105 protein-coding genes and 1 pseudogene (2 of these 106 running past the window's edge) are annotated in these 115,343 nt (G+C 34.1%); 51 read left to right on the plus strand and 55 right to left on the minus strand.

The features are described from left to right. The 5 genes from FGM02_RS08655 to FGM02_RS08675 all read right to left on the minus strand — a co-directional run. A protein-coding gene (locus FGM02_RS08655) for an alpha/beta fold hydrolase (RefSeq protein ID WP_139957969.1) crosses the window boundary here: on the minus strand, positions 1–843 show its 5' portion. 30 nt of this gene lie to the left of the window's left edge; the window shows 843 of its 873 coding nt (coding positions 1–843); its start codon is at positions 841–843; its stop codon lies beyond the left edge, outside the window. Between the two features lie 91 nt (positions 844–934). Next, positions 935–1,510 (minus strand): Crp/Fnr family transcriptional regulator, encoded by a 576-nt coding sequence (locus FGM02_RS08660; RefSeq protein ID WP_139957970.1) that lies wholly within the window; start codon positions 1,508–1,510, stop codon positions 935–937. Positions 1,511–1,724: 214 nt separating this feature from the next. After that, a complete protein-coding gene (locus tag FGM02_RS08665) occupies positions 1,725–1,910 on the minus strand; it encodes a hypothetical protein (protein ID WP_139957971.1) in 186 nt (61 codons plus the stop codon). Between the two features lie 20 nt (positions 1,911–1,930). Then, positions 1,931–2,689 (minus strand): NAD(P)-dependent oxidoreductase, encoded by a 759-nt coding sequence (locus FGM02_RS08670; protein WP_139957972.1) that lies wholly within the window; start codon positions 2,687–2,689, stop codon positions 1,931–1,933. Positions 2,690–2,817: 128 nt separating this feature from the next. Next, positions 2,818–5,145 carry a tetratricopeptide repeat protein gene (locus tag FGM02_RS08675; RefSeq protein ID WP_139957973.1) on the minus strand — a complete coding sequence of 776 codons (2,328 nt, stop codon included), beginning with the start codon at positions 5,143–5,145 and terminating at the stop codon, positions 2,818–2,820. 373 nt (positions 5,146–5,518) lie between these two features. Between FGM02_RS08675 and FGM02_RS08680 the strand changes: the two genes are divergently transcribed. The 3 genes from FGM02_RS08680 (at position 5,519) to FGM02_RS08690 (ending at position 8,454) form a co-directional block, all read left to right on the plus strand. Continuing rightward, a complete protein-coding gene (locus tag FGM02_RS08680; RefSeq protein ID WP_139957974.1) occupies positions 5,519–6,769 on the plus strand; it encodes a mechanosensitive ion channel family protein in 1,251 nt (416 codons plus the stop codon). Between the two features lie 96 nt (positions 6,770–6,865). After that, positions 6,866–7,663: a DUF6503 family protein gene (locus FGM02_RS08685; protein ID WP_139957975.1), complete on the plus strand. Its 798-nt coding sequence runs from the start codon at positions 6,866–6,868 to the stop codon at positions 7,661–7,663. 164 nt (positions 7,664–7,827) lie between these two features. Further along, on the plus strand, positions 7,828–8,454 hold the full coding sequence (locus tag FGM02_RS08690) for a DEAD/DEAH box helicase (protein WP_243739381.1): 627 nt from the start codon (positions 7,828–7,830) through the stop codon (positions 8,452–8,454). A gap of 86 nt (positions 8,455–8,540) precedes the next feature. On the opposite strand, the gene FGM02_RS08695 is transcribed toward FGM02_RS08690, so the two are convergent. The 11 genes from FGM02_RS08695 to FGM02_RS08745 form a co-directional block, all read right to left on the minus strand. After that, the gene (locus FGM02_RS08695) at positions 8,541–8,840 is read right to left on the minus strand and encodes a hypothetical protein (RefSeq protein WP_139957976.1); all 300 of its coding nucleotides are present in this window, start codon (positions 8,838–8,840) and stop codon (positions 8,541–8,543) included. Between the two features lie 183 nt (positions 8,841–9,023). Next, positions 9,024–10,190 (minus strand): ferritin-like domain-containing protein, encoded by a 1,167-nt coding sequence (locus FGM02_RS08700; RefSeq protein WP_139957977.1) that lies wholly within the window; start codon positions 10,188–10,190, stop codon positions 9,024–9,026. A 25-nt stretch (positions 10,191–10,215) separates the two neighbouring features. Then, positions 10,216–11,988: a hypothetical protein gene (locus FGM02_RS08705; protein ID WP_139957978.1), complete on the minus strand. Its 1,773-nt coding sequence runs from the start codon at positions 11,986–11,988 to the stop codon at positions 10,216–10,218. Between the two features lie 442 nt (positions 11,989–12,430). Then, a complete protein-coding gene (locus tag FGM02_RS08710; RefSeq protein WP_139957979.1) occupies positions 12,431–13,354 on the minus strand; it encodes a 1-phosphofructokinase family hexose kinase in 924 nt (307 codons plus the stop codon). A 283-nt stretch (positions 13,355–13,637) separates the two neighbouring features. Beyond that, positions 13,638–14,468 carry a universal stress protein gene (locus tag FGM02_RS08715; RefSeq protein ID WP_139957980.1) on the minus strand — a complete coding sequence of 277 codons (831 nt, stop codon included), beginning with the start codon at positions 14,466–14,468 and terminating at the stop codon, positions 13,638–13,640. A gap of 7 nt (positions 14,469–14,475) precedes the next feature. Further along, positions 14,476–14,865 carry a hypothetical protein gene (locus tag FGM02_RS08720; protein ID WP_139957981.1) on the minus strand — a complete coding sequence of 130 codons (390 nt, stop codon included), beginning with the start codon at positions 14,863–14,865 and terminating at the stop codon, positions 14,476–14,478. A 71-nt stretch (positions 14,866–14,936) separates the two neighbouring features. Then, entirely contained in the window at positions 14,937–15,356 is a 420-nt protein-coding gene (locus FGM02_RS08725) for a GreA/GreB family elongation factor (protein WP_139957982.1), read from the minus strand. 218 nt (positions 15,357–15,574) lie between these two features. Then, on the minus strand, positions 15,575–16,903 hold the full coding sequence (locus FGM02_RS08730; protein WP_139957983.1) for a sigma-54-dependent transcriptional regulator: 1,329 nt from the start codon (positions 16,901–16,903) through the stop codon (positions 15,575–15,577). Beyond that, entirely contained in the window at positions 16,904–17,986 is a 1,083-nt protein-coding gene (locus tag FGM02_RS08735) for a sensor histidine kinase (protein WP_139957984.1), read from the minus strand. A gap of 158 nt (positions 17,987–18,144) precedes the next feature. Then, positions 18,145–18,879, minus strand: a complete 735-nt coding sequence (locus FGM02_RS08740; RefSeq protein ID WP_208021492.1) for a LytR/AlgR family response regulator transcription factor — start codon at positions 18,877–18,879, stop codon at positions 18,145–18,147. 3 nt (positions 18,880–18,882) lie between these two features. Beyond that, positions 18,883–19,920 (minus strand): sensor histidine kinase, encoded by a 1,038-nt coding sequence (locus FGM02_RS08745; RefSeq protein WP_139957985.1) that lies wholly within the window; start codon positions 19,918–19,920, stop codon positions 18,883–18,885. A gap of 669 nt (positions 19,921–20,589) precedes the next feature. Here FGM02_RS08745 and FGM02_RS08750 point away from each other — a divergent pair. Beyond that, the gene (locus FGM02_RS08750; protein ID WP_139957986.1) at positions 20,590–21,231 is read left to right on the plus strand and encodes a DUF6266 family protein; all 642 of its coding nucleotides are present in this window, start codon (positions 20,590–20,592) and stop codon (positions 21,229–21,231) included. Between the two features lie 152 nt (positions 21,232–21,383). On the opposite strand, the gene FGM02_RS08755 is transcribed toward FGM02_RS08750, so the two are convergent. Next, positions 21,384–21,638: a helix-turn-helix domain-containing protein gene (locus FGM02_RS08755; RefSeq protein WP_139957987.1), complete on the minus strand. Its 255-nt coding sequence runs from the start codon at positions 21,636–21,638 to the stop codon at positions 21,384–21,386. Between the two features lie 600 nt (positions 21,639–22,238). Between FGM02_RS08755 and FGM02_RS08760 the strand changes: the two genes are divergently transcribed. Beyond that, the gene (locus tag FGM02_RS08760) at positions 22,239–22,964 is read left to right on the plus strand and encodes a transposase (RefSeq protein WP_139957988.1); all 726 of its coding nucleotides are present in this window, start codon (positions 22,239–22,241) and stop codon (positions 22,962–22,964) included. A 222-nt stretch (positions 22,965–23,186) separates the two neighbouring features. On the opposite strand, the gene FGM02_RS08765 is transcribed toward FGM02_RS08760, so the two are convergent. From FGM02_RS08765 to FGM02_RS08775, 3 genes are all read right to left on the minus strand, one after another. Next, on the minus strand, positions 23,187–23,891 hold the full coding sequence (locus FGM02_RS08765) for a thioredoxin family protein (RefSeq protein WP_139957989.1): 705 nt from the start codon (positions 23,889–23,891) through the stop codon (positions 23,187–23,189). A gap of 2 nt (positions 23,892–23,893) precedes the next feature. Further along, positions 23,894–24,418, minus strand: coding sequence for a TlpA family protein disulfide reductase (locus FGM02_RS08770; protein ID WP_139957990.1), 525 nt, complete (start codon positions 24,416–24,418; stop codon positions 23,894–23,896). A 177-nt stretch (positions 24,419–24,595) separates the two neighbouring features. After that, positions 24,596–25,012 (minus strand): MgtC/SapB family protein, encoded by a 417-nt coding sequence (locus tag FGM02_RS08775; RefSeq protein WP_139957991.1) that lies wholly within the window; start codon positions 25,010–25,012, stop codon positions 24,596–24,598. A 463-nt stretch (positions 25,013–25,475) separates the two neighbouring features. Between FGM02_RS08775 and FGM02_RS08780 the strand changes: the two genes are divergently transcribed. The 5 genes from FGM02_RS08780 (at position 25,476) to FGM02_RS08800 (ending at position 31,051) form a co-directional block, all read left to right on the plus strand. Next, a complete protein-coding gene (locus FGM02_RS08780) occupies positions 25,476–26,060 on the plus strand; it encodes a TetR/AcrR family transcriptional regulator (protein ID WP_139957992.1) in 585 nt (194 codons plus the stop codon). 69 nt (positions 26,061–26,129) lie between these two features. Next, on the plus strand, positions 26,130–26,762 hold the full coding sequence (locus FGM02_RS08785; RefSeq protein ID WP_139957993.1) for a nitroreductase family protein: 633 nt from the start codon (positions 26,130–26,132) through the stop codon (positions 26,760–26,762). Positions 26,763–26,778: 16 nt separating this feature from the next. Next, positions 26,779–27,939, plus strand: coding sequence for an iron-containing alcohol dehydrogenase (locus tag FGM02_RS08790; protein WP_139957994.1), 1,161 nt, complete (start codon positions 26,779–26,781; stop codon positions 27,937–27,939). 240 nt (positions 27,940–28,179) lie between these two features. Continuing rightward, positions 28,180–30,009, plus strand: coding sequence for a cation:proton antiporter (locus tag FGM02_RS08795; RefSeq protein ID WP_139957995.1), 1,830 nt, complete (start codon positions 28,180–28,182; stop codon positions 30,007–30,009). 142 nt (positions 30,010–30,151) lie between these two features. After that, a complete protein-coding gene (locus tag FGM02_RS08800) occupies positions 30,152–31,051 on the plus strand; it encodes an EamA family transporter (RefSeq protein WP_139957996.1) in 900 nt (299 codons plus the stop codon). 77 nt (positions 31,052–31,128) lie between these two features. Here FGM02_RS08800 and FGM02_RS08805 read toward each other — a convergent pair whose 3' ends face one another. From FGM02_RS08805 to FGM02_RS08815, 3 genes are all read right to left on the minus strand, one after another. After that, complete coding sequence (locus FGM02_RS08805) at positions 31,129–32,442, minus strand: DEAD/DEAH box helicase (RefSeq protein WP_139957997.1); 1,314 nt, start codon at positions 32,440–32,442, stop codon at positions 31,129–31,131. Positions 32,443–32,541: 99 nt separating this feature from the next. After that, positions 32,542–34,077: an SDR family NAD(P)-dependent oxidoreductase gene (locus FGM02_RS08810; RefSeq protein ID WP_139957998.1), complete on the minus strand. Its 1,536-nt coding sequence runs from the start codon at positions 34,075–34,077 to the stop codon at positions 32,542–32,544. Between the two features lie 167 nt (positions 34,078–34,244). Next, positions 34,245–35,585, minus strand: a complete 1,341-nt coding sequence (locus tag FGM02_RS08815; RefSeq protein WP_139957999.1) for a DEAD/DEAH box helicase — start codon at positions 35,583–35,585, stop codon at positions 34,245–34,247. A 257-nt stretch (positions 35,586–35,842) separates the two neighbouring features. Here FGM02_RS08815 and FGM02_RS08820 point away from each other — a divergent pair, with 257 nt between their 5' ends. The 5 genes from FGM02_RS08820 to FGM02_RS08840 all read left to right on the plus strand — a co-directional run bounded on the left by FGM02_RS08820 (position 35,843) and on the right by FGM02_RS08840 (position 39,771). Then, positions 35,843–36,277, plus strand: coding sequence for an RrF2 family transcriptional regulator (locus FGM02_RS08820; RefSeq protein ID WP_139958000.1), 435 nt, complete (start codon positions 35,843–35,845; stop codon positions 36,275–36,277). A 56-nt stretch (positions 36,278–36,333) separates the two neighbouring features. Next, complete coding sequence (locus FGM02_RS08825) at positions 36,334–36,684, plus strand: 2Fe-2S iron-sulfur cluster-binding protein (RefSeq protein ID WP_139958001.1); 351 nt, start codon at positions 36,334–36,336, stop codon at positions 36,682–36,684. Between the two features lie 12 nt (positions 36,685–36,696). After that, positions 36,697–37,032, plus strand: coding sequence for a cupin domain-containing protein (locus tag FGM02_RS08830; protein ID WP_139958002.1), 336 nt, complete (start codon positions 36,697–36,699; stop codon positions 37,030–37,032). 30 nt (positions 37,033–37,062) lie between these two features. Then, positions 37,063–39,279: a nitric-oxide reductase large subunit gene (locus tag FGM02_RS08835; protein ID WP_139958003.1), complete on the plus strand. Its 2,217-nt coding sequence runs from the start codon at positions 37,063–37,065 to the stop codon at positions 39,277–39,279. 93 nt (positions 39,280–39,372) lie between these two features. Further along, a complete protein-coding gene (locus FGM02_RS08840) occupies positions 39,373–39,771 on the plus strand; it encodes a group III truncated hemoglobin (protein WP_139958004.1) in 399 nt (132 codons plus the stop codon). Positions 39,772–39,838: 67 nt separating this feature from the next. On the opposite strand, the gene FGM02_RS08845 is transcribed toward FGM02_RS08840, so the two are convergent. The 3 genes from FGM02_RS08845 to FGM02_RS08855 form a co-directional block, all read right to left on the minus strand. Further along, positions 39,839–40,030 carry a cold-shock protein gene (locus tag FGM02_RS08845; RefSeq protein ID WP_139958005.1) on the minus strand — a complete coding sequence of 64 codons (192 nt, stop codon included), beginning with the start codon at positions 40,028–40,030 and terminating at the stop codon, positions 39,839–39,841. Positions 40,031–40,195: 165 nt separating this feature from the next. Next, entirely contained in the window at positions 40,196–41,161 is a 966-nt protein-coding gene (locus tag FGM02_RS08850) for a LamG domain-containing protein (protein WP_243739382.1), read from the minus strand. Positions 41,162–41,358: 197 nt separating this feature from the next. Then, on the minus strand, positions 41,359–42,993 hold the full coding sequence (locus FGM02_RS08855; RefSeq protein ID WP_139958006.1) for a sulfatase family protein: 1,635 nt from the start codon (positions 42,991–42,993) through the stop codon (positions 41,359–41,361). Between the two features lie 355 nt (positions 42,994–43,348). Here FGM02_RS08855 and FGM02_RS08860 point away from each other — a divergent pair, with 355 nt between their 5' ends. Further along, positions 43,349–46,870, plus strand: a complete 3,522-nt coding sequence (locus FGM02_RS08860; RefSeq protein ID WP_139958007.1) for a VPS10 domain-containing protein — start codon at positions 43,349–43,351, stop codon at positions 46,868–46,870. An 84-nt stretch (positions 46,871–46,954) separates the two neighbouring features. Here FGM02_RS08860 and FGM02_RS08865 read toward each other — a convergent pair whose 3' ends face one another. The 3 genes from FGM02_RS08865 to FGM02_RS08875 are packed head-to-tail and all read right to left on the minus strand — an operon-like array spanning position 46,955 to position 49,765. Continuing rightward, on the minus strand, positions 46,955–47,968 hold the full coding sequence (locus tag FGM02_RS08865) for a zinc-binding alcohol dehydrogenase family protein (protein ID WP_139958008.1): 1,014 nt from the start codon (positions 47,966–47,968) through the stop codon (positions 46,955–46,957). Between the two features lie 11 nt (positions 47,969–47,979). After that, positions 47,980–48,795, minus strand: coding sequence for an SDR family NAD(P)-dependent oxidoreductase (locus FGM02_RS08870; RefSeq protein ID WP_139958009.1), 816 nt, complete (start codon positions 48,793–48,795; stop codon positions 47,980–47,982). A gap of 7 nt (positions 48,796–48,802) precedes the next feature. Then, positions 48,803–49,765 (minus strand): LLM class oxidoreductase, encoded by a 963-nt coding sequence (locus tag FGM02_RS08875; protein WP_139958010.1) that lies wholly within the window; start codon positions 49,763–49,765, stop codon positions 48,803–48,805. A gap of 272 nt (positions 49,766–50,037) precedes the next feature. Here FGM02_RS08875 and FGM02_RS08880 point away from each other — a divergent pair. Together FGM02_RS08880 and FGM02_RS08885 are read left to right on the plus strand one after the other, a co-directional pair. After that, positions 50,038–50,640 (plus strand): annotated as a pseudogene (locus FGM02_RS08880) (alpha-ketoglutarate-dependent dioxygenase AlkB family protein). 164 nt (positions 50,641–50,804) lie between these two features. Further along, on the plus strand, positions 50,805–51,302 hold the full coding sequence (locus tag FGM02_RS08885) for a DUF1761 domain-containing protein (protein WP_139958011.1): 498 nt from the start codon (positions 50,805–50,807) through the stop codon (positions 51,300–51,302). A gap of 77 nt (positions 51,303–51,379) precedes the next feature. Here the strand turns inward: FGM02_RS08885 and lgt are convergent, their stop codons facing one another. From lgt to cysS, 3 genes are read right to left on the minus strand one after another with little or no spacing between them, the layout of a single operon-like run. Next, entirely contained in the window at positions 51,380–52,210 is an 831-nt protein-coding gene (lgt, locus tag FGM02_RS08890; RefSeq protein WP_139958012.1) for a prolipoprotein diacylglyceryl transferase, read from the minus strand. A 42-nt stretch (positions 52,211–52,252) separates the two neighbouring features. Next, positions 52,253–52,483, minus strand: coding sequence for a membrane protein insertion efficiency factor YidD (gene yidD, locus FGM02_RS08895; RefSeq protein WP_139958013.1), 231 nt, complete (start codon positions 52,481–52,483; stop codon positions 52,253–52,255). Next, the gene (gene cysS, locus FGM02_RS08900) at positions 52,484–53,962 is read right to left on the minus strand and encodes a cysteine--tRNA ligase (RefSeq protein ID WP_139958014.1); all 1,479 of its coding nucleotides are present in this window, start codon (positions 53,960–53,962) and stop codon (positions 52,484–52,486) included. A 230-nt stretch (positions 53,963–54,192) separates the two neighbouring features. Here cysS and FGM02_RS08905 point away from each other — a divergent pair, with 230 nt between their 5' ends. After that, a complete protein-coding gene (locus tag FGM02_RS08905; RefSeq protein WP_139958015.1) occupies positions 54,193–56,184 on the plus strand; it encodes an LTA synthase family protein in 1,992 nt (663 codons plus the stop codon). Between the two features lie 70 nt (positions 56,185–56,254). Here FGM02_RS08905 and FGM02_RS08910 read toward each other — a convergent pair whose 3' ends face one another. After that, positions 56,255–56,734, minus strand: coding sequence for an Lrp/AsnC family transcriptional regulator (locus FGM02_RS08910; RefSeq protein ID WP_139958016.1), 480 nt, complete (start codon positions 56,732–56,734; stop codon positions 56,255–56,257). Between the two features lie 90 nt (positions 56,735–56,824). Next, positions 56,825–57,904, minus strand: a complete 1,080-nt coding sequence (locus FGM02_RS08915; protein WP_243739383.1) for a M14 family zinc carboxypeptidase — start codon at positions 57,902–57,904, stop codon at positions 56,825–56,827. A 286-nt stretch (positions 57,905–58,190) separates the two neighbouring features. On the opposite strand from FGM02_RS08915, the gene FGM02_RS08920 reads away from it, so the two are divergent. Continuing rightward, positions 58,191–58,601 (plus strand): helix-turn-helix domain-containing protein, encoded by a 411-nt coding sequence (locus FGM02_RS08920; RefSeq protein WP_139958018.1) that lies wholly within the window; start codon positions 58,191–58,193, stop codon positions 58,599–58,601. A gap of 328 nt (positions 58,602–58,929) precedes the next feature. Here FGM02_RS08920 and FGM02_RS08925 read toward each other — a convergent pair whose 3' ends face one another. Both FGM02_RS08925 and FGM02_RS08930 read right to left on the minus strand, forming a co-directional pair. Next, entirely contained in the window at positions 58,930–61,389 is a 2,460-nt protein-coding gene (locus tag FGM02_RS08925; RefSeq protein ID WP_139958019.1) for a M1 family aminopeptidase, read from the minus strand. Between the two features lie 75 nt (positions 61,390–61,464). Beyond that, positions 61,465–62,376: a patatin-like phospholipase family protein gene (locus FGM02_RS08930; RefSeq protein WP_139958020.1), complete on the minus strand. Its 912-nt coding sequence runs from the start codon at positions 62,374–62,376 to the stop codon at positions 61,465–61,467. 84 nt (positions 62,377–62,460) lie between these two features. On the opposite strand from FGM02_RS08930, the gene FGM02_RS08935 reads away from it, so the two are divergent. Further along, entirely contained in the window at positions 62,461–63,027 is a 567-nt protein-coding gene (locus FGM02_RS08935) for a hypothetical protein (protein WP_139958021.1), read from the plus strand. A gap of 1 nt (position 63,028) precedes the next feature. Then, positions 63,029–64,132 carry a MauE/DoxX family redox-associated membrane protein gene (locus FGM02_RS08940; RefSeq protein WP_139958022.1) on the plus strand — a complete coding sequence of 368 codons (1,104 nt, stop codon included), beginning with the start codon at positions 63,029–63,031 and terminating at the stop codon, positions 64,130–64,132. Here the strand turns inward: FGM02_RS08940 and FGM02_RS18040 are convergent, their stop codons facing one another. Continuing rightward, complete coding sequence (locus tag FGM02_RS18040) at positions 64,133–64,300, minus strand: hypothetical protein (RefSeq protein ID WP_166461155.1); 168 nt, start codon at positions 64,298–64,300, stop codon at positions 64,133–64,135. A gap of 50 nt (positions 64,301–64,350) precedes the next feature. Between FGM02_RS18040 and FGM02_RS08945 the strand changes: the two genes are divergently transcribed. Together FGM02_RS08945 and FGM02_RS08950 are read left to right on the plus strand one after the other, a co-directional pair. Next, complete coding sequence (locus FGM02_RS08945; RefSeq protein ID WP_139958023.1) at positions 64,351–65,637, plus strand: M28 family metallopeptidase; 1,287 nt, start codon at positions 64,351–64,353, stop codon at positions 65,635–65,637. A gap of 89 nt (positions 65,638–65,726) precedes the next feature. Next, on the plus strand, positions 65,727–66,173 hold the full coding sequence (locus tag FGM02_RS08950) for a hypothetical protein (RefSeq protein ID WP_139958024.1): 447 nt from the start codon (positions 65,727–65,729) through the stop codon (positions 66,171–66,173). 71 nt (positions 66,174–66,244) lie between these two features. Here the strand turns inward: FGM02_RS08950 and FGM02_RS08955 are convergent, their stop codons facing one another. After that, positions 66,245–66,532, minus strand: a complete 288-nt coding sequence (locus FGM02_RS08955) for an ArsR/SmtB family transcription factor (protein ID WP_139958025.1) — start codon at positions 66,530–66,532, stop codon at positions 66,245–66,247. A gap of 301 nt (positions 66,533–66,833) precedes the next feature. Between FGM02_RS08955 and FGM02_RS08960 the strand changes: the two genes are divergently transcribed. The 3 genes from FGM02_RS08960 (at position 66,834) to FGM02_RS08970 (ending at position 70,065) form a co-directional block, all read left to right on the plus strand. Then, entirely contained in the window at positions 66,834–67,892 is a 1,059-nt protein-coding gene (locus FGM02_RS08960) for an acyl-CoA reductase (RefSeq protein ID WP_139958026.1), read from the plus strand. A 93-nt stretch (positions 67,893–67,985) separates the two neighbouring features. Continuing rightward, entirely contained in the window at positions 67,986–69,044 is a 1,059-nt protein-coding gene (gene serC / locus FGM02_RS08965; protein WP_139958027.1) for a 3-phosphoserine/phosphohydroxythreonine transaminase, read from the plus strand. Positions 69,045–69,114: 70 nt separating this feature from the next. Beyond that, positions 69,115–70,065: a D-2-hydroxyacid dehydrogenase gene (locus tag FGM02_RS08970; protein ID WP_139958028.1), complete on the plus strand. Its 951-nt coding sequence runs from the start codon at positions 69,115–69,117 to the stop codon at positions 70,063–70,065. A 48-nt stretch (positions 70,066–70,113) separates the two neighbouring features. Here FGM02_RS08970 and FGM02_RS08975 read toward each other — a convergent pair whose 3' ends face one another. Both FGM02_RS08975 and FGM02_RS08980 read right to left on the minus strand, forming a co-directional pair. Then, positions 70,114–71,112, minus strand: a complete 999-nt coding sequence (locus FGM02_RS08975; RefSeq protein WP_139958029.1) for a tubulin--tyrosine ligase family protein — start codon at positions 71,110–71,112, stop codon at positions 70,114–70,116. 63 nt (positions 71,113–71,175) lie between these two features. After that, the gene (locus FGM02_RS08980; protein WP_139958030.1) at positions 71,176–71,493 is read right to left on the minus strand and encodes a hypothetical protein; all 318 of its coding nucleotides are present in this window, start codon (positions 71,491–71,493) and stop codon (positions 71,176–71,178) included. Positions 71,494–72,041: 548 nt separating this feature from the next. Here FGM02_RS08980 and pflB point away from each other — a divergent pair. From pflB to FGM02_RS08995, 3 genes are all read left to right on the plus strand, one after another. Further along, complete coding sequence (pflB, locus tag FGM02_RS08985; protein ID WP_139958031.1) at positions 72,042–74,267, plus strand: formate C-acetyltransferase; 2,226 nt, start codon at positions 72,042–72,044, stop codon at positions 74,265–74,267. Between the two features lie 96 nt (positions 74,268–74,363). Then, the gene (pflA, locus tag FGM02_RS08990; protein ID WP_262711112.1) at positions 74,364–75,077 is read left to right on the plus strand and encodes a pyruvate formate-lyase-activating protein; all 714 of its coding nucleotides are present in this window, start codon (positions 74,364–74,366) and stop codon (positions 75,075–75,077) included. A 180-nt stretch (positions 75,078–75,257) separates the two neighbouring features. After that, a complete protein-coding gene (locus tag FGM02_RS08995) occupies positions 75,258–76,760 on the plus strand; it encodes a DUF3360 family protein (protein ID WP_139958033.1) in 1,503 nt (500 codons plus the stop codon). 109 nt (positions 76,761–76,869) lie between these two features. On the opposite strand, the gene FGM02_RS09000 is transcribed toward FGM02_RS08995, so the two are convergent. Next, on the minus strand, positions 76,870–77,640 hold the full coding sequence (locus tag FGM02_RS09000) for a carbohydrate-binding family 9-like protein (RefSeq protein ID WP_139958034.1): 771 nt from the start codon (positions 77,638–77,640) through the stop codon (positions 76,870–76,872). Between the two features lie 66 nt (positions 77,641–77,706). On the opposite strand from FGM02_RS09000, the gene FGM02_RS09005 reads away from it, so the two are divergent. From FGM02_RS09005 to FGM02_RS09025, 5 genes are all read left to right on the plus strand, one after another. Beyond that, on the plus strand, positions 77,707–78,834 hold the full coding sequence (locus FGM02_RS09005; protein ID WP_243739385.1) for a DUF2652 domain-containing protein: 1,128 nt from the start codon (positions 77,707–77,709) through the stop codon (positions 78,832–78,834). A gap of 2 nt (positions 78,835–78,836) precedes the next feature. Next, complete coding sequence (locus FGM02_RS09010) at positions 78,837–79,388, plus strand: metal-dependent hydrolase (RefSeq protein WP_139958035.1); 552 nt, start codon at positions 78,837–78,839, stop codon at positions 79,386–79,388. Next, positions 79,375–80,007 (plus strand): NUDIX hydrolase, encoded by a 633-nt coding sequence (locus tag FGM02_RS09015; protein ID WP_139958036.1) that lies wholly within the window; start codon positions 79,375–79,377, stop codon positions 80,005–80,007. The genes FGM02_RS09010 and FGM02_RS09015 overlap by 14 nt, the downstream gene beginning before the upstream one ends. 49 nt (positions 80,008–80,056) lie before the next feature. Next, complete coding sequence (locus tag FGM02_RS09020; protein ID WP_139958037.1) at positions 80,057–80,866, plus strand: lysophospholipid acyltransferase family protein; 810 nt, start codon at positions 80,057–80,059, stop codon at positions 80,864–80,866. A gap of 78 nt (positions 80,867–80,944) precedes the next feature. Next, entirely contained in the window at positions 80,945–81,883 is a 939-nt protein-coding gene (locus FGM02_RS09025) for a hydrogen peroxide-inducible genes activator (protein ID WP_139958038.1), read from the plus strand. Between the two features lie 35 nt (positions 81,884–81,918). Here FGM02_RS09025 and FGM02_RS09030 read toward each other — a convergent pair whose 3' ends face one another. From FGM02_RS09030 to kdsB, 4 genes are all read right to left on the minus strand, one after another. Next, positions 81,919–82,113 carry a hypothetical protein gene (locus FGM02_RS09030; protein ID WP_139958039.1) on the minus strand — a complete coding sequence of 65 codons (195 nt, stop codon included), beginning with the start codon at positions 82,111–82,113 and terminating at the stop codon, positions 81,919–81,921. Positions 82,114–82,209: 96 nt separating this feature from the next. Further along, entirely contained in the window at positions 82,210–82,476 is a 267-nt protein-coding gene (locus FGM02_RS09035) for a hypothetical protein (protein ID WP_139958040.1), read from the minus strand. A gap of 36 nt (positions 82,477–82,512) precedes the next feature. Next, the gene (locus FGM02_RS09040; protein ID WP_139958041.1) at positions 82,513–83,223 is read right to left on the minus strand and encodes an HAD family hydrolase; all 711 of its coding nucleotides are present in this window, start codon (positions 83,221–83,223) and stop codon (positions 82,513–82,515) included. Further along, positions 83,214–83,942, minus strand: a complete 729-nt coding sequence (gene kdsB, locus FGM02_RS09045; RefSeq protein WP_139958042.1) for a 3-deoxy-manno-octulosonate cytidylyltransferase — start codon at positions 83,940–83,942, stop codon at positions 83,214–83,216. The genes FGM02_RS09040 and kdsB overlap by 10 nt, the downstream gene beginning before the upstream one ends. 600 nt (positions 83,943–84,542) lie before the next feature. Here kdsB and FGM02_RS09050 point away from each other — a divergent pair. The 3 genes from FGM02_RS09050 to FGM02_RS09060 all read left to right on the plus strand — a co-directional run bounded on the left by FGM02_RS09050 (position 84,543) and on the right by FGM02_RS09060 (position 86,584). Beyond that, a complete protein-coding gene (locus FGM02_RS09050) occupies positions 84,543–84,911 on the plus strand; it encodes a hypothetical protein (RefSeq protein WP_139958043.1) in 369 nt (122 codons plus the stop codon). 86 nt (positions 84,912–84,997) lie between these two features. Then, positions 84,998–86,242, plus strand: a complete 1,245-nt coding sequence (locus tag FGM02_RS09055; RefSeq protein WP_139958044.1) for a DEAD/DEAH box helicase — start codon at positions 84,998–85,000, stop codon at positions 86,240–86,242. Between the two features lie 150 nt (positions 86,243–86,392). Next, complete coding sequence (locus tag FGM02_RS09060; protein WP_139958045.1) at positions 86,393–86,584, plus strand: cold-shock protein; 192 nt, start codon at positions 86,393–86,395, stop codon at positions 86,582–86,584. Between the two features lie 61 nt (positions 86,585–86,645). Here FGM02_RS09060 and FGM02_RS09065 read toward each other — a convergent pair whose 3' ends face one another. Continuing rightward, the gene (locus tag FGM02_RS09065) at positions 86,646–88,247 is read right to left on the minus strand and encodes an ABC transporter substrate-binding protein (RefSeq protein ID WP_139958046.1); all 1,602 of its coding nucleotides are present in this window, start codon (positions 88,245–88,247) and stop codon (positions 86,646–86,648) included. Positions 88,248–88,440: 193 nt separating this feature from the next. On the opposite strand from FGM02_RS09065, the gene mtaB reads away from it, so the two are divergent. From mtaB to FGM02_RS09080, 3 genes are all read left to right on the plus strand, one after another. Continuing rightward, a complete protein-coding gene (gene mtaB / locus FGM02_RS09070; protein ID WP_139958047.1) occupies positions 88,441–89,763 on the plus strand; it encodes a tRNA (N(6)-L-threonylcarbamoyladenosine(37)-C(2))-methylthiotransferase MtaB in 1,323 nt (440 codons plus the stop codon). A gap of 61 nt (positions 89,764–89,824) precedes the next feature. Further along, a complete protein-coding gene (locus tag FGM02_RS09075) occupies positions 89,825–90,478 on the plus strand; it encodes an alpha/beta hydrolase family protein (protein WP_139958048.1) in 654 nt (217 codons plus the stop codon). Between the two features lie 59 nt (positions 90,479–90,537). Next, entirely contained in the window at positions 90,538–91,425 is an 888-nt protein-coding gene (locus FGM02_RS09080; RefSeq protein ID WP_139958049.1) for a lytic transglycosylase domain-containing protein, read from the plus strand. Between the two features lie 26 nt (positions 91,426–91,451). On the opposite strand, the gene FGM02_RS09085 is transcribed toward FGM02_RS09080, so the two are convergent. The 3 genes from FGM02_RS09085 to lon all read right to left on the minus strand — a co-directional run bounded on the left by FGM02_RS09085 (position 91,452) and on the right by lon (position 96,600). Continuing rightward, positions 91,452–92,408, minus strand: a complete 957-nt coding sequence (locus tag FGM02_RS09085) for an NAD(P)H-dependent flavin oxidoreductase (protein ID WP_139958050.1) — start codon at positions 92,406–92,408, stop codon at positions 91,452–91,454. A 5-nt stretch (positions 92,409–92,413) separates the two neighbouring features. Next, complete coding sequence (locus FGM02_RS09090; protein ID WP_139958051.1) at positions 92,414–94,051, minus strand: S8 family serine peptidase; 1,638 nt, start codon at positions 94,049–94,051, stop codon at positions 92,414–92,416. A gap of 92 nt (positions 94,052–94,143) precedes the next feature. Beyond that, a complete protein-coding gene (gene lon, locus FGM02_RS09095) occupies positions 94,144–96,600 on the minus strand; it encodes an endopeptidase La (RefSeq protein ID WP_139958052.1) in 2,457 nt (818 codons plus the stop codon). A gap of 267 nt (positions 96,601–96,867) precedes the next feature. On the opposite strand from lon, the gene FGM02_RS09100 reads away from it, so the two are divergent. Beyond that, positions 96,868–97,620: an NYN domain-containing protein gene (locus FGM02_RS09100; protein ID WP_139958053.1), complete on the plus strand. Its 753-nt coding sequence runs from the start codon at positions 96,868–96,870 to the stop codon at positions 97,618–97,620. A gap of 71 nt (positions 97,621–97,691) precedes the next feature. Here FGM02_RS09100 and FGM02_RS09105 read toward each other — a convergent pair whose 3' ends face one another. Together FGM02_RS09105 and FGM02_RS09110 are read right to left on the minus strand one after the other, a co-directional pair. After that, entirely contained in the window at positions 97,692–98,771 is a 1,080-nt protein-coding gene (locus tag FGM02_RS09105) for a sensor histidine kinase (RefSeq protein ID WP_243739386.1), read from the minus strand. Further along, positions 98,768–99,901, minus strand: a complete 1,134-nt coding sequence (locus tag FGM02_RS09110; protein ID WP_139958054.1) for an FIST signal transduction protein — start codon at positions 99,899–99,901, stop codon at positions 98,768–98,770. The genes FGM02_RS09105 and FGM02_RS09110 overlap by 4 nt, the downstream gene beginning before the upstream one ends. 342 nt (positions 99,902–100,243) lie before the next feature. On the opposite strand from FGM02_RS09110, the gene FGM02_RS09115 reads away from it, so the two are divergent. The 7 genes from FGM02_RS09115 (at position 100,244) to FGM02_RS09145 (ending at position 110,058) form a co-directional block, all read left to right on the plus strand. After that, positions 100,244–100,690: a Fur family transcriptional regulator gene (locus FGM02_RS09115; RefSeq protein WP_139958055.1), complete on the plus strand. Its 447-nt coding sequence runs from the start codon at positions 100,244–100,246 to the stop codon at positions 100,688–100,690. Between the two features lie 19 nt (positions 100,691–100,709). Continuing rightward, a complete protein-coding gene (locus tag FGM02_RS09120) occupies positions 100,710–101,981 on the plus strand; it encodes an adenylosuccinate synthase (RefSeq protein WP_139958056.1) in 1,272 nt (423 codons plus the stop codon). Positions 101,982–102,129: 148 nt separating this feature from the next. Further along, positions 102,130–103,680, plus strand: coding sequence for an OstA-like protein (locus FGM02_RS09125; RefSeq protein WP_243739387.1), 1,551 nt, complete (start codon positions 102,130–102,132; stop codon positions 103,678–103,680). A 12-nt stretch (positions 103,681–103,692) separates the two neighbouring features. Then, the gene (locus tag FGM02_RS09130) at positions 103,693–104,868 is read left to right on the plus strand and encodes an aspartate aminotransferase family protein (RefSeq protein WP_139958057.1); all 1,176 of its coding nucleotides are present in this window, start codon (positions 103,693–103,695) and stop codon (positions 104,866–104,868) included. Positions 104,869–105,149: 281 nt separating this feature from the next. Further along, complete coding sequence (locus FGM02_RS09135) at positions 105,150–105,623, plus strand: hypothetical protein (protein WP_139958058.1); 474 nt, start codon at positions 105,150–105,152, stop codon at positions 105,621–105,623. Continuing rightward, complete coding sequence (locus tag FGM02_RS09140; protein WP_139958059.1) at positions 105,620–109,573, plus strand: FG-GAP-like repeat-containing protein; 3,954 nt, start codon at positions 105,620–105,622, stop codon at positions 109,571–109,573. Before FGM02_RS09135 ends, FGM02_RS09140 begins: the two co-directional genes overlap by 4 nt. Before the next feature lie 293 nt (positions 109,574–109,866). Further along, the gene (locus FGM02_RS09145; RefSeq protein ID WP_139958060.1) at positions 109,867–110,058 is read left to right on the plus strand and encodes a cold-shock protein; all 192 of its coding nucleotides are present in this window, start codon (positions 109,867–109,869) and stop codon (positions 110,056–110,058) included. Between the two features lie 67 nt (positions 110,059–110,125). Here the strand turns inward: FGM02_RS09145 and FGM02_RS09150 are convergent, their stop codons facing one another. The 3 genes from FGM02_RS09150 to FGM02_RS09160 are packed head-to-tail and all read right to left on the minus strand — an operon-like array spanning position 110,126 to position 112,808. Next, entirely contained in the window at positions 110,126–111,202 is a 1,077-nt protein-coding gene (locus FGM02_RS09150) for an AMP-binding protein (RefSeq protein ID WP_139958061.1), read from the minus strand. Continuing rightward, positions 111,177–112,127 (minus strand): CPBP family intramembrane glutamic endopeptidase, encoded by a 951-nt coding sequence (locus FGM02_RS09155; protein WP_139958062.1) that lies wholly within the window; start codon positions 112,125–112,127, stop codon positions 111,177–111,179. Before FGM02_RS09155 ends, FGM02_RS09150 begins: the two co-directional genes overlap by 26 nt. Before the next feature lie 39 nt (positions 112,128–112,166). Continuing rightward, the gene (locus FGM02_RS09160; protein ID WP_139958063.1) at positions 112,167–112,808 is read right to left on the minus strand and encodes a protein-L-isoaspartate(D-aspartate) O-methyltransferase; all 642 of its coding nucleotides are present in this window, start codon (positions 112,806–112,808) and stop codon (positions 112,167–112,169) included. A gap of 154 nt (positions 112,809–112,962) precedes the next feature. Between FGM02_RS09160 and FGM02_RS09165 the strand changes: the two genes are divergently transcribed. Both FGM02_RS09165 and FGM02_RS09170 read left to right on the plus strand, forming a co-directional pair. Next, on the plus strand, positions 112,963–113,922 hold the full coding sequence (locus tag FGM02_RS09165) for a Gfo/Idh/MocA family protein (protein ID WP_139958064.1): 960 nt from the start codon (positions 112,963–112,965) through the stop codon (positions 113,920–113,922). A gap of 17 nt (positions 113,923–113,939) precedes the next feature. Next, positions 113,940–114,356, plus strand: a complete 417-nt coding sequence (locus FGM02_RS09170) for a thiol-disulfide oxidoreductase DCC family protein (RefSeq protein WP_139958065.1) — start codon at positions 113,940–113,942, stop codon at positions 114,354–114,356. Here the strand turns inward: FGM02_RS09170 and FGM02_RS09175 are convergent. Continuing rightward, on the minus strand, positions 114,346–115,343 hold the 3' portion of the coding sequence (locus tag FGM02_RS09175; RefSeq protein ID WP_139958066.1) for a dicarboxylate/amino acid:cation symporter. The gene runs 328 nt beyond the window's last position; 998 of the gene's 1,326 nt are visible here — the last part of the coding sequence; its start codon lies off the right edge, out of view; it ends in the stop codon at positions 114,346–114,348. The two genes, FGM02_RS09170 and FGM02_RS09175, sit on opposite strands and share 11 nt — an antisense overlap.

The raw sequence follows: 115,343 nt of genomic DNA on the forward strand, positions 1-115,343 counted from the left end.
CAGCAACTTTTGAAATGCTGCTGCATTGTGTTTCCATGGAATATGCCCACATGTATTTATAATTTCAACGGTAGCTGTAGGAAACCTTCCTATCAGACTCCCTTTACTTTCTCCATAAATATCAGCATCTCCATAACTAATTAACACAGGGAAATCGGGTTTCGAAAATATTGTTAAAGGCTTGTATTTCATTATTTCTTTTCGTGTTTTATTGACAGGAGCCGCGTAAATTTTATCAAAAAAAGCATCCTCAAAATCGACTTCTCCATAATTTTTATGGTAATTTTTTAACACCTGTCGAAATAGTTTTTGATAAGCCTCGTCTATACCCAACATGCCAAATAATGAAAACCATCCCATATGAAACCATTCTTTAAAATCACAAATTTCCTTATGCAGTTGCATCACCTCCATCTCCGTTTTTTTCCAGGTATTATTCGTTCCTGAGCTAGGGCTACATAAAAACAAACTCTTAATTTTTGCGGGTTTTTCTTTTGCGTAAATTTGTGCGTACAATCCACCCCATGAATGTCCAAATAGATGAAAACTATAAATACTTAAATGAGAACAAATGGCATCAATATCTGAAATATATGCTTCCATTTTATAGTTAGCCTCTTCACATGCCGAAAGCCCTACTCCTCTTTGCTCAAAGTAAATTACCTGATAATTCTCTTTTAAAACATCCACAACTTCCAACATTTCATCTGGCACGCCCGGTCCACCGTGCAGTACTATGATGACCTCTTTTAAATGACTGGAATAAATGTTTACATGTAATTTCGTATTTCCATTGCGAATAAATTCACTTTTAACGGCTATTGTCTTTATATTTCTACTCATTGCTTTTCTGTTTTAATTTCAATAATCAAAATTCAAAAGTAGTACGGATCTAAAACCTGTCCATTAACAATTGATAAAAAGCAACGATACCCTACTCTTTTCTCAGTCGGCTTAATGAAACATTTGTAATCCCTAAATAAGAAGCAATAGCTCCGTGTGGAATCAGATTTTCTAACATTTTGTACTTTCTTCTAAATTTCAACAAACGATCTTTTGCCGAAAGGGAAGCCAATCCTATTTCTTTATCTACTTTTGAAAGCAGTTCCTTTTGTAATACAACATTTCCAAAATTTCTTATTTCTAAATTCTCAATCATTAGCGCTTCAAACTTACTGGCATTTATACTTGCTAATTCCACATTTGTCAATGCTTTAAAATATTGATTTGCCTTCATATTTGAAGTTCTTATAGAATGTGGTGATAAAATCGAATTTTCTACATAAAAAGATATCGTAATTTCATCTCCTTCTGGGTTTATCAAATAACTTTTACAAATGCCCTTTAACATAAAATATTCTTTGTCGTTTTCTTTATTTAACGAAATAAAGTCTGCTCCTTTTGCATAGCTTTCAAATTCCAAATATTTTTCAATGGCTTCAAATGCTAATTCAGAAATTGGACAAACTTCATTTATAATATTTTTTACGTTGTTTTTAAAAGAATCCATGCTGTTTATTTTGCTTTGTAACTAAGGTTAGAAAATTATAATAGGTGTCAAAAAAAACGAAAGTTAGCGAAAAATTAACAATAGAATTTTCTATGACGAGTAAGTTACAGGCTTCTTGCAGCAGTATGCATTTATGGAGAGGAACAGCTTCCAAATGCCATTTGAAACTGTTTTGTGAAGATTGTTATTTTCATTCTTAAGAGTTCTAAATTATTTAAATTAAGTTATTGTGTAAATCGTTCAGGGCTTCCACATGCGAAGCACCATATCCATATAAAATAGCGTATCCTTTTTCATCTATTAAGCTTACCCTATAGCCATCGTTTTGTTCTTGAAATTTTAAATACTTCAATTCTTTCAATGTACACTGAAAGTCTTTTGTTAATTTTTGAGTAATCATTTCTGCCAAATTAGTATAGCTCACCTAGTTGCTGAAGCGTATTTGCTATAAATTACAGGCATCTGCCCTTTCCACTTTGTCCACAAATCATTTTTTGAAATAAGGCTAGCCATAAAATGCCCTACATTAATTCGGCTGACTTTACCCGCGTCAAAAATGGCACTTCTTATGGGGGAAGCATGTATTTCATAAGCTGATACCGTATCTTCATTTATTAAGCCATCTGGCCGCACAGCAACCCATTCTATACTTTTGTGGTTTTGACCAATTTGTGTCCGTAAATAATCGGCTGCTTTTTCATTATCAACATGCGGAGGCAACAACAACCGAAGCAATCCGATGACACATTTTTGAGCCAAAGAAATAGGTTCATTCAAATCACGATTGCTATTTCCTGTGGTATTCATTAACACGTATTTAACTGGTCGACTTGGATTATTGGCTATAATCGCTTCACAAAATCTACGTGCCACATCGGTTACCAATTTTCTTGGATGCCCATAAACGCCCTTCCATGACAAGGTATGCCCTAAACAAGACGCAATGGCTTCACATCCTTGTGCATGACCTTGCATTTCAGCAGCACTTAGATCTAAAACACTGGCTGTAATTAGTTGTAAATGAGGATTGTTTTTCCAAGATTCAGGTAACTTTTCAGGACTTCTAACAATGGCTTTCACTTTATGCCCCTTGTTTAACAATTGCTGAACTAAATGTTTACCCGTGGCTCCACTAGCGCCAAGTACAAGTACTGTTGTTGTATGCTTATGCTCCTTCATTGTTCTGTACGATTCGTTATTTTTAACACTGCAAATATATTTTACGAAGTGCAAATAAAGGTGCTAAATACGCACAAGAAAGCACGGAATTATAATTCCGTACAAAAAAAGAAGAATCCCATATTAAATTAGTTGTGTTGTTTTAAAAATTGTTTGGGCGTAAGTCCTGTTTCTTTTTTGAAATAGCTGTTAAAAACTGTTTTTGAATTAAATCCACTTTCATAAGCTAAGCCCTCTATGGTTAAATCCGCATTTTTGGGTTCTTTTACTTTGCGTTTAAATTCTTCAACTCTATAGGCATTGATAAATTCATTGTAGTTTTTTCCAAAAAAATTATTCAGCAACCAAGAAAGATTGTTCGGGTGCATTTCAATATTATTAGCCAATTCACGCAACGATAAATCTGCATTTAAAAAAGCTCGATCTTCCAACAAATAGTTCAACAATTTATCGGCATAGGCCTCCGATTGTTTGGTTGTTAGTAATTGCGTTTTTTTCTTCGATTTTATTTTTGTTCCCTCCGTTTTATAAATTATTTTTTGAAATGCATCATAACGAGGATCCTTCTTTAAAGAATTTACCAAAGGGTCTGAATATTTTAAAAGTAGTAAAGAGGACTTATTGGCTAACGCTTTTTCTACCCAGGCAAACGCTTTGTCATTTTCTCCAATGGCAGCATATTGCATAAAAAGGTTCGCTTCTGCTGTAAAGCCTTCTGTTTTAGCCGCTAGAGATTTTAATTTTTCTGTATACAGCCTTTCATTTTTCGAATCTTCTTTTAAAGCATAGCCCATAGCTATAATTCCTATTCTATCACCTTCAACAACTACTTCAGCCGGTAAGGCATCAAAATAATGAATGGCCTCCTCATATCTATTTAATTTCAGTAAACAAATGGCTTTTACTGAATGTGCAGGAATACTTTTATCGTTGCCTTCCAAACATTTATTTAATAATTGTAACGAATATTCATAATCTTCAAGCATATAATGGAAATAAGCCTTGAAAAATAAGGTTTCTTCCGACAAAGGATTGATGCTCCAAGCGATATCTAAATGCTGTCTAGATTTTTCTTTTTCACCGGCAATTATATATAAAAAAGAGATGAATTGCTGGGCTTCGGCATTGTTAGGATTGATTTCGATTGCCTTTTTCATTTCTAACAAGGACTTGGCATAATCACATTCAATAAAAAAAGCTTGATTTGATAATTGATAATGCACTCCTGAAGACTGCCCATTTAATTCCAAAGCCTTATTGGTGTGCATACTCGTTTTTTGCCAAGCTTCTTCAAATGGAATAAAGGAAATAGTACCTAAAAAACTAATGCAATTTGCCAATCCTAAATGTGCATCCGCATACTTCGGGTCTAGTTCTAAAGCTTTTTCGTACAATGCAATAGCCGTATTTGTGTCCTCCGGATTCCACTTGTTTTCATGAAATTTAGCTTTTAAACAATAACCATAGGCATTGACATCTGCTGTTGGTTTGCTTACCAAGGATTCTTCAAATTCTAAATGCCCAAAATGCTCCCGCAATTTATCAGCAATTAACAAACTTACTTCATCTTGAATTTCAAAAACATTTTCCAGCTTTCGATCCCAAGTATCTGACCAAAAATGATAATCTTCTTCCACTTGTATCAACTGCGCAGTAATACGAATGGCATTGCCAGCCAAGCGAACACTTCCTTCCAAAATAGAAGAAACCCCTAATTCTGCACCAATTTCAGGGATGGGTAAATTTTTTCCCTTGAAAAAAAAAGAAGACGTACGCGAAGTGACCTTTAGATTTTTAATTTTAGCCAGTGCATTGATAATTTCTTCTGTAATTCCATCACTAAAATACTCGTTTTCTGTACTATCGCTTAAATTCACAAAAGGCAATACTGCAATGGTATTCTCAAGTTTTTTTTGTTTTCTTTTTACATCAACTATGGTAGGAATTTTAATACCCTTATTTGAAATGGCAAATACTTCAGCAGGTTTGTCTATGTTTTTAAATTCAAAAACCCCCAACGAAGTGGTTGAAATCGTTTCCTGATTTTTTAATTCATCATTTATTTTTTTCGACAAAAGTATAGAACCCGCTGTACCTAAATTTTCAATACGAGAAGCAAAATTTACAGCATCGCCATAGACTTCAGTAGCGTCAAAAACAATATCTCCTAAATGAAGACCTATTCTCAGCGGAACTGTAAGTCCTTTTTGCAAACATTCTTGAATAGAAATGGCACAGTTCACAGCCTCGATCACACTTTTGAAAACACTTAAAGTACCATCGCCATAATACTGTATAATTTCTCCTAGGTGCTTTTGGTGCAACTGTTCAAAAACTTCACGATGCCTTGCTCTCGACTTTGCAGCCAATTTTTCATTTGCCTGCATTAAAGCCGTATAGCCAACAATATCGGTAAACATAATTACGGCAAGTTGTCGCGTGTTTTTATCCTTCATTTCGTCTTTAAACTTCTATTTTTCACCTCAGAATTAAAATGAAACTCATTTTAGCTCCATTTTATAGGACTTTCACAAAGTTAACAAAAAGTAAAAACCTAAGGCTAAAAATTAAACGATTAATATGCTTAAAAAAAGAGATTTTACCTACGAATAAATTACCGTCATGCTACGATTCATTTTGCTTTTTTATATTTCTTAAAATTAGTATTCATTGGCTTTCCAATTAAAGGCAATTATATACAAACGCCCATACAACATCTAACAGAAATTTAACGAGATTGAACCTTCTATTGCCTCAAAGTATCCTATTTTTGGGGTCAGTTAAAAACTTCTGAATACTTCAATTCGATTTTTTTAAAACAGAACTCCTATGCTTAAACAACACATTTTATACGATTATTTAGTCGACAGCGGATTCACAGAAGTCACCGCTAAATACACCAATATGATCACTTTGTTGATCCTACTTTTTGTACTTGCCTTTTTTATCGATTTTGTCATCCGAAAAATAATCTTAGAATTATTTTCACGTTTTGCCATCAAATCTAAAACCAATTTCGATAATTTATTGGTCAAAAATCAAGCACCTCGAAACATGGCGCATATCATTCCGCTCTTTGTTGTTTTAGAACTGATTCCTTATGTATTTATCGACTTTCCTTATTTTGAAAATATTGTTGAAAAAGGATTGCAAGCTTTTGCCATCATTCTTATTCTTTGGATAGTTCGAAGCTTATTAAATACCTTGAAAGATTATTTCAAAACCATTCCCAATTTACGTGACAAACCTGTAGATAGTTATATACAAGTATTTATGATTTTTGCTTGGGTACTAGGCTTACTGTCTGTTTTTGCCATTGTTACCGGTATCGAATTTATCAAATTTATCACCACCATTGGTGCAGCTTCGGCAGTTATTATTTTAGTTTTTAAGGATACCATCCTCGGTTTTGTAGCCAGTATACAAGTCTCTATTAACGACATGGTGCGTATTGGCGATTGGATTACTTTTGAGAAATATGGGGCTGATGGAGACGTCACTGAAATCAATTTATCAACTGTAAAGGTTCAAAATTTCGACAAAACCATTACCACAATTCCAACCTATGCCCTCATCTCCGATTCGTTTAAAAACTGGAGAGGCATGGAAAATTCTGGGGGAAGACGCATCAAAAGAGCACTGCATATCAAACTAAATAGTATTCATTATTTGGTCAATGAAGAAGTGGAACAATTGAAAAAAATTAGTTCAATCACTAATTATTTAGAAACTCGACAAGCAGATATTGATGCCTACAACACAAAAAACAACATCAATAAAGAATTGCTTTTAAACGGTAGAAACTTGACCAATATTGGCGTTTTTAGAAAGTATATTGAAACCTATATCGAAAATCATTCCGCCACTAATAAAGATATGATGATTATGGTGCGACAATTAGCGCCTAGTCCACAAGGAATTCCTTTAGAAATTTATACGTTTAGTAGCGACAAACGTTGGGAGAATTATGAATACATCATGGCCGATATTTTTGATCATGTTATTGCAGCAGTCCCTTATTTTAATTTAGAAATTTTTGAGCTGCCTACACATTTCCCCGTTAACAAAGAGTCCTTTTAATGGACGAACTCTACATAAAATTTCCTCAAATAACGGTGAAAGTTTATGTAGATCATACCGTCAAAAGACCTAGAACAATTAATTACAAAAAATAAAATGCGTTTACAAAAAACTATAGGAGTCCTACTTTGCTTAACAGCCCTTGTAGCCTGTACTTCAAAAAAAAACAAAACAGAAACTTCTCCTAAAAAAGAAATAAGTTCAAAAGCTATTCCACTTTCAAAAGCAGAATTACTAGCGCAAAAAACTATAGAAGCTCATGGTGGAGAATTGTATGAAACGGCACACTTTTCTTTTGATTTTAGAGAAAATAGTTATCAATTTAAAAATGATTTCAACAACTACGAATACATAAAAACGTCTAACAAGGAAAAAATAGTAACGCAAGATCTGCTTAAAAATGGTCAATTGACGAGAACCCTTAATAATGAAGTGATTGACCTAAACGATAAAGAACTAAAAAGTGCGACAGGAGCTATCAATTCAGTGATTTATTTTGCCACGCTTCCTCATAAATTAAAAGATGCTTCCGTACTAAAAACTTATATTGGAACGACGACTATTCACGATAAAAATTACGAGATCTTAGGAATTACGTTTCAGCAAGAAGGTGGTGGTGAAGATTTTGACGATCAGTTTCATTATTGGATCAACACAGAAACTCATAAAATAGATTATCTGGCTTACAATTACAAAGTAAACGGTGGTGGTGTTCGTTTTAGAAGCGCTTATAACCGACGTGTTGTTGAAGGAATTACCTTTCAAGATTATAGCAACTACAAAGCGGAACTAGGTACTCCCTTAAAAGAATTAGGTGCTTTGTATGAAGCTGGAAAATTAAAAGAATTGTCAAAAATAGAAACAGCAAATGTCGTTTCGTTAAGCGATAAATAATTCTATTATTTGGTAATTTTAGTGCGTCCATAATATTTCAAAGTATGGAAAATCTACACTAATTTTCCTAGGCATAGAAAAAGAGATTTCCTTCTCTGTTAATTCGTTTCTAGGTAGTATATTTGCCTCAATCAATATCAATATCTATATTACGAGCTACAATTATGTCTACATTTCCGATGCCTTTTAAAAAATTACATGCTGATATAAAAGAGAGATTAGAATCTCTAGAAATTAGCACTCCTACTGCGTTTCAAATCAGTAGCATACCTGTTATTAAAAGTGGCGCCAATGTATACTGTTCTGCAGCAGCTGGTAGCGGAAAAACAACAACCCTAGTATTGACTACTTTGCAAAAATTAAAATGTGAAGCCGTTGGTACTGCACCCAGAGCTATTGTTATTGTAGAAACAAGAGAAAAAGCCTTGGAATTGTATGATACTTTTTTAGCCTATACACGATACAATTCGTTGCGTGTTTATGTGGCTCATGAAAAAATTCATGTGGATTTGCAAAAATCAGAAATTTTTGAAGGTACCGATATCCTAATCGCTACACCACAAGCTATTAATAAATTGTTTTTGCTAAATGGAATTAGTACTGCATCTTTGAAAATATTTAGTATTGATGATGCAGAGTTCCTCGATAAAAAACCAGCCTATGCAACCATTCTTTCTATTACACAAAGTATTTCAAAATGTCAGTATGTTTTGTATACTCAAAAAACACCGCCAAAATTAAGAGAACTCGAATCTTATTTTATGGAGTTTGCCAAAACGGTGAATGTTTAGGTCATTCCATTTTTTAATGAATTCTATAAAATAAAAAAGGAGTAAACTTTAAACAGTTTACTCCTTTTTTTGTAATGCTTTGTTTATTACTTTAACAAACCTAATAAGCCTTGTAGCTCTGATAAATTCAACTCAGAACTCTTGTCTTTATCTAAAATATTAAAATTCTCTGCCACAGAACCTATCGCTTCCGAAGAGCTAATAGCATTGTCTTTATTTGTATCTAATAGACTAAAAAGACTTGTGATTTGTTGCACTGTTGAATTTGAACTCATAGAACCCAACAAAGTTGCCGCATTTACAACACTTGCTGTATTTACGTTTTTAAGAGAATCACAGCTAGCCATTGAAATAATTAGAGCGATTGATAATGTGATTTTTTTCATGAAATATATTTTATTTTTATAAAGAAGCAAAAATAGTTTTTATTCTACTTAAAACATATACTGAACAACGGTTAAAATCAAAAAAAATAGTGTTCCTAGTAAGTGCTTTTCTTTGAAGATTTACAGCCCAACTAAGTTCGTCCTTTTTCTGATCGATATGCCGAATGCTATTTCCATATACATTTAACGTTTCACTTTGTTCGCTTCTAAAGTACTGACTTCTTTTTCTGTCAAATCTCCTTTGCTTACATACTCATAACTTGGACCCGCTACAAAACCGGGGCTCATAGGCGCTGGCAAAGCCATTAACTTCAAGGCATAAAGTCGTAAGGCATACATAGACCCCATGGCGTTGCTCAGTTTAGCTGGCGCACCATTAAAGGTTTCATGCAAACTATTTAAAAGATTGGTGTAATTGTAATTGAACAATTTACTGTTCAAATAAGCCAACGAATTGGGCGGATAATCACTCATTTTCGGATTTTCTTTCATATTTGGCACCTGTTCAGGAAAGAACGGAATGACTGCCCCAGAATACGAATACCCCACTTCTGCACTCGGGTCTATTACCAATTCTTTTCCTTTGTAAATTTCTTCGAATCGATAATAATGGGCAGGTTCATGTTCGCCTGCTCCTTCATCTTCACTTTCTATAAATGGATCTGTGGAAGTACCTTCTCCTTGGTCTACAATAATTGCAATGGCCTTTTTAGCCGAATCTAAATCTGTGATGGCGAACAATTCATTTGCTGGAAACCAATTGTTATCTACAACCTGATTTTCTATAGCGCCAGTAAAAACAGTTTCTCCTTTTAGCTGTGCGGTTATTTCAAATAGTTCTAACAAAAGTGTTAGGTATTCGTAATATTCACCAATGGTTAAATTTTCTTTTCCTTGTAATTCTTCTATTCTTGCTTTCAATTTCGAAGTCAAATCTGCAAAAGCATTCGCACTTTTTCCTAATTTTATATCAATTGGCGCTTCAGGTTCTTCAATGACCATAAAAACATTTTTTACCAAGTTTTTAGAAAACTTAGCAATCGGGACTATCAAGCCATTTTCTACGCCTCCAGGCAAGGGTCCTGGGTAGGTTGGAACAAAATTCGGTTTGTTTAAAACAGGTTTCCCTCCTATGGCATTCAATAAGTTACAGGCAATGGTAAGGTGTAACATTTCTTCAATAACGACCGAATGAATCAATCCAGCTATTTTTGTGTTTTCCGTATTGGCCAATGAAAACATGGCTGTTAAATAAGGAGGAATGGTTGCATGCTCTAATACAATAGCTGTTTGTACCGCATTTCTTAATCCTGCAAGAGAATCTATTTGTATACTTTTAAGTAAAATCATAATTTTTAAATAGGGTATGAATGAGTTATGCGTTTGCTTTTTGTTCTTTTAGAATAGCGTCCAAATAATTTAAAATCATTTGTTGTTTGTCTTTTGAAAGATCTCTAGTCACCGGCATATAATTGGGGTCTGTTACTTCTTTTGCAAAGACAAATTTCAACATTTCAGCGTGTCCGTCTACTACTTCTTGATTGGCCAGCTTAAAGACTCCTTTGGACATGATTGGGTACAAATTGGAAAACAATTGCATGGTGGGTTGTAAATCAGACCAAGTTGGCTTGGCTATTATTTTTGGGTCAACGGAATCAAAAACTAAAACACTAATAAAATTTGAGGGATTGCAATCGGCAAAAAACTCCCCTTCCAAATTATACGTAATTGCATACAATTGCCCATCAATAAAAACACGTGGATTCTTTGGATCGGACGCTAGCAATTCCATACTGGCTATTCCTTCAGCATCGGTGGTAACTGCTGCTTTATATTTTAAAGCTCCTAAAGGAACGCCTAAAATAGGATTGTCTGGCGCTTGTAATAAATTTGCCGTATCGAATTGAGAAATAATTGAGGTATTGGCCAATGGTTTGCCAAAACGTGTGGCATAAAAATTTACCGTGGCTTTTTCATTTGGATTCATACGAAACACATAGGTATCAGCAACTACATAGTTGACTTGCTCTTGCCACATTGGCGTTATATTTTCATTCAATCCAAAAACATTGTTTTGAGAAGCTTTGTAATCTAAAATCACCAATGGATTTTCTTGTACCGAGGCATAATTTTCATCGGATAGATCGAATGTGCAAATTCCAGCATCTTGTTCGTACCAACCGGGCGCATCGTAATTAATTCTACCTAAATAAGTATAGTCAGGGTTTTCATTAGTTCCTGTGTTTATGGCCAAGGTTAAATTGGCGGTTTCTATAATCCCTACAGTTGCTGTCGCTATTTTTTCTGGTTTTCCTTCGGCATCTATAATATCCAAAGGTTTTTGTGCTGCGATGCCAAACTGCAAAGAATTGGACAAATTCAAAACTACTTTTTTCAATTTATCATCCACAATGGCCATGGCATAATTTACCGTGGAAACTTGTTTAAATAGTTGACGCCCTTTTATATGATGAACGGGTTCTTCTGCAAATACCGGCCCGATAGCGCCAACCATTCTACCCAAAGTAAATTCTGGCGAGGTATGGTCGCCATTATAACGATCTACCGTAAACTGAATCGATAAGTTTTCAGGACTTGTTTCTTTTAATTCCTTTAAATAGCGAGAACCTGAATTTTCAATGCTCCATTCTAAATTTTTTATAACCGATTGGTAGGTTGCCGCAGCAGCAGCGTCTCGTGATTTGTCGGTAGATCTATTGAACCAAATATTTGTAAAAGCAGCAACTTCATAATCCCCTTTTACAAAAGTGGTATCGCCAATACCTATTCGAACTATCAGTCCCCAAATTTCAGAAACCATTTGTTGTTGTGAATCTAAATCGACCATTTTACCCGCCACACGACTGTCGGTATCCATAATACTCATTCCAATTATAGGGTCCACTTTTGGATCTTTGGTAGAAGAACCATCTAAATAAGTGACGCTTTGAATGCTTAAATCGATGAGGCGAAAATTTCCTGTACCGTCGGGGTTCCACCAACCGTTGGCGTTTTTTTCATCTTGATAGTCTTGAAAACTAGACTGAAACGTTGCATTGTTAAAATGATTTGGGTCATTGTTTACAGTAGAAACATCTGACTGAAACCTTCCTGAAAAAGTAAGTCTTGGGGTGTTTAAATAGGACATTTTTAATTTTTATAGATTAGTAATGTATATATCTTAAGAATTATTTATGCGAGTTGACAAACGGATTTTGCTATTTCAAGTTTTTAGTTTGCCAATATTTGTTTTTAGAAAACACTAAAGCTACTGTTTCAAACACATTTAAACTCGAGTATAAATACCTGTTTTTAAAACACCTATACCAACAACAAAGAAATAACTGTTTCTAGCCAGTCTTAAAAATCACTTTTATAATTCACTCAAACTTAAACACTGAAATGCCTGAATAGGAATTAAGTTTGTGGATACAATCAAAAAATTAGTCGGCACCCCAAATTAATTAGGGAAAGAAATTTCAAGCCCTTATAAAAACAGAACAACTAACTTTTTTAACAAAAAAAGCCCATCCTAGTTTGGATGGGCCTTCAAAATATACCTATTCTTTAAAAATAGAAATCCAAAAAAACTAGCCGATCAATCGGAGTATTTCTTGAATATCTTCAGCAGATGCCAAATTTGTTCCTTCACTCATGGTTGTTGCAGAACCACAAACAACCCCCCATTTTAATATTTCTTCGGGTGTAAGATTTTGTTGAATGGCGAACACCATTCCTGCCACCATACTGTCACCCGCACCAATGGTACTTTTTACTTTAATAGAAGGTGTATTTCTATAAACGATGCCTTCAGCAGAAGCTAAAAAAGCCCCACGAGCCCCCATAGAGACTACCACATAGGTGGCTGTTTTAGCATGCACCAATTGCATGGCCGCTGCTTCTTGTTCCTTTTTAGATAAAAATTCTTTTCCTACCATTTTTGCCAATTCTTGCTGATTGGGTTTGATTAAATAAACAGGTTCTTTAATCGTTTCCAACAAAGCTTTTCCAGAAGTGTCTACAATAATTTTTACATTTTTACCTGCCACTTGTTGAATCAACTGTACATACAAATCTAAAGGCATATGTTCTGACAAGCTCCCACTCAACACCAAAATAGAATTTTCAGTGACTTCCTCATCTATAATCCTTTTGATCAAGTCAATTTCTGTAACCGTAAGTCCATTTCCTGGCATTCCAAACCGATATTGCAACTCCGTTTTGGTGTCTACAACCGAAAAATTTTCTCGAGTCCAAGCTTCTACAGGAATTTCCTTTAAAGGAATATTTTCTTTTTCTAATAAATTTTTCAAATGTTCGCCAGTATCTCCTCCGGAAGTAAAAAGACATTTGTTTTTTACCTCTAGCACCTTCAACACTCGGGAAATATTAACGCCTCCCCCACCGGCTTGGTATTGAATGGCATGACAACCTAATTTTTGTTCAGGCACCATTTGATCTATTTTTGCACTTTTATCTAAGGCAGGATTTACCGTTAAAGTTACTATACTCATGGTCTATTTTATTTCTATAATTGTAAAGCTAGTTAATTAGCGCTATGGTAAAAATAGCAATTTATTCTATGCAAAACATGTGCAAATGAAAATGCCCATTTATTAATTCTAATAACTGGGCATTTTATATGCAATGGGTTTTAGGAAGGGTACCTCTTTTGAAAACCTTATATTTTTTTATTGAAAAATCGGCACCGGTACCAACCAAGATAACAAGACAATGATGGCAATTCCGATTAAAAAAATCATGCGATTAAATTTACGATTTGTCATACCTACCTATTTATTCATGAATGGTTAATACCGTATTTGATGCTAACTGTCCTAGGGTTGGAATAATATCCGATTTATACAGACCTATTTTTTGTAATAAATCTGGTTTTTTATCGATAATACACATAATACCATCCAAATGTGTACCTGCATAATCTTTTAATCGATACGAGGGCTGGATGTATTCTAAACCAATAGGATTGTTGGAAATTTCTTTTAAATAATTGATAAAGGATTCCAAATTATTGCGCACTCTAGTCGACAAAGAGTTTTGTTTTTGCAGCACCAAAATGCCGATCTTAAAATTAGGGTTTGCCAATATTTTACAAAATTTATTAATTTCATTCGTCGTTACCTTTTGTTTAAAGTCTGAAGCAATGGTTAAATAAACACCATCTTTAGCACAAGCATGTGGTGGTACCAATAAAATGGGACACGTACGTATGTTTTCCAAAATATGCTCTGTATTTCTACCAATGGTTTTTACAGCTTTTCGGGTTAAAATCACCAAATCAATGTTTATTTCTTCTAGGTACTTTTTCATGGCTTCTACCAAATTCAAACATTCTGAAATGGCATGAAACTCGTGTTTTATATGTGTCGATTTTAGCGTGTACCGCTCTACCAACTTCCCTAGTTGCTCTAAAGATTCTTCTTTAGGCTTGTCGAAATATTCTTTGTCTGCAAACAACATTTCAATAGCATTTAAACCTGCTACATCATAGGTGTAGGTATTCAAAAAATAAAATTCACAAGGTTCATTTATAAAAAGTTCTGTCACATAGTCTATCGTTTGATAGCTATTCAGTGAAAAATCGGTGGGAATTAAAATTTTTTTCATGTTCTTATTATTTACGTTGATACCTACTTATTAATTGATAAAACCGATTCTTAAAATCGTTACATTCTTCTACTAATTTTAAATAATTGATCCGCTTTTGTTCGTGGACTTTGTACCTATTTACATCGTAGTCATGGTCGCCATACTCAAATTCAACCTTTAGCTCCTGCTCGTATTTACAAAGATTGGCCATCAACAAAACATTTTTTCTTCGAATTGTCAAAAGGGCACTTGAAACCGAATGATCTCTTAACAATTGTTTTTCAATAATGGACAAGTGCTCTAATTCTGTATTGAAACATTCCATGGAAAACATCCAAGAATTGGCCTCATTGATATCTTTTTGTATGCACAGTTTTCTATGCCTTTCTATGGTATGTCTTGAAATTGTTGTCAACGATGTAGGGGCTAAGAAATATTATTAGTATTATACGAGGAACCGTATTTTTTTCAATTCATGCTAATTCACTACACCACCATGTCCATAAAATCATAGGTTTGCACCTGACTGACGCGCGTAATGGTAAGCTGTTGTTTGCCACTAGGAAAATCCCAAACAATAATATCGCCTTTGGAATAACCAATAAGCGCTGCCCCCATCGGTGTTAAAATTGAAATTTTATTTTGTTTTAAATCTTTGTCCTTTGGAATCACAACTTGCATGGTTCTCTCCCATCCATTGTTAGAGGTAACAGTCACTTTGGTGTTTAAACGAACAACATCCATCGGCACTTCTTCTTCATCCAATACATGCGCTGTTTTCATTTCTTCGTGTAAACGTTGTAAGGATTTATGTATTTCTTGATCTTCCACATAGCCCGAAACATTTAAAATTCGCTTTAAATACACATACTCTTTTTTTTCTAAAATCAAACTTCCGTATCTCATAGTTTCTACTTTTAATAAATTAAGGAAAACGCTTAAAAGGATAACTTCGTTTTCATTCATTCAATAGGCAATACATGTGCCATGACAATAGTTCAAAAGTTTACAAAACACAAAAACCCTTTTAATTAAAGGGCTTCGGGCAGTTTTTATAAAACACCATTGTAAAATGTATCGGGGTAAAATTCCCCACTAGGGTAAAAAAGTAGCAGTTTTAAAGTCTATTCCAACAGTTTTTGTCGAATGGTTTTACGGTCTATTTGAAGAATTTCTGCCGCTTTGGTTTTGTTATTTCCTGTAGCCCTCAATACTTTTTCTATGTATTGTTTCTCAATCACTTTTAAAGGCTGTAATTTTTCTGAAGAAATTGGCAATGCATATTTTAAATGCTCAGGCAAATCAGCTACCTCAATCGTTTTATTACACATAATAACCGCTCGTTGAATGCTGTTTTCTAGCTCTCTAATATTTCCTGGCCAGTCGTAACGTTCTAAAATAGCCAAGGCTTCCGGACTTATTTTTACAAATCCATCTTTGTATTCAATGCCGTATTTGAATAAAAATTTATCGACCAATAAAGGAATATCTACTTTTCGTTCTCGCAAAGGTGCTATTTCAATTTCAACCACTGTTAAACGATAGAATAAATCTTCTCTAAACGTTTGTTTTTTAATCAATTCTCGCAAATCACTATTGGTCGCGGCAATAATGCGGACATCTATTTTTTCTGCTTTTGTGGCCCCTACTTTTACGACTTCTTTTTCTTGAAGTACACGCAGCAAACGTGCTTGAACCGCTTGGGAAGCATTTCCTATTTCATCCAAAAAAATAGTTCCCCCATTGGCGGCCTGAAAAAAACCTTCTCTATTTTTTTCTGCTCCTGTAAAAGCTCCTTTTAAATAACCAAACAGCTCCGATTCTAATAAATTTTCTGGAATAGCCCCACAGTTTACCGCAATAAACGGAGCTCTTGAAAATTTTCCTTGGTAGTGAATGGCACGTGCTACCAATTCTTTTCCAGTACCACTTTCTCCTTTTACAAAAATAGTGGCTTTGTTGTTTTTTACACGCTCAATAATTTGAATGACCTTGTTTATTTTTTCCGAATGTCCTATAATTTCTCCATAAGCTTTTTTAGCATCCTCCGACCTAGTAGGGTCTATTCCTGCTTTTTCTGGCTTCAGTGCCAAGGAAGCATCAACGGCTACTTTTAGTTCGTTTTTGGTAAACGGTTTGGTTACATAGGCCACCACACCCGATTTGATGGAGACCAAGGAATCTTGAACAGATGGATAGCCCGTGACCATTAATTTAGGCAATTTGGGATAATGCTCCGAAACAAATTTGATCAATTCAAAACCGTCAATTTCTGGCATTTTTAAATCGGTGATTAGCAAATCTATTTTAGTGTCTCGTAAAATTTGCACCGCTTCTTTTACCGAAACCGCTTTGTAGGTATGGTAATTCCACGATTGTAAATGACGTTGTAAGAGTTCTAAAATATCAATATCATCGTCTACAATTAATATATTTTCCTTTTGTAATTTCATTTAATCTAATTTTGGCAATTTTACGGTAAATACGGCTCCTTTGTTTTTTCTATTCTCTGCAACAATTGTTCCTTTATGTCCGGCTACTATGCCATGTACCACACTTAAGCCCAATCCGGCACCATCTCCAGTGGGTTTTGTTGAAAAGAAAGGTTGAAATACTTTTTCCAAAGCTTCTTCCGACAAGCCTATACCTTCATCAGCGACTTTAAGTACCAAGTGTTTGTTTGATTGAAAAACATCAATATGTACCGTACTTTTTTTAGGTGAAAAATAAATGGCATTCATCACCAAATTAAACACAACTTGTGTAATTTGTACCTTGTCTGCTCGCAGCATAAGCAGCTCTTCTTCTAAATGTAACGTATAACGAACCTCAGCTTTTTTAAAGGTCGCATCCAATAAAGCAACAGACTCTTTTACAATAGGAACAACGTTTAGTTCCTTTAGTTCCTTGGGCATTTCACAGGCAAAAAACAGTAATTTTTTAACCACTTCTCGAGAAAATATGGCATTGGAAATAATTTTATCCAAATCTACCGCACTGTGTTTGGATAGTTCCGTTTCTTCTTTTAACAATTCGGCAAAACCTAAAATATTGGCCAAAGGTGTGTTTAGTTCATGCGCAATTCCTGCGGTAATTTCACCCAAAATACCTAAACGGTCTGCATGTTCCATTTGCCGTTTTAACGACCTCTCATTGTTTTGAATTTCTATACGCTCTAAAAGATTTCCTAATTTTAAAGCCACATTGTCCAAAAGTGGTTGCTCTTCTTTTAAAAAGCTTGCCTCCTTTTCTAATAAAGAAGCGACAATTTTACCTTGTACTTTGTTAAAGACAATGATTTCAGAACAAATTTGTTTTTCGGAAGCTATGCTTCCTGTTTTATACCTATCCTTTGGCGTTTCAATTAGAATTTCTGTCGTATTTGGAGCGTAAAAACCTTTTTTTAAACACACTGCAATTGCTCTGATCGTATCAATCATCTCTTTGGAATTGGCATTCACAATAATAGAAGAGACTTCATAAAGACAGGTCAATTCCTTGATTCGTTCTTGCAATGCTAATTCTGATGTATTCATAAATAGTCCTGTTTTTTTTGGGATAGCTGTTTAAAAGCAGCTTTTTAAAAGGAATTTTAAATATAGAAAAATTACGGAATATTAACGAAGAACAAATGAATACTTCATACAGCATTTTCTAAATAGTTCCAACTTGTACCAAACAGAATTTTACAGACTTAATTTAACAACGAGTTTTTATTGACAAACTCTAAAAATTTGGCTTTGTATTGTTCAGAAACCGTGATGCGCTGGTTGTTTATTATTATTTGACTGCGCTCTATTTCTTCTACATTTTTTAGCGAAACTATAAAAGACCGATGTACACGCATAAAATGCGAATCTGGTAATTCTTCTTGTAAAAATTTCAAACTCATCAAGGTCAATATCGGTTTTGGCTGATCCTTTAACCAAATTTTTATATAATCTTTCAAACCTTCAAAATACAATACGTCTGCCAATTTAATGCGAAGCTGTTTGTATTCCGATTTTACAAAAAGAAATTCTTTTTCTTCGGAAACAATCTCTTGTTGATTTGTTTTAACTAATGAAAACCAAGTATTTGCTTTGTTGGCAGCTGCTAAAAACTCGGCATAATCAAAGGGTTTTAATAAATAATCTAAGGCTTCAACTTTAAATCCTTCTAAGGCATATTGATCAAAAGCTGTGGTAAAAACCACCCGTGTTTCTTTGGGTAGCATTTTAGAAAATTCAATTCCTGTTAGGTCTGGCATTTGAATATCTAAAAACAACAAGTCTACAGGTTCCTTTTTTAAAAATGCTAAAGCTTCAATAGCACTACTACATTTTTGTTTCAACTCTAAAAAAGGAGTTTTCTCTACGTAGCTTTCTACTAAATTTAAAGCCATAGGCTCATCATCGACAATAACACAAGTAATTTTTATTGAACTCATAATTTAGTTGGTTTCAATTTTTAAGGTGACTAAAAAGCGATTGTCTTTTAATATCCGTGTAAAGCTAAATTTATCGGCATACAATAATTCCAAACGTTTTTCTAAATTTTGCAAACCAATACCTGATCCACTTTTGTCATCGGTTTTCTTTGGGTAATTATTGTTTTCAACGGTAAATAGAACCCGTTTGTTTTCACAGCTCATAGAGATATCAATACGGCTCTGTTTTGTTGCAGACACCCCATGTTTAAACGCATTTTCAATTAGGGAAACAAATAACAAAGGGGCAATTTGTATTCCTGTCTCTTGCAAAGGAAAACTAGAATGAATAGTCGTATTATCAGAAACTCGCAAGGCCATTAAATTGATGTATTTTTTAAGAAAATCAATTTCCTTAGCCAAAGGCACCATTTCTAAATTGGTTTCATACAATAAATAACGCATCAATTTGCTTAAACTATGAATGGACGATTTGGCCTGTTCTGGCGAAACATCTACCATTGAGTAAATATTATTCAGTGAATTAAAAAAGAAATGTGGTTGCAACTGGTAATGCAAATGTTGCAATTCCGATTTCAATTTAAAATGGCTTGCTTCTTTTCGTTCTGCTTCAATAGTACTCCAACGTTTTGTGGTTTTTAGGGCTATTGAAAATAACAAAGGTGCCATATAAGACAAGAGCTGCATGTAAATGGCCATTTTAAAAGGAAGTCTTACCGATCTTTCACTTCGAGTGCTTTTTCGTAGCAATTCTTGGAAAAAATTATCCTCTATATATTCTTTTAAAAACACAAATAAAATAATCATCAAGCCATTTAGAATCACAAAAGGCAGCATTTTCTTCGGAAATAAAAACCTGTCTATGAGCACAAAATAATTGAAATAAAAGATCATCAAAGAAAAAACCAATGGGATCCAAAAATGAGCTATTAGCCTATAGATTTCTTGCTCTTGACCATAAGACAATAAGTATGGAAGGCAAAAAAGCAACAGCCAAACTAGTACATGGGATACGATAGTAATTTTTTTATTCTTGTACATGCAGTTTTATTTTAAATCGTATGTTAAATTAAAGATCTTCCCAAGCCTAGTATTAACCTGATACGATTGCTAGTTTTTAAACGCTATAAAGGTAAAACTATTTCCTATTTCTGTACCCTATAATAGATAATTTAGCGCATTATCTATACCAATAAGGGGATTTTATAGATTGTAAAATGCTTGTGCATGTTTTACGCTGTTCCTTAGCCAGGAGAAGTAGCTGAATGCATACGAAAACTAGTAGCGCTATTACGGTGTTCGATAGCCTATGCTGAGCAAAGACCCAACGATTAAATCATAGTTAGAATATCAAATACCAAGGCGTTCGAAGACCCTGTTTTACGACTACGCTACCCACTTCAGAGACCTTCCCTACAGTTTTCCCCCTATTTACTCCTAAAAAACTCCATTTTTTAAACATACAGCCTTCCGTTACCCGAAGAACTCCCGAACAAAACCCGAACAAAACCTCCTAAAAACGCTGTTTTTGTACGATTATAAGGCAACCGTAGTCATTGGGTGTCAAAAGTTGCTTGACGTTGTTGTTTGGTGTTGAAACCACTCGCAAACCATTAGTTTGAGAGACTATGTATCAGCAGGTTTCAAGGTTTTGGATGTTCGCTTCTTAGGTTTTATGTTCGTTGTATATTAACTATAAATTTTAGAATTATGGCTACATTTGAAAAAGGTATTCTTGGCGGATTTTCTGGCAAAGTTGGTAACGTAGTAGGTACGCGTTGGCGTGGAAAAAATGTAATGCGTAGTTTGCCACAACGTGGTAATTATATGCCTACAGTAAAACAGGAAGAACAGCGCGAAAAGTTTAAAACGGTCATCAGGTTTTTAAGTCCTATTGTAGAAGTATTGAACCTTTATTTTGGAAGTCCACAGGGTGATAAATCGCGTTCTAATTTGGCAACTTCTTACCATCTTAAAAATGCAGTGGTGTCTTCCCCCACAGGCATGGCTATGGATTATGCCAAGGTACTGATTAGCAAGGGCGATTTAAGAGGTATTGATGCAGGTACTTTAACTGTCGGTGCTACGCAAACGCTTGTTTTTGGCTGGCAAGACAATAGCGGACAGGGAAAGGCTACAGCCAATGATCAATTGATGGTAGTGGTGTATGCACCCGATCTTCATTTGTTTTATAGCAATGTAACAGTTGCTAACAGAGATGCCACCACAGCAACGGTAACTTTACCGGAGTTTATGGCGGGTTTTGAAGTAGAAGTTTGGGCTTCTTTTAGCAAACCAAACACCAATTTTGCTGCTATAAGCACTTATATGGGTGCTGTTACAGTTCTGTAAAAATAGGCTTGCGTATCCAACGCAACTTTTACACAGATTTTTAAGGCGTAGTAGCCTATAACATACCCAATGTTATACGCTAGTACGCTTTTTTTTATGTGCTTGTATGGCTAATTCTTTAAAAAGGCGGGTACAGCAAGGGGGGCGACTGCCTATTGTTTGATATTGCGAAGTGACTTTTGTAAAAACAACTTATTTAACAGGTGTTTTGGGTACATAGGACTACGGCCTAATTTAAAACTAGGAATGTGATGTTGTTTGCGTAACCTGTAAATGGTACTTCTACTTACATGCAAATGTTCCATAATTTCTTCGGTGGTAAGCCATACTTCATTTTCTAACAAATGGGCATCAAATTCTAAATGATTGTCTTCTGATGTAACGGTGTTCTTTTTTTCTTTTTTCATAATGCTTTTTTTTAGTTTCCATACGACTCTGTAATAGAGTCGCTTACCTTACTAATATAATTATTATTTTTCCAAAAAAAGACGCTAGTTAAAAAAATACCCAATTTTAGGGAGGTGGAATTTGCTTGTTTTTTTGGATTTTTAGCTGCTAAAACACATTTGATATTTTGTGAGAAAGTGGTTATATTCGTTCTTGTAGATTTTAAAAACTGAAATGGATACTACCGCCAAAAAAAACTTGTATTCCCTTTTTGGGAGCCTTTTTAGATTGTTCAATATTGTATATAGAATTAAAATTTTATATTACTTGATCAAATGAACGGAAAGACCTATCAAGTACAATGGAATAATGATAAAGATAGTAGATTTGTCAGTCGAATCTATTACATCACTTTTAGAATAGTGCAATACCTTGATTAAAATTTATCATGACTAACAGGTTTATATCAAGAAAGAGCCATGTAGAATAATAACGTAAGCTAAAAGCCATTCGTATATTTAATACCATCACCTTAAAGGGATTAGAAAACCCTAAAACAACAAAAAGCCCCCTGTCCCCTAAATGAATAAGCGAAGTTTTAACACTAAAGAACCTTAACAATGAACCACTACAATCCTAAGAAACACCATCGTAGGTCTATCCGTTTAAAAGGATACGATTACGCCCAAGCAGGATTGTACTTTATAACGCTTTGCGTACAAAACAGACAGCATTTATTTGGAGAAATTATGAACGGAGAAATGCAATTGAATGCATTTGGAAAGATTGCCGCACAGGAATGGATAGCCACTGAAGAGATTCGAAAAAACTGCACTTTAGGAGCCTTTATCATCATGCCCAATCATTTTCATGCCATTATTTCTATAGATTACGCTTTAAAAGAATCGGAAACTATTGGAACCTTTACATCGCCATCTCAAAGCATCGGAGCCATTATAAGAGGCTATAAAGGAGCAAGCACCAAAAAAATTAAAGAAAGAATTAGATTAGAAGAAAAAAAGGAATTCGATTCTAAAAGAAAGGAATCTTTCTTAAGTACGGGCGAATTGCAATTCGCCCCAACGGATAAGGAATTCGCCCCAACGGATATAAAAGGATTCGATTCGGAGGATAAAAAGGAATCCGCCCCAACGGATATAAAGGGATTCGATTCGGAGGATAAAAAAAGATTAAATTTAGCGGATATCGATTTATCTAGATCTATCTGGCAACGCAATTATTACGAACATATCATTAAAAATGACAAAGCTTTTAAAAATATAGAAAACTACATTCTTAAGAATCCTTTAAAATGGGAAGAAGATACATTTCATAAGAAAAAATAAACGATTCTTCCTCCATCCCCAGTAGTGCGGCCAATTTAAGAATTTATTTGAATTAGTACAGCCTTATAAATCATATCAGGAACAGCTAAAAAACTAATTTAAAAACGTTTTCCTAGAAAATAGTATCGCTGTAAAAAATACTTTATACATAAAAAAACAGCTTCGAAAATTCCGAAACTGCTTTTATACCCCCATCAAAATTGATGGACTATTGCTACTAAATTATTTATTTGGTTTTACGGGACAACCAATCGCTTTGGTAAAATTAGGCGTTGGCTTCTCGCCATTTTCCAAGGCGTTTATGGCATTTTCTAAATACTTTATTTTTACGTCTTCTGCATGTTTTGGATTGTCGTCAATAGTACCAATATATTGTACCTTTTTTGCTTTATCCAATAAAAAAACGTGTGGCGTTCTAACAGCTCCATACAACGGCGTAATTTTTTGACCTTCATCTGCTAAATACACAAACGGAAATTTCTTTTCAGCTGCTCTTTCTTGCATGGCCTCAAAACTTTCTCTTTCATTGTTCTCACTCACATTTGGATTGATGGCAATAACCGAATATCCTTTTGAAGCATAGGCAGTGTGCAACGCTATCAAACGGTCTTCATACATTTTTGAAAACGGACAGCCGTTACAGGTAAAAACAACAATATATCCTTTAGCACCTTTTAGATCAGCCATTGAAAAGAATTTACCATCTACATTTTTAAGTTTAAAATCTGTAGCGGTATCTCCAATTTTATACCCTCCTATTTCTTCTAAGGTTTTGGTTTGTTCCGGATTGTGATTGCCTCTAGGTGGGCCTTTTCGATCTCCCTTTGGTGGAGGTCCATTTCTATGGTCTTGGGCACTTACATTTAGGGAGATAAATAAGCTGCTTACTACTAGTACAGCAGCTAAGATGGAATTGCGTTTTTTCATTATTATTTATTTTTAATTGTTTTTTTTATTTCATTTTTTAAATCTTCTACATCCTCAAAAGCTCTTTCGTAATAAGCTCTATTTTTTGCATTGAATACAATAGTAAAAGGAATGGCACCAGACCAATTTGGATCTATTTTATCAATCCAACTGTTGGCATTAGGCGCATCTAATACAATTACTTTTGAAGTAATGCCCTTCTTCTTTAAAAAGGGTTTTAGTTTTGTTTCAATATCTTCAGGAAAATCAAGACTTACCAACAAGACCTCCACATTCGGATGCTCTTTTTCATAGGCTTGTAGAATAGGCAATTCTTTAACACAAGGTGCGCACCACATGGCCCAAAAATTAATAAGAAAAGTTTTGTTGGAATCGCTCGTTAATAATGGTTCTAATTCCTCAAAACTATACACAGCAATAGAATTGTTTATGTCAGCATTAGTACTTTTTAGTGCTTTTGTAGCAGTTGCTTGTCCATGACAAACAGCGGCAAATAAGAAACTAAATATAAGAAGTGGTAATTTCATTTTTTAACGACATTTAATTGCATCCTTCAAAGATAGTAGGATGAACTGTTTAATTAAAAGAAAATAGACGTTTGCCAAAAATCACTCTATAAATTCTCCAATTGTATCGATGAACTATACGAGCTCTTCAGCAAGCTAAAAAAAGCTGTTTGGTATAAACTGGTAAATGTCCTTGCCTTACTTCCTGTTCTTCAACCATTTTTCAATGGGAATTAAAACAGAATTGACAAAAATGACCAAAGTGGTACAAATAAGGGTTTCTAAAAACATACCCGAAGCCGCCAGACAAGCAATGGCTGCACTGCACCAAATAGTGGCTGCAGAACCTAAACCGTGTACATTGGACCCTTCTCTAAAAATAACTCCTGCTCCTAAAAATCCAACTCCAGAAACAATCATCGCAATAATTCGGGTTAAATCTCCCGATGTTTCTGTGATCTTATAGGAAAGCAATACAAAAATTGCGGTTCCTGTGGCTACCAACATATTGGTTTTTAATCCTGCCGTTTTGTTGCGCAACTGACGTTCAAACCCAATGGCCAAACCTGCCGACAAGGCCACTAACAAACGTAAGGTAAAATCTAAAGTTGTCATGTTTCAATGTATTTAGTACAAACTAAGATACACATTTATTCGATTTCTTAGAACTCGTAAAAAGAAGGAGTACTTTTCTTTATAAAGATTGAATAATTACTTAGCTCCAGTAATTTTGATTAAAATTAATCTATTGTTTTCTTTTTCTAGCTTTCCACCCCTCCTTCTTATATCAGAATAAAAAACCTCATGTTTACTTATTATACTGTTCGTATAGTTATCATGCTGTTTTTTATAATATTCAAATTGCCCAACTAATTTTCGATTGGTTTTAGTCAATTTATTTCTTTTAGCTAACTCCTTATTTACCCGCATCTCTTATAGAAATTAGGTAGGTTTTCTCCCTCCTTTTAGCGCTGCTTCTTCCCCTATATTTTTAAAGAATTTAAAATTGTGTTAAAAAAAAGAATGAACGTTCACTTTTAAACATGTTTCTATATCTTTGCCGAAGAAATAAAACAAGATGGCCAAACTACAAAAAAGTATAGACAAGCGAAATGCCCTGATCAAGGCAACCATTGAGTTGGTAAACAACAACGGATTTCATGCCACGCCCATGAGTAAAATTGCGAAAATGGCCAATGTATCTCCGGCAACCATTTATTTGTATTTTGAAAACAAGCAGGATTTGGTGAACAAAACCTATATAGAAGTAAAAGCCGCATATACCGATTATGCCTTTGCTACCTATGACGAACAAATGAGTATTGAAAAAGGATTTGAAACCATTTGGAAACGCATTGCCGATTTTAAATTGAAGGAATGTGAGCATGCCCATTTTTTGGCGCAATGTGACAATACCCCAATGATTGATGAACCAAGCCGACAAGAAGGAATCAAACATTTACAACCCCTACTCGACCTTTGGGAACGTGGTAGAGCAGAAAAAATTATCAAACCTATTTCCGATTATATATTGTATGCCTACGCCATCAACCCTTTGTCCTTTTTAATGATTGCCCAAAAACGAGGTTCTTTTCAACTGGACAAAACACATATAGAAGAAGCCTACCAATCGGCTTGGAGCAGTATAAAACTGTGCAAATAAAAACGAATACTTAAAGAGAAGTAAGAAGTACTTCAAACAAATAAAACAACATAAATAACAATTTTAGATATGGAATTATTAGACAAATTAAACTGGAGATACGCTGCAAAAGCGATGAATGGAGAAAAAGTAGCTGAAGACAAAATAGAACGAATTTTAGAAGCGGCACGTTTGGCACCTACGTCAAGTGGTTTGCAACCTTTTGAAATTATTGTGGTTAAAAATCAAGAAATTAAAGAAAAAATTAGACCTATTGCTTGGAATCAATCGGTAATTACAGACAGTTCTCATTTATTGGTTTTTGCCGCTTGGGATACTTATACAGAAGATAGAATCAACCATATGTTTGATTTGACCAATGAAATTCGTGGTTTTAAAAACGAAGGTTGGGAAAACTACCGTCAAATGTTATTGAGTGCTTACCCACAAAAAGACGCTGAAGAGAATTTTAATCACGCTGCAAAACAAGCGTATATTGCATTTTCAGCTGCTATTATTGCTGCTGCTTATGAAGGCGTTGATACCACTCCTTTAGAAGGTTTTGATCCTACTGCCGTTGATGAAATTTTAGGACTTCGTGAAAAAGGATTGCGTAGTGCTGTTTTATTGCCAATTGGTTATAGAAAAACAGAAGAAGATTGGTTGGTAAACCTTACAAAGGTGCGCAAACCAATGAGCGAGTTGGTTACCGTTATTGAATAATACAAAAACACACAAGATGAACAATTTTGATTTTAAAAACCCGACCAAAATTATTTTTGGAAAGGATACCATAAAAAACTTAGAAAACGAAATTCCTAAAGATGCCAAAGTCCTGTTACTTTATGGAGGCGGAAGCATCAAAAAAAATGGAATTTACGAGCAAGTAAAATCGGCATTGGCAAAAGTAGACGTCGTTGAATTTGGAGGCATACCTGCCAACCCAGAATATGCGGTTTTACTAGAAGCCTTAGCTATTATTAAAAAAGAAAACATTACCTACTTATTAGCCGTAGGTGGTGGTTCTGTAATTGACGGGACTAAATTTTTAGCTTCTGCAGCGCTTTATGAAGGAGAAACTCCTTGGGATATTTTAAGCCAACACATAAGAACAGAAAAAGGAATGCCTTTTGGTACGGTACTGACTTTGCCTGCTACAGGTTCAGAAATGAATTCTGGAGCGGTTATTACCAGAGCCGAAACCAAAGAAAAATTAGCCATGGGTGGTCCTGGTTTATTTCCTGAATTTTCAATTTTAGATCCACAAGTTATTGCCTCAATTCCGAAACGCCAATTGGCCAACGGTTTGGCAGATGCTTTTACACATGTATTAGAACAATACATGACCTACCCAGTAGAGGCTTTGCTGCAAGATCGGTTTGCAGAAAGTATTTTACAGACCTTAATTGAAGTCGCACCAAAAGTGCTAAAAGACCCAACGGACTATAAAGCAAGTGCCAATTTTATGTGGAGTTGCACCATGGCCTTGAATGGTTTAATTCAAAAAGGCGTACCTACCGATTGGGCAGTACATGCCATGGGACATGAATTAACGGCTTTGTTTGGTATAGACCATGCACGTACTTTAGCCATTATAACGGCAAGTCATTATACCTATAATTTTGAAACGAAGAAAGAAAAATTAGCACAGTATGGCGAACGTGTTTGGCAAATTACAGAAGGAACTTTAGAAGAAAAAGCCCATGCAGCGATAGTAAAAACAGAAGCCTTTTTTAAAGGACTGGACATTGACACAAAATTATCTGATTATACAGATGACTACGAAGGAACGGCGGAAGAAATTGCCAAACGTTTTACCAATCGTGGTTGGGTAGCTTTAGGAGAACACCAGTCTTTATCACCAGATAAAGTACAAGAAATTGTAAAAATGGCCTATTAGCCTACATTCAATAGTCTTTTAAAAAAAACCTTCCTTTTATTTTTAAAAGGAAGGTTTTTTATTGTTTCTACTTTTCTTAGACTTCTTCCCTATACTGAATACAGCTAACTTTAATTAACTGCTAAACGGCCTGTTTCTACTAATTTTTAAAAGCCTTCGTAAATAAATAATAGTATTGCTATCATTTCAAAAGGATTGTTATATTTGTTTTTCTTGAACTAATCTTGTAAGCGCAAAGAAATGATAGAACTATCTGGAATCGTTATCTTAGGAATTTTAGCACAGTGGTCGGCTTGGAAATTTAAAATCCCAGCCATCTTACCTTTAATATTAATAGGATTGCTTGTTGGCCCCATAGCCGCAGAATGGTTAAGTTCTGATGGTAGCAAATGGATAGAACCTGTTTGGAATGGCGAAAAAGGCTTGTTTCCTGGAGAAAGTCTGTATTATTTTGTGTCTTTGGCCATCAGTATTATTTTATTTGAAGGGGGCTTGACCTTAAAATTAAATGAAATTAAAAATGTAGGGCCTGTCATTTCCAAACTTATTACCATCGGTTCGGCAGTAACTTTTTTGGGTGCTGGATTTTCAGTTCATTATATTTTCGATTTAAGCTGGCAGGTGTCTTTTCTTTTTTCAGCTTTAATTATTGTGACAGGTCCCACAGTAATCACTCCTATTCTAAGAAATATTCCTTTGAAAAAAGATGTTTCTGCAGTTTTAAAATGGGAAGGAATTTTAATTGATCCTATTGGTGCTTTGGTCGCCGTTTTGGTTTTTGAATTCATCAACGTAGGTACCGGAACGACCTATACAAAAACGGCTTTTTTAGAATTTAGTAAAATTGTATTGTTCGGTTCTACCTTTGGCTTTACGTTTGCCCATGCCTTGAGCTTTGCCATCCGTAAAAAATTAATTCCTCATTATTTATTGAATGTATTTGTTTTGGCTTCCGTTTTAGGAACTTTTGTCCTTTCCGATGCTTTTTCACATGAATCTGGTTTGCTATCGGTTGTAGTGATGGGAATGGTTTTAGGAAACTCCGATTTGCCTTATATCAAAGATATTTTAGACTTTAAAGAATCTTTAAGTGTATTGCTAATTTCTATTTTATTTATTTTATTAGCTGCCAATGTCAATTGGGCCGATTTAATGTTGATTTACAACTGGCAGACCTTGGCATTGTTAGCAACCATTGCTTTTATCATCCGACCTTTGGGGGTGTTTTTATCTTCCATCAATTCGACTTTAAAGTTTAATGAAAAATTGTTTATTAGTTGGGTAGGACCTAGAGGTATTGTTGCTGCAGGTATTGCTTCATTGTTTGGTTTAAAATTGGTGAAAAATGGTGTAGAAGGTGCTGAATATATTACACCTTTGGTTTTTGTAGTAGTTTTAGGAACCGTTTTGTTCAATGCGACTACTGCCCGCTTATTTGCTAGAATTACAGGGGTATTCTTAAAAAGTTCCAATGGCATATTAATTATTGGTGCTTCTAATTTCTCAAGAATTATTGCGGCTTACTTAAATGAAAATGACCGTCAAATAGTATTGATAGATTCTAATATTGGCAATATAGAAAAAGCAAAAAAAATGGGCTTAGACGCCTCGTTGGTGGATATTTATTCCGATGAATTATTGGACAATATAGAGTTGAGTAATATTGGTTTTTTAATTGCCTTGACCGGAAATGCTGAAATCAACAAATATGCTCTTCGTCGATTTAAAAAGCAATTTGGAGAAAATGGTCTTTTTAGAATTCGTACCCATGCTGAGGTTATTGAAAATCACAAGACGGCCAATGTCATGTACCACAAAAATGACTATGTTTCTGTATCTGAAGTGGCCAATAAATACCCGCAAATTCACGAAGTAAATTTTGATACCAAAGAAGAATACATCAAATTGATTCGTATGGCCGAAAAGGATCAGGACATGATTCCTTTGTTTATAAAATATCCCGACAATCACTTGGATATTATCACCTATGTAAACAAAACCCAACTGTCTAATATTAAAAAAGGCAGCTGTTTGGTGTATTTAGGAAAAGAAATTGGAGAAGATGCCTAATTTTTTATTTTTGATCCCATAAAAAAAAACGATAAACTCCTTTTAAACAACCATTTACACAAGCTGGTTTTGTTACGTATTTCCTAGGAAAACAAGCCTAATTTATGCAAAAATGTACGACTGAAAAAGTATCTTTGCCGCCATGTGGATGTATTTAGGACTTTTGTCGGCTTTATTTTTAGGATTGCATAATTTATGTAAAAAACACGCAGTAAATAACAACGAAGTGTACCCGGTTTTATTGGGAACCTTGATTTCAGGATTTCTAGTATTTCTTCCTTTTTATATTGGGTCTCATTACTATCCTGACTCCTTAAAAGAACTCGGTTTTTATATTGCCGATATCCCTTGGACAAGTCACGGTTTTATTGCTGTAAAATCGATGATCATGGCAGGTTCTTGGATACTAGCTTACCAAGCCTTAAAACATTTACCCATTACAATTGTTACCCCTATTCGCTCAGCAGGCCCTTTTTTCACCTTTATTGGAGCCATGCTTATTTACAATGAACAGCCTACACCATTTCAATGGATCGGATTTTTCCTGATCATCTTTTCGGTGTTTTTATATTCTAAAATTGGAAAAAAAGAAGGAATTGTCTTTAAAAAGAACAAATGGATTTATGCCATTATCGGAGCCACATTTTTAGGAAGTGCTTCTGGTTTGTACGATAAATTTTTAGTCCAGTCGCTCGACTTAACTCCACAAACCTTACAATTTTGGTTTTGTTGGTATACCATTATCATTCTACTATTAATTTTATCGGTCAACTTTTTTCCCAACAAAGAAAAAAGACAAAATTTCAAATTCCGTTGGTCTACAGTAGCTGTAGGAATATTATTGCAAACTGCTGATTATTTTTATTTCAAAGCCTTACAAGATCCAGAAGCCTTAATTATGCTACTTTCAGCGATCAAAAGAAGTCAGTTAATCATTGCCGTTGTTATTGGTGGACTTTTATTCAAAGAGAAAAACAAACGTAAAAAATTAGTGCCTTTGGCAGGTATTATGATTGGTGTGCTATTGATCCTTTATTCTTAATAAACAAAACAGAATTTATCCTACAAAAAACGCCCATCAGAAATGATGGGCGTTTTTTGTAGTAGGAAGTTTGGCTTTTACAAAAGCGTTACTCTTACTTTTTTCTTTTTCAATCTAGAATTATTTAATTTTTCAACCAATTTACTTGCAATGGTCAAAGGCACTGCTACAAAAGCACAGTCTTGTTTTAAATCAATAGTTCCAAGCTGATCTCTGTTAATTTCACCTTGTTTAAAAAACAAACCAGCAATATCCCCTTTAGAAATTTTATCTTTTCTACCACCCGAAATAAATAACGTTGCCCAAAATTGTGGCTTACGAGTTCCCGTTTTAGGAAGTCTGATCACATTTGGTTTTTCAATAAATTCAGGAAAAATCTCTTTGTCACCTTTTATTAAATAAGCCGTTCCTTTCGAATCTACTCTTGCCGTTCTCCCATTTCTATGCGTATATTCTTCATAAGCATCTGGTGTTTCAAAATGAATGATAAATTTCATTTCAGGAATGTCAATTCCTCTAGAAGCCAAATCACTAGCCACCAAAACAGAAACACTACCATTCTTTAATTGAATCAAAGCACGCTCTCTATCTTTTTGTTCCATACCCGCATGAAAACAAGTATGCTCTATTTTCTTTTTATCTAAAAACAGACTGATATCTTCAATGGTTCCTTTTTTATTACAAAAAACGATTCCCGGTTCATTTCCTAAAAAATTCAGCAGTTCCACCAAGGTATTGTGCTTATTTTTAGAAGGAGAAACCACCGTTTTTACCACCAACTTTGAAGTCGCTTTTTCTTTTAAATAATTTAGCGTTGCCGCTTTTTCCATTCTAAAATAACTAGGAATAGCCGCCCCTTGCGTTGCAGACGTTAAAATACGCTTTGTTAAATTTGGCAAATGACTGATGATATTTCGCATATCACCACCAGCACCTACTTCAAAAGAAATATCAAATTCATCAATCACCAAAGTCTTGATATCTTTGGTCGTAAAACGCGCTTGCACAAAATGATCTGACAAACGACCAGGTGTTCCAATTAAAATAGCCGGTGTATGTTTTAGTTCAATTTTATCTTTTGAAATAGTTCTACCACCGTAAATAGCATTGGCTTTGTAACCCGATCCCATGTTTCTGATTACCTGCTCAATTTGAATGGCCAACTCTCTTGAAGGCACTACAATTAAAGCTTGTACTTCTTTGCATTCTGGATCTAATTGTTCCAATACAGGTAATAAAAAAGCCAAGGTTTTCCCTGTTCCTGTGGGTGATAACAATATTGAATTTGTATTGTTACGCATCACCTCCAAAGCTTCTTCTTGCATTGGGTTCAACGTATGGATATTTAGCTTTGCTAAAATTTCCTCTTGTTCTTTTATAGTATTTGCCATAATTTATTCCGAATGTTTGCGATTGGCTATTTGCTTTTCGCTATTTTACCTCTACTCTATTACTCAACTGCCAAAAGCCAAAAGCTAATGGATAAAAACCTACCAATCGATAGGGAAATAATCTTTTAAGAATTTACCACACCAATGTTTTCCTGTATTGATCCCGTCAATTAAAGGATCCATTACACGCGCAGCTCCATCTACAATATCTAAAGGAGGCTGAAAATCGTGAACCTCAACTTTCTTTTTTGACAACTCTGCTGGATCTTCATCTGTTACCCAACCGGTATCTACCGCGTTCATATAAATTCCCGACTTGGCAAAGGTTGCTGCAGAAGTATGGGTTAGCATATTCAAAGCCGCTTTGGCCATATTGGTATGTGGGTGACGGTCTACTTTTTTGAATCTGTGGAATTTTCCTTCCATAGCAGACACATTGATGATGTGTTTTTTTCCTGTGTTTTCTTTCATCATTAAATTTGACAAACGGTTACACAATACAAAAGGTGCTACAGCATTTACTAACTGTACCTCTACCATTTCCGTAGTTTCAATTTCTCCAAGCTTTAAACGCCAGCTATTCGTTTTTCTTAAATCTACCTGTTGCAAATCTTCATCCAATTGTCCTTCTGGAAAAACTTCTGAAGTCTGCAAAGAATTATCAAAACTGTAAGGAATTTGTGACAATTCTGCAGAATTACGCAAACCAATTCCAGGTTCTGGTCCGTGCCAAGTGACTGGCAATACATTGTTTTTACTGGTTTTAGCCGTTGCCGTACTTAGTTCTGACAACTCCTGTAAACAGCCTGTATGATCTTTTAATAATTTTTGTGCCAGTTTAGGCAATTCGTCCACAGGTAATTTTTCATTTTCCATCAAGTGGAAATAAAATCCTGAAGGTCTTCTTACCGTCTGTGCAGCATTGTTGATCAGTATGTCTAGTCGATCGTATTTTTGCTCTATATAATTACAAAAAATTTCCACACTCGGAATATGTCTCAAATCCAAACCATGAATATGCAATCGGTCACTCCACTCCTTATAATCGTCTTCTTTCGAAAATCGAATCGCAGAATCTGCAGGAAAACGTGTGGTAGCCACAACCGTTGCTCCTGAACGCAATAACATCAAGGTAATATGATATCCGATTTTTAAACGAGAACCGGTAATAACCGCCACTTGATCTTTTAAATCTGTAGTTTGAAAACGTTTCGCATAATTCAAATCACCACAGTCCGTACACATGGTATCGTAAAAATGATGCAATTTGGTATACACCGCCTTACATACATAACAATTTCGTGGAGATTCCAATTCTGGTGTATCTTCAGGAATGGCCGCAGGTGCTAATAATTTAGGCGCCACAAACAAAGCCGATTCACGTGCCGATCGAATACCCGTAGATTTTCTTGCATGTGTATCTTTGGCAATCATTTTACGTTTTGCCGCTTTTTTAGCGTCTTTTCTTCTTCGTTGAAATTCATCACGATTGGGTCTCGACAATTCTCCCGCAACTTTAAAAAGTTGTACTCTTTGTGCTTCTGGCAACTCAAAAAGCTGATTGGTATCCTCCAACAATCGTTGTATTGTTTGAATACATACGTCTATTTCCGGATTGTTCTTCTGCTCACTCATAAAATACTACTCCTATATTATCTTTTTATTGGCGCCTTTTCTAGCATTCGTCTCTTGACCCTTACTACGCTCTTTAGCACTTTTGAGCCTACGTTTTTTGTTTTCAATAAGTTTGCACCATTTTTCTAAAAAAATTAAATAGCAAAGAATACAAACCTAAAACACAATTACTTCTTTTTTTTCTTTTTTGAAACTTCTGGCTTTGCTGCTGCTGCATTATTTTGCGCTACATAATTGGCCAAAATTTTCTCTACCAATTCTTCTTTGGTCAAATGATGAAAAATAGTTTTCACCTTCTTTTTAAATTCTTCTGAAATTTCACGATTTGGTTTGGTTTTAAATATTTTCTTTGCCCACAACAAACCGTTATTTTCTTCAATACTTTCTGCATTGGCTTTTTGAAAAGGCTTAAAACTAATTTCCAAAGCTTTTTCAAATTCAGCAATTTCTGCAACTTCTTCTTGTTGCAATATGGTCAATGACAAACCTTTGGCTCCTGCTCTAGCCGTTCGACCACTTCTATGCACATAGGCATCAAAAGTATCTGGCAAATGATAATTGACCACGTAAGCTACATCTTTTACGTCAATACCACGAGCCGCCAAATCTGTGGCTACTAAAATATCAATATACCCTTCTCTAAATTGCCCCATAATACGATCACGAATACCTTGTGACAAACTACCATGGATGGCTCCTGAAGAAAATTTATTGATGGCTAAATTCTTTGCCAATTTATTAACTGCTGCTTTGGTCTTGCAAAATATAATTCCTCTTTGTCCTTCTTTTGAATTTAAAAAGTGTAGCAAAACCTCTAATTTCTCTATCGGTTCAACCACCACATACTGATGGTCAATTCCTTGATGTCCTACCGTTGCCATATCCGCTTCTAACTGTAGCACGTGTTTCGACATGTAATTTTGCACCAATTGTTTGATTGCACCTGGCATAGTTGCCGTAAACAATAAAGTTCTTCTCTTTTTTGGAATTTCTTTGATGATACTATCCAAACCTTCTTTTAAAGCAACCACCATTTCATCGGCTTCGTCTAAAATAAAATAAGAAATGTTTTTAATATCAATAGCCTTTCGTTCTACCAAATCGGCCAAACGACCTGGTGTAGCCACTACAATATGTGTGTCTTCTTTTAAACGTTCTATTTGCGATTTTACAGAAGCACCTCCACAAACAGATGCGATAGAAATACCTGGACTATTCGTTGCGAAAGCTTCTAAATTCGCAAATATTTGTTGCCCTAATTCTCTTGTAGGAGTTAATATTACGGCTTGAATTCCTGGGTTTTCTAAATCAATCAATTGCAACAAGGGCAATCCGAAAGCTGCAGTTTTTCCCGTTCCTGTTTTTGCCAAAGCAACGACATCTTCTTTTTGATTTAAGAGTACGGGTATTACTTTTTCCTGAATAGCTGTTGGAACACTAATTCCTAAATCGCTTAAACTTTCTTGTAATGCTGCATTGATTCCTAAATCTGAAAACTGTTGACTCATATAAAATAATTTTGTGCAAAGATAATCACACTTTGACAGCTAATACTACCATTTAGCGGATATTAACTCAATAATGTGTACATAGATGCTATTCTTTACTATGAAACCAATTAAAAGAGCTTTTGATCACAATTATTTGTTGGACTGATTCAATTTAAAGCCAACTTTAAAAGAAAATAAAATAACTCTAATTTTATAACGGATAAGTTTGTCTGTTATTAAATAGTTCTTTAAATTTGCCCTATAATTACAACAATATGTTTTCAAAATCATGTGAATACGGACTTAGAGCCATCATTTATATTGCCCAGCAAACAGCTCAGGACAACAAGGTAAGTTTAACAACCATTTCTGATGCCATTGATTCTCCACAAGCTTTTACCGCAAAAGTACTGCAACAATTAACGCGCAATGAAATTGTAAAATCAATCAAAGGTCCCTATGGTGGTTTTGTTATAGAACATGAAAAAATGGATGTTGTTAAATTAAGCGATGTGGTGGCTATATTGGATGGAGATTCTATTTATACCGGCTGTGGTTTAGGCTTGAAAAAATGCAACGAAAACTCTCCTTGCCCCCTGCATTTTAAATTCATTGAAATTAGAAACCAACTAAAAAAAATGTTGGAAACCACAACATTAGCCATGGTTGTAAAAGATATGGATACTGAAACCTTCTTTTTAAAAAGATAAAAAAATTAAAAACAAAGAGGATAAGAAGATCCGAGTATAGTCTTTAAAAACACTTAATGCCAAATTCAAATAACATACAAATCAACAAAACAAGCTATACAATAAATGTAACAGATTCTTACAATGACAAATTTGTATTGAGCTTCAAAAAAAACGAGTATGCAAATTTAAGAGAACTCATTGAAGAGAATTACCCAGAAGAATTTGGAGCCTGTAAAGGCAAAGGACTTTGCGGCACTTGTGCAGTTAGATCAAACAAAGAAATTAAAAACGATTTTCAATCTGCCACAGAAATAGAAATTCTAAAAAAAAATAATACAAACCTCAAAAACACCCGACTGGCCTGTCAAGTCCAAGCCAACAAAACTATTGACAAAATGACTTTTAAAATTTTAACTGAAGAATAAATAACAACAATTATGAATAAAGCATCCTTATTAGAAAACATTAGCTATCAAGAAAACGACAAGCCAACGGTTACCGTATTGCTAAAAACAGCAGCAACCAAAGAAGTACGAATTGTCATGAAAGAAGGACAATTTATGAAGGAACACAAAGCCCCCTTCCCTATTATTATTGAATTGTTTAAAGGCTCCATCGATTTTGGTGTTGAAGGAAAAAAGCAAGTCTTAAAAAAAGGTGACATTATTGCGCTAGAAAGCAATATTCCTCATGACCTATTCTGTACCGAAAACTGTATCATTCGTTTGTCAATTTCCGTATTAGACACGGTAGAACGAATTCACAAAATTTAAAATTATTTTTTTACACTAAATTATCATAAAATGAAAAAAACCTGGATCGGATTTATAAGTGTGGTCGTACTCTCATTTATAGCACTTATATGGATTGGAACGGAAGTCTACCAAACACAACCCCCAATACCACAATCGGTAATTATTAAAGAAACCAATGAAATTCTTTACACAAAAGAAGACATACAAATTGGTCAAAATGTGTGGGAATCTATTGGAGGAATGGAAGTCGGTTCTATTTGGGGACACGGAAGTTATGTAGCTCCAGATTGGACTGCAGACTGGATTCACAAAGAAGCTGTTTTTATGCTTGAAGCTTGGTCGCAACAAGATTTTAACAACAGTTACGAAAACCTAAACGTAGAACAAAAAGCAGCCCTAAAAGCAAGATTGATTCAAGATGTTAAGACAAACACCTTCAATAAGAACAATCAATCTATTACCCTTTCTAGCTACAGATTAGCAGCCATAAAAAGTAACATTCAGCATTATACCTCTATTTTTTCTGAAGGAAAAGCAGAATATGCTATTCCGAAAGGTGCTTTGGTAGATGCTGAAAAATTAGAACAATTAAACGCCTTTCTATTTTGGACTTCCTGGGCAGCAAGCACCAACAGACCAGGTAAGGATTACACCTACACCTCTAACTGGCCGCATGAACCTTTAATAGACAACAACATTACTGATGATTCTATTATTTGGTCTGGATTATCTATAGTACTGTTGCTTTTATTTATTGGAATTCTAACCTATTATTATTTATTGAACCACGAAAAAGGAGAATCTCTTACGAAACCAGATACAGATCCTTTGGTAAATTTAAAGTTTGTGAGATCGCAAAAAGCGGTGTTAAAATACTTCATTGTTATTTCCTTATTGATTTGCCTACAGGTGGTATTAGGAATTATTACCGTGCATTATACCGTGGAAGGACAAGCATTTTTCGGATTTGAATTGGCCAATTATTTACCTTATTCTGTCACTAGAACTTGGCATACACAACTAGCCGTATTTTGGATTGCTGCTACATGGTTGGCAACTGGTTTATTTTTAGCCCCCATGATTTCCGGTAAAGAAATGAAATACCAAGTTTTTGGAATTAATTTTTTATTCATTGCATTGCTCGTTATTGTTTTAGGATCTATGCTTGGTGAATGGTTGGGCGTACACCAATTTTTAGATCTAACTACGAATTTCTTCTTTGGACACCAAGGATATGAATACATGGATTTAGGTAGATTTTGGCAAATATTTTTAGGAATAGGATTGGTTTTATGGGTAGTGATGGTTAGTAGACATATTATTTTTGCCATTCGTAAAAATGATGCTTCCAAACATTTATTAATTATTTTATTAATTTCTGTGATGGCAATTGGAATGTTCTTTTTCTCTGGTTTGATGTACGGAGAAAACAGCAGTCTGCCTGTAATTAACTACTGGAGATGGTGGTTGGTACACCTTTGGGTAGAAGGTTTCTTTGAAGTTTTTGCTACCGTAGTAATAGCGTATATTTTCTCTCAAATGAAAATTATTTCACCCAAAACCGCAGGAAGAGTATCTGTTGCCTCAGCCACCATATTTTTAGCAGGTGGAATTATTGGAACATTGCATCACCTGTATTACTCAGGAACACCCGTACAAGCCATTGCTTTAGGAGCCACCTTTAGTGCTTTGGAAGTAGTGCCTTTGACTTTAATGGGTTTTGAAATTAGAGAAAATTGGAACCTTTTAAAAAGTAAACCTTGGATGGCAAAATACAAATGGCCCATCTTTTTCTTTATTGCCGTAGCTTTTTGGAATTTTATTGGAGCAGGAGTCTTCGGATTCTTAATCAACCCTCCTATTGCTTTGTATTATATTCAAGGTTTAAACACTACTGCAGTCCACGCGCATACAGCTTTGTTTGGCGTATACGGAATGCTTGGAATGGGCTTTATTTTAATTTGTTTGCGTTTTTATTCAGACAGAGTTTGGGAAAGCAAAAAATTAGTTCGTGCCTTTTGGTTTTTAAACATCGGACTGGTAGCTATGGTACTTTTCAGCTTACTTCCTATCGGAATTATTCAAGCCTACACTTCTATTACAAAAGGCTATTCTTTTGCTAGAGATGCTGAATTGTTATACTCACCAACGGTACAGACTTTAAAATGGCTTCGTATGATTGGTGATATTATTTTCTCTGTTGGAATCTTTTATTTCTGTTGGTTTACTGTTTCAGAAACCATTTACAATTTCAAAAGAAAATAAATACAATTAAATAACCCAACTAAATTTGTCAATTTGCCCTTTATAGGCAGGTTGGCAAATTTTACTTCAAACAAATTCTAAAAAAACACTTAGATGCTCAAAGACATAAAAGAAAGAAAAGACATCCGCTTGCTAGTACATACTTTTTATGATATCATAAGAAAAGATTCTTTATTAGGACCTATTTTTAACAGCCATATTAAAAAAGAACAATGGCCTGCTCACTTAGAAAAACTAACAGATTTTTGGGTAACAGCACTTTTTGGAGAAGCTTGTTTTAAAGGAAACCCAACCTTAGCACACCGAACGGTGGATAAAAATTTAAACCACACTATTGCAGCCTCTCATTTTGAACACTGGGTAAGCTTATGGCATACTACCATTGACTCCTTATTTGAAGGGAATCTGGCCAACAGAGCAAAAATGGCTTCGGAAAACATGGCAGCAGGACAGTTCAACGCTATTTGCACCATGAGAAATACAGCTTCCTAAAATTAGCAACAACAAAAAAGCCCATCAAAATTAATTGATGGGCTTTTAAAATCTTGAAGTATATGTCTTAGATAACTTTTACGTTAACTGCATTTAATCCTTTTTTACCTTCTTCTAATTCAAATTCAACTTCATCGCCTTCACGAATTTCGTCTACTAAACCAGAAATGTGTACAAAATGATCTCTTTCTACTCCTTCTTCTGTAATAAACCCAAATCCTTTAGACTCGTTGAAAAATTTTACTGTTCCTTTACTCATTGTAATGTAATTTAATATTTTATTTTAAAAGCACAAAGATGGGGACAATATTTAGATAAACAACATATTAATTCACTTATTTTCAAAAACTTATAAATCAACGATGTTTTTAACCCGAAAGTCTTCTTTTCTATCCTATAACTTTTAAGATTTAAAATTCACAAATCACTTATCTTCTAAGCTCCATGTTCTTACCCAATCATATTTTGTGGTTAAATCGTCATGACTACCGGTTTCAAAAACACTTCCTTCTTCATCTACAGGATTCCAATCATAGGTTTCAATAGCCATGGTAATAAAACCTTCCACATCAAAATCTGTAGTTGGTGTTACAGAATACACATAGTTACCATCTAAGAAAAACTGTAACTCTGTAGGAGATTTCCACCAACAAGCATACACAAAAAATCGATCGCTATTTTTTTCTGTCATTTTTACACTTCCACTTCCTCGTGTTTCTTCATCCGTATCGCAGCTTCGTTTATGTCGAATAGCATTGGAGTGAAATATATGATCCCATTTTGTAGCCCAACTATGTGTGCCGCTATGCACACGTCCTACACATTCTTGTATGTCTAATTCTAGTTTTCTAGGACAGCCTTGTTTCATAGCCAACCAAAAAGTAGAAGACATAATGGTTTTATTGGCTTTCATTCTACATTCATAATACAAACCATGATTTCCTGAAGCAATAGAACGTACAATACCCCCACCATGTGTAAATGTATTTCCTTTTACCGTTTTCGGACTCGAAAATTTTTGTGTTGTTACATTTAAAAAGCCATCTTTTACCGTTACGTTTTCTGGCTGAAACAAACCTGGAGCTCTTCCTATCCATGTCCAACCATTTGAATCAGGAACTTTATGCCATTTCTCTTCATTAAAAATCCCGTCATTAAATTCATCCGAGAGGTTCTCAACTTTTACCCATTTTTTTTCTGAAGGTGAAGGATCTGCAGCTCCTACAAAATATGGTCCAGTCACTTCCTTCTCTTCTTCTTCCTCAACTTCTTCTTTTTCTTTTTCAGTTTCTTGCTCCTCATTAACATCTTGTGCTGTACTTTTAGTACACGCCAAAGCAAATAACACACAGCCAATCAACAATAATTCTTTGAAGTTCTTTTTTACCATCTTCTAATTCTTTTTTTATTGAATTGGCAAGTTACTGCGGATTTTAAATTTTATGTAAAAACATTGCTAACAGAAAACTGTACTTTATATAGACAAAAAAAACGGTACCGTCTAGAAAAACTAGATTTTAAGAAACATAAAAAGACCTACTTAGCAGAAAAGCAGGTCTTTTTAATATTTGATTTTAAAAATTCTTCTTATTTATTTTGAAGACTCAAAAACTTTTCAAAATTTGGTAAAACTCCCGTTTCGTACCATAATTTACGATGCGGGTGTCCATCTCCTCTTTCATGATCAAACCATGCAGGTTTCACATCCTTAAATTCATTTGTCCAAGCAACAGTCTGCTTTTGCAAATCGGCTATTATTTTATCAGCTCCTTGAGCAGAAGCACTCAGGTCTTTTGTCTGCCCCGGATCTTTTACAGTATTAAACAGTTGCCATTTGCCATTTCCACCAGTTTTTACAATTGTCCATGGATAAGAAATAACAGCCCCATTATGAAATCCGTTTTGAGGTCGTAAAATAAAAATGGCTTCTCCTGCTTTTCTCGTATCTTTTCCGGAAATGATGGCGTCCATAAAATTCTTTCCATCTATTTTTTTTCCTTTTGGAATTTTAGCTCCTGCTAAATCAACAAAGGTAGGATACAAATCCAAAGCACTTATTTCATAATTGTATACTTGCTTCTTTTTAATTTTAGTTGGCCAATGCATAAACATCGGCACCTTGTGCCCTCCATCAAAAACACTTCCTTTTAAAGCATATAGCGGATAATTCACCGCTCCTTTGCTATAGGTATAGCCACCATTATCACTAAAAAAAACAATAAGTGTGTTTTCAAACAAACCTTCCTCTTTCTTCAGCTCAGCTACTAATTTCCCCACATTAGTATCTAAATTAGCAACCATCGTGGCATAGGTTACTCTAGCGCTTACAAATTTCTCTATAAGCTCTTTTCTTTTCTCCTCACTCTTGGCTTTTTGAACGGGAGCAGACTCCGTAATGTATTTGCTATTTCTTACCAAGTTCTCAAAATTCGGATTGTCTTTTTTAAACTGACTAATTTCATTTGCCGGTGCTTGTAAAGGCGTATGTGGTGCATTGTAGGCCATATACATAAAAAACGGATCTTTTTCTTTCGATTTAGCAGCTATATAGGCAATCGCGTCGTTTGTAAGAACATCTGTTAAATAAGCATCGTCATTAAATTCATCTCTTGAAATATACGCTCTATTTCTTTGCAACGGATCTTGATACTCATTGAGTACAGGCGATTTTGTTCCCAACCTTCTATAGAAAGCAGCCTCATACTCTTTTTCAAAATAATTTTTACCCCCGCCTAAAAAACCAAAGAAATAATCAAAACCACGGTCTAAAGGTTGATAAACCCCTTCTTTAGTTCCTAAATGCCATTTTCCAAAAGCCGCTGTACTGTACTTATGGTTTTGCAATACTTTTGAAAAAAATGTTTCACCAGCAGGAATTCCTATTTCACTACGAATTTCGTTTGGTAAATTGTATTGAGCACCAATCCTATGAGGATACACACCTGTCAACAAACCCGCTCGACTCGGTCCGCAAAAGGGATGTACTACATGCGCATTTTTACACACAACACCATTTGCTGCCAATTTATCTAAATGAGGCGTTGGAATAATACCTCTATCTTCAGGAAAATTTGCTTCTCTATTAAACCCCACATCACCATAACCTAAATCATCTGCTAAAATAACAATAATATTAGGCCGACTGCCCTTGGTTTGTGCTCGCGCAAAGCCCGCCATAAAAACAGCAGCAACAAAAACCATTAGGAATTGATTGTTTTTCATTTTAAATTTTAATTTTATTCTTTACATAAGAACTTTATTTACAAGTTCACCCCGTTGTTTACTTTTCAAAACTAAAGAATTCTGAATCCTAGTAATAATCCAAATTTGCCTTTTAATAACTCTATTTATTCTTTACCACTACAAAGCAAACAATTTACAATAGAAATACCCACTGCTTGGCTTCATTTACGGAACATATGTACAATATCAGTTTTTGTCTAGTTCAAAAACTTGGTGAATTGATTTAAATATGGTCAATTTGAGTATTACAGAAAAGTTTTGAGCATACACACGTTAAAATTTTAATGACTACATCAAAAACTATTACTTTTTATTTAAACCCGAATCCTTACCTATGAAACAAAAACTGTACACTTATCTATCCATTTTTCTAATAGCATTTACAACACATACTTTGTTGGCGCAAGAAAAAAAATCGGCAGATTTCTTTAGTCGACTTGAAACCGAAAGAGTTGCCTCTGAAAAAACTGTAATTTGGGATCAAGTAGGGCCTGGAAATGCTGGATTCGCCAATTTACTTCGCTACCACCCTACCATTCCTGAATTGGTTGTTTTATGTCCGGACATGTGGAATATCTACCAGTCTGAAGACAACGGAAAACAATGGTACAATTTAAAAGATTCTGACGGAAATGGAGATTTTTTCCATATAAGAGATTTGTATTACTCGCCACAAGACGCAAATTTCGGTTTGGCTATTGAATCTTCAAGAATGTGGAAAACTGAAGATCTTGGAAAAAATTGGACCTATTTAAAAAACTGTCCTTGGTACCAAAAAGACAATGAAGGCTATGACAAATCAGGTTGGAAGAAAAAAGTTGCTTCCTTAGCCATCGATCCAAATGACAAAAACACCTGGTTTGTAGGTGGTGGGACCAATGTAAGAGGCCAGGAATGGCTATCGTGCTACAAAACCATGACCGCAGCGGCTCCTCACGGACTAACTGCCGACAATGAAGGTAAATTATGGAGAACCAATAACGGAGGAACTAGCTGGACATTAAGCAACTCAGGATTGCACAACAAAGCGCAAGTAGGACGAATTATTGTAAATCCTAAAAACTCCCAACAAGTATTTGCTTCTTCTAACTACGGTTTGTACAGATCTGATAACGGAGGAAACTCTTGGACAAATATTTCTTCAGGACAATTAGACAATGAAATTATAATGGACATGGATTTTTACTACAATAAAAATTCAGGAAAATTTATTTTATACGCTATCGACCAGGTTCAATACCTTAAAAACGGGAGTTCTACAAAATGCACAGGTGGTATTTTTAAATCTTCTGACAATGGGACTACTTGGACAAATATTTCAGGAGATTTAGGATTAGACATCAATCAACTAACGGGTGGTGTTTCTGATAACTACTACAAATACATTGCTATGTGGTTTGGTATTTCAGTTGCTGAAGCTAAAACTACCTACCCGACTAAACCCACAAAAGCATTGCAAATTTTTAACATGATCAGCGCTGACCCAAGTCGTGAAGATGCTTTATATGTTGGTTTTGCAGATCCACAAATTGCCAATTCTATTGTTCCAGGAAGATTGTGGACGACCAGTAATGGAGGTCAAAAATGGATCAACACGGCAAGATTATACGAACATGTTTGGGAAAACGACAAAGCTTACTGGACCTCTAGAGGAAATCCTTACCATGAAAACATGAAGGTTGGTCATGAATCGCCACATATGCAATCTGGAAACAACTATGCCTTACGTTCTATGCGTGGTTTAGATGTTGGTATTGATGGAAGTGTCATGATTATTTCTGACCATAGCACCATGCTAAGTAAAGATCATGGAGAAACATGGCAACAAATGGATGAAGATTATACACCTGATGGAAATATAATTGGTCATGGAAACAGTAATTTACCTGCCTTACATATTGCACAGGACAAACGTTATGAAACCGCTATTTTAGGTTCTGGAGAACACCGTGTTTGGATTCCCACTAACGACAGCCCAGATTCTAGACAAGCTTTAAAATTTATTGAAAGTGCTCAAGAAACTGTAATTACCATGGCTTTTGACCCGTACGACAGTAAAACAATTTACGGTACCTCTAGCAGACAAGCAAAAAAACAAAATATATTTAAAAGTACAGATGGAGGATTTAATTGGGCCAATCATGGTGTAGCAACACCTGCAACCAATGCTTGGGGTGATGATTTTTACACCAATGCCTTAACTATTGACCCCATCGATAATACGAATTTTTACTTTGGAATAACCGACATCAGAACAGCATCTAAAATTAACATGGGAGGTTTTTATTATTCCGACGATCAAGGAAAAACGTTTTCACCTAGAAACAATGGCTTACCGACCCCAGCTAGAATTGAAGATATAGCATTTGACCCTAGAGACCCTTCAAGAAAATCTTTATTTGTTGCCGCAGAAAAAAATGCTTTTGACTACAATTTACCGCTTGCCAATGGTGGACTTTACCATACAAGCGATCGTGGAAAAAACTGGACCAAAGTAAACACTCCTTCTTCTGTGCACGGTGTCAATAGTATTTCTATAGACCACACCAATCGATTATACATCACCACAGGTTACAGAGGAAACGGTGATGGTATTTGGTATACCGATGATTTCGGAACAAACTGGCAGCAAATTTTCTCTTACCCAGGTACAGAACGATTTGATGTATGTGTTTATGACCATAATTTACTTGTAAGCACAGTGGATCATTTGGCAAAAAACCCAGGTGTATTTTTAAGCAAAGACAGAGGGCTTACTTGGGCGAAAAATAACACAAACATTGCTTCACCCAACCATATAGAAGATGTTCGATTTGACCTTCAAAACCCAAATGAATTATGGCTAGCCACATTAGGAAGTGGTTTTTACAAAGGAAAAATCAACACCCCAGATCCGGTACAAGTAGTTAAAGTAACACCTAAAGTAATTGATTTTAAAAATAGCTCAAACAACAAATTAACAGCTGTAATAATTCAAAGCAAACACAGCGACAAAACCTTGGTTTGGAAATCTGAAAACACCGCTGTAGCCAAAGTCGATCAAAATGGTGTAATTACAGCTACAGGAAAAGGAAATACTAAAATTTGGGCAAGTACTTCAGACGGAAGATATGCCGATTATGCCACCATCATAATTCATCAAAAACCCATTTCAAGCTCAAATTTTAAAATCCAATCGATAGGACAAACATGTACAGGAGTAGCAAACGGAAAAATAACAATAAACACCGAAAATAAAGGGAATTATATAGCAAAGCTTACAGAAACTAATGAAGTGAAAAACTTCACCCAAAACACAAGTTTTGAAAACTTAGCAGCGGGAATATTTGAACTTACTTTAAATAGCACAGACCAACCCGACTTTAACCAGACGATGTTTATAAACATCAAAGAAGTTGAAGAGTTAAACGTTTCAGCAAAAGTAAACGACAGAACAAAAACTGCAGATCTAGATCTAAGTGGCGCAGAAAAATACACAATTACCTTAAATGGTAGTAGTTACGAAACAAGTTCAAACACTTTTCAACTAGCACTTCAAACAGGAACTAATAAAATAGAAGTGAAAACAGGTAAAAACTGTCAAGGTAATTTTACTAAGGAAATTTTCATCAACGATAAGATTCAGGTTTCTCCTTCTCCGTTTTCAACAAATTTAAAACTGTATTTCCCGGATAATACCAATGAAAAAGCAAAGGTTTCCATATATTCAGTTTCAGGAAAACTACTCTACTCTAAAATTCAATCAATCTTTAATCATGAACTAGCTATAAACACCAGTTCTTTTGAAAAAGGAATTTATATTCTAAGAACTCAAAATTCGGACAACTATAGCTCTCATAAAATTGTAAAAAACTAGGAAGCAGTCCTTAAAATTAATTTCAAAAAAAAACATCTACTTAAAAAAGTAGATGTTTTTTTATTTCTAAACTATTTTATACCTCTAAAACAACAGCACTGTTTTTCCTATAGACTTTCCTGACTCCTGTAAAGCATGTGCTTTTTTCAAATTACCTGAAGTAAAACCTTCGATAGTGGTCGTTAAAGTAGATTTTAAAACGCCTGTATCTAACAATTCTGACACATGGTTCAAAATAACACTTTGTCTAGCAATGTCTTCCGTAGCAAACATAGAACGCGTATACATCAACTCCCAAGAAAAACTAACACTTTTCACCTTTAACAAATCTAAATTCAATGGTTGACTACTTCCTGTTATAGAAACAATGTGACCTTGCGGCTTGATAATTTCAGCGGCAGTCTCCCAATACCCTTCAAGATCAACAAAATCTAAAATATAATTTACTTCACTATGCCCAATTTTCACAAGCTCTTCTTTTAAGTTATGGTGATTTACCACGAAATCTGCCCCCATATCTTTACACCATTGAATAGAATCTGGACGAGAAGCCGTTGCAATTACAGTTAAATTCGTTAATTTTTTAGCCAACTGAATCGCAATAGACCCCACTCCTCCAGCACCTGCAAGAATTAAAATACTTTTACCCGCATCTTTCACAGGGTCAATACGAATTCTATCAAACAAAGCCTCGTAAGCCGTTAAGCTAGTCAATGGCATCGCAGCAGCTTCTGCTATGGATAAATTCTTAGGTTTCAACCCTACAATGCGTTCATCAATTAATTGATACTCCGCATTACTTCCACTTCTGGTAATATCACCTGCGTAAAACACTTGATCACCTACTTTAAAATTCGTAGCCTTATCCCCAACTTCAACAACTGTACCCACAGCATCCCAACCTATCACCTTTGGCTCTTCTAAAACAGTACCTGCTTCTAAAGATTGTCTAATTTTAAAATCGACTGGATTTACAGAATTCGCTGCTACTTTTACTAACAAGTCGAAACCACTAGCCTTTGGCATCTCTGCTTCAAATTCGATAAAACTATTCTCTTCTGTAATCGCTAACGATTGTTTAAAACCTATTGCTTTCATTTTATTTATTTTTAGTTTGTTTTTATTATTTTTTCCGTTTGTTCTACTAATACTTCCATTTTTTCTAAATCATATGCATCTGGATGCGCTTTAAAAAACACCCCTTTTAATTCACCTTTGTCATTATCAAAATACACACCTGTCATTTCATTATACGCTAAAGAAACCGCCAAATCATACAAAATTGAACTTCCTTTTTCAGCTGGCGCCCAAAATTGTCCATAGGCCTCATTTGCCATTTTTGTATTCAATAAAGAGCCTGGGTTTACAGCCAACACGGAAACCAACTTTAAACGTTTTGACAATGCCATGGTCCAAATAGTTAATGCCAATTTACTTTGCGCATAAGCTTCATTTACGGAGACTTGCAACACTCCACTTAAAGCTTCTAAAGAAACAGGAGCTTGCGCTGCCGAACTCACATTTACAATCCGTGCCTTTGAAGTAACCGATAACAAATCTAGCAAACCATTTGTTAATACATAAGGTGCTAAATAGTTTACAACAAAGCGAATATCCAATCCTTTTTCAGTCATAGAAATTGGACTTTTAAAAACACCTGCATTGTTTATCAAAACATCTAATTTTGACACTTTTTCCCGCACTTCAAGGACCATTTTTCTCACTTGACTCAAGTCGGAGAAATCAGCAACAAAACCTAACACCTTCTTATTTCCTGTAGTGTTTTTAATTTCCGCAACCAACTTACCCACTTTTTCAGAATCCCTACCATGCACATACACATTGTGTCCTTCTTTTGCGAATTGTATTGCCGTTAACTTCCCAATTCCATCGGTACTACCTGTAATTAAAATATTTTTCTTCATGTTTTTTTTATTTATGACTCTTTTGAAACCTAGGCAATACCTTGGCTGCCAATAGCTCAAGTGTTTTATCCATATTCATAGTATTCAAACGTAGGTTTAAAGACACATGATTGACACCTATTTCTTGTAAATGTTGCAAATATCGAATCAAATGATTCACTCCTGTTTTAAAACCTAAATGAATAGGCTGTGGTCTAAAATCATCCTTTTCCTGTAAATCGATATACAAGGGCTGCAAAAAAGGTTTGTCAAATTCTTGAGACACAGGAATCAGATCTCTCCACTGCTTAATAGTTTGCTGTTGTTCACCTAAATTTCTTGGATAATACATCCACCCATCGCCATTCGCTGCATTCCACTCCATAGACTGCTGACTAAACCCCGTTAGCATCATTGGGATTTTATTCCCAGTCGCTTTTGGTAAAACATCAATACGACCATTCAATTCGCCATGCATATTGTTTTCAAGAACAGGAAAATCACTTTGCGCCTGTCTAATATAAGTAAAAGCATCTCTAAAACTTTGCCCTCTCTTTTCATAAGAGATTCCCATTCCCGGATATTCCTCAAAGCGATCTCCAGAGGCAACTCCCATAATCAATCGCCCACCCGACAACTGATCAATAGTAGCGGCAGATTTTGCTACATGTACAGGGTGATGCAACGGTAAGGCAATACTAGAAACACCCAATGCAATTTTAGAAGTCTGTCCTGCCAAATAGCCTAAATACGTAAAAGGATCAAAAGTTTGACCTGCATCACCAAAGGAAGGCACATTAAAGGGGACATCGCGTATCCACAAAGCTTTAAAACCCAATTCCTCTACTTGCTTTACACGATTTAGATGTCCGATCATTGTAGGTACTGGTCCTGAAGTATACTTCTCAATTGGCACCACAACACCAATACTCAATTCATTCTTTTCGAATACCGTATTGTAGCCTTTATTTATTTGTTCAAAACCCTTCATATCTAATTCTTTATTGATAAATACTTTTTTAGCGCAAACAACTATCAAAAGTATAGTTACAAAAGTATAGATAGTTTTAAACCCTCACAATAACGGTCAAATAGTATAGTAGCATCTAAAAAACTCAAAACACTATATAACAACATATTAACTTCTAAAAAAATAAATAATTAGTGTTATATATATTTTAAAATTCGTTTTCAACAACTTAAATGACAGTCTTACCAGAATAATTTTTATTTTGCATGAAAGATTTTTACCAACAACAAACTATGAATTTATTCAATCCCAATCCGATTTACAATATTCTTCCATATGACGGAGAAGCTGTTTTTTAAGACCAAATATTCAACACAAAAGAAGCGCACAATTATTTCGACACACTTTTAAATACCATTCACTGGAAAAACGACGAAGCTATACTTTTCGGAAAAAGAATCATCACCAAAAGAAAAGTCGCCTGGTACGGAGAAAAAAACTACGCTTACACTTACTCCCACACCACAAAAGTCGCTCATAACTGGACCGCAGCACTACTAGAATTAAAAAAAATAGTGGAACAAAAAACAGAAACCACATTTAACTCCTGCTTGCTAAACCTATATCACAACGGCAGCGAAGGAATGTCATGGCATAGTGACGACGAAAAATCTTTAGGCAAGGAAACGATTATAGCCTCCTTAAGTTTTGGAGCCGCAAGAAAATTTGCTTTCAAACACAAAACCACAAAACAAACAATTTCTTTAATTTTAGAAAAAGGCAGTTTACTAGTCATGAAAGGAAAAACCCAAGAACACTGGCTACATCGACTTCCACCTTCAAAAAAGATAGACAAGCCCAGAATCAATTTAACTTTTAGAAATATTATTTCGTAAAACCGAATTCGTAAAACTAAAGCCCCTGTTTAAATAAATGAGCACTTTACAACAGTACATTCGTTTTAAAACAGCTCATCGCAAAATAACGCAATTATTTACCTATGTTAATAATTGCGTTTTATTAATTATATTTACCTACCTAATTTAAAAAAAATCAACTCATGAAATTTAATTTAATTATTACCGCCGTAGCAGCTATCATCCCATTATTTATGGGATTTATTTGGTACAATCCAAAAGTTTTTGGAAAAGCCTGGATGAAAGAATGTCAGTTTACACCAGAATCTATAGGGAAACCAAATCCGATGATTTTTGTTTATTGCTACCTACTAAGCTTTTTATTAGCCTTTATGCTAAGCCCAATAGTAATTCATCAATTTGGCGTATTCTCCGTACTGATAGACGAGCCAGGGATTTTAGAGGTTGGATCAGACATAAATGCTTACTTTACTGATTTTATGAGTAAATACGGAACAAGATTTAGAACATTTCCTCATGGAGCACTTCATGGAACTATGGTTGGACTTTTAATTGTTTTACCTGTTATGGGAACCAATGCAATGTTTGAAAAAAGAAGTTTTAAATACGTATTGATCAACAGCAGTTACTGGATTGTATCTATCGCATTGATGGGTGGAATCATTTGTAAATTCGCATAAAAACAAACCACACATAAAAAAAAAGCCCACGCTCTATATTTTAGAGCGTGGGCTTTTTTATACTTCATTAAAAACAACTAATTTTTCTTGACCCCCTGCTTACTAGATGCATACATAAAATACAAACCTATTAAAATAAGCGGAATACTTAATAATTGTCCCGTATTCAAAGTCAAAAACAAATCTTCTCTCCCATCTATCTGTGCCTCTTTTAAAAACTCTATCACAAAACGCACTGACCACAATGTTGCAAAGAAAAATCCGAACAAATATCCTAACTGCTCTTTTTTATTTGTCTTCCAATACATTCTCCACAAAATCAAAAACACTAATAAGTAACCAAACGCTTCATACAATTGTGTTGGGTGACGAGGAAAATCTTCTCCTAATTTTTTGAAAATAATTCCAAAATTACTTCCTGTAGCTTTTCCAATAATTTCAGAATTCATCAAATTCCCAATTCGAATAAAAAAACCAGCCAAAGCAACAACGATACCCACTCTATCTAAAACAAACAAAAGCGGCTTCTTTAAAATATTTCTACTGTAAAAATACAAAGCTGTAATAATTCCTACTGCAGCTCCATGACTTGCCAACCCTGCAAACCCGGTAAATCGGAAAGGAGACAGTTTAATAGGTAATAAAATTTCTGCCAAATGATTTTGAAAATAAGCCCAGTCATAAAAGAAAACATGTCCCAATCTGGCCCCTAAAATAGTTGCCAAAACCGTATATATAAATAATTTATCTAGTTTCTCTAAAGGAATTTTATCATTGACAAAAATTCGTTTCATTAAATTTAACCCCAAACCAAAAGCCAATACAAACATTAAGCTATAATAACGGATAACAAAAAAACCTAAATCGATTCCCAAACTAGGATCCCAAGTGATGGCTAATAATTTCATTTATTTTTTATTTATTCACGAATTACTTCGCAATTAGTATTTTTATTCTTTTTTCGGAACAGGATCGTAACCGCTTCCACCCCAAGGGTGACAACTAAAAATTCTTTTAACCGCCATTTTCCCTCCTTTAAACAAACCATGAATTTTCAAAGCTTCAATGGTATAATGCGAACATGTAGGCGAATATCGACATGTAGAAGGTGTATACGGCGATATCATAACTTGATACAAGCGAACCAACAACACAAATGGATATGTCAGTAATTTCTTCAATTAATTAACGGAAAACGTTGTTCCTTCTTTTCCATCTTTTAACTGTATGCCTAAATCTGCCAGTTCATCACGTATTTGATCTGACAACGACCAATTCTTATCTTCTCTTGCCTCTTTACGAAGCTTGATCAATAACTCAATAGCACCGCTTAATTTCCCTGAATCATCTTGCCCAGCTTCATCTTCTAAACCTAATACATCAAAAACAAAAGCATTCAATGTTTGCGTTAACAGCTCTATATCCTCTTTAGTCAAGCTTTCCTTCCCGTCGTTTACCAAATTCACAAATTTCACAGCTTCAAACAATTGTGCAATCAAAACCGGACTGTTAAAATCGTCATTCATGGCAGCATAACAACTATCTTTCCATGCTGAAATATCCAACGAAGAACTTGCTGATATTTTTAAACCACCCAACAAACGCAAACCTTGCATTAATTTTTGGAATCCTTTTTCAGAAGCCTCAATTGCTGCGCTAGAAAAATCTAAAATACTTCTATAATGCGCTTGCAACATAAAGAAACGAGTAACACTTGGTGTAAAAGGTTTTTCTAATTTATCGTTTTCACCTGAAAATATTTCTCCAGGTAAAATATTATTCCCTGTCGACTTTGCCATTTTTTGACCGTTTAAAGTCAACATATTTGCATGCATCCAATAATTTACAGGATTTTTACCGTTTGTACAATTGGCTTGTGCAATTTCACATTCATGATGCGGGAATTTTAAATCCATACCGCCACCATGTATGTCAAACTGCTCTCCCAAATACTTTGTACTCATAGCCGTACACTCTAGGTGCCAACCAGGAAAACCATCACTCCAAGGAGAAGGCCAGCGCATAATATGCTCAGGACTTGCTTTTTTCCACAAAGCAAAATCTTGTGGATTTTTCTTTTCAGACTGTCCATCTAGCGTTCTGGTATTATGAATAGAATCTTCGATATTTCTACCCGAAAGAATTCCGTATTTTTCCGTTTCATTGTATTTCAACACATCAAAATACACGGAGCCATTAACAATATACGCCAATCCTTTTTCAAGAATATCATTGATGATTTCAATTTGCTCAACAATATGCCCAGTAGCCGTAGGCTCAATACTAGGAGGTAAATTATTAAACTGCTTTAAGATATCATGAAAATCTACTGTATATCGCTGTACAACCTCCATAGGCTCTATTTGCTCAATTCTAGCTTTTTTCGCAATCCTATCTTCACCCACATCCGCATCATTTTCTAAGTGACCAGCATCTGTAATATTACGCACATAACGCACTTTAAAACCCAAATGCCTTAGGTAACGAAAAACCAAATCAAACGACATAAAAGTCCTTACATTTCCTAAATGCACATTGCTATAAACCGTTGGTCCACAAACATACATTCCAACTGCTCCTTCATTTATCGGACTAAAAACTTCTTTTTCTTTGCTTAAGGAATTGTAAATTTTAAGCGAATTTTCTTTATATAAACTCATGTATTTTCTCTTATTCTTAAAGAGCGTAAAGATAACAACAATTAGGAGATGGTAAAATATAAAACCGGCTAGTTTCCCTTAATAAAAGTTAAAAAGCACAGCTACAGAATTGCCAAACCTAAAAACAATTGATTTTCATGGAATTTGAGTCGCAATCATGAAAATCAAAATCACCAAATTGACTACATTTGCAGAGAATAAAAAAAGACTTTCAAAAAGAAACAAACTAGATGTTAAAAAAAATACCGAGTTATATAAAATACCTCTTTACTCAGATCCTTCTTGTATTCTTATACATTTCTGTACACAGAGCCTTATTCTATCATTTTTTCGCAGACTTAAGCAAAGCCAGTGAAAAAGACATCACACAAGCCATTGCTTACGGAATACGATTTGACATTAAACTAGCCATGATTACAATGTTTCCACTAGCTATTTTAATTTTTATTTTTAATACGAAGTTTTTCATAAAAAAAATATTTAAAAAAATCAGCATTGCCTATTTAACAACCAGCTACCTAGTATTAACCTTATTCTATTTATTTGATTTTGGCTATTACGAATACCTAAGTACGCGATTGGATGCAACATCATTGCGCTTTTTTAACGACCTTAAGATATCGACACAAGTATTAATAGAGAGCTATCCTATTTTCAAAGGTCTGTTTTTGTTGCTTATTTTCCTAACCTTTATCGGGTTTGTAAGTAAAAAAATCTATGAATTTTATGCAAACAACAGCTTAATTGTCAGCAAAAAAAGAAAAGCCTTTTTCGTTATTGTTCCATTTTTTTTAATGGCTTTTGGTATTTACAATAGTTTCTCGCATTATCCTTTAAGATGGAGCCAAGCTTTCTTCTCTAAAGACAATCAAATCAACCAATTTACCCTAAACCCAGTCCTTTATTTCTTTGATAGTTTTGCGTTTAGAAGCACAGGGTTTGATTTAGAAGCCACTAAAAGTTACTACCCAGTAATTGCAGACTATCTAAACCTTCCAAAGGACAGTATTTCATTTGAAAGAAAGGTAGTTTTTAAAGAAAAACACGACAAACAACCCAACATCATCGTAGTCATGATGGAATCTGTAGGCGCTGCACCCATGAGTTTTTATGGAAACCCTATACAAAGCACTCCTAAAATGGACAGTATTGTAAAGAAAAGTATTCATTTTACAAATTTCTTTGTACATAAGGCAGGAACCGCAGGAAGCGTATTTGCAAGTATTACAGGTTTACCCGATGTAGACATGGTAAAAACAGCTTCAAGAAACCCGATGGTTATAGATCAACGAATAATTTTTGACCAATTTAAAGGGTACGAAAAATTGTATTTTCTTGGCGGAAGTGCGAACTGGGCCAATATCAGAGGTTTATTCCAATCGAATATCAAAGATTTAAAAATATTTGAAGAAGGAAGCTATGAAACCGAAAACAGAGCTGACGTTTGGGGTATTGACGACTACGAACTTTTTAAAGAAGCCGACAAAGAACTCGTAAAACTTCACCAACAAGACAAGCCCTTTATCACCTATATACAAACAGCTACCAACCACATGCCATTTACGGTACCCGACGAAAAAGAGAGCTACAAACCTTTACAAGAAGACGAAATCAGCGCCGATTTGCTGAAAAAATCAGGATTTAAGTCGGTTGCACAATTAAACGCCTTGCGCTACTTAGACTTCAATATAGACATCTTTTTAAAAAGAGCTAAAAAATCTGGGTATTACGACAATTCTATTTTCTTTTTCTTCGGAGACCACAACACCGCAATGAATGAATTTGATTTTATGAAACGAAAAGAATTTACCTTAGGGTTAAGCATGCATCATGTTCCTTTTTTTATACACGCACCTAAATTTGTTAAAGCTAAAGAAATAAACACACATGCAAACCTAATTGACCTATACCCCACCGCCGCAGGACTTGCTAAAATAGACTACACGAATTACACTTTAGGAGTTGACCTATTAGACAGCACACGTACTAAAAAAGCATCATTTATTTACATGAAACAAGGTGAACCCGGCATAGAACTACTAAAAGATGGTTACGCATACACGAGAACTATTCACACAAAAAAAACAGCATTGTACGATTTATCTAAGGACAAATTGATCAATATTGAAGCAACAGAACCAGAGACCGCAAAAAAAATGGACAGCTTATTGCAAGCTTTTTACCACTCAACAAACTACCTTTACTACAACAACAAGAAATAAACAAAAATTAAGCATAAAAAAAACTCATCTAAGCTAACCTAGATGAGTTTTTTTTATGTTTTAAACACTCTTAGTAGTCTCTAAAAATTGCGTGCATCATACGCTTCTTATCATTGATACTTTCCTCTAAAGAAATCATAGTTTCCGTTCTATTTACCCCCGGAACATCGTCAATTTTAAAGATGATATTTTTAGCATCTTCCGTATCTCTTGCTCTAATTTTACAGAAAATATTAAACTTCCCTGCAGTCACATACGCAACAGTCACATTAGAAATTGCTTTTAAACTAGCAATCACCTCTTTGGTCATGGAAGTTTTTTCAAGATAAATTCCAATATGAGCAATAAAAGCATAACCCATTTTCTCGTAATCTAGCGTCAAAGTAGAACCTCTAATAATCCCTTCTTCCTCCATCTTTTTAACACGAACATGTATCGTTCCTGCTGATACCAATAATTTTTTAGCAATATCCGTAAAAGGAGTTCTTGCATTTTCAATTAACATATCTAAAATCTGATGATCCACTTCATCTAAATGATATTTCTTCATATCCGCTATTATTTTATTACAAATTTACTATTTAACAAAAATAATAAAATATTTCTAAGAAAATCGAATATTCCTTACGAAAAACATAATTTAAATTGATTTTAAGCAGGTTTTATTCAAATCATACTCTTGGTGCCCTACAAAATCAGACAAATCACCTCTTGTAACCTCTTCTTTTTCAAGAACTAACACATTATCTCTCACCAAATAATCGTACTGCACGGCCACATCTTCGATAAGACCTTGCTCATTTTTTACATTTCTATAAATAATATCGTAGCACTTTTTGTCATTGTTAGGAATATCGAAATAAGGCTGATACACCGAATAATCAGACTCTTTAGCCACAAAAAGAATTCCCTGCAACAATGCAAAGAAATTAAACTTACGAACCACATCTCGATCGTAATCATCATAATAATGACCAGCTTCAATCAAAATTGTATTATGACCTAGCTTTTGAAAATTATCTCCCGTAGCAGTCGGATAAAACTCATCTGTATACCTTCCAACATGCTCTGGAATCACTTTAGAAAGCAATGCGTTCATAGAAACAATTACACTCATCGTTTCCTTACGTCCGCTTGTTAACGTTCGCTCCACATCCTCCGAAGGCGCTAAAAAAGAAATAGTAGCTGGATTCTTAGTCCCCTCTACATTAAATATAGTACGTTGGTCATGTAAATTAAAACAGAACTCAGGATCAAACTCATCCAAAACCGCTCGTAACAATTTACTTTCTTTAGCCTCTAAAGCAACTGCATCTCTATTTAAATCGACTTTATTTGCATTAACACGTGTAAACACCTCTGAGCCGTCAGGGTTCAATACAGGTAAAAATACAATTGTACACTGTTCTAAAATCGCCTTTTGTTCCGCAATTAAATTGTCAGGACTCTCAAAGAACCGAAACAAATCGAACACAGCTTTTGTCCCGGTACTTTCATTTCCATGCATCTGAGACCAAATCAATATTTTTTTTGGACCTGACCCAATTTGTATTTTATAGATATCTGTATCCTTTTCAGAAGTACCTTCTACATGTATTCTAAATAAATCTTGATTTAATTTTTTTACTAAAGGAGCAATATCTTTAAATAAAATTCGCCTCCCTTTTAGAGCCTTTTCAAAATTGTTATCGTACCAATTTTGAAGGCTTTCAATATTCATAATTTCCATGTTACAAATGTAAAAAATACCTTGTTTACAATTGTAACAAGTTAAGTTTTTAATTTTGTTTACAATTGGAAACAAAAAGAACTGTTCATACACCGCGTTTTTTCTTTATTAAAAACAAAACAAAGAACAGCTTCGATAAAAACATGTAAAATACATTTAATCAGAATACTATATAACCTTACCTAAAGCTTATGTTTACATTTTTAAAAGAAATCAAACTAGTGTTTGCACAATTCAATACAATGAATTACATTTGTAAACACCTAACTAAGTTACAATGTTAAACAACTTAAATTTCTCGACAAGACTAAAAAAAGTAATCGAATATTATGGCATTTCTGCCTCTGCATTTGCCGATGTTATAGAAGTTCCGAGATCTAGTATCTCTCATATCTTATCAGGAAGGAATAAACCAAGCTTAGATTTTGTCTTAAAAATTACACACAAATACAACGAAGTAGATTTGTATTGGTTGCTTGATGGAAAAGGATCGTTTCCCAAAAACAACTTCACCCCTACGCAAGAAACGAAACAAAATATTCCTCAACCTAAAAAAGTAGATCAAGTCGAAATGAGCTTTGAATCAAAAAATAAAAACGAGCCACCTCTGTTTGCAAATTCAGAAATTGACAAAGTTCTTATATTCTACAAAGACGGAACTTTTAAAGAATACAAAAACAGAGATTAGAAATTTCGAAGAGAGAAAAAAATAGCAAAACAGCATTTTCAATTTATTTTTCGAATAAACTGAAAATGCTGTTTTTTTTTTACAAAAACCAGAAACCTTATAAATCGCATAAAAACCATCATAAATTATATTTTACGGTATACGTAAAATACAGCCCTCTGCCAACACGATACCTCTTCCGCATAAAAACAACTAGACCTACACTTCAAAAGCATTACAGTCACATGAAAACAGCACTGTTAAGAAGATCATTAATATAGACCACACAAAAAAGCATCCTTCAGTTTTCTAAAAACCAAAGGATGCTTTTTCAGTAAATGAAAAGAAACTACTCCACCAACTGCACCAAACCAGATTTTACCACAGCCACTAATTCTTTTGCATTAGAGTTGTTCGACTTCTCTTGTTTGTACACCATTTCTCTCAACATAGAAATCATTTTCTTATCAAAATTGTATTTTTTGTATTGCTTGCCTTTTACAACCATATCTGCAACCAAATTTCGATACGCTTGCACATTATTACTAGCAGCTATCCATTGAAAAGCTTTTGCAAACAATTCATTGATTTCTTTATCATTATTTAAATGCATTCCTTGAATCACAGAACCAGCAACAAACGACATCTCTTCTACATCTCTATTTTTAAAATACATTTTAGACAAAGGAAATGCGATCGCTTTTTTAACACTCTTCGGTAAGCTTTTTGCTTTTTTCATAGCCAAGGGCTTGTCCAAATAATACAAAGCCTCCAAAGCACTTGTCTTCACTAAATTTGATTCGCTCTCACAGGCTTTTTCAAACCCAGCTTGATAATCAAAATACACAAGTCTACCCAATACTTTAATTGCAGCAGCTTTGACAAAATTGTTTTTAGCTGTTTTTACCAATCTTTCTATTTTCCCAATCACATCGCGCTTGGCATGTTTGTTACTTAAGTCAATTCCTTCCAAAGCCACTACTTGAACTTCATAATACGAATCATCAAAAGCTTTGACCACCAATTCAAAAACATCTTTATCTTCTTGATGCTTGATCAATTCTTTTAAGGCAGTCATACGATCTAAATAATGTGGCGCATTCTGCAACTGAAATTTATATTCTTTTAAAGCTTTGTGCTGTCTAAACTCTCCCAACACCACATGATCTGCATTTACATGAATCCAATCTGGATATTTTTCATAAGAATACACAAAGGATTTTTCACTAGCATCCACAAACAAATCTCTACTTGTTTTTTTACCTTTTTCATAAATCACAATATTTACTGGAAAATAAAACACAGCGTCTTCCGACTGTTTCAATGTGATGGTGACGGTTTTTTCAAGAATATTATAATCGTGAGAAATACTCACATCAGGATGCCCAGATCCATAATACCACTGATCAAAAAACCAATTCAAATCTTTACCTGAAACTTCTTCAAACGCCATTCTTAAATTATGCGCTTCCGCAGCCTTGAATTGAAAATCTGTCAAGTATTTTTTTATCCCCTGAAAAAAGGCAGCATCACCAATATAATTTCTTAGCATATGCAACACAACACCTCCTTTATTATAGCTCACAGCATCAAACATATCTTCCTTGTTCACGTAATCAAAACGAACCAAATGTTTTCCAAGATTGTCTCCTTTTTTATAACCTTCAATTTCTTTTTGCATATGTGCATCTGCTCTGTCTTTTCCATAGGCATGCGCCACCCATAAATATTCACTATAATTTGCAAACGACTCATTCAAGGTTAAATTCCCCCAATTCTCCGTAGTTACCAAATCGCCAAACCAATGATGAAACAATTCATGTGCAATAATATTTTCCCATGTATTTTGATCTAACAAATCGCCTTCCGACTGATAAGCTCCTTCACCATGCACCACGGCAGTGGTATTTTCCATAGCACCGCTCACAAAATCGCGAACTACAATTTGACTGTATTTATCCCAAACATAATCGATACCCGTTATTTCCGAAAAATAATCTAGCATCCGTGGCGTATTTCCAAAGATTTTCTTTGCCAAATGTTCGTATTCCTTTTCTACATAATAATTTACTTCTTTTCCTTTCCACTTATCTTTTACAACAGCAAACTCACCAACCCCCATAAAAAATAAATAAGGCGCATGTTTTTGATCCATTTTCCAATAATCCGTTCTAAAACCTTCCTTTTTAACATCACTTGAAATTAACATTCCATTGGATAGCGTTTTGTATTTATCAGGAACGGTAATATAAATTTCCTGTGTTGTTTTTTGATTCGGTTTGTCAATTGTAGGAAACCAGCAGCTACTTGCTTCCGTTTCACCTTGCGTCCAAATTTGCGTAGGCTTATCTACAGAATCTCCATTCGGATTGATAAAATATAAACCTTTAGCACTGGTAATTGCATTGCTACCCTCTTGCTTAACTCTATTTGGTCTTGCCGTATAATCTATATACAAATGAAGAGTGTCTGTTTTTTTATAGGTTTTATCTAAATCAATATAAATTTTCATTCCATCGTAATGGTATTCTAATTTTTTTCCTGCTATCGAAATTTCATTGATCAGCATTCCTTTGGCATCTAGTTCTAATTTATCCGTAGCATAAAAATGCGGAGTAACATCCAACCAAGCTTTCCCGTATAATAATTCTTCTGAAAAATTAAAACCCACATCAAGTTTTGTGTGTTGTAAATTGAAGGTTTTATTATAGACTTGGGCGTTTTTATATTTTAATTGTTTGCTTGGTATTTGCGCAAAAGAAACTACTGTTGACAACAGTAGCAATCGTAAAAGACTCTTAAATTTCATTTGGTAAGATTTTGGACAAAAATAAAAAGACAATTCTCTTTAGGTGTATAATATATTGTTAAAAGACTAGGCGGTCTACTTATCGTATTTTATATGCGTCATTTGATCGCCATACGTTTCTTCCATATACGAATAACCATCTTTCCACCATTGCGTCATTTTCTCTTTATCAAAAATCAACGAGTTTGTTGTTAACACGGTTGGTGTATAATACATATTCAATTTTACATTGTTGTTTTTCGCAGCCAATTTCCCTATCGTTAAATTGTGTTTTTCAACCTGCTCTAAGGCGAAATCGAAAATATTAGAAATTAACGAAAATGGATTTTTTGAAGACAAACGGTTAAAGTGAGAAACTTCTGTATCTAAAATAATAACATCGACTTCCGTGGCACCTCTATTTATGGCTTCTCTAACAGGCACCAAACAGCCAAAACCTCCATCAACATATTCGCAATAATTTTTTTCGAAGACACTCATAAAAGGTGCATAATTACATGAAGCCCAAATCCAATCACAAAATTCATCATAAGAATAATCATGAATAGATTTGTATTCTATTTGACTGGTTGTTAAATTAGAAACCGTGACCACCAAATCCATGGTTGATGTTTTTAATAACAGAAAATCGTGATTTGATAAATTTTTTCGAATCAATTTTCTCAAGTTCCCACTTTCACCAAAGGTTTTTCTTTTTCTGATTAAATTCCACAATACATTTAAATGATTGATGGCAACTACTTTTTCTCCGTGCAGTTTTTTTATAAAGAAAGGACTGTTGTCAAAAATACTTCGCTGATTGACATTGGTGTAAATTTCTTTTAACTCTTCAATTTTCCCTAGTGCTAAATGTGGAATAAGCAAACTACCCGTGGAAGTCCCTAAATATAAGTCGTATTTTTTTTTCTTTGTTTTGATCAAATACTCAGCAACACCCCCTGCAAATGCTCCTTTACTTCCACCTCCGGATATTACTAATGCTTTCATCTTTTTTGTTAATGATTTTTCTTAAGTTTGAAACTCAATTCAACTAGGTTATAAAAATATAAAAATAATGATTCTTTTTTAGCCATGCGCCATCAACTTAACATACTTCTATATTTCTTTTTATGCCTTGTCATTAGCTGTAAAGATAAAAGCCTAAAAAACACACTCGACTTCACTTGTAAATCGATACCAGAAAATAAAAAAAACATCACTTTAAAAGATGCCAAAAAAACTTTTGAGCTAAGCATCCCCGAAAATTGGAAACGAGAACTTTTTGTAGACACCAAAGAATCTCGTTTTTATTGTGCAGACACAACAAGAGAACTCACGGAAGCTTATATTTTTGATTTGGGTTATTTTGAAACAGAAATTAATTTCGACAGCATCCTTTCAAAAAATCAAAAAAACAAAACTACAAGCGATCCTATTTTTAAAAGCGGTTTGAGTAAATTTAAAACACGTGATTGTTTTTATGTATTTTCAACTTCCGAAAAACTTGGTTTTCCATCACAAAAATTAACAGTGTTTTTTAAGAACCAAAACAACAGTCATTACAAACTTAATATAGATGTTTATGGCGACACAAATACGAATCAACGCTTTTGCGAAGGATTGGATATATTTGAATCTGTAAATTTATTTCAAAATTAAAATGAGGCTAAGAAAATTAAATACCATTCAAAAAATTAGATGGGTAGAAAGCATTGCTATTCTTGGATTTTTAATCACAGCCCTAATTACACCAAAACTTTGGCTCAACACAAAAGATTTTCCTGTCATTCCCCTTTTTGAAAATATTCCTATACCCGCAGCTCCTTACGATTGCATCATTGCTATTTCATTTTTCATATTATTGTTGCTGCAATTATTTAGGCCTCGACAATTTCTGGGATTATTTATTATTCTTTTCTACACTTATTTGTGTTTTATTGATCAAAACCGACTGCAACCTTATTATTATCAAAGTATACTAACCTTGCTTGCCGTTAATTTATTTCCTAAAAAAGGAAATTCAAGAGTTGTTTTACATGCTATAGCCTTGCTATTTTTTGCCACCTATTTTTGGAGTGGTGTTCAAAAATTAAATGAAATATTTTACGAGCAATGGATGGGTGCACTTTTAAAACATTTTTCTTTTGTTCCTTTTGAACTTTTGGAAATGTTTACCTATTTAGTCCCTTATTTAGAATTATTGATGGGTGTATTTTTACTTTTCAATCGCACTCGGAAATTTAGTCTTATTGCCATAGTGGGCATGCACAGCATTATTACTATTATGCTTTTTTACTTGGGGTACGGCTACAATGTGGTGCCATGGAATTTACAAAACATTGCCAGTGTTTTGGTTTTATTTTGGTCATTAAAAACAAAATCTGGCTGGGAAATATTTACAGATCAATTGGAGTATCGAAAATTCATCATCATTATTTTCACCATCTTTTTACCTATCAGTAATTTTTTTGGTGGCTACGACCATCTCTTATCGTTTAGCTTTTTTACTTCTAAATTAAAATACTATTATGTTATAATTAACGACAAAGATTTGGAAGAAAATCTGCCCGAACACATTAAAAAATATTTACGTCCGCATAACGGACAATCGATTTTATACCCAAATGAATGGGCAGGCGAAGTCAATAAAGTTTTATTTTACCCGCAAGATCGTGCTATTCATTATTTAGAAAACTACCTGCATACATTTTCCGACAAGGAAGACAAATCTAAACTGACAACACTAATTGTGTACAACCAATAATTATTTTCGTTTTTTGGCTGAATCAGGAATATTTTTAAGCTCACCTTTTTCTACGCGAATTTTTCCTGAATTCACCAAAGCTTCTAAATTAATTGGTTTGCTTACAATTGTCTCTTTCAATTTCTGTTTTTGAATCAGACTGGAAATGTTAAATTTTTTATCACTCATGTGCCAAAGATAGTTATTCCTTATTTTTGAAAGAAACTTGTAAAAACAATATGCGTTTTAAAACTTCTCTTTTCCTTATTGCCCTTTTATTTTGTAATGCTACTTTCTGTTTTGCACAACTTAACAATGCAAAAAAAATAATCCACACCTTAAGCTCTCCAGACTTTCATGGTAGAGGCTATGTTTCCAAAGGCGATAAAATTGCCGCAAAATTCATTCAAAAAGAATTTAAAAAATTAGATTTAAAAAAATTCAACAAATCCTATCTACAAGAATTTTCATTCAGCATAAACACACAGCCCAAAGAATTATTATTAGCACTTAACAAAGAAAAATTAATTCCTGGTAAAGAGTATTTGATAGACCCTGCAAGTCCGAGTATAAAAGGAACCTTTGAAACACTAAGTACCAATTGCAACGAACTGCTACACACGGATCAATTTTTAAACAAACTTCGAAATTCAGCCAATAAAATTTTATTGATTGATTGTTACAACTTGGCCAGTTTTGACAGAAAACAAAAGAACAAAATTAATGAGCTCATTAATTTTTTGCGTTATAGTAAAGAACACCCTGCAAAAGCAGTTATTGTTTTCAATACAGAAAAACTAACTTGGCACGGAAGCACCATACAAGCGCCCAAAGCCTCATTTACAGTTTCTAAAAAAGTAAATTTAGAAACGATAAAAACCATCAAATTAGACTGCAAAAGTAAATTTAAAGAAAAATACACTTCAAATAATTGCATTGGATATATAGAAGGTAGCACTGAAAAAGACTCTATTATTGCCATTACTGCACATTACGACCATCTAGGACGTATGGGAAAAAGCACCTATTTCCCGGGTGCCAACGACAATGCTAGCGGAATTGCCTTATTGCTTGAAATCGCCAATTACTTTTCGCAACACCCACCTAAATACACCTTGGTATTTCTAGCTTTTGGTGGTGAAGAAATTGGTCTATTAGGCTCTAAATATTTCACCGAAAACCCATTATTTCCTTTAAAAAACATAAAATTTCTTTGGAATTTTGACTTAGCAGGAACCGGTAGCGAAGGCTTAAAAATTGTCAATGGATCGGTTTATGAAAAAGAATTTGAAAAATTATTGGCAATCAACACCAAAGAAAATTTACTTCCAGGAATTTACAAAAGAGGAAAAGCTTGCAATAGCGATCATTGTTATTTTGACCAATTGGGTGTTAAAACCTTTTACAGCTACACTTTAGGCGGTATAAAAGCCTATCATGATATTTACGACAAACCAGAAACTTTACCTTTGACAGAGTTTTTAGATTACAAAAAAATTATGTGTCGTTTTATTGAACAACTATAACCAACTGTTTATCAGTAAAACAACAAAGAATTACAATTATTTTATTTATCTTTAAAGGAACGTCTTTTAAAGACATAAAATAGTTAGGTATGAAAACAGGTAAAATAATTACGAATCACGCTTTGAAGATTTATCTAGGAATTGTGTTCTTTTTCTTTTTAATGAAGCTACTCAATTTAGAACACTTAGTGCAACTAAGAATGTTTAATTTCCTATTTGTTGTTTGGGGAGTAAACGCAGCTATAAAGAAAAATATTTTCGGAAATTTAGACAACTCCTATTTAACAAACCTATCCATCGGTTTCTCTACAGCCCTATTTGCGGTCATTGCCGTTTCCATTTCTTTGATTGTGTACAGCATGGCAATTGACGATGCTGTTATTGTACTAATGGAAAAATCAATGTTATGGGGAAATAATCTTACACTTGGTCATGTAGTGTTTGCTATTTTAATTGAAGGAATGGCTTCTTCCGTAATCTGCTCTTTTTTAATCATGCAATACTGGAAAAAACACAAATTAAACACAAGCTTTTAAATTTGGTTATTTAGTTTTTTTAACCGCCTATTAGTTTAAAACTAATAGGCGGTTATTTTTTTACTTGTTTCTTACTCCAAAACCTTTAATATCTGCCTATCTGAAAGTCTATAATAATTATACTTTCCTTTTTTTTCAGAAGTCAACACACCACTATCTTTCATTTTAATTAAATGATGCGACAACATAGATTGTTCTACAGTAATTCCAATAGCCTTTTTTATCTCCGATACAGTCAGTGCTTCTTGCTGCCCTAAGGCTTCAATAATTTGCAAACGGACAGGATGAGAAACTACTTTTAATAGTTGAGCTACTTTTGTGATTTTTTTTAAACTCTTTTTTGACGGGATAGTATTCATAGCATATTTATTTCAATTTAAACAAATATATGAACATATGTTGTTTTATTCAAATATATTTGTATATTCGTAGCAGATAAGTTATTAACAATTACTTATTTATACCCCCGAAATGAAAAAGAAGGCGGCAATTGGATGAAACCTTACCCCTTATATCTAATTGCAATAATAATTGAGACTGTCTATATATAGGCAGTCTTTTTTTTGTCATTTTCAAGCTAGCATTATATTTCCTTCTTAATAAATATTGTTCATGATATATTAATTACTTTTGCAGCATCAAATTTATTCAACAAAATCGATGACACTAGAAGAAAGAAAAAAAGCCTTTGTTAGCCTTGGAGAATTTTTAAGTCAGTTTACTTGTAAAGGAATTGAACAAAAAGAAAACATTCCTTTTAACGATGTATTTTTTGATGCATTTAAAATGCAAATTAGCAGAGCCAAAGAATCGAATGGTTGGTTTACTCAAGACAATGTATTATTTTCAATTGAAAGTTGGAGCAAAGCATTGACTCAAGAAAATTTGGACCAATGGACAAGTGCATATTCATTTAAAAACAGTGAGCCTAAAACCATTGCCGTTATCATGGCAGGGAATATTCCTTTAGTAGGTTTCCATGATTTTTTAAGTGTATTACTATCTGGAAATAGTGTTTTAGCAAAACTATCTTCAAACGACAAGTATTTTCTTCCGTTAACGGCAAAGTATTTAGAGTATATTCAACCTGAATTTAAAGGAAGAATCCAATTCACTGAAGAAAAACTAGTAGACTTTGATGCCGTTATTGCAACAGGTAGCGACAATACTGCTCGCTATTTTGATTATTATTTTGGAAAACACCCACATATTATAAGACAAAACAGAAACACCGTGGCTGTGCTTACAGGAAATGAAACCGAAAGTGAGCTAGAAGCCATGAGTGATGATATTTTTAGGTATTTTGGTTTAGGTTGTAGAAGTATTTCTAAAATGTTACTACCAAAAGGGTACGACTTGGACAATATTTTTAAAGCCGTTTTTAAACACAAAGACATTATTTCTTATGAGCGTTATGCAAATAATTACGATTACAACAAGGCCGTTTATTTAATGAGCTTGTTTGATCTTAGAGAAAATGGTTTTTTAATGTTAAAAGAAGATCCTAGCTACGCCTCTCCTATTTCTAGTTTGTTTTATGAATACTACGATTCTATTGACGAATTAAAAGAAAAATTAGCCAAAGATCAGAACAAAATTCAATGCATAACAAGCAACTCTTCAGAACTAGAAAGCATTCCTTTAGGAGCTACTCAAAAACCGCAATTATGGGATTATGCAGACGGAGTTGATACCATTGCATTTTTGTTAACATTGTAGTTAATAATTTAAGAAAAAAGTCATTGTAAATTGAAAAAAAAAACTAAAATTTGCATTTCGTTTTAAATAACTCAAGAAAGAAATCATACTCAGATGAAAAAACATAATTTTAGTGCAGGACCTTCAATACTTCCTCAAGAAGTTTTGAAAAAAGCAAGTGAAGCAATTGTTAATTTTAACGGATTAGATTTGTCTCTAATTGAGATTTCTCACCGTAGTAAAGATTTCATTGCAGTAATGGACAAAGCGCAGGCTTTGGTAAAAGAATTATTGGAATTACCAGAAGGTTATTCAGTATTGTTTTTACAAGGTGGAGCAAGTACACAATTTTTAATGACTCCTTACAACTTAATGAAAGTTGATGGAAAAGCTGCCTATGTTGATACTGGTGCTTGGAGTTCTAAAGCAATAAAAGAAGCCGTTAACTTCGGAGAAACAGTTGTTGTTGCCTCTTCTAAAGACAAAGGATATAATTATATTCCTAAAGGATACGAAATACCTTCAGACGCAGATTATATTCACTTTACATCAAACAACACCATTTTTGGAACTCAATTAAACGAATTCCCTGGTGATATGTTAAAAGTAGTAGATATGAGTTCTGATATCTTTTCAAGAAAAATAGACTACACACAATTTGATATCGTGTATGCTGGAGCTCAAAAAAATATGGGACCTGCAGGAACGACTTTAGTAATTGTAAAGGATGAAATTTTAGGAAAAACAGGAAGAACTATTCCTTCTATGTTAGACTATGCAGTACATGCAAAAGCTGGAAGTATGTACAATACACCTCCTGTATTCCCTATCTATGTTTCTATGTTGACTTTAGAATGGTTGAAAGAAAAAGGTGGCGTTGCGGTTATCGAAAAAGAAAACAAAGCAAAAGCAGACTTGTTGTACAACGAAATTGATAACAATCCTTCATTTAACGGATTTGCAGCTAAAGAAGATCGTTCTAGCATGAATGTGACTTTTACACTTGCTGACGAATCTTTAAAAGGAAAATTTGATGCTTTGTGTACAGAAGCAGGAATTAGCGCTATCAACGGTCACAGGTCTGTTGGAGGTTATAGAGCTAGTATTTACAATGCATTACCAATTGAAAGCGTTCAAGTTTTGGTAAAAGCAATGCAAGATCTAAACAAATAATTTAAACAATTTTTAAGCGACACCTTAATTCAGTGTCGCTTTTATTTTTTTATACATAAAAATCAAAACAATGAAAGTATTAGCAAACGATGGATTGGCACAAAGCGGGGTAACTGCTTTAGAAGCTGCTGGTTTTGAAGTAATTTTGACAACTGTTGCTCAAGAGCAATTAGAAAACTATATCAACGAAGAAAACATTGACGTAATTTTAGTACGTAGTGCAACTACAGTACGTGAAGAATTAATCGATGCTTGTCCTTCTATCAAAATTATTGGTCGTGGTGGTGTTGGAATGGATAATATTGATGTACAATACGCTAGAGATAAAGGTGTGCACGTTATCAATACACCTGCTGCTTCTTCTCATTCAGTTGCAGAATTAGTTTTTGCACATTTATCTGGCTTGGCTCGTTTCTTACAAGATTCAAACAGAAATATGCCTTTAGAAGGTGAAGCAAACTTTAAAGGTTTGAAAAAAGCATACGGTGCTGGTGTTGAATTAAAAGGTAGAACATTAGGTGTTTTAGGTTTTGGTCGTATCGGACAAGCAACCGCTGCTGTAGCTTTAAGATTAGGAATGAAAGTTGTTGCTTTTGACCCATTTATGGAATCTGCAACCATTACACTTGATTTTATTGATGGACAAAAAGTTGACTTTAAAATTGATACTATTTCTAAAGAAGAAGTTTTAAAACAAGCTGACTTTTTAACCTTACACGTACCTGCTCAAGATGAGTATGTTATTGGTGCTAAAGAAATTGAATCTATGAAAGACGGTGCTTTTATCGCAAATGCTGCTCGTGGTGGTGTTATTGATGAAGTTGCTTTGATTGCTGCTTTAGATAGTGGTAAATTAGGTGGAGCTGCATTGGATGTTTTTGAAACAGAACCAAAACCAGCTGTACAAGTTTTAATGAACTCTAAAGTTTCATTAACGCCTCATATTGGTGCTGCAACTAGTGAAGCACAAGATAGAATTGGTGGAGAATTAGCTTCTCAAATTATTGCGTTGTTGAAATAACACAACTTCTTAGTATATATAAAAAGCCATCCCTAAGGATGGCTTTTTTTATGTAATAATTTTCCAACTTGAAATTTCTATAAAACCTTTGTTTTCTGCTGTTCTCAATCCCATCACAGACAACATTTCTTCTAACATATCATTTTTTATACCTCCATGGTTTTCGTTTTTAGATTTCATGGAAGGTCCTTTATTTACTTCACAAATAATAGCTTGATTGTTTGTATCCACTAAAATATCAATTCCAAATACTTGAAAACATTTGGCTTGCTCCAAATTTTCCAACTTCCCAAATTCATGAACAGCAGAATCTAATAATTTATTTATTTTTTCACACAAATCCCTAAAGAAAGTTTTGTATTCAACCTCTAGTTCATCTAACAATTCACTCATCAACTCAGGAAATTCTTCAGGAATAGCGTTTCTTGCATGTGTGATCATCCGGTCATACATTTGAATGTCTTTACCAGGTGGTTTTCCATAAATACAAACTCCTTCGTAATACAAATAGGCTGTTAATTTATTCTTATGCAAAGTCAATAATGCATAAACTCTAAAGTTAAATGAAGTTCCTTTGTGCCTCCTAAGATTTGTAATTAAAGGTTGTGCTATATCCGATTTCTCTTTTTCGTTCAATACTTTTTGTACAGAATCTACCAAAACCAATCCCAGTCTTCTATGCCTGTTATCTTTTAAAATAAAATGATTTCGAGTATCCGTTTTCAATCGTCTTATATCTTTCTTATCATCTAATATATAGGTCTCGGGCATAATACGCGAAGCTTGCTCTCTTCCGTATGAGTTTACCAAATTCATCCAAACAGTACGCCTATTGATCATACAATCTGTCCCCGTTACCACACCAATGTATTTATTTTCTACTTTGCCCAAACCTTCTAACTCCTTTGAATCAGCCTTGTCGGTTAAAGGAAAATAAACATCCCATTCTTCTGTATCTAAAGAAATCACCATGTTGTTTTTTTCTAAAATATCGAGATATCTTTGGGAAGGTAACTTGTCGTATTTACAAATTTTAGTTTTACTCATTTAAAATAGGTTTAAAATAAAAAAACCGCAACATTTTGCGGTTTTCAAGTACTTTTATAACACTTATAATTCTTCTACGTCTTCTTCAAAATCTTCATCTCCTTCAAGTTCCTCATCCTCAGCAGTTGTGTCTTGATATTCCTGATTAGCGACAATAATAGCATCCAATTCAGTTTGTGTAATCCATGCTCCTTCATGGAATACTAACAATTCATCACCATGTTTCAAATGTGCCTTTAAAGCGTTTCCTGAAACTGTAATTACTTTTCCTTTGTGAAGTAGTTTAACTTTTTCTCCACCCTCATCATTTCCTTTTAAGGCAATAACCGATAAAGTTACAGTCGCCAATGCCGCAGCTTTTAAGATGTTTTTTTTATTCATTTCAATAAAAAATTAAGTTTGAGTAAAATCGGGGGCCTTGGACTAAGCAATGGAACTTTTCAAATATAGTGTTAAAATTTAGATTTATTTTTACAAATCAATAGTTTTTACTTTTAAATTCTTAATCGAATCACTGTTCTAGTGAAATAATTGTAATACTCACTTATTTTCGGTAAACATTTTAAAAACACATTTAGTCATTTGTTTTAGTAATTTAAAGAGAATCTAAATAATACTGTTTACTCTTTTATTTAGTTAATTTTACACAAATCATCCATTAAAAACTATACAATAAAACTTAGCTTATTGTTTATACAAGACAACAAATTCTACTTTTTAATCTTAAAAATTCGGGGTATATAAAAAATAATTACATATTCAACAACTCTCCTGTTTATATTTTTCAACGAACCGAATTCCATCCATATTCTTCTTTTTGTTCCATCGAATGAACAATAGTCAAATAAAGGATTATACGATCTTTTATTATTGTACTATTTCGTATATTTGAAACAGCAATAAACAAGATAATTACAAAACATAAACACATGAAAACAATAGCATTCAAAAATGGAGTTTGGAACAAAAGAATAAACGTTAGGGATTTTGTCGTCAAAAACATTACTCCTTATTATGGTAAAGAAGACTTTTTAGTAGGTCCTTCTGATAAAACCAAAAAACTATGGGAAATCTGCAAAGAAACCGTTAAAGAAGAACGATTAAATAATGGTGTACATTCTGTAGATACTGCTACTGTATCTGGAATTAATTCATTTGAAGCAGGTTATATTGATCAAGAAAATGAAACTATTGTAGGTTTACAAACCGACCAGCTGCTAAAAAGAGCCATGAAACCTTTTGGAGGTTATAAAGTGGTTCAAAAAGCATTGGCTGAACACGGATTGGCTCCAAATAAAAATGTTAACGAACTATTTTCTAAATACGTAAAAACACACAACGATGGTGTATTCTCTGCCTACACTTCTGAAATAAAAAAATTCAGGTCTTTAGGATTTTTAACGGGCTTACCCGACAACTATGCTCGTGGAAGAGTTATAGGAGATTATCGTAGAATTGCCTTGTACGGAATTGATTTTCTTATAGAAAACAAAAAAGCGGATTTAGAAAAAATTACAGGCCCAATGAGTGACGCCGTTATCCGCCTGCGTGAAGAAGTATCTGAACAAATAAATGCCTTAAAGGACATGGTAAAAATGGGTGCGCATTACGACTTAGATTTAGCTCGTCCTGCACAAAATGCCCAAGAAGCGGTTCAATGGACGTATATGGCATATTTAGCTGCCGTAAAAGAACAAGATGGCGCTGCTATGTCTTTAGGAAATGTTTCCTCTTTCTTAGATATTTTCATCCAACAAGATTTAGAAACTGGAGCTATTACGGAAGTGGAAGCTCAAGAATATATTGATCAATTTGTTATGAAATTGAGAATGGTGAGACATTTAAGAATGGAGGCCTACGACCAAATTTTTGCAGGAGATCCTACTTGGGTTACCGAAGCGATTGGAGGTATGTTTTCAGACGGTCGTACAAAAGTCACAAAAACTTCTTTCCGTTTCTTACACACACTTTACAACCTAGGCCCATCTCCTGAACCAAATATTACCATTCTTTGGTCTTATGGTCTGCCTCAAAATTTTAAAAACTACTGTGCCAAAGTTTCTATTGACACCTCTTCTATTCAATTTGAAAATGATGAATTGATGAGAACCACACGTAATTCTGACGATTATGGAATTGCTTGTTGTGTTTCTTTCCAAGAAATTGGAAAACAAATTCAATTTTTCGGAGCCAGAACTAATTTGGCTAAAACTTTATTATTGGCCATAAATGGAGGGAAATGTGAAATTACAGGAACTCAAATGGTTGACGGTATTGCTCCTTATACCGATGAATATTTAGATTTTGACAAAGTGAAAGCCAATTTCGAAATTGCGATGAAGGAAGTGGCTAGAGTGTACAATGATGCCATGAATATCATTCACTATATGCACGACAAGTATTACTATGAAAAAGCGCAAATGGCTTTGATAGATACCAATCCTTTTATCAATATTGCCTACGGAATTGCAGGCTTATCTATTGTTGCCGATTCACTTTCTGCCATTAAATACGCCAAAGTAAAACCAATTAGAAATGAAGAAGGCTTAACCGTTTCTTTTGCTATTGAAGGAGCTTTTCCTAAATATGGAAATGACGATGATCGAGTGGATTTATTAGCGAGCAAAGCGGTTGCAGATTTTAATAATGAATTGAAAAAACTTCCGGTTTATAAAGAAGCTGCCGTTACCATGTCGGTATTAACCATTACTTCAAATGTTGTGTATGGTAAAAAAACAGGAGCCACTCCTGATGGAAGAGAAAAAGGGGTTCCCTTTGCTCCTGGTGCCAACCCTATGCACGGACGAGATTCTCATGGGGCCATAGCTTCTTTAAATTCTGTAGCAAAAATTAATTATGCAGATTCTCAAGATGGAATTTCAAATACCTTCTCAATTGTTCCTAAATCTTTAGGGGCTACACAAGAAGAAAGAATTGATAATTTGGCAAGTACGCTGGATGGTTATTTTGACAAAGGCGCCCAACATTTAAATGTAAATGTACTCGACAAAGAAACCTTGTTAGATGCTATGGAAAATCCTGAAGAATATCCACAGCTTACCATTCGTGTTTCTGGTTATGCAGTAAATTTTATTAGACTGACAAGAGAGCAGCAAATGGAAGTTATCACTAGATCTTTCCATGAAGCCATGTAAAACTTAACTCATATGGGTATCTAACTTTGTTTAGATACCCTTCACTTAAAGAATATCGCTATCAAAACAGCTCAAAATACATTAAGAATTCACTCCATAGAATCTTTTGGAACCCATGATGGTCCTGGAATTAGGATGGTCGTTTTTTTACAAGGTTGCAAATTAAAATGCTTGTATTGCCATAACCCTGACTCTATTGACACGCATGGAGGAACGGAACATGACATTGAAGAATTGGTACAACGCGCCATAAACATGAAATCCTATTTTGGTAAAAAAGGAGGGGTTACTGTCTCAGGTGGAGAACCATTGTTGCAATCTAAAGAATTGATTCATTTTTTTAAGCGATTAAAAGAAGAAGGAATTCACACAAATATTGATACGAATGGTAGAGTACTCAATCATTTTACAGAAGCGCTTTTGGACAACTATACCGATTTGGTGATGCTTGACATAAAGCATATGGAAGAAGCAGGTTACCGAGCCTTAACAGGGGCAAAAAGCAAGGAAACAACTTTCAAATTTGCAGCTTATAGAGAAGCCTCAGGGAAAAAAATGTGGTTGCGCTATGTGTTAATTCCTGGTCTAACAAATACTCCTGAATTATTGCATGCTTTAGGTGCCCATTTTAAAGAGTATCAAACTATTGAAAAAATAGAATTACAGCCTTACCACAAACTTGGCGTTCATAAATGGAAAGCTTTAGGATGGAAGTATGAATTGGAAGATGCTCGAGAAAATACTCCTGAAGAATTAAAAGAAGCTGCTGCTATTTTGAACAAATATTTTAAAGAAGTTAAAATCAATTAATCCAATTCTAAAATAAATAAATTTAAAAACCGCCAAAAACAAAAAACACTTCTACAACTACCTAAAATACTGTAAAACAGTCTGTAAAATTGGAAAATATTTTTATAGAGCAAAGAATCCAAGAATTATTTTCAATGAAGTTTTCATGAAAATTAATTTCTAGCATGAAAAAATGACCCCATGAAAACTTTTAAAGAACTACACAAACCGGCATCAGAATTCAACAGCCGATCGGAATACCTAGAACACGAATTACAAATTATGAAACCTAGAAGATTTAGACTAAACCTTCCGGGTAGAGATTTTAGATTTGAATGGGAAGATTTAATTCCTGCCTTTGCAGGTACTTTGGGTATTATTGCCATGTACTCATCTGTAATGATGGCCTGGGCAGATGGACTTACGGAAGCTTGGGATCATATTACATTGGGGAAAGATTTTGCCATTGAGGTGTCTAGAGTTGAAATGCTTATTCCAGCCTTTTTATTTGTTATTTTGGCCTCTGGTTTTTTTAATCCAAGAGCCAATTTAGCAGGAAATCATGGACCTATGATTCCTCTTATTGCTAGTATAGCATTGGCGGGGGCTCATCCATTAGCTTTGGCTATTTTAATTGGAATTTTTGGCTTGTTACTCAGTTTTTTTAAAGGAGGATCTCGTTTGGTCAATCTGACTAGTAAAGGTGTAGCAGGTGGCTTGTTAATATTTTTAGGTTTTACAGGAGCTTTGAGTCAAATAAGAACTATTCAAACATGGAGCAAGGGTTTGGCTTCTTCTACAATAGAAGCGGGAAGCTTGGGCTATTTGGGCTTAGTTATTTTATCTGTAACTGTAATTTTATACAGCTTTCTTGCTAGAATTGACAAACGTTGGTTGGCCATTCCGGCCTGTGCTATAACAGCTTTACTTATAGCTTTAATAGGAGGGGCTAGTTTCGACCTACAAATTACCACAGAAATTGGCTTACCTAATTTAAACCCAGTTTATTGGTGGGGAAGCACAAATGAAGGCTGGATGCTTGGTTTGCCTGAAAGTCAACATTTTATTGCCTCTTTGCCTTTTGCCATTTTAGCAGTAGCTATGTGGTCGCCCGACTTCCTAGGTCATCGAATTTTCCAAGAAATGAATTATCCAAAGCGATCTGAAAAAGTATTGATGGATGTAGATGACACGATGACCATGTGTTCTATTCGGCAAATGGTAGGAACTGCCGTTGGAGGAGGAAATATTACTTCTTCATGGGGAACCTATTTGATACCGGCAGCAATTGCCAAAAGACCCATTCCAGGAGGCGCAATTTTATTAGGTTTAATGGTTATGACTGTGGCCATTTTAGGAAGTCCGATAGATATTGCTGTTTGGCCACCTGTACGATCTATTGCTTTGCTAGTAGGTGTGTTTTTACCTATGATTGAAGCAGGAATACAAATGGTAAAAGAAAGCGCTTGTGCGCAAGCAGCTGGTATTTGTATTTTTATGGCCATGGTAACAAACCCGGTATTAGCTTGGGCTTTGGCCATGTTTTTAGACAATAATGGACTTATTGGAGACAAAAAAAGAGCTGAAAAATTATCTAAAGTAGACAGGTTACTGATTCCAATTAGCATATTAATTATTTGCATTGCCGCGGTATTAGCCGTCGGCATGCTAAAAGGCAGCTATGGCTTGGAAGCCTTTTTGTGAACAAATTAAAAAGCAACAAATTGCTTTTTAAAACTATAAAATTCTTGTTTATTGTTTATTACTTGTGTTCATCTCTCCCTTTTGCTGAGTTAAAAAAGGGAGAGATTTTTTATTCCTCAACAAATTCTAACCAAGAGAACTGATTCGCATCATGCACAGCTTCTTCACTTTCAATAGGGAAAATAGTTGAAGTAACTCTTCGGTCACCCGTGGCATCATTTCTATCTTGTCTTAAAGCTAAAAAAGTCCACCTACTCCCCTTTTGTACAGGTTCAAATTTGGTAACTCCTTTAAAAACAGAAATAGGAATCGCCATTTCCATGGTCCAACCTGTATCTATATCTGAATTATCATTTAGCGTACCGTTGATGGTAATTTCTGTTTCGTAGGCAGGATTCAATCCTTTGATTGATCCAAAAACTCCTTCATAAAAATCGTTGACAAACACAAAGTCATTGGCCGTTTTGTATAAATTCAACTCAAAACCAAAATGTACGCCTATAGGTTCAGCCGTAGGACTTAAAAAAAATTCAGCACAATCATCAAAATAAGGAGCCCCATCTCTTTCCTTTTCTCTAGCAGTTATAAATTGATCTTGGCATTCATAAAACAAATACAAAAACTCTTCATCCCAAAGCATTCTAAATTTTGTGTTTTGTTTATCATGGCTTTTTTCTGCAGCATAGAAATTATTAAAATCTTTTACCACAGCCTTTTCCCAGGCTTCCTCTAAAACTCCATCTACCACAATTTCTGAAGTAGCTTTGTGCATTTTATAGGTTTTAGGATGAAATTCTTTAGCCTTCTTTTTTTTATTTTCTTGACAGCTTATTGTAAGTATCATAAGCATTAGCAGGATACCGTATGGAGTGGTTTTCATAATCAGAAAGCAAATTTTAGTTTGGTTTGGAATTAAAAGTAAATATAGAAAAAAGTCTGACTCTTTATGAATATCTTTATATTACAATTCAACAAAGAACAACAAGTAAACTACATGCCTAAATCACTTTTATTTTTACCTGACATTTCTGGATACACCGAATTTGTTCAAACCACAGAAATAAGTCACAGTCAACATGTAATTGCGGAACTTTTAGAAATACTCGTAAGTGCCAATACACTTGATTTAAAATTAGCAGAAGTGGAAGGAGATGCCTTGTTTTTTTACAAAGAAGAAATTCCTTCCTTAGAAAAAATACTGGCGCAAGTTGAAACCATGTTTACCGCCTTTTTCAGTCAATTAGATTTGTTGAAGAATAACAGAATTTGCCCTTGTAATGCCTGTTCTTCTGCCGTAAATTTAGAATTAAAAATAGTAGTTCATTGTGGCGATATAGAATTTATTACTGTTCAGAATAAAAAGAAACCCTTTGGACCACAAGTCATTGAGGCACATCGTTTAATGAAAAATTCAATTGCCAGTGATAATTATGTACTGATCAGTCAAACTCTTGCTGATGAAATTTTCTTAACGGAACATTACAAAAGCAAACTTTTTGATTTTGAGAAATTAAGCGACACTTACGACAAAAAAGTACTGGCCTATCAATATGCAAAAATTGCAACGGATAATTTAAAGCTCAATCGACAAACTGCAATAAAAAAAATAAATTTTAAAAAGTCTCCCTCCGTTCTCCTTGAAAAAAAATTTCCAATTGAGGCAAACCAACTAATGGAATATCTTAGTAATTATAGCTTTCGTCATTTATGGGTTGAAGGAGTGGATGCTTTTGAATTTAATAAAAATGAAGTGACCCGAATTGGTTCGGGGCATGTTTGTGTGATCAATCAAAAACATTTAAATTTCACAACGGTTACCAAAGATGTTGAAGAAAATCAATTAATTTATGGAGAAGTAACGAGTAGTTTTCCTTTTGTAGACGCTGTTTATCAATTTTATACGCTCACACCTATTTCTAAAAAATCGTGCGAGTTAAAACTAGAAATTTATGCAGAAGCCACTTCTTTTTTAAAGAAACTAGTCATGGCTGTAGTGGTGAAAAAAATCTTGAAAAAAAATGCTTATAAAGCCATTGAAAGCCTGTATGAATTTATAAAAACTAAAAAGAACTAATTATGGCTTCAGCTTTCGGTCATGCCTTAACGGCCTTTGCTATTGGAAAAAACTTCAATAAGCATATATTAAATTGGAATTTTTATCTTCTTGGAATTATTTGTTCTATTCTACCAGATGCCGATGTGGTCAGTTTTAGCTTAGGCATCCCTTATAAAAGTTTTTGGGGACATAGAGGGTTTTCGCACTCTTTTGTTTTTGCAGCCTTAATTTCTCTAGTATTCGTTTGGACATTTTATAAAAACAACAGCAATTTAAAAGAAAAAACTTTTATAGGTATTTACTTGTTTTTGTGTACAGCCTCACATGGAATTTTAGATGCTATGACCTCGGGCGGACGTGGAGTGGCGCTTTTAGCTCCTTTTGACAATACACGTTATTTTTTTCCCTTTAGACCTATAAAAGTATCACCAATAGGTATAGAAAAATTTATAAGTCACCGAGGACTACAAGTACTTTTAAGTGAATTTATTTGGATTGGAATACCTTGTCTTCTACTTTTAACAACAGCCTTCTTTCTAAAAAAGCGTAAAAACAGACATGAACAATTCTAATTTTGAAAATTTAATCGTAGCGCTACAAAATGCAACTTTAGGAGGTACGGATGCACAATTTAAATTGGCGCCAGAGCTTCGGAAGCCTTTTTCAAAAGAAGCCATTGCCAATAGAAAAGCAAAAAAAGCAGCAGTCTTAGCCCTATTCTACCCAAATGAAAGGGGCGAAACCATGCTTCTCCTAACATTACGTGCCGATTACAAAGGTACCCATGGAGCACAAGTAAGTTTTCCTGGTGGGAAAGTAGAAATTCAGGATAAAAACCTTCAGCAAACAGCTTTAAGAGAAAGTTTTGAAGAAGTTGGCTTAGCACCAGAAAATATTGAAATTATAAAAGAACTAACCGATGTATACATTCCTCCAAGCAATTTTTTAGTAACCCCGTTCATAGGCTACACCAATAATCAGCCCGTATTCTATGTAAATGAGGAGGTTGCCGAAATAATTGAAGTTCCCTTAAAAGACATGCTAAATGATGCCTCTGTTCAATACATGACAAAGGACACTTCGTATGCCAAAGAAATGAACATTCCGTATTTTAATTTGAACAATCACGTGGTTTGGGGTGCTACCGCCATGATAATCAGCGAGATTAAAGAACTTCTAAAATCTCTTTAATAACTCATTTCTTTTTGTAAATTTGTCCACGCTAAACTAACCCGTACGAATGAAAATTTTTAAAAGAAATCCTTTTGGTCATATTTTAATTTTGAAGAAATGGCTTATCAGAATTTTAGGGGTCATTTCTCATAGAAGGTATAACAAATTTAATAAGTTACATATAGAAGGTTCTGAAATCATTAGAGATTTACCAGACACCAATGTGTTATTTATTGCGAATCACCAAACCTATTTTGCCGATGTTGCAGCGATGTTTCATGTTTTTAACGCGGCTTTAAAAGGAAGAGTAGATTCGATTAAAAATATTGGCTATATCTGGAACCCAAAATTGAATTTGTATTATATAGCAGCTGCAGAGACGATGAAAGCAGGTTTATTGCCAAAGATTTTTGCCTATATGGGGTCTGTTTCGATTCAAAGAACTTGGAGAAGTGAAGGTAAAGATGTGACTAGACAAGTAAAAATGTCTGATATTAGTAATATCGGAACTGCTCTAAATGATGGGTGGGTAATTACTTTTCCGCAAGGAACAACAAAGCCTTTTAACCCTATTCGACGTGGAACTTCTCATATTATTAAAACCTACAAACCCATTGTCATTCCTATTGTTATTGATGGCTTTAGAAGATCATTCGACAAAAAAGGGTTGCTTATTAAAAAACGAGGTGTTTTACAAACAATGGTGATCAAAAAACCATTGAAAATTGATTATGAAAATGATTCTTTTGCTGACATTGTAAAGCAAATAGAATACGCAATAGAGCAACATCCTTCTTTTCTTAAAGTAATTTCAGTTGAAGATTATAAAAAACAAGAAGATGAATTAAATAAAAAGCGTGAGTTTTGGAATCAATAGACAGATTCTTATAAATAAAACGCTTCAGTATAGATTTTACCAATTGATTTTAGTAATTTTATTGTCTAATATTATACGATGACAATTACCCAGCTAAAATACATTCTTTCCGTTGCAGAATACCAAAACTTTACTGTGGCTGCAGAACATAGTTTTGTTACCCAACCCACATTAAGTATGCAGATACAAAAATTAGAAGATCAATTAGATGTTCAAATTTTCAATCGTGCAAAAAAACCTATACAGTTGACTGAAATAGGAAAAAAAATTGTGGCTCAGGCCAAAATTATTGTCAATGAAAGCAATAGAATTAGTGATATTGTTGATCAACAAAAAGGCTTTGTAGGTGGTGAATTTAAAATTGCTATTATTCCAACCATAATGCCCACTTTGTTGCCAATGTTTTTAAAGACATTCAACAAAAAATATCCTAAAGTAAACTTGCAAATAGAAGAGTTAACGACTGAGGAAATTATTAACAAGTTAAATGATGGACATATTGATGTTGCTATTGCAGCAACTCCGCTTGAAAACGAAAACATTAAGGAACGTCCGTTGTATTATGAACCTTTTGTAGGTTATATTCCTGAAAATCATAAATTGTTTAAAAAGAAACAACTTTGTGTAGACGAGCTAGACGTAGAAACGATGTTATTGCTAGAAGATGGGCATTGTTTTAAAGACAGTATTTTAAATATTTGCAATTCAGGCACCACAAAAAACAAAGCCTTCCGATTGGAAAGCGGAAGTTTTGACACATTGATCAAATTATCAAAGGAAGGTATGGGAATGACATTACTGCCTTATTTACAAACCTTAGATGTTCATGAATCCGACAAAAAATATTTAAGAGAATTTGAAAAACCGGTACCTGCTAGGGAAGTCAGTTTATTGTATCATAAATCGCAACTAAAAATGCAATTGATTGAAGCCTTAAAGTCAACCATAGATGGTATTGTTAGAGGAGCTATTTCCTTTAACGATGTCAATATTATCAGTCCTATTTATAAAAAATAGGCATAAAAAAAGGGCTTTTATCAAGCCCTTTTTTTTTATTCCATAATTGCTAAGCAATAGTATAATTCTGGTTTGTTACTAGTAAACTCTCTTAACCAGATTTTTAATTCTTTAACTTCATGGGGTAATAGTTTTTTCACTGCTTTTTCTAATTCTTTGTAAAATAATTCAGCATTAAAACTTACCTTTTGTAATACAGTTTTTGTGTAATCGTAAACTTCTCTAGCCATTATTTTTAACTATTATTTTTTATTTCAACCAAATTTAGAAAAAAAAAGAGCTAAATAAAAATTTAGCTCCAACTTTAACAAATGTTAACATTTAGTTTACAAATTCGAAATCTTTTCAGCCAAAGAATTTGCAGTATTTTCTAAATCACTTTCAATAGATTTAAAATGTGCTTTTTTACTTTCAATATCTTTCGCATGGATTTTATCCATTAAACCATCAAACGCTACTAATGTTTCTTCAATGATTGCTCCAGATTTACTTGTATCTGCATCTGCCGTTACAATTTCCCAAACATAACATGCTTCTATTAAGTCGCCTAAAGTATTATGAATGTCTTTTTTTAAATTTTTTATTGATGCCATCTCTTATGTTTTAATTACGCAGCAAATTTACTGCTTTTACTTTACAGTAAGTAATTTTTTTAAACCTAATATAGAGCTTAGGGTTTGATAAGCCGTTTTTGATTTTTCTGATTCGCAAACACGCTCATGTTCCCAAGTGGTATGAAAAGGAATATGTACGGCAGAAGCACCAATTTTAACTAAGGGCAGAACATCTGATTTTAAAGAATTTCCTACCATTAAAAATTCTTCAGGTGCCACTTCTAAATGCTTTAAAATTTTCAAATAGTCTTTTTCTTTTTTATCACTCATCACTTCAACATGATGAAAATAAGACAATAAACCAGATTTTTGTAGTTTTCTTTCCTGATCTAATAAATCACCTTTTGTGGCGACAATCAATCGGTAATGACTACTCAAACTTTCAAGGATTTCAGGAACGCCTTCCAATAATTCAATTGGCTTAAAAAGCATCTCCTTCCCTATCTTCAAAATTTCATCAATAATTTTAGGATGCACTTGTTGGTTTGATAAGGTAGTTGATAATTCTATCATTGATAAAATAAAACCTTTTACCCCATAACCATAATAAGGTAAGTTGTCAATTTCTATTTTATAGAGCTCCTGATTGATTTTATTTTCCGTTTCATAACGAGACAACAATTTGGCAACTTTGTCTTCTGCTTCTCTAAAATAAGGCTCATTTACCCAAAGTGTGTCGTCTGCATCAAAAGCGATCACTTTTATTTTAGAGAAATTTATTTCCATAGGTCGTTGGCTAAATCTAAATCTGATGGCGTATCAATACCAATAACTTGGTAAGGCGTTTCTACCATTTTTATTTTTTTTCCATATTCTAAAAACCGTATTCCTTCCAGTTTTTCAGTAGCTTCATTTTGCTGCATTGGCATTTTTGTAAATTCAATCAATGCCGATTTTCTAAATGCATAAATACCAATATGCTTAAAATATGTAGTAACTATTGTTTTATCTCTTGGATATGGAATTGGAGAACGAGAAAAATACATCACATGGTTGTCCTTATCCATTACCACTTTCACATTGTTAGGATTCTCAATGTCTTCCCAATTTGTCATGGGGTGCACCAAGGAAGCCAAATCTATTTTTGAATCTACGTCTTTTTTAAAAACATCAATCAAATCTGCCAAAGGCTCTTTTCGGGTAAAAGGCTCATCTCCTTGTACATTTACCACTATATCTGCATCAATTTCTTTCGCTGCTTCTGCTATTCGGTCTGATCCGCAATCGTGCTCGGTTAAGCTCATAAATACTTTTCCTCCATTTTCCTCAACGGCTTTTTTAATCACTTCACTATCCGTAATTACATAAACATCATCAAATAAATTGGTGTTTTTTGTGGCTTCATACGTTCTAATGATCACAGGTTTTCCTGCTAAATCTTTTAATAGTTTTCCTGGGAATCGAGAAGCCTCAAAACGGGCAGGAATCATTGCAATAACTTTCATAAATGGAAATAGTATCTACAAGAAAAATTCTTACTTGAATTTTCAAAATCAAAGATATTGAAAAAGAAGCAAGGCCAATAAAAATTTCTATTTTTAAATTTTAGAAAGACTTTCAAAAATTCGTTAAAAGAGATAACATATCTTTAACACTTGTTTCCTACATCTTTTAACAAAGTTTAAGACGCCAATTCAATTAATTTCTTACTTTTGTGACATGATGATGAAAAACCAAATTATAACAGTCCTTACAAACAAGGTATTAGCCACGTTAAAAGCAGTTTTTAACATGGAAAATACGGCAATGTCAATGGTATTAGTTAAGGTTCAGAAGCAAGATTTAAGAAAAAGCCCTCATCATTATTTAAAAAAATAATTTACAATTATTAAATAATATTCAAGGTGCTTTTTTAAACAAAAAGCACCTTTTTTTATACCCAATAAGTAACATTAAAAATCAAATATTATGAAAACAAACACCATGAAAAACATCGCCAAAAACATTCAATTATTAGCCCAGGTCATTGTACAACAGTTAACTTTTATGCAACTTAAAGATCACATACGCCCCATATATTTACACCATCGTTAAAATAGAATATTATGTACACAAACAACTTCACTCCGATTAGAGAATACAGTTATACTGTAACAAAAAAAGATGTAAACAAAAACAAAGTATTGCTTCCAAATGTATTGTACAATACCATGGAATCTACAGCAATAAACTCTTTAGCCTCTATTAAAGATGCACTTCATGTGGATCAACACTTATTTAAGCTTCATATTTTAAAAAACGCCTATTTAAAAGACAGCTTAAAATTGACTCCTAAAATTCAAAAACTGAACCGAGAGGAAGTCCTATTGCATATCTATGTATACAAAGAAATTAAAAATGAATTAGAAATAATTTGCGAAGCTACTTTTGGATTTAAATTCAAAGAAAATGTCAGCTTAAATATAGCCTCTTAAACAACTAAGGGAGGTTTTCTATTGCCTCCCTTATTTTAAATGTTTCCTAAAAAGGTAATGACTACCTTTGTGGCTTATTAAAATTTATGACATTTAAAGAAATTAACATTATTGCTCCCATACTAAGAGCTTTGGAAGCACAAGGATACACACAACCAACACCTATTCAAGAACAAGCAATTCCTATTTTATTAAAAGGAACCGACTTGTTGGGCTGTGCTCAAACCGGAACAGGAAAAACAGCAGCGTTTGCTATTCCCATTATTCAACAATTATTTTTAGATAAAAACACCCAACAAGGGAGAAAAAAAATAAAGGCCTTAATTGTAACACCTACCAGAGAACTTGCCATTCAAATTGCTGACAATTTTACAGCATACTCAGCACACACACATTTAAAAAATGCAGTTATTTTTGGAGGTGTAAAACAAGGGAGACAAACAGATACTTTAAAACAAGGAGTAGATATTTTAGTTGCAACTCCTGGAAGACTCTTAGATTTAATGCAGCAAGGTTTTATCAGCCTTAAAGATGTTGAATATTTTGTTTTGGATGAAGCCGATCAAATGTTAGACATGGGGTTTATACATGATATAAAAAGATTGTTGACAAAATTACCAACGAAAAGACAATCCCTATTTTTCTCGGCAACGATGCCACAGACTATAGCCGACCTGTCTCATACCATTTTAACAGATTATCAAAGAGTATCAATTGAACCTGAACAAGCCACTGCTGAAAAAGTAGAACAAGCCATTTATTTTGTACAAAAATCGGATAAAATTAAATTGCTGACAGAATTACTGAATGACCAAGAAGGTAAGTCTACATTAGTTTTTTCAAGAACAAAACATGGTGCTGATAAAATTGTAAAAAAATTAGCACAGCAAGGAATTAAATCGGCAGCCATTCACGGTAACAAATCTCAAAATGCTCGTCAAAAAGCATTAGGAGCGTTTAAAAACGGAGAATTACATGTTCTTTTAGCAACTGATATTGCAGCCAGAGGAATTGATGTTTCTGAATTATCGTTAGTCATCAATTTTGATTTACCTAATATTCCAGAAACCTATGTACATAGAATTGGTAGAACCGGTAGAGCAAAAGCAAGTGGAATTGCCATTTCTTTTTGTGATGCAGAAGAAAGAGCCTATTTAAAAGACATAGAAAAGTTGATTGGACAAAAAGTACCCGTAATTAATGAACATGATTATGTGGACACTTCAGCACCTCAAACTTTGTCGAAACAAAAACAACAAGCAAAAAGAAAACCCTCACCTAGCAAAGGAAAACCTAAGCAAAAAAGAAGAAGGCCAAACAACAATCAATAATTTTATCTATCACTTTGGTTTACAATTTGTTCACATTGCGAATGATGAAACAGCTAGATTATTATTTTTTCAATAATAATTGATAAAAACCATTGATATCTAAAGATAAAGGTTAAATTTGTTACTATTATTATTATTTAATTTATTACAATGAGCACAGGTACAGTAAAGTTTTTCAATGAAACTAAAGGTTTTGGTTTTATTACAGAGGAAGGGTCTAGCGAAGATCATTTCGTACACATTTCAGGTTTGATCGATGAAATCCGTGAGGGTGACAAAGTAGAATTTGAATTGAAAGAAGGTAAAAAAGGATTAAATGCAGTTGACGTAAAAGTTATCTAAATATATCTTTTTAAATTATTTAAAACCTATCTTTTTTGATGGGTTTTTTTATGCCCTCTTTTTACTTTATTTTCTGAACTCTTTTTAAGTGTAAATGGTTGATAGGGTTAATTCCAAGATTCTTTATGTTCTTATGCATAAACCGAACAGCAACGTCATAATACAAAGGAATTACCGGAGCCTCTTCAATCAATAATCGATCCATTCGCTGATACAACAAATGTCGTTTTTCTCGACTCGTTGTTTTAATGGCTTGCTTGTACAAAGCATCAAATTGCATGTTACTAAAATGGGTGTAGTTGGGCCCTCCCGGAGAAAAATAATCTTTGCAAAAAATAAATAAATAATTTTCAGCATCTGGATAATCCGCTACCCAACTCCCTCGATAAATACTCAATTGACCATTTTTTTTAGTCTGCCTTAATGTTGAAGGTGGCATTACTTCAATAGCAACCTTTAAGCCTATCTTTCCTAACTGTCGCTGGATGTATTCACACAAATCCACATACTGACTGTCTGTATTAATAGTAATCTTCGGATTTTCATCTCCTGTTTCTTCTTTATACGACTTCACCAACTGTTTGGCTTTTTCTGGTTGGTACGTATAGCCTTTGGCATTGTTAAATGAAGGTAGGCCTTTTGGAATAAAACCGTTAATTGCAGGAGTACCAATTCCATTTCTTAAATACAAAATCATTTTTTCACGATCGAAACCATAATTTATGGCTTGTCTAATTTTTTTTGAATGCAAACATTTTTCCGTTTCTGTATCTAAGTAAACACCCAAATACTCTGTATTTAAATACGGACTTTTAATCATTTCTATTTTAGAACGATATCTTTTATGTAAAGCTCCTTCTTGCGTTAACAAATCGTCTTTATACGAAACATCAATACTATTTAAAAAGTCAGCCTTTCCTTGAATAAACTGCAAAAACTCACTTTGTTTGTCTGGTAAAAAAGTAATAGCTACTGCTTCCATATAAGGCAAGGAACTACCATCACTATCTTTTTCATAATACAACGGATTTTTGCGAAAAACCAATTTTGTATTTTCTATCCATAATTTAAATTGAAAAGGTCCCGTTCCAATAGGGTTGGCTCTAAAAGTATCTCCAAAATAGGCAATAGCTTCTTTAGGCACTACAGAGCAATATTTCATACTTAAAATACTTAAAAAAGGGGGAAACGCCTGTTTTAATTTTATGCTAAAAGTACTGTCATTTACCGCTTCAAAATGTTTAGCATAATTCAACACCCATTTTCCTGGTGCAGCAACTTCGGGATCTAACAAGCGCTTAAAACTATATACAAAATCTTTTGCCACTACTTTTCGTGTCTTTTTTTTACCGAATAAATCGTGTTTGTGAAAAAACACATCCGACCGTAAATGAAAAACATAGTTCAATCCATCAGCTGATATTTCCCAAGAATTTGCGATATCGGGTAAAACTTCCAAAGCATCATTCAATTGCACCAAGCCGCTAAACAATTGGGTGGTCGCCCAAATTGTACGCATGTCCTTTGCAAAGGCAGGGTCTAAAGTAGAAATATTAGAATGCTCGTTGTAGCGAAAAACCTTCGATAAGTCTTTGTTATTCGTGCTTTTAGAACATGAAATAGCCAATAAAAATAACAGGCAGCAACAGATATATTTTTTCAAATTATTTTTAATTTTAAGTCAATTAATTCCAAAAGAACCAATCAGTAATTTACTTTATATCAACTTGGTAAAGTTACATTTGTTTTTTCACCTAAATTGCTTCCAACAAAAATGAAATAGGTAAAAAAAAGAAGAATTCCTGTTTCAATCTTTAACTATATAACTTACTTTTGTAGTCGCTAAAAATACAAGAATGAATGCACATAAAAAAGTAGCATTTTATACCTTAGGGTGTAAATTGAATTTTTCTGAAACCTCGACAATTGCTAGAAATTTTCAAGACGAAGGTTTTGAACGTGTGGAATTTGATGAAGTCGCAGATATTTATGTGATCAACACTTGTTCTGTAACCGATAATGCCGACAAACGTTTTAAGACCATTGTAAAAAACGCCTTAAAAAAGAACGATGAAGCTTTCTTAATTGCTGTTGGTTGTTACGCACAATTAAAACCTGAAGAATTGGCCGCTGTTGATGGAGTTGATTTGGTTTTGGGTGCTACCGAAAAATTTAAAGTTACTGATTACATCAACGATCTTTCGAAAAATGACATGGGAGAAGTACACTCATGTGAAATTTCTGAAGCAGATTTTTATGTCGGCTCCTACTCTATTGGCGATAGAACACGTGCTTTCTTAAAAGTACAAGATGGTTGCGATTACAAATGTACTTATTGCACCATTCCATTGGCCAGAGGAATTTCTAGAAGTGATACTTTGGAAAATGTACTTACAAATGCCAAAGAAATTTCAAAAAAAGGAATTCAAGAAATTGTATTGACTGGGGTGAATATTGGTGATTATGGAAAAGGTGAATTTGGAAACAAAAAACACGAACACACTTTTTTTGAACTTGTGCAAGCTTTGGATAAAGTGGAAGGCATAAAAAGATTGCGAATTTCTTCTATTGAACCCAATTTGTTAAAAAGTGAAACCATCGATTTTGTTGCCCAATCGAAAAGCTTTGTGCCACATTTTCATATTCCTTTACAAAGTGGAAGCGATGCGCTTTTAAAATTAATGAAACGTCGTTATTTACGACAAACCTATACCGATAGAGTTACGGCTATCAAAGAGAAAATGCCTAATGCCTGTATTGGTGTTGATGTGATTGTAGGATTTCCTGGAGAAACGGATGAATTGTTTTTAGAAACCTACAATTATTTAAATGAAATGAACATTTCCTACTTACATGTCTTTACCTATTCAGAGCGACCAAATACGGAAGCGGCAGTAATGGAAGGAGAAATTCCTTTAAAAACTAGACAAAAACGAAGTAAAATGCTTCGCGGCTTGTCGGTAAAAAAGAGAAGAGCCTTTTATGAAAGTCAGATAAATACAGAACATACGGTACTTTTTGAAAGTGAAAACAAAGAAGGTTATATTCAAGGTTTTACAGAAAATTATGTAAAAGTAAAAACTCCATGGAACCCAGCCTTAGTGAATACCACACATGCCATTCACTTAACAAAAATTGATGAAGACGGACTGGTACGTTTTGATTTTTTAAAATCTTAAAAATAAAATTCTAACTTGTTTCTGTCCTAAAAAGCTCGGATCAAAATCCTATCTTTATAAAATGAAAAAGCATTTGTATTTTGTCCCTGGAACAGCAGCAAGCCCTAAAATATTTGAGCGACTGCAATTGCCCGAGGATCAATTTGAATTGCATTTTTTAGAATGGTTTCTTCCAGAATCAAAAAAAGAAACGATAGAATCCTATGCCAAACGTATGTGCCAATTGGTAAAACATGAAAAACCTGTGTTGATTGGGGTTTCATTTGGAGGCATTTTGGTACAGGAAATGAGTAAAATTATTCCTTGTGAAAAGGTAGTTCTTATCTCTTCTGTAAAAAATAAAGACGAATTGTCGAGTCGTTTAAAAATTGTCAAGTTCTTAAAAGCCTATAAGCTATTTCCTTCTAGTCATATTTCAAACATTGAAACTATATTGGTCAAACTTTTTGGAGCGAAAGCCAAGAAAAGAATCAAAATGTATCAAATGTACTTATCTGTACGAGAACCTTTATTTTTAAATTGGGCTTTAAAACAAGCTGTTATTTGGCCTCAAAAAGAGACTTTAAAAGGTATGCTACATATCCATGGGACAACCGACCCTATTTTTCCTATAAAGTATATAAAAAATTGTATTCGCATAAAAAATGGTTCTCATATAATGATTATCACCAAAGCCAAGGAAATATCAAGTATTTTAGTTAAAAAACTTTTATAGTCTGTAGAATTTTGTAACTTTAAGCTAGATTTAGTACTTCACATAAAATTCAATTTCACATGACTAAACTCCTTAACATAAGCTTCGCTTTTTGCTGTTTACTAGCGGCCTCTATTTTTGTATTCAGCACCACTGAAAGCACTAAAAGAACTAGTGAATCTTATGTCATAAAAGCGCTTAAAATTCCGAACAACTTAAATTTTGCTGGAGAACCTATTCCTTTAAACAAAGAAGATATTAGAGAACGAATTGATAGAGAATTTTTAGTGAATACCTATTGGCAATCAAACGCTTTGTTATTGATCAAAAGAAGCCATAAATATTTTCCAATTATTGAACCTATTTTAGCAAAAAACGGAATTCCAGACGATTTCAAATATTTGGCAGTTATAGAAAGTGGTTTGCAAAATGTAACTTCTCCTGCTGGAGCAAGAGGCTTTTGGCAACTAATGAAAGAAACCGCCAAAGAAAATAATTTGGAAGTCAATTCTAATGTAGACGAGCGCTATCACTTAGAAAAAGCAACGCAGGCCGCTTGTGATTATTTAAAACACTCTAAAGAATTATTTGGTAGTTGGACTTTGGCAGCTGCTGCTTATAACGCTGGTAACACTGGAGTTTCTAGACAATTAGAACGCCAAAAAGTAAGCAATTATTACGATTTATTATTAAGTGATGAAACCCAAAGATATTTGCCAAGAATTATAGCTTTAAAAGAAATTTTAACGCACGCCAGCAACTATGGTTTTATTTACGACAATGAAGATTTGTACAATTTAGAAGAAACAAAAAGTGTAAAAGTAGACAGTGCTATTTCTAATATTGCGGACTTTGCTTTAAAATTCAATACCAACTACAAAGAAATAAAAATTCACAATCCTTGGTTGCGGGAAAATAAATTGAACAACAAAACGAAAGTGACTTATTATATAAAAGTTCCAAAGTAATACTTGACCAATTGTATGTTAACCATTTAAAAGGTGAATTTTTCTTGTAAAAGTTCACCTTTTATTTTTGTGTATTCATCCATAATAGCAGTAATAATTTCTTCAGAAGTTTCAATAGCATGAATCAATCCAGCTATTTGCCCAATTTCCAAAATTCCTTCTACCAAATCACCTTCAAACATTCCTTTTTTCAAACGTCTTTTCCCGAGCAAGTTTTTCAAATCTTGAACAGAACCATTTGCCTGTCGTAATGCCACGATCTCCTCATACATTTCGTTTTTAATCATGCGTACTGGAGCAATTTCTTTTAAAGTCAACATGGTGTCACCTTCTTCTGTTAACACCACACGTTTCTTAAAATCTATATGAGCCGAAGACTCAATACTTGCGGCAAAGCGACTACCGATTTGAACTCCATCAGCCCCCAAACATAGCGCAGCTAACATTCCTCTTCCTGTGGCAATTCCACCTGCTGCAAGCAAAGGAATCTTAATTTTTTCTTTTACCATGGGAATCAGGGTTAGCGTAGTTGTTTCTTCCCTTCCATTATGTCCACCAGCTTCAAAACCTTCTGCAACTACAGCATCTACACCTGCCTCTTGTGCTTTTAAAGCAAACTTCACACTACTCACCACATGAACAACAGTAATTCCATGTTTCTTTAAAAAAGGCGTCCACAATTTTGGGTTTCCTGCGGAAGTAAAAACAATTTGCACGCCTTCTTCCACAATAATCTGCATCACTTCTTCAATATTAGGATACAGCATGGGAACATTTACCCCGAAAGGTTTATCGGTCGCTTTTTTACATTTTTGAATATGTTCTCGTAGCCGATCAGGATACATAGAACCAGAACCAATTAATCCTAAACCGCCTGCGTTACTTACGGCAGCAGCTAATTTATAACCACTTACCCAAACCATACCGCCTTGTACAATTGGGTATTTTATTTTAAATAATTCTGTAACAGCATTTACCAACATATAACCTATTTTTTTACGATTTTAAAGAACAGCTCTTCTTCTGTTCCGAAGTTAATTCTAACAAAATAAACACCTGTCTTAAAGTTCGAAATATCAACTTCTCGATTCGGAAGAACACGATCTATACACTTCATTTTCTTTCCTGAAACATCCATTATTTCCACATCGCAAAACTTTCCTAGTTCCGAAGATTTTATTTGAAAAGTCGAATTGACCAACGTCGGAATTAAAAGAACTTCTGACTTTTTTATTTTGGAAACTCCTAAGGAACTATAAATAGCTTTAAAATTGGGGATACCATACCCACGTTGCTCAGTCGGATTGTTATACAAATCTGAAGACTCCTGAATTAGACTTTTTATTTGTTGTGCCGTCTTATTTGGAAAGGCCTGCCACAAACATGCAGCCATTCCGGTCATTATAGGTCCAGAAAAGGATGTTCCATTGGAAGTAGCAATCGTTCCAGAACCATTAATAACGTATACATTTTTGCCTTGTGCGACGACGTTTGGCTTTACTCTTCCATCTGCTGTAGGTCCAAAAGAACTAAAATTAGCTATCTCTTCATTTTCGTCTACGGCTCCTACTGTTAAAACTGAGGGTGCATCGGCCGGTGCTGTGATATATTTCCAAGCAGAACTTCCTGAATTCCCTGCAGAAGTCACCAATAATATACCTCTTGACGCAGCCAACTCTGCCCCTCGACTAATAAAAGTAGTACTCCCGTTCATGTGAACATAGGTATAGTTATAATTGGCATTATCAAATTCAGAATAACCTAAAGAGGTGTTAATTATGGAAACGCCTAGACTATCTGCCCGCTCCGCTGCTTCTACCCAAAGACTCTCTTCTAAAGGCGTTTCATTATAATGATCTTCTGTAGAAAACAAATAAAATTGCGCATTGGGTGCCGTTCCTTGAAATTCATTTTCAACAATCCCAGCTATGGTAGACAAAACCGATAAACCGTGTGTATTTCCTGCATTTACATAAATATCCGTACTTCTAGAAACAAAACTATAACCACCCAAAATTTCTCCATTTTCAGTTTGTCCATCTCTTAAATTCGAAAAAGCATCAAAAGTTTCCACGCCTTTAAAGCCGGAATCTAGGATAGCGATCAAAATATTTTCACCTTTAAAACCTAAGTCATGTAAATAATCACCTTCTAACATTTGAATCTGATTGCCAGCATTCCCATAAGTAAGATTGGACGTTTCTTTTAAACTTGTTGAAAATTTATTTGGAAGCTTTTTTTTGTTGGTGTTTTTCGATTTATTTAGACTAGAGTTTGCAAATTGAATGGAATCTACACTAGTTAAAGTCAGCAATTGATTGATTGCTTTTTTTGTTCCTTGAACATGCAATGCATTCAGCCATTTGGAACGTGCCTTCACAATAATTCCCTGACTAGATGCGATCTCAGAAACATACATCTCTTCTAGTGGCACATCTTTTTCATCCAAAGCAATGGCATGAAAACTCCTTCTGTCTAAAGCTTTTTGTGTTAGCATACTTATAGGATTACTTAAATAAGAACTGGCATTAGGCTTGTTTTTAAAATAAACCCATGCATCTTCCGTCTGACCAAATAGACAGGTCTGAAAAAAAATGAAAATATAGAAGTAGTATTTTTTCTGCATAAGAATAACAAATTTACTCAATTTAACACTTTTCATAAACAAAAAAAGCGAATGAAATAAATTCATTCGCTTTTACCATATAGAAAAACTGATTAGATCAATTTTTTCGCATTTTTTACTTTTTGTTTGGTCAAGGCAATTTCTAATACCTCACTCATTTCAGTCACATAATGAAACTTCAAACCTTTCACATAAGACTCTTTAATTTCATCGATATCTCTTTTGTTTTCAGCACAAAGAACAATTTCTTTGATGTTAGCTCTTTTGGCTGCTAAGATCTTTTCTTTAATTCCACCAACTGGCAACACCTTACCACGCAAAGTAATTTCACCTGTCATTGCCAAGTTAGATTTTACCTTACGTTGTGTTAAAACTGAAATTAACGACGTTAACATTGTAATTCCGGCACTTGGCCCATCTTTAGGCGTCGCTCCTTCTGGAACATGGATATGAATTTTGTAATCGTCTAAAACTTGTTGATCAATTCCAAACTCTTCAATATTCGCTTTGATATATTCCAATGCAATAGTTGCTGACTCTTTCATTACTTTTCCTAAGTTACCCGTAATAGAAAGTTCTCCTTTTCCTTTCGATAAAATAGATTCTATAAATAAAATATCACCACCAACACTTGTCCAAGCCAAACCTGTAACAACTCCAGCAACATTGTTATTTTCGTATTTATCTCTATTCAATCTTGCTGCACCTAAAATAGTAACAATATCTTCGTCTTTTAATTTGATATTGTACTCCTCTTCCATGGCAATGGATTTTGCCGCAAAACGAACTACTTTTGCAATTTGCTTTTCCAAACCTCTAACTCCAGATTCACGTGTATAACCTGTCACAATTTTTTCCAATTGCGACTTCCCAACTTTTAAATGTTCTGAGGTCAACCCGTGCTCTTTTAATTGCTTAGGAAGTAAATGTTTTTTAGCAATTTCTACTTTTTCTTCAATGGTATACCCACTAACATTAATCAGCTCCATACGGTCTCTTAAAGCCCATGGCACTTCCCCTAAATTATTTGCAGTAGCAATAAACAACACTTTAGAAAGATCGTAGCCAACTTCTAAATAATTATCATAAAAGGCTGTATTTTGCTCAGGGTCTAAAACCTCTAACATTGCTGCAGATGGATCTCCTCCATGATTATTCACCAATTTATCTATTTCATCCAATACAAAAACTGGATTTGATGTTTTGGCTTTTTTCATGTTTTGAATCAAACGACCAGGCATAGCCCCGATATAGGTTTTACGGTGTCCTCTAATTTCAGACTCATCACGTAAACCACCTAAAGACATACGAATATATTTTCGTCCCAAAGCTTCGGCGACTGATTTCCCTAAAGAAGTTTTCCCGACACCTGGAGGGCCATACAAGCAAATTATTGGCGATTTCATATCCCCTTTTAATTTTAGCACAGCCAAATGCTCAATAATTCTTTCCTTCACTTTTTCCAGACCAAAGTGATCTCTATTCAATATTTTCTCGGCTCTTTTTAAATCAAATTTATCTTTAGAATATTCATTCCAAGGCAAATCTAGCAACAGCTCTAAATAATTTCTTTGCACAGAATAATCTGGCATTTGTGGACTCATTCTTTGCAAACGTCCAATTTCCTTTTCAAATCGCTCTCCAACTTCTTTCGGCCATTTTTTCTTTTTAGCTTTGGCTTTTAACTCATTCAGTTCTTCATCATTAGAAACGCCTCCTAATTCTTCTTGAATGGTTTTTAATTGCTGATTTAAATAATATTCACGTTGCTGCTGATCCATATCAACACGTGTTTTAGACTGAATATCATTTCTTAAAGCCAAACGTTGTAATTCTTTGTTCAACTCTTTTAAAGTCATAATAGCTCTTTCTTTTAAGCTATTTTTTTCTAACAATACTTGCTTCTCCTGAACACTTAAATTCATATTAGAAGAAATAAAATTCACAAGAAAAGATTGACTTTGGATATTTTTAATGGCGAAACCAGCTTCTGAAGGAAGATTCGGATTTTCTTTCACTACCTCTAAAGCAGATTCTGTTACCGAAGCCATAATTTCTTTAAACTCATCAGTATCTTCTACAAAAGTATCTTCTAAGAATTCTTCTGTTGTTGCTTTTAAATAAGGTTCTTCTTGAACGACTTCTTTAATTTGAAAACGCTTTTTTCCTTGAATAATAACGGTTGTATTTCCATCAGGCATTTTTAACACACGTAAAATCTGTGCAACCACACCCGTTTTATGGATATCTTCAGCAGTTGGCGTTTCAATATCAGGATCAATTTGAGAAACCACTCCTAAAATTTTATCTCCCTTATTTACATCTTTAATTAATTGAATGGACTGATCTCTTCCTGCAGTAATCGGAATGACAACCCCAGGGAAAAGCACCGTGTTTCGTAATGGTAATATGGCTAAAACCTCTGGAATTACTTCTTTATTTATTTCTTCTTCGTCTTCTGCCGTTAATAAGGGAATTAATTCTGAATCTTCATCTAACATATTGTGAAGCGACATTCTGTCTATTTTTACTATTTTTGAATTGCTCATTTATCTCTTTTTCTGTCATAATGACACTTAGTTCCTATTTCCTTTTTAAAATCAAAAGCCCCTAAATTAAAACTAACTGATTTTAAACAACTTAACCACAATCACGTGGCACAACATAAATAATAAGTCAATTCTTATGCCAAGACGTAAACGTCAGTTTCCTGACTTGCCATGATAAAACAGAAATTGAATTTAAAGAAAATTAACATTAAGAAATATGATTAGAGCAAATATTTACTAAATTTAGCTTCAGAAAAATAACCCCACATGAAAGACGCAAAACTTGCAGTACTTATAGATGCTGACAACGTACCTTATAAAAACATCAAAGAAATGCTTGACGAGATTGCCAAATATGGAAATCCGACAATTAAACGAATTTATGCCGACTGGACCAAACAGACAGCTTCTGGATGGAAAGGCGTATTGCTTGAAAATGCCATTACTCCTATACAACAATACAGTTATACTACCGGAAAAAATTCTAGTGACAGCGCTCTTATTATAGATGCTATGGATTTATTGTACTCTGAAAAAGTAGATGGATTTTGCATTGTTTCTAGTGACAGTGATTTTACACGTTTGGCCACACGATTGAGAGAAGCCGCCATGTTTGTTATTGGAATTGGTGAAAAGAAAACCCCAAAACCTTTTATTACCGCTTGTGATAAATTTATTTATATTGAAATTCTAAAAAAGGAACAGGAACAAGAACAGGAAACTATTGAAAAACAAGACAAACCTAGCAAGCAAAAAGCAGAAACTCCTTCTGTAAGTAAAATTGATGCAAGGCTTATAAATCTTATAAAAAATAGTATTGATGAAATTTCTGACGACAGCGGTTGGGCTTTCCTAGGTGCTTTGGGAAGTTTTATTATTAAAAAGAAAACTGATTTTGACCCAAGAAATTATGGTTTTCAAAAATTATTTCCTCTTATAAAAAGTATCGGAAAATTTGAAATTGAAGAAAAACAGACAGGCGATAATAATATCAGACACATTTATATAAAGAACAAATAATTGTTTCCTTTAAATTGCTTTAATTTTTAAAGAAGAAAATGCCAAATAGCTAAAATTGAATTACGAATTCCCTAAGAAACACGTCTTCCAAAATTATTGGATTTTTTTCTTAAGGTAAAATAAAATACAGTGCCCTCATTTAGCTTTGAATCTAGCCAAATTTGACCATCAAAAAGGTTGACAATTTTTTTAACGATAGAAAGCCCTATTCCAATGGATTTAGGGTCATTTTCTAGTTTCGAGAATGTTTTAAAAATTTTATCGAAGTGCTTCTCTTCAATACCTTTGCCGTTGTCTTTGATAAAAAATTTGTAATGTGTTTTACTATACTCATTATAGCCAATTTCAATAAGGCCCTTTTCTTTGTCGTTGTACTTAATCGCATTGTCAACAATATTTTTAAAAAGTTGTTGTAATCGGTAAGAACTCCCATAAACTGTTGGTAAATTCTGAGTAGTAATAAAAATATTTTTAGGGCAATCCAATTCCGACAACATTTGATGGACTTCCTTGTTTAAATCTACATCCCCAATAAGTGTTTCTGACCGACCAATATCTGAGTATTCTAAAATTCCAGTAATAATGTTCTCCATCTTTTCCACATTATCTTTAATATGAATCAAACTATCTTTTCCATTTTCGTCAAACAGTTCTTTGTAATCATCATCCAACCAAGTAATCAGCGTTTCAATCGCTCTTAGCGGAGATTTCAAATCGTGAGACACCATATGTGCGTAATCCGTTAGTTCTTGATTTTGTTGTTCAAGATTTGTAACCAACTTATCTTTTTGCTTGTTTATTTCAACTATTTCTTTGGTTTTCCCATCAATAAAATCAACTAATGTAGAGCTACTTACTTCTTGATTTTCTTGACTACTAACTCCCTCTAAACCATAAAATTTTAAAGTATCAATAACCCTACTTAATTTTTTTATGACCTCTTTTTGCGATTCAGATTCTTTTTTTAAACGTTTATTTGCCTCATATAATTCTTCACTACTGATATTCGTTGCTCTTTGCAACATGCCAAATTGCTCATCATTAATTTCATAGGATTTATTGATCGCATCTAAAAACGACTTCAATTCTTCCGAATTGGGGTCTAATTTTAAAAATTTTCGGATTTGTCTTTTTAGAAGAGAGTGCATCATTCGCTTATTAACGTTACCGTCATGGTTTGATTGTGCAACTGACAAGAAATTTCTCCATTAAATGGTGCAATTTCTCCATAAGAGTAAAACCCACTAATTGTTGTTTCCTTATCCAAAACCGCCATTACTTCTTCAATTTCTTCTTCTACCCTTTGATCCAATACTAATTTCCGACCAATACAGCTTACAAGAAAAGCCAATTCTGGAGTTTTTGAATGCAATTTTAAAGCATTCTTAGCCGCTTTTTCAGAAGCGTTTGCGATATTATCTACATTGGTCATCATAAGCTGCACTTGCGATCCTTCAGCAATATCTCCTGCTAAAATCATGGCATTTTCTGCTTCATCAATATTCAAAATAGAACGAACAATTGATTGTCTTTCATCTTTCGTTTTTACTTTTAATGGAAATAATAAGGCAGCCCCTGGTAAATCTTTCGATTTTTCGCCTAAATACGTTTTATACAAATCTAAAGCTGGTTTTCCATCCAATTCATACAATATATTTCCTTTGGATTTTGTGACCGTTCTTTCCGGTCCAAAAGGTGTCCAACCTCCAAAAATTGATGAAGAAACTTCAAATGTTTCTCCGTAAAAACCAATCGCAACAATCTCTCCGTCCTTCGGGTTTTCGTTGTAAGATGCTAAAGTTCTTTCAAATCTTGCAGCATCACCACAAACCCCACCAGTAATCATTATGCTACTGTCCATTCCGTAATTTAAGCCTTTGGTAAGCTGACTTCCATTGATAAAACTTCCTTCAGAAATAACCATGATATAACTCAATCCCTTTTTATCAAATTGATTTGTTAACTCATTTCCCACTGTAAAGCTATCCAGATTTGCATTTTTTATGTTGTTTGTTTTGATAACGAAATTTGTTTTCTCAAATTCTATTGCATTAATTGTGATCGTATTGTCGGCTACAGAACCTGAAGTTATATCGGCACAGGTACTACCAAAAACAATTTCACCATCAGGAAATAATTCCTTTACATCCGCATATACATTTTCATCTTCCAACAACAATCTATCTCCAAAAACCAACACCAAAGGACGTACTAGTTTTTTTTTCTCTTCTAAATACTCCCAATCTTTTCCTTTCCTTTTTATAATTTGCTGTATGTTCATCCTGTGTTTTTTACAAATATAATTTTTCCTCTAACTTATGAATAAAATTTTAGTTTACAAGCGTCTAAATATCGATGAAAGACACCTTCATTAAGATAAAGGAATTCAACAAAAACTAAAAAAACTTGGCTCTGCGGATTCTATTTTTTTTGAATAGCTTCTTAGCCATGGATAAATTGGAGAAAAAATTCATAGAAATGTCACTAAAAAAAGGAATTCAACTTGTACTGATTTAGGATCCTATTTAAAAAAAAAATACTTTAGAATAAAAATGACAAAACCTGCTTTCTAAATCAAAAATAAAGTTAAATTTGCCCTTTGCTATTTTAATATAGTCAACAAATGGAAACTAAAGATAACAATCAAGAAACTGTAAAAGGAGTTTTTGTGAAGTTTTTGGAAAAAAACAGTCACAGAAAAACACCCGAACGTTTTGCTATTCTTCAAGAAATCTACGATTTAGAAGAACATTTTGATATAGAATCACTTTATATCAGTATGAAAAACAAAAACTACAGAGTTAGTAGAGCAACCCTTTACAATACAATTGAGTTACTTTTAGATAGTGGATTGGTAAGAAAACACCAATTTGGTCAAAACCAGGCGCATTATGAAAAAAGTTTTTTCAACAAGCAGCATGACCATGTGATTTTAGATGACGGACAAGTAATTGAATTCTGTGATCCTAGAATACAAAATATTCAAAAATCTATTGAAGAGTTTTTTGATATTGACATTAAAAGTCACTCACTTTATTTTTATGGAACAAAAAAAAACAAGAACAAATAATTTATTAATTTTTTAGATAATGGCTGTAGATTTATTACTTGGCTTACAATGGGGTGACGAAGGAAAAGGTAAAATTGTAGATGTACTTACAAAAAATTACAATTTAATTTCACGCTTCCAAGGAGGACCAAATGCTGGACATACGTTAATTTTTGACGGACACAAACATGTATTACATACAATTCCATCAGGTATTTTTCACGATGAAGCTTTAAATATCGTAGGAAACGGAGTAGTAATTGACCCTGTTATCTTTAAAAAAGAATTAGAAAATTTAGACAAGTTTAATTTAGACTTAAATGCTAAAATTTTAATTTCTAGAAAAGCTCATTTAATTTTACCTACACACCGTTTGCTTGATGCTGCTTCTGAAGCTGCTAAAGGAAAAGCAAAAATCGGTTCTACTTTAAAAGGTATTGGTCCAACTTATATGGACAAAACAGGTAGAAATGGAATGCGTGTTGGTGATTTAGAATTAGACAATTGGAAAGAAATTTTCCAAACACTTACCGACAAGCACTTAAAAATGTTGGCTTTCTTTGATGTTGAATTAGAATTTAACTTAGAAGAATTAAAAGAAGAATTTTACATTGCTGTAGCACGTTTAAAAGAACTATCATTTATTGATAGCGAAGAATATTTACACCAAGCTATTAAAAGCGGTAAAACAATTTTAGCAGAAGGTGCGCAAGGATCTTTATTAGATGTTGATTTTGGAACTTACCCTTTTGTAACTTCATCTAACACTACTGCTGCTGGAGCTTGTACTGGATTGGGAATTGCCCCAAACACTATTGGAGAAGTTTACGGAATTTTCAAAGCGTATACAACTCGTGTAGGTTCTGGACCTTTCCCAACTGAATTATTCGACGAAGACGGAGCTAGAATGGCTAAAGTTGGTCATGAATTTGGAGCAACTACAGGACGTGCAAGAAGATGTGGATGGTTAGACATCGTAGCTTTAAAATATGCTTGTCAAGTAAATGGAGTGACGCAATTAAACATGATGAAAGGTGATGTACTTTCAGGATTTGAAACGTTGAAAGTTTGTACAGCTTATAACTATAAAGGAGAAATCATTAAACATTTCCCTTACAATATTGAGCCAGAAAATGTAACACCTATTTATACAGAATTTAAAGGTTGGAGTGAAGATATTACTGAAATCACTTCAGAAGCAGAATTCCCTAAAGAATTGTCTGAGTATATTTCTTTTATTGAAAAAGAAACAGGAATCAGAATTTCTATTGTATCTGTCGGACCTGATAGAAAACAAACTATTGTAAGATAATTTACTTAGTTTATCATCTATAAAAACGGACACTTTTTTAAAGTTGTCCGTTTTTTATTTTAAAGAAATACAGCTTTGTAGATAATTTAACAAATAAAAAAAATTACTCCCCACTTTTTCTTTATTTTTGTGCCTCAAAAGAATAAATTTGAAATACAATATCCTATTTTTTATTAGCTTTATTACTTGTCTTGGTTTTTCTCAAAACAAGAAAATAAAAATTTTAAACTCTGAACAAACCTATAAAGACGAAGCTCGCTATCCTAGAGCCGTTATTTTAAATGGAGCTGTAAAAATCAGTCATGACGGAGCAATTATGACTTGTAACAAAGCCCTACTCTATTCTTCTCAAAATTTGCTGCATGCCTACGGAGAAGTAAAAGTAAACCAGGGAGACACCATTAAACAAAGTTCAGATTATATGAACTACAACGGAAATACAAAAAAAGCAATTTCTTGGGGGAATGTAGTTCTAACAGACCCAAGTATAAAAATAGAAACAGATACCTTACATTTTGACCGTGAACTGCAAGAAATGTACTACAATTGCAATGCAAAAATTACAGATGTAAATAACAAATTAACTAGCAAAAACGGAACCTATTATACCGAACAAAAAAAGTTTACTGCCACAACCAATGTGGTCGTTAGCAATCCTGAAAACAAATTAGTTTCAGGTCACTTAGATTATTATACGGAAAGTGGTCAAACCTATTTTTATGGTCCTTCAACCATTACCACCAAAGAAAGTGTTGCCTATGGAGAACGTGGCTTTTACGATACCAAAATTGGCATTTCTAGATTGATGAAAAACGCAAAGATCAACTACGATAACAGAATTATTGAAGGGGACAGTATTTTTAGCAATAAGGAAAAAGGGTTTGCTTCTTCGACCGGAAATACGATTGTTACAGATACGATTAATAACATGATTATTAAAGGAGGTTACGCAGAATTTCATCGTTTAAAAGATTCTGTTTTGGTTTTAAAAAGACCTGTCGCTATTTCTATTGTAGAAAAAGATTCAACCTTTATTCATGGAGATACTTTATTAATAACAGGAAAACCAGAAGATCGTATTGTGCGCGCCTACCACCATGTAAAAATATTCAAATCTGATTTACAAGGAAAATGTGATTCTTTGCACACCAAACAAAGTATTGGTTTGACAAAAATGTTTAAAAATCCGATACTCTGGTCGGGAGAAAACCAAATTACGGGTGATAGCATTCATTTGCTATCCAATTCAAAAACCAACCAACTAGACTCCTTATTTATCAAAACCAATGCATTTATCATCCAAAAAGATTCTGTTGGTTACAACCAAATCAAAGGAAAAAACATGTATGGTAAATTTGTCGACAATAAACTGAAAACACTTTTAGCAAAAGGAAATGGTCAGGTTGTCAATTATGCTCGTGATGAGATGAAAAAATTAATTGCCATCATGAAAATGAGTTGTAGTAATATATTATTTGAGCTAGATGAAAACGCTGTAAAAAACATCAAGTTTTTAAATATGCCCGATGGTAAAACCTATCCTCCTTCTCAGTTCCCGGTAACGGAAGAGAAATTGAAAGGATTTATTTGGAGAGCCAATGAGAAGCCCCTCACCAAAGAAGATATTTTCATACATGATGATGAAGTTTCAAGTCAAGATCTCAAAAAAAAAGTAAGCAACATTCAACAAAACAACTAAAGTTATAAACTAATGAAAGAGGATTTTTTCAATCACCAAGCACAAACATCTCCTCATCCTTTGGCCATAGAAATATCACATGCCAAAGGTTCCTATATTTATGACCTAAATAAAAAAGCTTATTTAGATTTTGTCGCAGGAGTTTCTGCCAATACATTAGGACACAATCATCCAGAAGTAACCAAAGCAATTAAAAATCAATTGGATGCCTATACACATGTTATGGTATATGGCGAATTTATCCAAAAACCACAAGTAGAACTTTGCAAACTGCTTGCTAAAAATTTACCCAATACTTTACAATCCGTATACCTGACTAATTCTGGAACAGAAGCCACTGAAGGCGCCCTAAAACTTGCCAAAAGAGTTACAGGCCGTAGCGGTTTAGTTTCCTGTAAAAATGGCTACCACGGAAATACTCAAGGCTCTATGAGTGTTTGCGGTGCGGAAGAACAAAACCGTGCTTTTCGACCATTGGTTCCAGGTGTTAAATTCATAGAATTTAATAAAGTAGAAGACTTACAAAAAATAACTACAGCAACTGCAGCTGTTATCCTAGAAACGATTCAAGGGGGTGCCGGATTTATTGTTCCAAAAAATGATTATTTGGCGAAAGTTCGCAAGCGTTGTGACCAAGTTGGCGCCTTGCTTATCCTAGATGAAATCCAATCTGGAATTGGAAGAACAGGAAAATTATTTGGTTTTGAAAATTACCATATGGTACCCGACATTGTTGTTACAGGAAAAGGTTTAGGCGGTGGAATGCCAATTGGGGCTTTTATTTCTTCCAAAGAAAACATGGCCTGTTTACAAAACAATCCTAAATTGGGACATATCACAACATTTGGTGGTCATCCGGTAATTGCCGCCGCTGCGTTAGCTACCCTTCAACAATTATATAAAAATAATTTACTGGAAGAAAGTCTACGAAAAGAACAATTATTTCGTTCCCTTTTGGTGCATCCTAAAATCAAAGAAATTCGCGGTATTGGTTTAATGTTGGCTATCATTGTTGACAATCCGGAATTTGCTTCCAAAGTTATTTTAGACTGTTTAGACAAAGGTTTGATACTATTTTGGCTTTTATTTGAAGGCTCAGCCATTCGATTGACGCCCCCTCTAACCATTTCTGATGAAGAAATTAAAAAGGGCTGTCTGATCATTTTAAACTCATTAGAAAAAATATAAAAAGGGATTTTTATATTTCAAAAAAAACAAAAAAAAACTAACCTATGTTAATTTTTTGTTATATTTTAGACTATCAATTTATTCAAGGCAGCTAATTATTTTACGTTAATGGTTAATTTCATGACAAATCCCATTATCATTTTCTTTTCAAAAAGAAGTTTTTGCTAGATATAAATTGTACACCCCCTAGGATTAATTATTAGTACAATTGACTTATACCTATTTTATTTAGGTACAGGTTTATATTAAATAAATTTACTAACCTTTAATTCTTAATTTTCATGAACAATTCACTCTCAAAACTACAAGAGTTCGAACCAAAGCTCTTGTCAAACCAAAACCTAAAGACACTTATAAAAGTTTCTTTATTGGCCATTGTGTTGAATTTCTCAACCTCAATCTACTCACAAAACCCACCAGAATTTATTCAAGAATGGCAACCACTAGAAGAAGCTGAGTTCCATTACGATGTATCCTATGCCGTTGTAAAATGCTCTCCAACTTCTAATGCGCAAGTTATTTTAAATGCCTTTGATGAAAGCGGTTCTCATTCCAAAATTGGATTTACACTTGACTTAACCGATGCTACTGGAAACAAAGCTCAAGTAACAATTCCTTTGTTCTCTACCAAACTAGGTGACATGAATATCTCATCATGTGAATCTGAACTAAATTCAAATTTAAAATTTGAAGTACCTGCAGGTATAGACGCTGCTACTATGAAAATTGAAATAACTTATAACACTGGGTCATGAAAAAAATAATCTCAATATTTATTTTGATTGCATTCTTTAGTATTAGTCAGCAATCAACCGCACAGTCGTGCAACGACGTTCCTGTAATTAACAGTTTTGAACCTAATACTGGTTTTATTGGAAGTGTTGTAACTATTTTTGGAGCAAATTTTGACTCTAATATAATCACTAACAACATTGTGTATTTTGGATCTACAAAAGCTCAAGTACTTAGTGCTACCTTTGGGACCTTAAAAGTTGTTGTTCCTGTAGGTGCTTCAACAGCACCTATTTCAGTTACCAATCAATGTGATTTAACAGCTTACTCGAAAGTCGCTTTTAATGGGATTTTTTGCCCTACTCCTTTAAACAATCAAACATACAATAACAGAGCGTTTGATTTAACAGGTGTTTATGGCGCTTACAACATGATTTCACAAGATTTAGATTTAGACGGTAAACCTGAGGTAATTTCTTCTAGTAACGGTGGTGGTTTAACTATTGCAGTTAATAACTCTACTCCTGGGAATTTATCTTTTACTAAAATTAATCGTAGCGGTGGTGGACAAAGTATCTATGCTGCTGATTTTGATGGTGACGGTCTAAAAGATTTATTATCTACTTACTACGTAAATAGAAATACGAGTACAGGACCAGGTAATATTTCTTTTGCAGCTCCTCAAAGTATTCCTCAAGTTAGTAGATACCAAATAGCTGCAGGTGATTTTAACAATGATGGGAAAATAGACATTATCGGTAGTAATGGAAATAATATTTATATTGCCTTTAATACAAGTACAGGGCCTGGAAATATTGCCTTTGGTTCTGCACAATATATTGCAAACCCTGGACATTGTACAGGAATTCAAGTTGCCGATATTGATGGTGATGGGAAAACAGATTTTATTGCCTCACAAGGACCTTATAACAGAGCTGTTTCTATCAGAAACACAACTGCTACAGGAAGTATGACTCAATCTTTTGACGCCCCTGAATTTTGGGCCTCTGGAGGATCTTATCCTTATAGAGCAGGACTTGCAGATTTTGACAAAGATGGAAAAATTGATTTTACTTCTTGTAATTATTCAGGAGCTACAAATACTGCTATATGGAGAAATATTTCTACTGTAGGAAATATTGTTTTTGCTTCTACTGTTAACTTAGCGGCCCCAGGTGCTAATTATAGAATTGGGGTTGGAGATGTAGATGGTGATGGTTATCCAGACATCGTAACTAAATCTTTAGGTGCGAATGTCTTCTCTGTTTACAAAAACACTTCTTCTGCACCAGGCACACCGACCTTTGCTGCTAGAATCGATTACAACTCTAGTTGGCAAGCAGAAGTTTCGGGTATTGTAATTGGTGATTTGGATGGTGATTTTGTTCCAGATATTGCCACTTCTGGTATCAGCTCAAACAGAATACTTTTTCATAGAAACATAAGTGCACAAGTTGATACGGATGCACCTACCGCAATATGTAAAAACATCACAGTTGCTTTGAGTCCTCAAGGTACTGTTTCTATTACTGCAGATATGATAGATGATGGATCTAGTGATGCATGTGGCTTAGATAAAATTGAAATATCTAATGCTAATTTCACCTGTGCAGATATTGGTGAAAACGAAGTTGTTTTAACCGTGACTGACAATGGTGGAAACACTGCCACTTGTACGGCTATTGTAAATGTACAACCCGCTGCCATTATTGTTAGTGGCCAAACTACTGTTTGCCAAGGAGGTATAATTCCTATGGAAGCGAATCTTGGCGATTCTTATTTATGGAAAAAAGACGGTGTTGTAATTGCTGGTGCTACAAATAGAACCTATGATGCTACCGTTTCAGGTTCTTATACCGTAAATGTTACCAATTCAGGCGGATGCTCAGGTGAATCTTTAGCAACTGTTGTTACTGTTAATAACAATCCTACTGTCAACGTTTCCCCATCAGGAACAACATATATTTGTCCTCCAGACGGAAATGCTGAATTAACAGCATCTCAATCATCTATTTATCAATGGATGTTAAATGGTGTGGATATTCCGAATGCAACTCAACAAATATACACCACCAATACTGTTGGTAATTATAGTGTTCGAGTAATTGACTTATTTGGTTGTTCAGCAATTTCAGATGAAATTACGGTTGCTTCCAATCCTCCTGAAATTGACGTGGTTGGTTCCGGAGATTACGGGAATATATTGCCTAATCAAAATTATACGCAAACTTTCCTAATTTCCAATACAGGAACTAACAGCCTAGATATCAACAGTATTTCTATAACAGGTGTTGATGCAGGATACTTTAGTTTCAATATTTCTTCAAACTCAATTGCACCCGGAAGTTCTGCAAATCTTGATGTCGTATTTAATGCACCAAATATCACTACTTATTTAGCTGATTTAACAATTGAATCAAATGACTGTGATGAAAGCTTACTAAGCTATCCATTGTCTGCAGAAATAACTTGTTTGGCTGCTGATATTCCAGAGGAACTTCAGAATATTGAAGCGACCACGGATATTGGAGTATGTACTTCTGTAGTAACTTACGATGTTGCGACAGTAGGAAATCCTGCGGCAGAAATTAGTTATATTTTTACAGGTGCCACTACCGGTAATGGCTCAGGAATTGGTTCTGGGTCTCTATTTAATTTAGGAACAACGACTGTTACTGTGAACGCTTCAAATGCTTGCGGTGATGTATCTAAAAGTTTCAATATACTAGTTACCGACAACACCGCTCCTAATATTATTGCTAATGATTTGGCTGTTGAATTAGATGCTAATGGAAATGCAACTATTAGCGCTGAAGACATTGAAAATGGCAGTACAGATGCTTGTGGTATCGCTTCTATTTCGGTTGACAAATCAAATTTTGATTGTTCAAATATTGGTAATAACGACGTTATTTTAACGGTGACAGATAACAATAATAACAGTTCAACTACTACCGTTAATGTAGTTGTTAGTGATACAATTGTACCAACTGTAATTACTCAAAACATTATTGTTGCTCTATCAAATGGAGAAGCAACAATAACACCTGAAAGTATTGACGGAGGAAGTTTTGACAACTGTGAAATAGCTTCTATGGAAATCTCTAGAAACTTCTTTGAATGTGGCGATGATGGTGACCATAAAGTTACATTGACTGTTACTGATGTAAATGGAAACTCATCTTCTAATGTGGCCATAGTTACAATTAAAGGAGTAATTCCAACCGTCACAATTGATGATTTTACTGCAGTGAATGGACAAAATCAGAATACTGTATTTATCGGATATGGTCCAAGTGAAATTGAATTAGTAACTAATGCGAACGGTGGAAGTGGGTTCACCTATAGTTGGACCGCCAATTCGGGTGAAAGCATTGATAATGTAGCGAACCCTACAATCAAGCCAACTGCAAACACTATCTACACTGTTGTAGTAACTAATTCTAACGGTTGTTCTGCAACTACCTCTATTGAAGTTTGTGTAATAGACGCAAGGAGTTACGATAAAAAAGGTAACATCCAAAAAGGAAAAGTTACCATCTGTCATCATACAAGCAGTAGCAAAAACAAATTTGTAATGATTAATGTTAGCACCAATGCAGTGGCCAAACATATAGAAAATCATGGTGATACTTTAGGTGATTGTGAAGCAACTTGTATAACAGTCACACCGACCATAACATCAAGTCCAAATAGTTTTAAAACTACCGAAAACAATACAGCTGCTAGTCCAGAAGTTATTGTTTACCCAAACCCTGCTAAAAACAATGTTAGCATATCTTTAAATACTGGAGAAAACGTCCCTGGTACAATTCAAATCTATGAATTCTCTGGAAAAATGATTTATTCTAAGGTTATTCAGGATGTTAATAAAGGGCAAAATGTAAGTATTAAAAACCTTAAAAAAGGTACTTATTTGGCTAAAGTAATTTATGATGGTAATGTTTTTGTTGAATCATTTGTCAAAAATTAAATATAATTATTAAACTAAAATTCAACCCCACTAACAAAATTAGTGGGGTTGTTATTTTATATTTAAAATATTCTGATCAAATTTTCATTTGATGATAGAGGCATAACGAATACTATTCTACAGGCTTTAGATCAATTATAATCGAACTTAATAAAGTGATAAAACCATTAACATTACCCAATAAAATTCTCCTTAGGATAGATTAAGCCTACAAACTGTTGCAAATAAATTTATTCTTTTTTATTTTATAAAATAAAAAAAATACTATATTTGTGTTTTTAAAACATATTATAATGAAAAACGGTACAGTAAAGTTCTTTAATGAATCAAAAGGATTTGGATTTATTACAGAAGACGACACTAACGAAGAATTCTTCGTACACATCTCAGGTTTAATTGATGAAATCAGAGAAGGAGACTCAGTTGAGTTCGAATTAAAAGAAGGTAGAAAAGGTATGAACGCAGTTGATGTTAAAGTAATTTAATTAAAACTGTCTTTTAGATATTTTTAAAATCTGAAAAGCTCGTTGTAGAATATACATCGAGCTTTTTTTATGCGTATTCCGTAAGTGCTACGGTATTTTTTCTTTGAATTTTCTTCGTAGCTGTCTCTGCAAAACTGGGCACAAAACAAATAGCCTTCGGAATTTCAAATTTATCTAAGTCTACCTGTTTTAAAAAAAGAGCAATCTCAGACTTGTCATAAATAATACTCCCTTCTCCTTCAATAAAAAGAACAAGTTTTTCTCCTAAACGAGCATCTGGACAACCATAAATAAAGAATCGTTCCTCAATATGGCTAGCCATTTTTTTTTCTATTTGTTCCGGTATAAATTTTAGTCCACCAGAGTTGATAATGGAATCAAAACGACCTAACCAAACAAATTCTTTTTTTGAGTACAATGAAATTACATCATTAGTGATAATGCAGTTATTTGACACCAAAGGAGCGTCTATCTTTAAACAATTTCTTGCATCTATTGAAAATGACACATTTGGCAAAGCCCTATAACATTCTTGATTTTCATCTGGCAGAAAATTATTCAATTTTTTAAGAGCTATATGACTCACCGTTTCTGTCATACCATAACTAGCATATAAACGACAACTCGTATCTATTAGCTGCTTCTTTAAACTTTCAGACACGACTCCGCCCCCGACCAAAATTTTCTTTACTTTGTTCAAATCGTTTATTGAATTGGCAACTTGTAAAGGAACCAAGGCTGCAAAATCAAAATGAGATTTAGGATCCTTTAACGGACAGCTATTCTCTTTTGTATAGCTTAGCTCCCAACCTAATTCTAATGCTCTAACCAACATCATTTTACCAGCAATATAGTTTGCAGACAAGCATAGCAATGCTTTAGTACCTGCCCCTAAATCAAAATAAGTACCTGTTGCCACGGCTGAATTTACCATATGCTTTTTTTGAACTTGTATTCGCTTCGGAATTCCGGTAGATCCTGATGTTTTTACTTCAACATACAATTTGTTATCAAACCAATCAACCAAAAAATCAGCTATATCTGTAGACAAATCTTTAGAAAACAAGAGCAAGTCTTTTACATTTTCAAAAGAACTCTTATTTAATTTAAAAGATCTATTAAATTCCAATTTCTTCAACTTCATGTATTTCAGTTATCGTTCCACTCAATTTCTCTTTCCAATTATTCCATTTGTATTTCTTAGAAAAAAGGAATAGCAATATAGGATAAAGTACCAGCATAGGTACAAATACCCAAAATAGCGTTGGCTCTGATAAATCTTTAAAAACAGAGTGTGTTTGAAAAGCAGTCCAATCGGCAGTAACAAGCAAGGCTGTCACCAAATTATTTGCGGCATGAAAACCTAAACTAAGTTCCAAACCCTCATCCATTAAAGCCAAAACACCCAAAAACAAACCTGTACCAACATAATACAACAACAGTACATTTCCCAATTTATCAATCTCTGGATTCTCGTAATGCATCAAACCAAATAAAACTGAGGTTACCAACAATGGAAACCATCTATTTTTAGAAACCATTGCCAAACCTTGCATCAGGTAACCACGAAATACATATTCTTCAAACGCAATTTGGATGGGAATAAGAATTAAAGCTAAGGCGAATAATCCTAAAAAAGGTATTAACTCAAAATTCCATTCAAAAAGTTCGGGAGCACTTAAAAGCTGAATTCCAAAAAAGAATACAACGAAAAAAGACCAAATTCCAAAAGAAAAAAAGAATCGTTTCCAATCCATCTTTTTTCGAGCTGTTGTTAAGGATGTTAAGCTTTTATCATGTATAAACTTTACCGAAAAAAATAGTGCTACTAGTCCAAAAACAAAGGGCAACACCATATATATTAACGATATATTAGAATCAAATAAAGTCAAAACATACGTAATGTCATTTAATTTTGTCGCATCTACATCACTATTTTCAGCGACATTTACAATAGCAAAACTCAAAGGAATAGAACCAAAAAACACACCCAATAAAACAAGCACAATACTTGCTATATAACGCCACCAATCTGTTGCACCTTTAAATCCTTCTTCTAAATAGCCCATACTTTTCAGATATTTTTTCAGCTAACATAAATTTAGCGATTAATTTTTCTTTTCTAACAGGGGGACAAATTTAAATTCACCCAATTCATGCTTTTCGAACGATTTCATACCCGTTCTTTTATACATATGCATAATCTGAGTTTCCTCGCCTACAGGAATGACCAATGTCCCTCCTATTTTTATTTGTGCCAACAAAGGTTTCGGCACAAATGGAGCACCAGCGGTAACAATTATTTTATCGAAAGGAGCGTAATTTGGCAAACCTTTATAACCATCGCCAAATCCCACATATTTAGGCCAATAGCCTAATTTAGGTAAAAACAATTTTGTTTTCTTAAACAACTCATTTTGACGTTCTATGGTATATACTTCCGCACCAAGTTCCATTAAAACAGCCGTTTGATATCCAGAACCTGTACCAATTTCTAAAACTTTATCTCCCCGTTTAATTTCTAATAATTGTGACTGAAATGCCACTGTATACGGATGAGAAATAGTTTGATCTGCCAAAATTGGAAAGGCTTGATTTTTATAAGCAAAATCTTCAAAACTAGAATCCAAAAATAAATGTCGTGGAATTTTTGATAAGGCGTTCAGTACATTTTTATCAGTAATACCCATTTCTGAAATTAATTTAGCCAACTGATTTCGAAGGCCTTGATGCTTTAAAGTGTCTTTCACGTATTTCTTGAATTTTGGAAGGCTAAAATTAGTAATTAATCACCAAAGATTTCTATTTTTGTTTAAAAGTTGACTTTTTAAATTTTCAAGTAATTACAACAAAGTCAAACAACACAATAGAGTCATAATTTTCAACCTATAAATTCATCATTACATGTTAAAAGCAGGCGTATTAGGAGCTGGTCATCTAGGAAAAATTCATTTAAGATTATTGCAACAATCTGAAAAATTTGACTTGGTTGGTTTTTATGATCCCATTAAAGAAAATGCTGAAAAAGTAGCCAAAGAATTTGGTTATACTGCTTTTGACTCGATTAGTGATTTAATAGCTGCTGTAGATGTTATTGATATTGTAACGCCAACACTTTCTCATTTTGACTGTGCACAACAAGCTGTAAAAGCAGGAAAACATGTGTTTATTGAAAAACCGATTACCAAAACTTATGAAGAAGCTGCAGCTTTAAGAGATTTGGTTCAAGCAAATGGTGTACGTGGACAAGTAGGTCATGTAGAAAGATTCAATCCGGCATTTACAGCTGTAAAAGAATCTATCCACAACCCTATGTTTATTGAAACGCATCGTTTGGCTGAATTTAATCCTAGAGGAACAGACGTTCCAGTGGTTTTAGATTTAATGATTCATGATATTGATATTATTTTGAGTGTGGTACATTCCAAAGTAAAAACGGTTCAGGCTAGTGGAATTTCTGTTATTTCAGAAACTCCTGATATTGCGAATGCTCGGCTAGAATTTGAAAATGGCTGTGTGGCTAATTTAACAGCAAGTAGAATCTCTATGAAAAACATGCGTAAATCTCGTTTCTTTCAAAAAGATGCCTATATTTCTGTAGATTTCTTAGAAAAGAAAAGTGAATTGGTAAGAATGACAGATGCTCCTGAAAACCCTGGTGATTTTGCCATGATTTTACAAAATGCCGAAGGTGTTAAGAAACAAATTTATTTTGAAAACCCAGAAGTGGCACCTAATAATGCTATTTTAGATGAATTAGAATCTTTTGCGAAGGCCATAGAAACAAACACAACGCCAGTAGTATCATTATACCAAGGCGCGGAAGCCTTGAAAGTTGCTGAGCAAATTATTGCCTGTTTTTAAAACTTAATTTTAAACCTATGAATACGTTTAGCAGCAAAAAGAACGCAATTATTTTATTTGATGGTTTCTGCAATTTATGTGATTCATCGGTTCAGTTTGTGATCAAAAGGGATCTTAAACAAAAGTTTTCCTTCTGCTCCTTACAATCAAATGAGGCACAAAGTTTTTTAGAGCGAACAAAGCCTGAACTTAAAGAGATAGATAGTATTTTATTTATAGAAAATAATAAAATTTACACAAAGTCGAGTGCTGCTTTAAAAATTGCAAAAGAATTAAATGCTGCTTGGCCTTTATTATATGTATTTTTTATTCTTCCCAAATTTATTAGAGATGCTGTTTACGATTTTATTGCCAAACGCAGATATGCCTGGTATGGTAAAAAAGAGCAATGCAGAATCCCTACTAAAGAAGAGTTAGATAGATTTATTTGCTAGGATAATGGTCGTCCCAATTCTGCACATGTGGATCTCCTAATTTGCCTTCCGACTTTGCAACTATCATGGAAACACAAGCATCACCCGTTACATTAACGGTCGTTCTTAACATGTCCAACGGTCTGTCAACTGCAAAGATCAATGCCAAACCAATAGGCAACAATTCTTTTGGAAAACCAATGGCATCTAATACGATAACCAACATTACCATTCCTGCACCAGGAACCGCTGCAGAACCAATTGAGGCCATTAGTGCTGTTAACACAATGACCAACTGATTAGAAAAATTTAAGCCTTCAGGCCATAAAACTTGCATGATAAAAACGGAAGCCACGGCTTGATACAAGCTAGTACCATCCATGTTGATGGTAGCACCAACAGGAAGCACAAAACTAGAAACTTCTTTATCTACCCCTAAGTGCTCTTCAACCCTTTCCATAGTAACCGGTAAAGTAGCGGCACTAGAACTTGTTGAGAAAGCTAAGAGTTGTGCAGGAGCAATTTGTTTTAAAAACCAAATAGGTGATTTTTTAGTGTATACGGAAACAATTAGCAGATAGAAACAAATCATTAATACCAAACCTGCGGCCACCACTCCAACATAACGTAAAAGCGCAAATAATACATCCGGATCATTGGTCGTTACAATAACAGTTGCCAATAAGGACAAAACAGCTACTGGTGCAAAGAGCATAATCAAATCGACCATTTTAAGCACTACGGAGTTTAAGGAGTCAAAAAAATCTTTTAAAGGTTTGGCTTGTTCCTCTGGAATTAACAAAATACTAATTCCTAAAAAGATGGTAAAAAAGATTACTTGTAGCATCATCTTATTATTACTCATGGCTTGTATGGCATTGTCAGGAACCATATCTACCACAAATTGCAAGGGCCCGTTACTTTGTTGTTTATTCGCTTCAGAAATTCTTTCTTTAATTTTATCGTTAGAGGCATAAGTTTGCTTTAACTTAGTTACGGTTGCTTCTG

Source organism: Flavicella sediminum (genome assembly GCF_006381105.1).
Lineage (GTDB): Bacteria > Bacteroidota > Bacteroidia > Flavobacteriales > Flavobacteriaceae > Flavicella > Flavicella sediminum.

Coding starts and splice junctions, on each gene's coding strand:
- FGM02_RS08765 (WP_139957989.1), bottom strand. CDS start 23,891: ATGAAAAAACGCAATTCCATCTTAGCTGCTGTACTAGTAGTAAGCAGC.
- FGM02_RS09110 (WP_139958054.1), bottom strand. CDS start 99,901: ATGAACATACAGCAAATTATAAAAAGGAAAGGAAAAGATTGGGAGTAT.
- FGM02_RS08730 (WP_139957983.1), bottom strand. CDS start 16,903: ATGAAATTACAAAAGGAAAATATATTAATTGTAGACGATGATATTGAT.
- FGM02_RS09020 (WP_139958037.1), top strand. CDS start 80,057: ATGAAAATTTTTAAAAGAAATCCTTTTGGTCATATTTTAATTTTGAAG.
- FGM02_RS08690 (WP_243739381.1), top strand. CDS start 7,828: ATGTCTACATTTCCGATGCCTTTTAAAAAATTACATGCTGATATAAAA.
- FGM02_RS08930 (WP_139958020.1), bottom strand. CDS start 62,376: ATGAAAGCATTAGTAATATCCGGAGGTGGAAGTAAAGGAGCATTTGCA.
- FGM02_RS08770 (WP_139957990.1), bottom strand. CDS start 24,418: ATGAAATTACCACTTCTTATATTTAGTTTCTTATTTGCCGCTGTTTGT.
- FGM02_RS08795 (WP_139957995.1), top strand. CDS start 28,180: ATGATAGAACTATCTGGAATCGTTATCTTAGGAATTTTAGCACAGTGG.
- FGM02_RS09100 (WP_139958053.1), top strand. CDS start 96,868: ATGAAAGACGCAAAACTTGCAGTACTTATAGATGCTGACAACGTACCT.
- FGM02_RS08685 (WP_139957975.1), top strand. CDS start 6,866: ATGCGTTTACAAAAAACTATAGGAGTCCTACTTTGCTTAACAGCCCTT.
- FGM02_RS09010 (WP_139958035.1), top strand. CDS start 78,837: ATGGCTTCAGCTTTCGGTCATGCCTTAACGGCCTTTGCTATTGGAAAA.
- FGM02_RS09000 (WP_139958034.1), bottom strand. CDS start 77,640: ATGAAAACCACTCCATACGGTATCCTGCTAATGCTTATGATACTTACA.
- lgt (WP_139958012.1), bottom strand. CDS start 52,210: ATGAAATTATTAGCCATCACTTGGGATCCTAGTTTGGGAATCGATTTA.
- FGM02_RS09130 (WP_139958057.1), top strand. CDS start 103,693: ATGAAAGAGGATTTTTTCAATCACCAAGCACAAACATCTCCTCATCCT.
- FGM02_RS08675 (WP_139957973.1), bottom strand. CDS start 5,145: ATGAAGGATAAAAACACGCGACAACTTGCCGTAATTATGTTTACCGAT.
- FGM02_RS08850 (WP_243739382.1), bottom strand. CDS start 41,161: ATGGTAAAAAAGAACTTCAAAGAATTATTGTTGATTGGCTGTGTGTTA.
- FGM02_RS08875 (WP_139958010.1), bottom strand. CDS start 49,765: ATGAAGGGTTTTGAACAAATAAATAAAGGCTACAATACGGTATTCGAA.
- FGM02_RS18040 (WP_166461155.1), bottom strand. CDS start 64,300: ATGAGTGATAAAAAATTTAACATTTCCAGTCTGATTCAAAAACAGAAA.
- FGM02_RS09005 (WP_243739385.1), top strand. CDS start 77,707: ATGAATATCTTTATATTACAATTCAACAAAGAACAACAAGTAAACTAC.
- FGM02_RS08925 (WP_139958019.1), bottom strand. CDS start 61,389: ATGAAATTTAAGAGTCTTTTACGATTGCTACTGTTGTCAACAGTAGTT.
- FGM02_RS08995 (WP_139958033.1), top strand. CDS start 75,258: ATGAAAACTTTTAAAGAACTACACAAACCGGCATCAGAATTCAACAGC.
- FGM02_RS08840 (WP_139958004.1), top strand. CDS start 39,373: ATGCTCAAAGACATAAAAGAAAGAAAAGACATCCGCTTGCTAGTACAT.
- FGM02_RS08755 (WP_139957987.1), bottom strand. CDS start 21,638: ATGAAAAAAGAAAAAAAGAACACCGTTACATCAGAAGACAATCATTTA.
- FGM02_RS08945 (WP_139958023.1), top strand. CDS start 64,351: ATGCGTTTTAAAACTTCTCTTTTCCTTATTGCCCTTTTATTTTGTAAT.
- FGM02_RS08735 (WP_139957984.1), bottom strand. CDS start 17,986: ATGAATACATCAGAATTAGCATTGCAAGAACGAATCAAGGAATTGACC.
- FGM02_RS08705 (WP_139957978.1), bottom strand. CDS start 11,988: ATGTCCTATTTAAACACCCCAAGACTTACTTTTTCAGGAAGGTTTCAG.
- FGM02_RS08960 (WP_139958026.1), top strand. CDS start 66,834: ATGACACTAGAAGAAAGAAAAAAAGCCTTTGTTAGCCTTGGAGAATTT.
- FGM02_RS08855 (WP_139958006.1), bottom strand. CDS start 42,993: ATGAAAAACAATCAATTCCTAATGGTTTTTGTTGCTGCTGTTTTTATG.
- FGM02_RS08660 (WP_139957970.1), bottom strand. CDS start 1,510: ATGGATTCTTTTAAAAACAACGTAAAAAATATTATAAATGAAGTTTGT.
- FGM02_RS08950 (WP_139958024.1), top strand. CDS start 65,727: ATGAAAACAGGTAAAATAATTACGAATCACGCTTTGAAGATTTATCTA.
- FGM02_RS08810 (WP_139957998.1), bottom strand. CDS start 34,077: ATGAGTGAGCAGAAGAACAATCCGGAAATAGACGTATGTATTCAAACA.
- FGM02_RS08745 (WP_139957985.1), bottom strand. CDS start 19,920: ATGTACAAGAATAAAAAAATTACTATCGTATCCCATGTACTAGTTTGG.
- FGM02_RS09085 (WP_139958050.1), bottom strand. CDS start 92,408: ATGTTGGTAAATGCTGTTACAGAATTATTTAAAATAAAATACCCAATT.
- FGM02_RS08780 (WP_139957992.1), top strand. CDS start 25,476: ATGGCCAAACTACAAAAAAGTATAGACAAGCGAAATGCCCTGATCAAG.
- FGM02_RS09165 (WP_139958064.1), top strand. CDS start 112,963: ATGTTAAAAGCAGGCGTATTAGGAGCTGGTCATCTAGGAAAAATTCAT.
- FGM02_RS08740 (WP_208021492.1), bottom strand. CDS start 18,879: ATGAGTTCAATAAAAATTACTTGTGTTATTGTCGATGATGAGCCTATG.
- FGM02_RS08835 (WP_139958003.1), top strand. CDS start 37,063: ATGAAAAAAACCTGGATCGGATTTATAAGTGTGGTCGTACTCTCATTT.
- FGM02_RS09090 (WP_139958051.1), bottom strand. CDS start 94,051: ATGCAGAAAAAATACTACTTCTATATTTTCATTTTTTTTCAGACCTGT.
- FGM02_RS09015 (WP_139958036.1), top strand. CDS start 79,375: ATGAACAATTCTAATTTTGAAAATTTAATCGTAGCGCTACAAAATGCA.
- FGM02_RS09040 (WP_139958041.1), bottom strand. CDS start 83,223: ATGGAAATAAATTTCTCTAAAATAAAAGTGATCGCTTTTGATGCAGAC.
- FGM02_RS08845 (WP_139958005.1), bottom strand. CDS start 40,030: ATGAGTAAAGGAACAGTAAAATTTTTCAACGAGTCTAAAGGATTTGGG.
- FGM02_RS08750 (WP_139957986.1), top strand. CDS start 20,590: ATGGCTACATTTGAAAAAGGTATTCTTGGCGGATTTTCTGGCAAAGTT.
- FGM02_RS09140 (WP_139958059.1), top strand. CDS start 105,620: ATGAAAAAAATAATCTCAATATTTATTTTGATTGCATTCTTTAGTATT.
- FGM02_RS08815 (WP_139957999.1), bottom strand. CDS start 35,585: ATGAGTCAACAGTTTTCAGATTTAGGAATCAATGCAGCATTACAAGAA.
- FGM02_RS09135 (WP_139958058.1), top strand. CDS start 105,150: ATGAACAATTCACTCTCAAAACTACAAGAGTTCGAACCAAAGCTCTTG.
- FGM02_RS08805 (WP_139957997.1), bottom strand. CDS start 32,442: ATGGCAAATACTATAAAAGAACAAGAGGAAATTTTAGCAAAGCTAAAT.
- FGM02_RS08955 (WP_139958025.1), bottom strand. CDS start 66,532: ATGAATACTATCCCGTCAAAAAAGAGTTTAAAAAAAATCACAAAAGTA.
- FGM02_RS08785 (WP_139957993.1), top strand. CDS start 26,130: ATGGAATTATTAGACAAATTAAACTGGAGATACGCTGCAAAAGCGATG.
- FGM02_RS08920 (WP_139958018.1), top strand. CDS start 58,191: ATGTTAAACAACTTAAATTTCTCGACAAGACTAAAAAAAGTAATCGAA.
- FGM02_RS08915 (WP_243739383.1), bottom strand. CDS start 57,904: ATGAATATTGAAAGCCTTCAAAATTGGTACGATAACAATTTTGAAAAG.
- FGM02_RS08910 (WP_139958016.1), bottom strand. CDS start 56,734: ATGAAGAAATATCATTTAGATGAAGTGGATCATCAGATTTTAGATATG.
- cysS (WP_139958014.1), bottom strand. CDS start 53,962: ATGAGTTTATATAAAGAAAATTCGCTTAAAATTTACAATTCCTTAAGC.
- FGM02_RS09025 (WP_139958038.1), top strand. CDS start 80,945: ATGACAATTACCCAGCTAAAATACATTCTTTCCGTTGCAGAATACCAA.
- FGM02_RS09170 (WP_139958065.1), top strand. CDS start 113,940: ATGAATACGTTTAGCAGCAAAAAGAACGCAATTATTTTATTTGATGGT.
- lon (WP_139958052.1), bottom strand. CDS start 96,600: ATGAGCAATTCAAAAATAGTAAAAATAGACAGAATGTCGCTTCACAAT.
- kdsB (WP_139958042.1), bottom strand. CDS start 83,942: ATGAAAGTTATTGCAATGATTCCTGCCCGTTTTGAGGCTTCTCGATTC.
- FGM02_RS09055 (WP_139958044.1), top strand. CDS start 84,998: ATGACATTTAAAGAAATTAACATTATTGCTCCCATACTAAGAGCTTTG.
- FGM02_RS08935 (WP_139958021.1), top strand. CDS start 62,461: ATGCGCCATCAACTTAACATACTTCTATATTTCTTTTTATGCCTTGTC.
- FGM02_RS08725 (WP_139957982.1), bottom strand. CDS start 15,356: ATGAGATACGGAAGTTTGATTTTAGAAAAAAAAGAGTATGTGTATTTA.
- FGM02_RS08760 (WP_139957988.1), top strand. CDS start 22,239: ATGAACCACTACAATCCTAAGAAACACCATCGTAGGTCTATCCGTTTA.
- FGM02_RS08695 (WP_139957976.1), bottom strand. CDS start 8,840: ATGAAAAAAATCACATTATCAATCGCTCTAATTATTTCAATGGCTAGC.
- FGM02_RS08670 (WP_139957972.1), bottom strand. CDS start 2,689: ATGAAGGAGCATAAGCATACAACAACAGTACTTGTACTTGGCGCTAGT.
- FGM02_RS08790 (WP_139957994.1), top strand. CDS start 26,779: ATGAACAATTTTGATTTTAAAAACCCGACCAAAATTATTTTTGGAAAG.
- FGM02_RS08680 (WP_139957974.1), top strand. CDS start 5,519: ATGCTTAAACAACACATTTTATACGATTATTTAGTCGACAGCGGATTC.
- FGM02_RS08865 (WP_139958008.1), bottom strand. CDS start 47,968: ATGAAAGCAATAGGTTTTAAACAATCGTTAGCGATTACAGAAGAGAAT.
- FGM02_RS09030 (WP_139958039.1), bottom strand. CDS start 82,113: ATGGCTAGAGAAGTTTACGATTACACAAAAACTGTATTACAAAAGGTA.
- FGM02_RS08975 (WP_139958029.1), bottom strand. CDS start 71,112: ATGAGTAAAACTAAAATTTGTAAATACGACAAGTTACCTTCCCAAAGA.
- serC (WP_139958027.1), top strand. CDS start 67,986: ATGAAAAAACATAATTTTAGTGCAGGACCTTCAATACTTCCTCAAGAA.
- FGM02_RS08665 (WP_139957971.1), bottom strand. CDS start 1,910: ATGATTACTCAAAAATTAACAAAAGACTTTCAGTGTACATTGAAAGAA.
- FGM02_RS08980 (WP_139958030.1), bottom strand. CDS start 71,493: ATGAATAAAAAAAACATCTTAAAAGCTGCGGCATTGGCGACTGTAACT.
- FGM02_RS09075 (WP_139958048.1), top strand. CDS start 89,825: ATGAAAAAGCATTTGTATTTTGTCCCTGGAACAGCAGCAAGCCCTAAA.
- FGM02_RS09145 (WP_139958060.1), top strand. CDS start 109,867: ATGAAAAACGGTACAGTAAAGTTCTTTAATGAATCAAAAGGATTTGGA.
- FGM02_RS09155 (WP_139958062.1), bottom strand. CDS start 112,127: ATGGGCTATTTAGAAGAAGGATTTAAAGGTGCAACAGATTGGTGGCGT.
- FGM02_RS09080 (WP_139958049.1), top strand. CDS start 90,538: ATGACTAAACTCCTTAACATAAGCTTCGCTTTTTGCTGTTTACTAGCG.
- FGM02_RS09115 (WP_139958055.1), top strand. CDS start 100,244: ATGGAAACTAAAGATAACAATCAAGAAACTGTAAAAGGAGTTTTTGTG.
- FGM02_RS08710 (WP_139957979.1), bottom strand. CDS start 13,354: ATGAGTATAGTAACTTTAACGGTAAATCCTGCCTTAGATAAAAGTGCA.
- mtaB (WP_139958047.1), top strand. CDS start 88,441: ATGAATGCACATAAAAAAGTAGCATTTTATACCTTAGGGTGTAAATTG.
- FGM02_RS08940 (WP_139958022.1), top strand. CDS start 63,029: ATGAGGCTAAGAAAATTAAATACCATTCAAAAAATTAGATGGGTAGAA.
- FGM02_RS08885 (WP_139958011.1), top strand. CDS start 50,805: ATGAAATTTAATTTAATTATTACCGCCGTAGCAGCTATCATCCCATTA.
- FGM02_RS09050 (WP_139958043.1), top strand. CDS start 84,543: ATGTACACAAACAACTTCACTCCGATTAGAGAATACAGTTATACTGTA.
- FGM02_RS09120 (WP_139958056.1), top strand. CDS start 100,710: ATGGCTGTAGATTTATTACTTGGCTTACAATGGGGTGACGAAGGAAAA.
- FGM02_RS09060 (WP_139958045.1), top strand. CDS start 86,393: ATGAGCACAGGTACAGTAAAGTTTTTCAATGAAACTAAAGGTTTTGGT.
- FGM02_RS08905 (WP_139958015.1), top strand. CDS start 54,193: ATGTTAAAAAAAATACCGAGTTATATAAAATACCTCTTTACTCAGATC.
- FGM02_RS08700 (WP_139957977.1), bottom strand. CDS start 10,190: ATGATTTTACTTAAAAGTATACAAATAGATTCTCTTGCAGGATTAAGA.
- FGM02_RS08860 (WP_139958007.1), top strand. CDS start 43,349: ATGAAACAAAAACTGTACACTTATCTATCCATTTTTCTAATAGCATTT.
- FGM02_RS08715 (WP_139957980.1), bottom strand. CDS start 14,468: ATGAAAAAAATTTTAATTCCCACCGATTTTTCACTGAATAGCTATCAA.
- FGM02_RS08830 (WP_139958002.1), top strand. CDS start 36,697: ATGAATAAAGCATCCTTATTAGAAAACATTAGCTATCAAGAAAACGAC.
- FGM02_RS09105 (WP_243739386.1), bottom strand. CDS start 98,771: ATGATGCACTCTCTTCTAAAAAGACAAATCCGAAAATTTTTAAAATTA.
- FGM02_RS08825 (WP_139958001.1), top strand. CDS start 36,334: ATGCCAAATTCAAATAACATACAAATCAACAAAACAAGCTATACAATA.
- FGM02_RS08800 (WP_139957996.1), top strand. CDS start 30,152: ATGTGGATGTATTTAGGACTTTTGTCGGCTTTATTTTTAGGATTGCAT.
- FGM02_RS08870 (WP_139958009.1), bottom strand. CDS start 48,795: ATGAAGAAAAATATTTTAATTACAGGTAGTACCGATGGAATTGGGAAG.
- FGM02_RS09150 (WP_139958061.1), bottom strand. CDS start 111,202: ATGAAGTTGAAGAAATTGGAATTTAATAGATCTTTTAAATTAAATAAG.
- FGM02_RS08820 (WP_139958000.1), top strand. CDS start 35,843: ATGTTTTCAAAATCATGTGAATACGGACTTAGAGCCATCATTTATATT.
- FGM02_RS08970 (WP_139958028.1), top strand. CDS start 69,115: ATGAAAGTATTAGCAAACGATGGATTGGCACAAAGCGGGGTAACTGCT.
- pflB (WP_139958031.1), top strand. CDS start 72,042: ATGAAAACAATAGCATTCAAAAATGGAGTTTGGAACAAAAGAATAAAC.
- FGM02_RS09035 (WP_139958040.1), bottom strand. CDS start 82,476: ATGGCATCAATAAAAAATTTAAAAAAAGACATTCATAATACTTTAGGC.
- FGM02_RS08775 (WP_139957991.1), bottom strand. CDS start 25,012: ATGACAACTTTAGATTTTACCTTACGTTTGTTAGTGGCCTTGTCGGCA.